Source organism: Pseudomonas sp. LBUM1676, from assembly GCF_059695605.1.
In genome coordinates this window covers 636545-751887 of the sequence record NZ_CP166777.1, presented here as the reverse complement: position 1 = coordinate 751887, position 115343 = coordinate 636545, and the positions used below count along the sequence as shown (strand labels likewise).

Annotated in this window: 98 protein-coding genes, 2 tRNA genes, 3 rRNA genes and 3 pseudogenes (2 of these 106 running past the window's edge); 59 read left to right on the top strand and 47 right to left on the bottom strand. The window is 58.7% G+C overall.

The annotated features are described in order from the left end of the window. The 11 genes from avs1a to ACA041_RS03340 form a co-directional block, all read left to right on the top strand. Positions 1–1115 carry the 3' portion of an AVAST type 1 anti-phage system MBL fold metallo-hydrolase Avs1a gene (gene avs1a, locus ACA041_RS03390; RefSeq protein ID WP_497439886.1) on the top strand. The gene continues 64 nt to the left of window position 1, outside the view, so 1115 of the gene's 1179 nt are visible here — the last part of the coding sequence; its start codon lies beyond the left edge, outside the window; its stop codon occupies positions 1113–1115. Beyond that, positions 1112–6919 carry an AVAST type 1 anti-phage system protease Avs1b gene (gene avs1b / locus ACA041_RS03385; RefSeq protein WP_497439885.1) on the top strand — a complete coding sequence of 1936 codons (5808 nt, stop codon included), beginning with the start codon at positions 1112–1114 and terminating at the stop codon, positions 6917–6919. Before avs1a ends, avs1b begins: the two co-directional genes overlap by 4 nt. A 12-nt stretch (positions 6920–6931) precedes the next feature. Further along, positions 6932–7195: an AVAST type 1 anti-phage system protein Avs1c gene (gene avs1c / locus ACA041_RS03380; RefSeq protein ID WP_315337814.1), complete on the top strand. Its 264-nt coding sequence runs from the start codon at positions 6932–6934 to the stop codon at positions 7193–7195. Between the two features lie 1192 nt (positions 7196–8387). Continuing rightward, positions 8388–9788, top strand: coding sequence for a YfjI family protein (locus ACA041_RS03375; RefSeq protein WP_497439884.1), 1401 nt, complete (start codon positions 8388–8390; stop codon positions 9786–9788). Then, complete coding sequence (locus ACA041_RS03370; protein WP_497439883.1) at positions 9772–10131, top strand: hypothetical protein; 360 nt, start codon at positions 9772–9774, stop codon at positions 10129–10131. The genes ACA041_RS03375 and ACA041_RS03370 overlap by 17 nt, the downstream gene beginning before the upstream one ends. After that, positions 10109–11089 (top strand): integrase domain-containing protein, encoded by a 981-nt coding sequence (locus ACA041_RS03365; RefSeq protein WP_497442000.1) that lies wholly within the window; start codon positions 10109–10111, stop codon positions 11087–11089. Before ACA041_RS03370 ends, ACA041_RS03365 begins: the two co-directional genes overlap by 23 nt. Then, positions 11086–11361 carry a hypothetical protein gene (locus tag ACA041_RS03360; protein ID WP_497439882.1) on the top strand — a complete coding sequence of 92 codons (276 nt, stop codon included), beginning with the start codon at positions 11086–11088 and terminating at the stop codon, positions 11359–11361. The genes ACA041_RS03365 and ACA041_RS03360 overlap by 4 nt, the downstream gene beginning before the upstream one ends. Positions 11362–11737: 376 nt before the next feature. Beyond that, positions 11738–12817, top strand: coding sequence for an ABC-three component system protein (locus ACA041_RS03355; protein ID WP_434602765.1), 1080 nt, complete (start codon positions 11738–11740; stop codon positions 12815–12817). Then, positions 12805–13293 carry an ABC-three component system middle component 2 gene (locus ACA041_RS03350; protein WP_497439881.1) on the top strand — a complete coding sequence of 163 codons (489 nt, stop codon included), beginning with the start codon at positions 12805–12807 and terminating at the stop codon, positions 13291–13293. Before ACA041_RS03355 ends, ACA041_RS03350 begins: the two co-directional genes overlap by 13 nt. Then, positions 13286–15169 carry a hypothetical protein gene (locus tag ACA041_RS03345; protein ID WP_497439880.1) on the top strand — a complete coding sequence of 628 codons (1884 nt, stop codon included), beginning with the start codon at positions 13286–13288 and terminating at the stop codon, positions 15167–15169. Before ACA041_RS03350 ends, ACA041_RS03345 begins: the two co-directional genes overlap by 8 nt. 349 nt (positions 15170–15518) lie before the next feature. Then, a complete protein-coding gene (locus ACA041_RS03340) occupies positions 15519–16493 on the top strand; it encodes a hypothetical protein (RefSeq protein ID WP_497439879.1) in 975 nt (324 codons plus the stop codon). Between the two features lie 336 nt (positions 16494–16829). Here ACA041_RS03340 and ACA041_RS03335 read toward each other — a convergent pair whose 3' ends face one another. The 3 genes from ACA041_RS03335 to ACA041_RS03325 all read right to left on the bottom strand — a co-directional run bounded on the left by ACA041_RS03335 (position 16830) and on the right by ACA041_RS03325 (position 21014). Next, positions 16830–18770, bottom strand: a complete 1941-nt coding sequence (locus ACA041_RS03335; RefSeq protein WP_497439878.1) for a hypothetical protein — start codon at positions 18768–18770, stop codon at positions 16830–16832. A 186-nt stretch (positions 18771–18956) separates the two neighbouring features. Then, positions 18957–20176, bottom strand: a protein-coding gene (locus tag ACA041_RS03330; RefSeq protein WP_497434342.1) for an IS3 family transposase whose coding sequence is annotated in 2 segments (ribosomal slippage) — positions 18957–19831 and positions 19831–20176 — 1221 coding nt in all. Because the reading frame shifts where the segments join, the coding sequence is not laid out codon by codon here. 16 nt (positions 20177–20192) lie between these two features. Next, positions 20193–21014 carry a hypothetical protein gene (locus ACA041_RS03325; RefSeq protein WP_497439877.1) on the bottom strand — a complete coding sequence of 274 codons (822 nt, stop codon included), beginning with the start codon at positions 21012–21014 and terminating at the stop codon, positions 20193–20195. 672 nt (positions 21015–21686) lie between these two features. Here ACA041_RS03325 and ACA041_RS03320 point away from each other — a divergent pair. Continuing rightward, on the top strand, positions 21687–22157 hold the full coding sequence (locus ACA041_RS03320; protein WP_497439876.1) for an isochorismatase family protein: 471 nt from the start codon (positions 21687–21689) through the stop codon (positions 22155–22157). Positions 22158–22240: 83 nt separating this feature from the next. Next, on the top strand, positions 22241–22936 hold the full coding sequence (locus ACA041_RS03315) for a hypothetical protein (protein ID WP_497439875.1): 696 nt from the start codon (positions 22241–22243) through the stop codon (positions 22934–22936). A gap of 204 nt (positions 22937–23140) precedes the next feature. Here ACA041_RS03315 and ACA041_RS03310 read toward each other — a convergent pair whose 3' ends face one another. Beyond that, the gene (locus tag ACA041_RS03310) at positions 23141–23599 is read right to left on the bottom strand and encodes a MarR family winged helix-turn-helix transcriptional regulator (protein WP_497439874.1); all 459 of its coding nucleotides are present in this window, start codon (positions 23597–23599) and stop codon (positions 23141–23143) included. Positions 23600–23770: 171 nt separating this feature from the next. Then, the gene (locus ACA041_RS03305) at positions 23771–24223 is read right to left on the bottom strand and encodes an Ohr family peroxiredoxin (protein ID WP_497439873.1); all 453 of its coding nucleotides are present in this window, start codon (positions 24221–24223) and stop codon (positions 23771–23773) included. Between the two features lie 321 nt (positions 24224–24544). Here ACA041_RS03305 and ACA041_RS03300 point away from each other — a divergent pair, with 321 nt between their 5' ends. Genes ACA041_RS03300 through ACA041_RS03290 form a run of 3 tightly spaced genes read left to right on the top strand, consistent with a single transcriptional unit; the run spans position 24545 to position 25890 of the window. Further along, positions 24545–24667 carry a hypothetical protein gene (locus ACA041_RS03300; protein WP_497439872.1) on the top strand — a complete coding sequence of 41 codons (123 nt, stop codon included), beginning with the start codon at positions 24545–24547 and terminating at the stop codon, positions 24665–24667. Next, on the top strand, positions 24664–25581 hold the full coding sequence (locus ACA041_RS03295) for a LysR substrate-binding domain-containing protein (protein WP_497439871.1): 918 nt from the start codon (positions 24664–24666) through the stop codon (positions 25579–25581). Before ACA041_RS03300 ends, ACA041_RS03295 begins: the two co-directional genes overlap by 4 nt. A gap of 21 nt (positions 25582–25602) precedes the next feature. After that, positions 25603–25890 carry a winged helix-turn-helix transcriptional regulator gene (locus ACA041_RS03290; RefSeq protein WP_497439870.1) on the top strand — a complete coding sequence of 96 codons (288 nt, stop codon included), beginning with the start codon at positions 25603–25605 and terminating at the stop codon, positions 25888–25890. Between the two features lie 38 nt (positions 25891–25928). Here ACA041_RS03290 and ACA041_RS03285 read toward each other — a convergent pair whose 3' ends face one another. After that, complete coding sequence (locus tag ACA041_RS03285) at positions 25929–27128, bottom strand: type II toxin-antitoxin system HipA family toxin (RefSeq protein WP_497439869.1); 1200 nt, start codon at positions 27126–27128, stop codon at positions 25929–25931. After that, positions 27129–27377 (bottom strand): helix-turn-helix transcriptional regulator, encoded by a 249-nt coding sequence (locus tag ACA041_RS03280; protein ID WP_497439868.1) that lies wholly within the window; start codon positions 27375–27377, stop codon positions 27129–27131. Positions 27378–27771: 394 nt separating this feature from the next. Here ACA041_RS03280 and ACA041_RS03275 point away from each other — a divergent pair, with 394 nt between their 5' ends. The 6 genes and pseudogenes from ACA041_RS03275 to ACA041_RS03250 all read left to right on the top strand — a co-directional run bounded on the left by ACA041_RS03275 (position 27772) and on the right by ACA041_RS03250 (position 33599). Then, the gene (locus ACA041_RS03275) at positions 27772–28206 is read left to right on the top strand and encodes a hypothetical protein (RefSeq protein WP_497439867.1); all 435 of its coding nucleotides are present in this window, start codon (positions 27772–27774) and stop codon (positions 28204–28206) included. After that, a complete protein-coding gene (locus tag ACA041_RS03270) occupies positions 28203–29663 on the top strand; it encodes an ATPase domain-containing protein (protein WP_497439866.1) in 1461 nt (486 codons plus the stop codon). The genes ACA041_RS03275 and ACA041_RS03270 overlap by 4 nt, the downstream gene beginning before the upstream one ends. 10 nt (positions 29664–29673) lie before the next feature. Then, positions 29674–30696: a sensor histidine kinase gene (locus tag ACA041_RS03265; RefSeq protein ID WP_497439865.1), complete on the top strand. Its 1023-nt coding sequence runs from the start codon at positions 29674–29676 to the stop codon at positions 30694–30696. A gap of 385 nt (positions 30697–31081) precedes the next feature. Next, positions 31082–31348: a DUF6124 family protein gene (locus ACA041_RS03260; protein WP_497439864.1), complete on the top strand. Its 267-nt coding sequence runs from the start codon at positions 31082–31084 to the stop codon at positions 31346–31348. A gap of 88 nt (positions 31349–31436) precedes the next feature. Next, positions 31437–32693 (top strand): annotated as a pseudogene (locus ACA041_RS03255) (methyl-accepting chemotaxis protein); the annotation flags it as partial. 42 nt (positions 32694–32735) lie between these two features. Further along, positions 32736–33599, top strand: coding sequence for a methyl-accepting chemotaxis protein (locus ACA041_RS03250; protein WP_497441999.1), 864 nt, complete (start codon positions 32736–32738; stop codon positions 33597–33599). Between the two features lie 62 nt (positions 33600–33661). On the opposite strand, the gene ACA041_RS03245 is transcribed toward ACA041_RS03250, so the two are convergent. After that, positions 33662–34081 carry a type II toxin-antitoxin system VapC family toxin gene (locus ACA041_RS03245; RefSeq protein WP_497439863.1) on the bottom strand — a complete coding sequence of 140 codons (420 nt, stop codon included), beginning with the start codon at positions 34079–34081 and terminating at the stop codon, positions 33662–33664. Then, positions 34078–34323 carry a FitA-like ribbon-helix-helix domain-containing protein gene (locus tag ACA041_RS03240; RefSeq protein WP_497439862.1) on the bottom strand — a complete coding sequence of 82 codons (246 nt, stop codon included), beginning with the start codon at positions 34321–34323 and terminating at the stop codon, positions 34078–34080. Before ACA041_RS03240 ends, ACA041_RS03245 begins: the two co-directional genes overlap by 4 nt. A 228-nt stretch (positions 34324–34551) precedes the next feature. On the opposite strand from ACA041_RS03240, the gene ACA041_RS03235 reads away from it, so the two are divergent. Together ACA041_RS03235 and ACA041_RS03230 are read left to right on the top strand one after the other, a co-directional pair. Then, entirely contained in the window at positions 34552–34866 is a 315-nt protein-coding gene (locus tag ACA041_RS03235; RefSeq protein WP_497439861.1) for a hypothetical protein, read from the top strand. Between the two features lie 98 nt (positions 34867–34964). Further along, positions 34965–35510, top strand: coding sequence for a hypothetical protein (locus ACA041_RS03230; protein ID WP_497439860.1), 546 nt, complete (start codon positions 34965–34967; stop codon positions 35508–35510). A gap of 8 nt (positions 35511–35518) precedes the next feature. Here ACA041_RS03230 and ACA041_RS03225 read toward each other — a convergent pair whose 3' ends face one another. From ACA041_RS03225 to mdaB, 4 genes are all read right to left on the bottom strand, one after another. Next, entirely contained in the window at positions 35519–36964 is a 1446-nt protein-coding gene (locus tag ACA041_RS03225; RefSeq protein WP_497439859.1) for a SulP family inorganic anion transporter, read from the bottom strand. Between the two features lie 222 nt (positions 36965–37186). Further along, complete coding sequence (locus tag ACA041_RS03220) at positions 37187–38080, bottom strand: NAD-dependent epimerase/dehydratase family protein (protein WP_497439858.1); 894 nt, start codon at positions 38078–38080, stop codon at positions 37187–37189. 103 nt (positions 38081–38183) lie between these two features. Beyond that, positions 38184–39095 (bottom strand): LysR family transcriptional regulator, encoded by a 912-nt coding sequence (locus ACA041_RS03215; protein ID WP_497439857.1) that lies wholly within the window; start codon positions 39093–39095, stop codon positions 38184–38186. Positions 39096–39153: 58 nt separating this feature from the next. Further along, positions 39154–39744, bottom strand: coding sequence for an NADPH:quinone oxidoreductase MdaB (mdaB, locus tag ACA041_RS03210; protein ID WP_497439856.1), 591 nt, complete (start codon positions 39742–39744; stop codon positions 39154–39156). A 159-nt stretch (positions 39745–39903) separates the two neighbouring features. Between mdaB and ACA041_RS03205 the strand changes: the two genes are divergently transcribed. Then, positions 39904–40218 carry a putative quinol monooxygenase gene (locus ACA041_RS03205; RefSeq protein WP_497439855.1) on the top strand — a complete coding sequence of 105 codons (315 nt, stop codon included), beginning with the start codon at positions 39904–39906 and terminating at the stop codon, positions 40216–40218. Here ACA041_RS03205 and ACA041_RS03200 read toward each other — a convergent pair. Then, entirely contained in the window at positions 40208–40972 is a 765-nt protein-coding gene (locus ACA041_RS03200) for a sulfite exporter TauE/SafE family protein (protein WP_497439854.1), read from the bottom strand. The genes ACA041_RS03205 and ACA041_RS03200 overlap by 11 nt on opposite strands. A 224-nt stretch (positions 40973–41196) precedes the next feature. Here ACA041_RS03200 and ACA041_RS03195 point away from each other — a divergent pair, with 224 nt between their 5' ends. From ACA041_RS03195 to ACA041_RS03180, 4 genes are all read left to right on the top strand, one after another. Next, positions 41197–42081 carry a LysR family transcriptional regulator gene (locus ACA041_RS03195; protein WP_497439853.1) on the top strand — a complete coding sequence of 295 codons (885 nt, stop codon included), beginning with the start codon at positions 41197–41199 and terminating at the stop codon, positions 42079–42081. A 42-nt stretch (positions 42082–42123) separates the two neighbouring features. Next, on the top strand, positions 42124–42702 hold the full coding sequence (locus tag ACA041_RS03190; protein ID WP_497439852.1) for an NAD(P)H-dependent oxidoreductase: 579 nt from the start codon (positions 42124–42126) through the stop codon (positions 42700–42702). A gap of 48 nt (positions 42703–42750) precedes the next feature. Then, positions 42751–43122, top strand: a complete 372-nt coding sequence (locus ACA041_RS03185; RefSeq protein WP_497439851.1) for a MerR family transcriptional regulator — start codon at positions 42751–42753, stop codon at positions 43120–43122. A gap of 119 nt (positions 43123–43241) precedes the next feature. Beyond that, entirely contained in the window at positions 43242–43586 is a 345-nt protein-coding gene (locus tag ACA041_RS03180; protein ID WP_007988984.1) for a cupin domain-containing protein, read from the top strand. Positions 43587–43738: 152 nt separating this feature from the next. Here ACA041_RS03180 and mmsB read toward each other — a convergent pair whose 3' ends face one another. Next, entirely contained in the window at positions 43739–44626 is an 888-nt protein-coding gene (mmsB, locus tag ACA041_RS03175) for a 3-hydroxyisobutyrate dehydrogenase (RefSeq protein WP_497439850.1), read from the bottom strand. 10 nt (positions 44627–44636) lie between these two features. Beyond that, the gene (locus ACA041_RS03170) at positions 44637–46175 is read right to left on the bottom strand and encodes a CoA-acylating methylmalonate-semialdehyde dehydrogenase (RefSeq protein ID WP_497439849.1); all 1539 of its coding nucleotides are present in this window, start codon (positions 46173–46175) and stop codon (positions 44637–44639) included. A gap of 162 nt (positions 46176–46337) precedes the next feature. Between ACA041_RS03170 and ACA041_RS03165 the strand changes: the two genes are divergently transcribed. Next, positions 46338–47285 carry a LysR family transcriptional regulator gene (locus tag ACA041_RS03165; RefSeq protein ID WP_497439848.1) on the top strand — a complete coding sequence of 316 codons (948 nt, stop codon included), beginning with the start codon at positions 46338–46340 and terminating at the stop codon, positions 47283–47285. Here ACA041_RS03165 and yfiB read toward each other — a convergent pair. From yfiB to aptA, 13 genes are all read right to left on the bottom strand, one after another. Further along, a complete protein-coding gene (yfiB, locus tag ACA041_RS03160) occupies positions 47282–47776 on the bottom strand; it encodes an outer membrane lipoprotein YfiB (protein ID WP_497439847.1) in 495 nt (164 codons plus the stop codon). The genes ACA041_RS03165 and yfiB overlap by 4 nt on opposite strands. A gap of 5 nt (positions 47777–47781) precedes the next feature. Next, entirely contained in the window at positions 47782–49050 is a 1269-nt protein-coding gene (dgcN, locus tag ACA041_RS03155; RefSeq protein WP_497439846.1) for a diguanylate cyclase DgcN/YfiN, read from the bottom strand. Then, the gene (yfiR, locus tag ACA041_RS03150) at positions 49047–49622 is read right to left on the bottom strand and encodes a regulatory sequestration protein YfiR (protein ID WP_497439845.1); all 576 of its coding nucleotides are present in this window, start codon (positions 49620–49622) and stop codon (positions 49047–49049) included. Before yfiR ends, dgcN begins: the two co-directional genes overlap by 4 nt. Positions 49623–49742: 120 nt before the next feature. Further along, positions 49743–51851, bottom strand: a complete 2109-nt coding sequence (gene recD, locus ACA041_RS03145; RefSeq protein WP_497439844.1) for an exodeoxyribonuclease V subunit alpha — start codon at positions 51849–51851, stop codon at positions 49743–49745. Further along, positions 51848–55537 carry an exodeoxyribonuclease V subunit beta gene (gene recB / locus ACA041_RS03140; protein ID WP_497439843.1) on the bottom strand — a complete coding sequence of 1230 codons (3690 nt, stop codon included), beginning with the start codon at positions 55535–55537 and terminating at the stop codon, positions 51848–51850. Before recB ends, recD begins: the two co-directional genes overlap by 4 nt. Beyond that, entirely contained in the window at positions 55534–58986 is a 3453-nt protein-coding gene (gene recC / locus ACA041_RS03135; RefSeq protein WP_497439842.1) for an exodeoxyribonuclease V subunit gamma, read from the bottom strand. The genes recB and recC overlap by 4 nt, the downstream gene beginning before the upstream one ends. Positions 58987–59136: 150 nt before the next feature. Next, positions 59137–59252, bottom strand: a 5S ribosomal RNA gene (gene rrf, locus ACA041_RS03130). Positions 59253–59409: 157 nt separating this feature from the next. Beyond that, positions 59410–62301: ribosomal RNA gene (locus ACA041_RS03125) — 23S ribosomal RNA — on the bottom strand. A 241-nt stretch (positions 62302–62542) separates the two neighbouring features. Continuing rightward, positions 62543–62618, bottom strand: a tRNA-Ala gene (locus tag ACA041_RS03120). A 10-nt stretch (positions 62619–62628) separates the two neighbouring features. Beyond that, positions 62629–62705, bottom strand: a tRNA-Ile gene (locus ACA041_RS03115). 122 nt (positions 62706–62827) lie between these two features. After that, positions 62828–64366 (bottom strand): 16S ribosomal RNA (locus tag ACA041_RS03110). The 16S, 23S and 5S rRNA genes sit together here with 2 tRNA genes alongside, the layout of an rRNA operon. 634 nt (positions 64367–65000) lie before the next feature. Next, positions 65001–66494, bottom strand: a complete 1494-nt coding sequence (locus ACA041_RS03105; RefSeq protein WP_462042989.1) for a CoA-acylating methylmalonate-semialdehyde dehydrogenase — start codon at positions 66492–66494, stop codon at positions 65001–65003. 159 nt (positions 66495–66653) lie between these two features. Continuing rightward, positions 66654–68003, bottom strand: a complete 1350-nt coding sequence (gene aptA, locus ACA041_RS03100; protein ID WP_497439841.1) for an omega-aminotransferase AptA — start codon at positions 68001–68003, stop codon at positions 66654–66656. 124 nt (positions 68004–68127) lie between these two features. Here aptA and ACA041_RS03095 point away from each other — a divergent pair, with 124 nt between their 5' ends. The 3 genes from ACA041_RS03095 to ACA041_RS03085 all read left to right on the top strand — a co-directional run bounded on the left by ACA041_RS03095 (position 68128) and on the right by ACA041_RS03085 (position 70418). Beyond that, entirely contained in the window at positions 68128–69048 is a 921-nt protein-coding gene (locus tag ACA041_RS03095) for a LysR family transcriptional regulator (RefSeq protein ID WP_497439840.1), read from the top strand. Positions 69049–69185: 137 nt separating this feature from the next. Next, positions 69186–69836 (top strand): TetR/AcrR family transcriptional regulator, encoded by a 651-nt coding sequence (locus ACA041_RS03090; RefSeq protein WP_497439839.1) that lies wholly within the window; start codon positions 69186–69188, stop codon positions 69834–69836. A 6-nt stretch (positions 69837–69842) separates the two neighbouring features. Then, positions 69843–70418 carry an IMPACT family protein gene (locus ACA041_RS03085; RefSeq protein WP_497439838.1) on the top strand — a complete coding sequence of 192 codons (576 nt, stop codon included), beginning with the start codon at positions 69843–69845 and terminating at the stop codon, positions 70416–70418. A 388-nt stretch (positions 70419–70806) separates the two neighbouring features. Here the strand turns inward: ACA041_RS03085 and ACA041_RS03080 are convergent, their stop codons facing one another. Beyond that, positions 70807–71241 carry a hypothetical protein gene (locus ACA041_RS03080; protein WP_497439837.1) on the bottom strand — a complete coding sequence of 145 codons (435 nt, stop codon included), beginning with the start codon at positions 71239–71241 and terminating at the stop codon, positions 70807–70809. 82 nt (positions 71242–71323) lie between these two features. Here ACA041_RS03080 and ACA041_RS03075 point away from each other — a divergent pair, with 82 nt between their 5' ends. The 3 genes from ACA041_RS03075 (at position 71324) to ACA041_RS03065 (ending at position 73897) form a co-directional block, all read left to right on the top strand. Continuing rightward, on the top strand, positions 71324–71674 hold the full coding sequence (locus ACA041_RS03075) for a MerR family transcriptional regulator (RefSeq protein ID WP_497441998.1): 351 nt from the start codon (positions 71324–71326) through the stop codon (positions 71672–71674). Positions 71675–71698: 24 nt separating this feature from the next. Next, entirely contained in the window at positions 71699–72385 is a 687-nt protein-coding gene (locus tag ACA041_RS03070) for an SDR family oxidoreductase (protein WP_497439836.1), read from the top strand. A 153-nt stretch (positions 72386–72538) separates the two neighbouring features. Then, positions 72539–73897, top strand: coding sequence for an 8-oxoguanine deaminase (locus tag ACA041_RS03065; protein ID WP_497439835.1), 1359 nt, complete (start codon positions 72539–72541; stop codon positions 73895–73897). A 63-nt stretch (positions 73898–73960) separates the two neighbouring features. On the opposite strand, the gene ACA041_RS03060 is transcribed toward ACA041_RS03065, so the two are convergent. Further along, complete coding sequence (locus tag ACA041_RS03060) at positions 73961–75049, bottom strand: calcium:cation antiporter (RefSeq protein ID WP_497439834.1); 1089 nt, start codon at positions 75047–75049, stop codon at positions 73961–73963. Positions 75050–75282: 233 nt separating this feature from the next. On the opposite strand from ACA041_RS03060, the gene ACA041_RS03055 reads away from it, so the two are divergent. Beyond that, on the top strand, positions 75283–76236 hold the full coding sequence (locus ACA041_RS03055; protein ID WP_497439833.1) for an adenosine deaminase: 954 nt from the start codon (positions 75283–75285) through the stop codon (positions 76234–76236). An 87-nt stretch (positions 76237–76323) separates the two neighbouring features. Here ACA041_RS03055 and ACA041_RS03050 read toward each other — a convergent pair whose 3' ends face one another. Further along, positions 76324–77058, bottom strand: coding sequence for an ArsR/SmtB family transcription factor (locus tag ACA041_RS03050; RefSeq protein ID WP_497439832.1), 735 nt, complete (start codon positions 77056–77058; stop codon positions 76324–76326). 333 nt (positions 77059–77391) lie between these two features. Between ACA041_RS03050 and ACA041_RS03045 the strand changes: the two genes are divergently transcribed. From ACA041_RS03045 to ACA041_RS03035, 3 genes and pseudogenes are all read left to right on the top strand, one after another. Further along, a complete protein-coding gene (locus ACA041_RS03045; protein ID WP_497439831.1) occupies positions 77392–77685 on the top strand; it encodes a putative quinol monooxygenase in 294 nt (97 codons plus the stop codon). Positions 77686–77784: 99 nt separating this feature from the next. After that, positions 77785–77961: pseudogene (locus ACA041_RS03040) on the top strand (zinc-binding dehydrogenase); the annotation flags it as partial. A gap of 178 nt (positions 77962–78139) precedes the next feature. Beyond that, the gene (locus ACA041_RS03035) at positions 78140–78310 is read left to right on the top strand and encodes a hypothetical protein (protein WP_168187361.1); all 171 of its coding nucleotides are present in this window, start codon (positions 78140–78142) and stop codon (positions 78308–78310) included. Positions 78311–78318: 8 nt separating this feature from the next. On the opposite strand, the gene ACA041_RS03030 is transcribed toward ACA041_RS03035, so the two are convergent. Together ACA041_RS03030 and ACA041_RS03025 are read right to left on the bottom strand one after the other, a co-directional pair. Continuing rightward, entirely contained in the window at positions 78319–79515 is a 1197-nt protein-coding gene (locus tag ACA041_RS03030; protein ID WP_497439830.1) for a multidrug effflux MFS transporter, read from the bottom strand. A gap of 163 nt (positions 79516–79678) precedes the next feature. Next, positions 79679–79876: a heavy-metal-associated domain-containing protein gene (locus ACA041_RS03025; protein ID WP_497439829.1), complete on the bottom strand. Its 198-nt coding sequence runs from the start codon at positions 79874–79876 to the stop codon at positions 79679–79681. Positions 79877–80022: 146 nt separating this feature from the next. Here ACA041_RS03025 and ACA041_RS03020 point away from each other — a divergent pair, with 146 nt between their 5' ends. The 3 genes from ACA041_RS03020 to cueR all read left to right on the top strand — a co-directional run bounded on the left by ACA041_RS03020 (position 80023) and on the right by cueR (position 83309). Further along, the gene (locus tag ACA041_RS03020) at positions 80023–80406 is read left to right on the top strand and encodes a hypothetical protein (protein ID WP_497439828.1); all 384 of its coding nucleotides are present in this window, start codon (positions 80023–80025) and stop codon (positions 80404–80406) included. A 99-nt stretch (positions 80407–80505) separates the two neighbouring features. Next, positions 80506–82899: a heavy metal translocating P-type ATPase gene (locus tag ACA041_RS03015; RefSeq protein WP_497439827.1), complete on the top strand. Its 2394-nt coding sequence runs from the start codon at positions 80506–80508 to the stop codon at positions 82897–82899. Then, complete coding sequence (gene cueR, locus ACA041_RS03010) at positions 82896–83309, top strand: Cu(I)-responsive transcriptional regulator (protein ID WP_497439826.1); 414 nt, start codon at positions 82896–82898, stop codon at positions 83307–83309. The genes ACA041_RS03015 and cueR overlap by 4 nt, the downstream gene beginning before the upstream one ends. 157 nt (positions 83310–83466) lie before the next feature. Here the strand turns inward: cueR and ACA041_RS03005 are convergent, their stop codons facing one another. From ACA041_RS03005 to ACA041_RS02995, 3 genes are all read right to left on the bottom strand, one after another. After that, on the bottom strand, positions 83467–84360 hold the full coding sequence (locus ACA041_RS03005) for a PA4780 family RIO1-like protein kinase (protein WP_497439825.1): 894 nt from the start codon (positions 84358–84360) through the stop codon (positions 83467–83469). A gap of 133 nt (positions 84361–84493) precedes the next feature. Further along, positions 84494–85285: an AraC family transcriptional regulator gene (locus ACA041_RS03000; protein ID WP_497439824.1), complete on the bottom strand. Its 792-nt coding sequence runs from the start codon at positions 85283–85285 to the stop codon at positions 84494–84496. A gap of 204 nt (positions 85286–85489) precedes the next feature. Next, complete coding sequence (locus ACA041_RS02995) at positions 85490–86767, bottom strand: acetyl-CoA C-acetyltransferase (protein WP_497439823.1); 1278 nt, start codon at positions 86765–86767, stop codon at positions 85490–85492. Positions 86768–87053: 286 nt separating this feature from the next. Here ACA041_RS02995 and ACA041_RS02990 point away from each other — a divergent pair, with 286 nt between their 5' ends. Both ACA041_RS02990 and ACA041_RS02985 read left to right on the top strand, forming a co-directional pair. Then, positions 87054–88406 carry a 3-oxoacyl-ACP reductase gene (locus ACA041_RS02990; RefSeq protein ID WP_497439822.1) on the top strand — a complete coding sequence of 451 codons (1353 nt, stop codon included), beginning with the start codon at positions 87054–87056 and terminating at the stop codon, positions 88404–88406. A 2-nt stretch (positions 88407–88408) separates the two neighbouring features. Continuing rightward, positions 88409–89263, top strand: a complete 855-nt coding sequence (locus ACA041_RS02985; protein WP_497439821.1) for a MaoC family dehydratase — start codon at positions 88409–88411, stop codon at positions 89261–89263. Positions 89264–89320: 57 nt separating this feature from the next. On the opposite strand, the gene ACA041_RS02980 is transcribed toward ACA041_RS02985, so the two are convergent. From ACA041_RS02980 to ACA041_RS02965, 4 genes are read right to left on the bottom strand one after another with little or no spacing between them, the layout of a single operon-like run. Beyond that, complete coding sequence (locus ACA041_RS02980) at positions 89321–89875, bottom strand: DUF4136 domain-containing protein (protein WP_497439820.1); 555 nt, start codon at positions 89873–89875, stop codon at positions 89321–89323. A gap of 56 nt (positions 89876–89931) precedes the next feature. Continuing rightward, on the bottom strand, positions 89932–90555 hold the full coding sequence (locus ACA041_RS02975; RefSeq protein WP_497439819.1) for a DUF4136 domain-containing protein: 624 nt from the start codon (positions 90553–90555) through the stop codon (positions 89932–89934). Positions 90556–90567: 12 nt separating this feature from the next. Next, positions 90568–91317 carry a methyltransferase domain-containing protein gene (locus ACA041_RS02970; protein WP_497439818.1) on the bottom strand — a complete coding sequence of 250 codons (750 nt, stop codon included), beginning with the start codon at positions 91315–91317 and terminating at the stop codon, positions 90568–90570. Next, positions 91317–91619 (bottom strand): MazG-like family protein, encoded by a 303-nt coding sequence (locus tag ACA041_RS02965; protein WP_497439817.1) that lies wholly within the window; start codon positions 91617–91619, stop codon positions 91317–91319. Before ACA041_RS02965 ends, ACA041_RS02970 begins: the two co-directional genes overlap by 1 nt. A 271-nt stretch (positions 91620–91890) precedes the next feature. Between ACA041_RS02965 and ACA041_RS02960 the strand changes: the two genes are divergently transcribed. After that, complete coding sequence (locus tag ACA041_RS02960; RefSeq protein ID WP_497439816.1) at positions 91891–92184, top strand: hypothetical protein; 294 nt, start codon at positions 91891–91893, stop codon at positions 92182–92184. Positions 92185–92257: 73 nt separating this feature from the next. Beyond that, positions 92258–93607, top strand: a complete 1350-nt coding sequence (locus ACA041_RS02955; protein ID WP_497439815.1) for an MATE family efflux transporter — start codon at positions 92258–92260, stop codon at positions 93605–93607. 28 nt (positions 93608–93635) lie between these two features. On the opposite strand, the gene ACA041_RS02950 is transcribed toward ACA041_RS02955, so the two are convergent. From ACA041_RS02950 to ACA041_RS02925, 6 genes are all read right to left on the bottom strand, one after another. Then, on the bottom strand, positions 93636–94418 hold the full coding sequence (locus ACA041_RS02950; protein WP_497439814.1) for a DUF4123 domain-containing protein: 783 nt from the start codon (positions 94416–94418) through the stop codon (positions 93636–93638). Further along, the gene (locus ACA041_RS02945; protein WP_497439813.1) at positions 94415–95728 is read right to left on the bottom strand and encodes a type VI secretion system Vgr family protein; all 1314 of its coding nucleotides are present in this window, start codon (positions 95726–95728) and stop codon (positions 94415–94417) included. Before ACA041_RS02945 ends, ACA041_RS02950 begins: the two co-directional genes overlap by 4 nt. Positions 95729–95961: 233 nt before the next feature. Then, positions 95962–97875: an arginine decarboxylase gene (speA, locus tag ACA041_RS02940; protein WP_497439812.1), complete on the bottom strand. Its 1914-nt coding sequence runs from the start codon at positions 97873–97875 to the stop codon at positions 95962–95964. A gap of 214 nt (positions 97876–98089) precedes the next feature. Further along, positions 98090–98461 (bottom strand): translation initiation factor Sui1, encoded by a 372-nt coding sequence (locus ACA041_RS02935; RefSeq protein ID WP_497439811.1) that lies wholly within the window; start codon positions 98459–98461, stop codon positions 98090–98092. 407 nt (positions 98462–98868) lie between these two features. After that, the gene (locus ACA041_RS02930) at positions 98869–99426 is read right to left on the bottom strand and encodes an NUDIX hydrolase (RefSeq protein ID WP_497439810.1); all 558 of its coding nucleotides are present in this window, start codon (positions 99424–99426) and stop codon (positions 98869–98871) included. 3 nt (positions 99427–99429) lie between these two features. Continuing rightward, complete coding sequence (locus ACA041_RS02925) at positions 99430–100497, bottom strand: DUF2333 family protein (RefSeq protein WP_150797109.1); 1068 nt, start codon at positions 100495–100497, stop codon at positions 99430–99432. Positions 100498–100785: 288 nt separating this feature from the next. On the opposite strand from ACA041_RS02925, the gene ACA041_RS02920 reads away from it, so the two are divergent. The 12 genes and pseudogenes from ACA041_RS02920 to purD all read left to right on the top strand — a co-directional run. Beyond that, positions 100786–102456, top strand: a complete 1671-nt coding sequence (locus ACA041_RS02920; protein ID WP_497439809.1) for a diguanylate cyclase — start codon at positions 100786–100788, stop codon at positions 102454–102456. A gap of 1492 nt (positions 102457–103948) precedes the next feature. Continuing rightward, positions 103949–104455: pseudogene (locus ACA041_RS02915) on the top strand (methyl-accepting chemotaxis protein); the annotation flags it as partial. Between the two features lie 174 nt (positions 104456–104629). Next, on the top strand, positions 104630–106366 hold the full coding sequence (locus ACA041_RS02910; protein ID WP_497439808.1) for a protein-disulfide reductase DsbD: 1737 nt from the start codon (positions 104630–104632) through the stop codon (positions 106364–106366). A gap of 131 nt (positions 106367–106497) precedes the next feature. Then, complete coding sequence (aroQ, locus tag ACA041_RS02905) at positions 106498–106950, top strand: type II 3-dehydroquinate dehydratase (RefSeq protein ID WP_017336343.1); 453 nt, start codon at positions 106498–106500, stop codon at positions 106948–106950. 48 nt (positions 106951–106998) lie between these two features. Next, positions 106999–107460 (top strand): acetyl-CoA carboxylase biotin carboxyl carrier protein, encoded by a 462-nt coding sequence (gene accB / locus ACA041_RS02900; RefSeq protein ID WP_054044024.1) that lies wholly within the window; start codon positions 106999–107001, stop codon positions 107458–107460. 17 nt (positions 107461–107477) lie between these two features. Further along, on the top strand, positions 107478–108836 hold the full coding sequence (accC, locus tag ACA041_RS02895) for an acetyl-CoA carboxylase biotin carboxylase subunit (protein WP_497439807.1): 1359 nt from the start codon (positions 107478–107480) through the stop codon (positions 108834–108836). A 302-nt stretch (positions 108837–109138) separates the two neighbouring features. Further along, positions 109139–110017 (top strand): 50S ribosomal protein L11 methyltransferase, encoded by an 879-nt coding sequence (gene prmA, locus ACA041_RS02890; RefSeq protein WP_497439806.1) that lies wholly within the window; start codon positions 109139–109141, stop codon positions 110015–110017. A gap of 30 nt (positions 110018–110047) precedes the next feature. Then, complete coding sequence (locus ACA041_RS02885) at positions 110048–111265, top strand: DUF3426 domain-containing protein (protein ID WP_497439805.1); 1218 nt, start codon at positions 110048–110050, stop codon at positions 111263–111265. A gap of 184 nt (positions 111266–111449) precedes the next feature. Further along, a complete protein-coding gene (gene dusB, locus ACA041_RS02880; RefSeq protein WP_497439804.1) occupies positions 111450–112460 on the top strand; it encodes a tRNA dihydrouridine synthase DusB in 1011 nt (336 codons plus the stop codon). Further along, positions 112457–112777: a DNA-binding transcriptional regulator Fis gene (fis, locus tag ACA041_RS02875; protein WP_007907419.1), complete on the top strand. Its 321-nt coding sequence runs from the start codon at positions 112457–112459 to the stop codon at positions 112775–112777. The genes dusB and fis overlap by 4 nt, the downstream gene beginning before the upstream one ends. 81 nt (positions 112778–112858) lie before the next feature. Then, the gene (gene purH / locus ACA041_RS02870; protein WP_497439803.1) at positions 112859–114466 is read left to right on the top strand and encodes a bifunctional phosphoribosylaminoimidazolecarboxamide formyltransferase/IMP cyclohydrolase; all 1608 of its coding nucleotides are present in this window, start codon (positions 112859–112861) and stop codon (positions 114464–114466) included. 153 nt (positions 114467–114619) lie between these two features. Then, positions 114620–115343, top strand: the 5' portion of a protein-coding gene (gene purD, locus ACA041_RS02865; RefSeq protein ID WP_497439802.1) for a phosphoribosylamine--glycine ligase. Its footprint extends 572 nt past the window's final position; 724 of the gene's 1296 nt are visible here — the first part of the coding sequence; its start codon is at positions 114620–114622; the stop codon falls past the right edge of the window.

The window sequence follows — 115343 nt, the reverse complement described above, 5'->3', positions numbered from 1 at the left end:
CCTATATTCTTGTTGATGCTGGCTTCGCAAGTACCTACTCGAACCACGTGGCCCAGGACTTGGCTCAGCTCTCAAATTTAGGCGGTCGGCTAAGCCTGGTTGTTTGTACGCACATAGACGCTGATCATATAGGTGGGCTTCTAGAGTTTTTCTCTACAAATGGGTCTCTCGCCACCAGAGCCATCGGAGTAGACGCGGTCTGGCACAACAGTCTGCGGTCGTTGCCAGAGTCGACCGATGTCCCCGACAGCATTCAGGATCTGATGGTTCTTGAAGCAGTGAGACGCCGTGGTTTTCCTAAAGCTCCTGACCGCTCGGCAAGCCAAATCACCGCTCTTCAAGGAAGCTCACTTGCCAGACTGCTTAGGGAGCATGGCTACGCCTGGAATGCGGGGGACGGGACTAGTTCCATAGACAACAAAACGTCGCCGCTCAACCTGCCGAATGGTGTGCAGATTCAAGTGATAGGACCAATGTTTGCGCGCCTTGAGGCGCTGCGGAGCTTGTGGTTCAGAGAAATGAGGAAACTCGGTTTGCGGGGGGGAGCCCTATCCAGCGACCTCGTTGACGATGCGTACGAGATGTGGTGCTCGGCTGCACCTCAGCCTTCGTTTCCCACAGCTACCCCCATCGCGGCTAAGTTCGACCGTCGCCTTTCCGAGGTGTACGTTGCCGATAAATCCATCTCCAATGGAAGCTCCATAGCTTTTGTCCTTTCCACTGGTAGATCGCGCGTACTTTTCCTCGGCGACGCCTGGGCAGAGGACATTGTTGCGGCGCTGAAGCCATTGCAGACGACGGCCTCGCCGCTTCTCTTCGATGCAATCAAGGTTTCGCACCACGGAAGCCTGCATAATACAAGCGAGGAGCTACTTTCGGTTATTGACTCACCTTGCTTCCTCATCTCATCCGATGGTACTCACCATGGCCATCCGGATTTTGAGGTCCTGGCAGAGATTGTTGATCGGCCGGCGTCCTTCGAGCGAAAGCTTTACTTCAATTACGCGACAACTGCGTCTAAACGACTGCAAGAACATATATCAAGGTCCGGCGCTAGGTTCAGCGTCCATATAGATGACCAGCACTGGATTCAAATGAAAGGGAGCGACTCATGACAGGAGAGGAAGTCAAACAGGCCACATGCCAAGTCATCGGAAAAGGCGAATCGGGGACGGGATGGCTTATCTCACCTGAGCTTGTGCTAACGGCCTATCACTGCGTGACAACGGAAGTTGCGGCTGGCGAGCACACCACGATTCGGTTTCGGGTAGGATCTACAGAGATTGAGCAACGTGTTACGCCTCAATCTTTTGACGAAGATCTCGATGTTTGCTTGCTCCGATTACAAGAACCGCTCCCAATAGCCCCTATCACTATTGACGTCAAAATCCCACGGGAGGGTGAGCGATGGAATGCTTTCGGCTATCCAGTGGTGAAGTTAGCGCTTGGCCATGCTTTGAATGGTGAGATTCAGCAGGTCCTGAGCGAGCGACTACACGGGGTAGATCTAGACCTCTCTGTTGAACCGGGCACTCATCTTTCGGAGTATCACGGACTGTCGGGCTCCGCCCTTATGGTTGGCACGGTCTGCCGCGGAATGCTCCGACTCAACATCGACAACTCTATTGGCGCGGTGAGTCTTGCGAAACTGCAACCTTTCCTTGCCGACAATGGCTTGATGCCAAACGAGTCAGATCCGGTTAAAGATGACGCCCCGATTGGCTTGCGCCCGGACTTCGATGAGCACTTTGAATCCAGTCTCATCAAGAAGGGCGGCGGCTATCTTTTCGTCGATGGACCTCATGGCATCGGCAAGTCGACGTATTGCAGAAGCTTCACTCCTCAAGCATCGCAACTAGAGACTCTTGGAGTATATGCATTAACTGAGCGCGGGCATGGGTTGACACCCGCACATCAGGCCCAACCAGAGGTCTTTTTCGACTGGGCAAACTCCTTGCTGTCCTCAAAAACGACCGGTAAGCCAGCACGATTGCTGGAGCTCTCATACGTCCAGCTTATAGAAAGAACACATGAGGTTTTGCAGGCGCTTGCGAACCGTTGCACGAAGGCAGGAAAGGTTGGCGTGCTGTTCATTGACGGGATAAATGAGGCTGCAGCTGTAGGAAGGGAGAGCTTGCAGCGCTTCGTAAGTCTGCTGCCGCCCAAGGTCCCTCAAGGTCTTGTAATCGTAATTACTGGCGTCGGGCTGGATGCGCTTGCAAGCGGGATTGGCAGCATTCTTGAAGGCGCAGAGCGTTTGACTCTTCCAGTACTCGAGCGAGAAATCCAGTACGGGTTGTGTGTGGAGTTCCTTGAACGTGACAAGGCCAGCCCAGAATTGGTGGCTACATTATGTGACCGGGCAATGGGCCATCCTCTCTATCTTCGGTACCTCGTAGATCTCGTGAACGGAGGAGCAAGCGAGGGGGACATCGCTGAGCTACCAGCGTTCAGTGGGTCCATTCAGGACTATTACGAAACCATATGGTCCCACCTAATATCTGACGCTGATGCCATCAACTTGCTTGGCATCATTGCCCGACTCCGCTGGGGCATTCCCACATCCGATCTGACCTCCATGTTGACTCCGGCCGAGTCAGGTGTCTTCGTTCCTACTCTTACGCGAATCCGACATCTACTCTCTCGCCCAGAGAACACGGAAATCTATCACCCTTCATTCTCAGAATTCATCGCCCACAAAACAACAGCGCTAAGCCAGAGGATACATACTCGACTGGCCCAATTCTGCGGACTCCCTGTCAGCGGTGATTACGGAGAGTTGAACAAGATCTGCCACGGCCTGCTTGGAGACCGAGAGGCCCAACTACATGCGATAAAAGTGTGTCAGCAGGACTGGGTGGACAGGTCCGTTCTGCTTGGTGCTGAGCCTGACGTACTTCTCTCTGACATCGACGAAACTCTCGCTTCAGCCACGCTCATCGGGACAGCAACAGACACCGTTCGACTGCTCCTGCTATCTCAAAGACTGACATTCCGTTACGACACTCTTTTCGCACAATCCGCAGAGTTGGTAGCTCTGGCTCTCCTGTCTCTCGGAAAGACGGACGAAGCCATAAGACACGTCGTTAGAAATGGACGTCTTATCGTCGACGTCGATGAAGTTTTTGCCGTCGCAAACGCCTTCACCCGTTCGGGCAGATACGAAGAGGCCCTGACCCTTTTAGAGAAGTCTCAGCACGCGGTTAATAGCGTATTCGAACGATGGCAGTCCGAAGGGAGTGTCAGCACGGAAGTTTTTTTTAATGCCGTGTCAGCTCGCTTGCGCGGCTATGGGCTAGCGCTCGCGGCTGGCGGTGATCCTCCCGTGAATGCATTTCTTAGTGCGATCGTGAAAGTCATCACACTCAATCCCAAAAACTCGCTCTCAGATGACGCACGGAGCGAAGTTTTGCAACTACTGACTGGAGACCTAGTCGGCTCACAACTCTGCTTGCAGGGGAAATACCGATCCTTTTCACAGCTAGATGTCCCAGGAAAAGTGGACCCGTGTCACCAGTTGATGATCTTCCTGCAGGCGCTGGCCCACGCTGAGATGCACTCACGCCACTACAGCATTCAGCTACCAAAGGATATGGTCGATCTCCTGCTCTCAGACATAGAGAGGGTTATAGATGCACCTCTGCGCTTTGAGGACAGGCGCTTTGTATTCAGCCGTGCCCTGATCGACGCCGGGGCAAACCCGAAGCTTGTTGAGGCCTACTCCACCAGCGTTGATTTTGGTGACGAATCTCTATCGTTTTCCAAAGAGAACCGAGCGGAGATAGATGAATCGGCTTTTTGCGAAGCGTTTGACCAGCTGCGCGCCAAATTTTTCCTACGTGAAAGCGTTGATCAGCCTCTTGTACAGATGCCGATGCCTGGAAATTGGGAGACCACGCTGAAGTCCGTTGCCGTGGCAATCGCTTGGAGCGACGCCAGGGCACGGCGAGCCAAGGCGCTTTCGGACCAAGCAGCGCTCGATGAAACGTGGTCATTTGTCACTAGTTATATTCTTCCTTCTTTGTCCTTCACGCTAGCTTCCCGCATCCGTTGGAAAGGTAGTTACTCCATTCCGGAGGTAATTGTCCCGCTGCTTTACGAACGACTAGCCAGACTCATGTTGGACTGCTTTCCGCAGGGCGCGACAGCTTTACTTGAGTACATTGAACAGGCATTCAATGATCAGCTTGGCGTCTACAACGAAGGCTTCCGCCGAGCCATTCAAATCGTAGTCAGCGTTTTCATCGTGAGTGAGAGTGACCAATCAACCTCTGACAGTTTGTTCAATCTTGTCTTGCGTTGGAGGGACTACGTCGAGGTCAATGTGGAGAACAGATTTGAACTTGTTCCAGAACTGCTTCACATCGTTCCGTTATTATCCAGGTTGGGCGCGACTGAGGAAGCGCACCGGACCTACCAATCGGCACTGTCGTTTTCTATGGGGCCAAGTTGGTACAAGGAAGACCAACTTTCAATGATGTCAGGAACCTTAGAGTCGCTTTCCATTGACTCGGCAGTTCCAGCTTCTTCCCTTGCCCAAATTGCCGCCTATTTGGAACGAGCGAGTGGAGAGATGACGTTCCAGCGCTACGTCCGTGCAGACAAGGGCAACTTCATTGGGCAACTATGTCGGCGGTCGTTATACGCGGACGCCGTTGAATACTTCAAGCACCAGGCCTGCGGTTCGCTCGAGCAACTCTTTGCCCAAGCATCGGCAGGAAATCTAGACAGGATTTCATCGCTCGTTGGTATGCGGTTTCCGGGCGGGGCGCTGGAGGAGCAGGCTGCTCTGCTGGCATTGCTCCGCCAAGCAAGGGGGCAGGCTGACTGGCGTTTGCGCTGGGCCCTTCTGGAAGTTTATCAGCATGGTGACGAGCGACACCTGACTGATTGGGGGCGTGAGTACGCAGAAATCATCACAGAATTGGCGGGCGATTCGGGTGACTTGGCCTGGGCGGCCATGCGAATCCGTTCGATCGCTCACGCCATGAACTCTGAGCGCGCCCAACTACTATTAGGAGCGCTAGTCTCTCGGCTTCCCGCGGGAATTCAGTCTGGCTTCACAGACAGTTTGAATGAGACCAAGGCAGCGCTGAGTACCGAGCAGCATGAAAGACTGGCTGCAAGCTTCGATCTTCGTCATGAGCAAGATCACAAGGTGGCGAGTCCGCCTAATGAGTCGAAAACCAACGTTGACGATGAACTCGACGATGAGCGGTTGTTCATGCCGGGGACATTCGGAAAGCAATCCGCAACCAAAGATGCCGCCACAGCTCTTCAGACTGCGCAATCTCAACTAAACCGTCGCAATTCTTCTGCAGCTGTTCAAGAGTGCATCCGAGCGTTGCGAGCTTTCCAATCAGGAGGATGGTCTATCTGGTCTGGCGACGGCACTACTCGCGACGCCGACAGATTGATTCAGAGTCAGATTGAAGACGGGGATGCGCTTGTGCATCTTTATGGGCCTTTGATACTCGAAGAGCGCCACGTTCAGCGATGGAGGATTGCATCTCACCTAATCGAGCTTGTTGGAGAGAAAGTCGATCCTGTACAGCAAGCCTCCCTGCTAGCTGTCGCTGTGGACCATGTCGGTCAAATGGTTGGTAGCGCCTCGCAAGTACCTTTCTCTTATATTGGGAAAGGAGAGACAGGAGGCGCTTCTGCAGCTCTTTTTGAACTACTACTATGGACACTTGACCATCCAGCTTGGGAGCGTCGTGACAGTGGAGCCGCGATGATGCTGTGGCTACTGCGTTCTAGCGATGCATGGGTCCCACACATTCTTCAACTTGCGGTTTCGATGGATCGACAAAACCGTGCAGACATCGCTGCTGCCACTTTGGACATCATGTCGCAAGAAAATCCCATTGGGTTGTGGGAACGCATAGCACCACATATTGATATTGCGCAGATCATTGAGCGTTGCCAGCACGTGGGAAGGTTTGCGACGTTCTTGCGGATAGCGGAGCGTGCGAGCAAACAAAGCAACACTTCTGCCGTTGATGTTGTTAAGGCTATAAAGGAAACCCTTGGCGAAAAATTCTCTCCGGCAAGACCAGACGCTGCTCCTCCGAGTTACGTTCCGCAGAGCATGCGCGGTCTCTGGCAAACATTGGCAAGGCTTGGTGTGTTTACCGAAGCGTCGCTGCTGAAGATCGAATCCGAGATGGCCGACTACTGCTCGCCACTTGCTATTGATGTGGCGGAGCAAGTAGAGATGCTTGTTGCTGATGGATTCCGTGAGGCGAGGGAGTTCTCGACTGGCCGTTGGGCTGCCAAGATGCGCTGTGCCCTGCATGTAGCACTCTTCTACCCTATGCCCGTTGAGCAACTCTTCAGGATTGAGGCAGCGCTTAGGGTCTATAACCCTGGCACCCTCACGGAGCCTAGAAACGGTAAAAGCCTATTGGCAGACCTTGTGAGCTTACTCAAGGCGGGAGCAGAGCAAGACTTTAAACCATCTAACGAAAACCTCGTTTATTTGGATCTTCAATGCATACTAGAAATAGGAAGAGACGTGGCGCACGTTGATATCACGTCGTTTCTAGTTCCCCCAGGGCCGCTGGGTTCTTTGCGTCCCCCCCGATACACTTTTAAATCAACTGAGCTGCCTCATCCAGGGCCCCGTGAGGGAATGACAATCTGTGGCAAAGTGGATCCCGTCGTCGCGTACTTTGGGTCGTTTAGTCCGGCCATCCCCACACAACAATTTCTGCAATTCATCAGCGCGACACCATCAGCGACGGTTAGATATCATTGGAGAGACGGAAGTACTGTGACATCCATAGGCTCAAGCCGTCGTTATGAGGCTGCGTTACTCGCAATTCAACGTGGTGCACTAGCCCTTCCTACAGGGTGGCGCATCTGTTGGGCCTTGCGAGTCAACAATGAGCTCCAAGCGATCCTAAACAAGTTTTAATGAGTGGTGCCTATGTTCACTTCTATGCAAACACCCTTGACGCGGGCTGAATTCGAAGAGCGCATGAACTATTCTGTCGAGCAGATGCGCCTGGGGTTGGTGCATTTTGCAGAAGGCCTTCGCTCTCCAGATAGCTTGCTGAAGGTGCGGTATCTGCCCAACGGTCGAATTGATTTGCTCAGCATTGACGAGTCGGCACGGCTGCATGCAAACATGTCCTACCAGATGCGCAATTTCGATCATAAACGTGCGCTCATTGATACCGCGGGGAGCTAGTAATCGGCCTTTCGGCCGTTATTGGTTGTGGCAAGTCCTATAGCGGTCACAGTGCCACCTAGCTCCATTCACCAACGTCTGCTTCCGGCCCAGAGTGTGTAAAAACGCATGTGCCGTTTTGGAGTCTGCGTTGCTACGTAAAATCTGCTGCTGTTGAGTAATCAGCAGACCAGAAATTTGCGTAGGAGCGCGATTTTCGTTCCGGTCGCGACTATCAAACGTGTTCTGAAACGTTTTTACACAGCCTCGGCCGATCTCCGCCGGTCGTCACTACGCCGTGTGCTGGTCAAGTCGAATGCAAACGGTTGATCAGCACGAATGCAATTGACTGGTCAGTGACGATGCAAATGGGTGGTCAAGTCCATGCAATTACGCAGGCTCACATTAAAAACCGACAAACGACCACCCGGCTATGGAAAACCACCGGACTCCAAGGTCTTCTAGCACTACCGATTGGCGCAAGAGTCGCCTCCAAAATATGGTTGACCGCGAGTAGAACGAGCGCTAAACCAGAACCGTACCAGCGCTGTCCTCGACAGCACCCAGGTAGCCAGAACCTTTGAGGCTACGCCACATCGTGGTGGTTCACCCCAAGTGCGATTAGCGTCCGGCGGCTCGCACAGTCACAGCGATGTGATGGATGCCACTTCTTCCAGAATGCCCACTGCGGCAACTCATGCCCCCTCCCTGGCTGCTCTGCAGCAACTTATCCGCGTGGCTATTTCTTGCGCCAACCTTTTGCCCGTCTCTTTGCCCCCTAAAGAGACGGGCGCTCCTACCGCTGCTGCAGCCCAACTCGTACAAGGCATTGCGGCATCCCCCCTCGTGACAATCGGCGTGACAAACACCGAAAAGTCACCAGCAACAGCGATGCCGATGACGGTGCCGCAGCCCAGGAAATGGACTGCACCTGACTGACAGTCAGGCATGCCCCGGTCATCACCTCGCTGCCTTCACCCGACTCAGGATCTCGCGGCACCGGTCTCGTCAGCCAGTGCAGCCTCCACCCGCCCACCGCTATCGGTGTTCAGGAAGCCAGATCATGAGATGCCCAAGCTCCCGGTCGTAAAGAGCCGCCAGTCCCGCGTTAGTGGACAACCCTCACAGGTCGCAGGGGCCTTGATCCCTGATAACACTCAACAACCGTGGCGGGATGAGTGAGGACGAAGTCGATAATCCCAGGAGAATTGCGATGCAACTATGCGAGGCGTTCGAGCCACCACAACCATTGCTGGAATACCAGCAGACGCCACTGCCCTACCCGGTCGAAGCACTCGGGGAACTATTGGGCCCTGCGGTCGAACGACTGGCCGAGGTGATCGGCGTACCCTGCGCCATGGCTGCACAATCGGTACTGGCTACTGCTGCCCTGGTGAGCCAGGGCCATGCAAATGTCCAACTCGACGGCCGAACCTATCCGCTGTCCCTCTACCTACTGACGGTGGCGTCCTCGGGTGATCGCAAAAGCGCGGTGGACCATCTGGCACTGAAGGCGGCGCGCGACTGGGAACGACAGCAGTGGACCCTGTATGCGGAAAAGCTCAAAGCCTATCGCATGGCCACCAGCCTCATGACCAAACCCAAAACCTCAAAGAAACCCACGGAAGCGGAAGGCGGTGAGCTATACGAGCCAGTACCGCCGAGACTGATCATTGCCGAGCCGACCATTGAGGCCCTGGTCAAAAGCCTGTGCCATGGCTTGCCCAGCATGGGCTTGTTCAATGATGAAGGCGGCCAATTCTTGGGCAGCAGCACCATGAGTAAAGAGAACCTGCTGAAGGCGATCACCACCTTGTCGACACTGTGGGATGGCAGCCCCATCGACCGGGCACGCTCCATGGCCGGAGAAAGCCTGCGCGCCTATGACCGCCGCCTCAGTCTGCATCTGATGCTGCAGCCCTACTTGGCCAACCAGCTGTTCAAAGACCCGCTGATCAATGGCCAAGGCATCCTCGGCCGCTGCCTGATCTGTTGGCCCGAGCGCCTGGCCGGCCAGCGACTCTACAAGGCGATCGACCTAACCCGCGATGCCAAGGTCCAGCGCTACCAACAACGGATCACCGCCCTGCTGCAAAAGCCCTGGTCGCTTCACAAGGATGGATCACTAAATCCCGTCACGCTGGAACTGACTCCCCGTGCCCGTCGTGCCTGGATCGATATTCACGACACCATCGAGTGCCAGTCTGGCGAGTTCGGCGAGCTGGCCGGCGTCCAGCCTGTCGCGGGCAAAGCCGCGGCGAATGTACTGCGTATCGCGGGCGTGCTGGCCATGGTTGAAGAGGCCAATGCATTGGAGGAAGCCCACATCCAGCGCGCCTCCACGCTGATGGATTACTACTTGGCCGAGATTCAGCGCCTGACCGAACTGGAGCCGGTCAATAGCCGATGCGAAGAGGCGGATCGGCTGCTGCGCTGGCTGGCGCAGAAAGGCTGGACCCACTTCACCATCCGCGACGTCAATCGCAACGGCCCTCGTTTTGCCCGCAAGAGCGCTGACCATACTGCCTCTTTATTGGTCGTGCTGATCACTCATCGATGGCTGAGCAGCCGCGACGGGAAAACTTTCGAGGTCCGCCATGTTTCGCCTCAATGACGCGGTGCGCCGTCACCGGGCGCAACATCAACCACAGCCAGAATTGCGGTGTGTCGCCGCCTCTGTCGCCACCCTGTCGCCACGCGCCAGGCCAGAAACGACGCGGGTTGTCGCCACTGTCGCCGCTGTCGCCACACCATCCCTAGACCCCGCCAACCTCGCCCTGCTGATCGAGCAACTGCGTGAGGAAGGGGCACTGCTGCAACATCAGGAGAACGCCCTACTGGTCCGCCCGACACACTGGCAGCAGGTGGACAGGCTCAGCCCCCACTGGAAAGTCCTGCTGCTCTTTCTGCAAACAAACGAAAACGGTGAAGATGATGGCTCTGGTCGGTCGGCGTGATGGTCGCAACTTTGGCTACGGCCGCCAGCTGAGCTACGCCGGCCCGCAAGCGCTCAAGGATTTGTTTGCCGGTGGCCACTTCGCCACGGTCAAAGCGCATAGCGATCGTTGGCAAGCGTTCGTGCGTTGGTGTCGGTCAGAGAACGGCCCCGGTTACAACGATGCACGCCAGATCGATCGACGGACGTTGCAGGACTACGCCGCGTACCTGCGCCAGCAGATCCAGCAAGGTGAACTCTGCATCGCCACCGCGCAGAACCGCCTGAGCAGCGTCAACCGTACCCTCGCCGCGCTGCGCGGTGATCAGGACATGAGGATCGCCAGTCCGAGCCAGGCGTTAGGACTGCAGCGCTCGAGCGTACGCACCCGCGCGCCAGATGGCCAAGACCGCCAACAGCTGCGGCGAGTGCTTGAGGTGCTTGGCAAACAGCAACACGAGCGGGTGGCGGCGATTGTCCTGTTGGCCCGAGAAACCGGCATGCGCCTGCGCGAAGCGATCCTGGCTGACCTGCCACGCTTACACCGCGAAGCCGAACACTTAGGCCGCATCAACATCCAGGACGGGACCAAAGGCGGCCGTTCAGGCGCTTCAGCGCCGCGATGGGTTGTGGCCAATGAAGAGGTGAAAGCGGCACTGCAGTTGGCTCATCATGCGTCGCCGCCCGGCAGCCGCAACTTGCTGGCCCGCGACGAAAGCTACGCCGCGTTCCTGCAACAGACCGTGCTCCCCGCCCGCGAAATACTGCACGAACAAGGGCTGAAGGGCTTTCATGAACTGCGAGCAGCCTACGCCTGCGAGCGTTACGAACAGCTCACGGGGCACGTCGCACCGGTCAATGGTGGTCGCGGCTATCGCATTGACCGTGGCCTCGATCAACAGGCGCGCCAACAGATCAGCCTTGAGCTCGGGCATTACCGAGTCGATGTAGTTTCGGCCTACATTGGAGGTCGAGAGTGACCAAACCATTCGATATAGCGCTGTTCCTGAGCGGCGTACTGAATGGCTCGAAGGCCACTCAGCAACGCCACCTACGGCAAGCCCGAATCATGCAAGCGGCCATTCAACAACGATGGCAGCGAGATAATCCCTGGACTTGGCAGCTCAAGCATGTGCGCTGGTTTCTCACTCAGCACCTGAAAGACCATTCCGACGCCACCCGGTATTACTATCGGCTCACCGCCCTACTGGTCTGGAAACGATTAGGGAACAGCCGAGAGTTGCTGATCTGACGCTCGTATCGAGAGTAGGCAACCCTCCAGGCTCACTTGCCCGCCTCATCCATCTCAGCGTAGATATTTTCTTGCGGATAAACCTGCTCGAAAACACCGCCGCAATGGCAAAAACCAACCCAAACCGGTTAGTCGTGACAGGCCAAAAACGGTCGCTGAGTTTCACGCTGTTTTTCGCTAGCAGCAGGAAAAAACGGTCATTGGAGTTTGTGAGATATCCGAGCCGGTTCACTTTGGAGTCAGAATCGCGTCGTAATCCTCAGCACCAGCTATACGTAAGACTTTGCTCGACAAATCGCTAATCTCACTATCCAATGTCGTTTTGATATCAAAAGCTAAGCCGTTGGGCAAAGCGAGTGGCCCACAGAGACCTCAGATGATTTTGCCGGCATGGGGTCAGGAGAATGACGGTGAGCATTACATACTCAAGGAAAGGGAGCGTTCAAAAATGTCTCGGAAACTGAGCTATAGCCGCGACATCCTCGCAATGGGTGACAAGGAACTTGAGGTTTTCGTACATCGCTGGGTTGCTCAGCAAAAAAAAGAGTATGTGGATCATGAAGAGTTCGGTAATGCCAACGACCTCGGCCGTGACGTCGTAGGGTTTGTGACCCACAAGCGCCATGAAGGCGCATGGGACAATTACCAATGCAAGATGCTTGGCAAAACCCTTGACGACGCTGCCATGCACCAAGAGTTGGGCAAAATTTTCTACTTTGCTTCTGAAGGGCATTTTACTCCTCCTCGCAAATACATTTTTGTTGCACCCAAAGGCTTTAATCGTAAAGCTGAGCATCTACTTAATAACTCTGCGCAATTTCAAAATCAAATATTGAATGAATGGGACACCCGTTGCGCAAAAAAAATAATAGCCAAGCAGTCGATTGCGCTAACACCCAAACTTAAAAAAATAATCCAAGAGTTTGATTTTACAAACATCGTCGGCATTGATGCTGCAAAGATGTTAACGCTCGAAGGTATCGATTTTGTGCTTGCAGACACATTTGGTGATGATCCTGGTGAATCACCTGCCGGCGTAGTGCCGATCGATATCTCATCTCAAGAAAGCGAATATATTCGGCAGCTAATTTCCATATACTCCGAATACGAAAACACTATTTTCACTGATGCCTCAGACATCCTAAACCATCCATTACACAAAATAGGCTTCAACCTGCAACGTCGACGCTACTTCGATGCTGATGCTTTTCGAAGACACTTCCGGGATAATATAAATCCTTATCACTTAGATAAATTTAACGACGAGATACTTGCAGGAATCTATGAAACATACTGTTCCGCAGTGGGTATGGAGCGTATAACTAAAGTAATGACGCAAGCATCAGCAATTGAAATAAGTGGAATTTTTGGCAGACACAAACGTGCATCTATCCAAGTTAGACAGGGCACCTGCCATCACTTCGCCAACGAGGGAACGTTGCCATGGACAATATAACCGACTCTAAAAATACTCTCTTCAATGGCCCCATTGAAACAGCTCTACGCTCATTGATTATCCTTGAAGCGTTTTATCCATGCCCACTCGATTTGGAAACGATCTCTCTGCTGGACTATTTCGTCGTGCATACGGCAGATATTGGAGGGCCGTCCAGTCTTCATCCTGCAGTCAGCAGCAGAGTAGGCGAATACCGAGTACGACGCAGAACAATTCAAGACAGCCTCCAAATTTTGATTAGAAGAAATCTGATTGTATCGACAGAAGCAGATGATGGGATACGATTTGTTTCTGGCGATGACGCACCCGCATTCATAAAGTTACTTGCAACAAATTACAACCTCACTTTATCAGAGCGAGCCAACTGGCTAGCCTTACAAGCGAAGCACCATGGCAATTTATTTTATGATATGCGCACACATATAGAGAGTCTAACAATGGATTTTCAGTTTGACGAGGGTTATTCAATTGCCTGAAGTCACATCATTTAAAGGGATGCGCCTCCGCCACCTTACCTTTACCGGACCCAACCTTCCTGCCATTTGCTTAACGCTGGAGGCTGGTCTAAATATCATCTACGGTGGCTCGAATGCGGGGAAGTCCTATATTCTCTCCGTGCTCAACTTTATGCTCGGCGGCGACAAACCCCCCATACTAAAACAGGGTGCAGATTACGACACCATATTATTAGGTATAGAATTTTCCCATCATCGAAGCATTACTATCCATCGGATGAGGAAGGGAGGAAAAATCACGGTATATGATGATTTAGCAGAGGATGGCTTTATTGCTGATCGTCAGGGCACTATTGTGTCGGCAGACCACGGCAAAGGTAAAACAGGTAGTATTTCTGAGCTCCTGCTGGGCCGCGTAGGCATCTCAGACGCAAAAATAGCTTCAACTCAAGCGGCAAGATTAGTCCCCCTCTCTCTCCGGCACTTAATACCATATCTTCTAATAGATGAAGATCGGATGTTTTCGGTTGTCACCCCGACTCAAATAAATCCCAAAAATTCTCCAACCCTAGACAAAAATGTATTCAAGGCACTGCTCACTGGTCAAGATGATTCCCACATCATCCCCATACCTGACCAAGCAACACTGAAAGCTGGTAACGCCGGAAAAATTGAACTCCTAACTGAAATGATCGAGGAGCTAGATCAGAAACTAGGTGATTCAAATATAGAAGAACTGGAACGCATATTTGAAGAACAGTTAACAAGATCGGAAGTTTTGGGGGAGGAACTGACAACGGTTCAAGAGCGACTTGACTATCTGGTTCACCTTCGGCGCGAAACTTTGGATAACCAAAGCATCTCAGACGCTCAGAGTTCCCAACTGCAAGCTATGGGACAACGGTTTATCGATCTGAGTCAAACCTATATAACAGATATTAGGCGGCTTGAGGCCATTGAGGAAGGAGGATTTCTCCTTCGCCGATTTGAAGATCAACCATGCCCTATGTGTGGCGCGCAGCCAGGGCATCAACACATCCCGCACTCACCCGCTGACCTAGAGCGCCAACAACACTCTGCCCAAGCAGAAATTCGAAAAATAGAACGCGATCTCGAAAACCTAAAACCTACTATACAGAATCTTCAAACTGATCTTGCGGGTTCTAGGGAACAAAGTGAAAGTTTAGCCACCAATATAAAAAGTTACGAACAGGACATATTGCTTCTGAGACCGATAGAGTCAAGCATCCGGGAGTCCTACCAAAAGTGCATAAAGATGCGGGACGATGCTGCTCGATCAGTTGCCTTATATGATCGGCGAATTGACCTTTTGAATCGCCGCCAGGAAATAGAGATGCTCCGTATCGGGAGACAGGTCGCAGAAGGGCTCATCATTGGGATCGACGAAAGTGAAGGGGATGCGTTCGCTCAGACCGTCAAACTTGTACTAGATGCATGGGGATACCCCGGAGTGCATACTGTTAGCTGGGATCAGCAATCTTATGATTTTGCAGTGAATGGGATTCCTCGCGGTCAAAACGGTAAAGGTGTGAAGGCGATATTTCACTCAGCATTTGTGGTCGCTTTCTTGATATTTTGCAGGGAAAAAGGCCTACCTCATCCCGGCTTTGTGGTGCTGGACTCGCCACTCGTCACCTATCGCAAACCAATCCTGTATAAGCGTCATGGCGAGCTCGCGCCTGATGAGGCAGCCATTGCGCAGACCACTTTAGATCTCAAATTTTACGAACACTTGGCCTCTCTTTCAGCGACTGGGCAATTTTTGGTTATAGAAAACAATGACCCTCCCGGTTTCGTGGTTGGAAAGGCGAAAATCACAACTTTCTCCGGGCAAAACGGAAATGGTAGACCAGGACTGTTCCCGCCACTGTCGTAGGTCAAAGAAATCAGCTTACTCTGAAGTCGAAATAGAACTTATACAGGCGGCTTTACTAAATTGAATCGCCCCTGTTTTTCAAGATACATCAGAGCGCCCCATTGCCTCTGGCCGAAAGCGGACCTGCCTCGAACGTCCACTTCTTGCCGTAAGATAACGGTCGCGAACGGTTGCAATTTAAGCGGGAGCTCCTAGATGTGCTGATGACTGGCAGTTCTAAAATTATCAAACGCTGTTATTGGGCCTACATCCTCCCTCAACTCTCTTCGCCAGATTTATGTCTGCGTTCCTATGCAGAGCAACATAAGTCTTACACCAACGATTCATTTCAGCGATAGCTTTAAGAAAGATGATAAAAAAAATCGAACAACACCTCGAAAGCATTCATCAGGAGCTGCGTGGGAGCGAGCAGGATCTGTCTCGGGAACGCCAGAAATCGTTGAAGTACTATATTCGCGATATCCACCAGCGCCTGGGCGAATGGCTGATCCTACAGGGGTATGAAAAAGACAAACGCCGTTACGAACTTAGCTGGGCGCTTGGCCTGATTGGCGTTGTCGGAGTCCTGCTGGCGATCACTCGATCAGCGAACAGCGATATGGACTGGGTTCGCGAACATACTCTGGCATTTAGGCTCTGGGCGGTAGTTTTCTGCACTATCTTCGTTGGGGTATCAATGGAACGCTCGGCGGTGGTGAGATCCCTGTGGAGCTTTGCAAGCACTAAGTTTCTGGTTTCGATTATCCTCTCGGGTGTGGTTCTCTACGCTCGCGGCAAAGCTGCGAGCAATATCAATGGAGTTTTCCACGTTGACGCTTCCGCATTGCCCATCACCTTGGTCTTCACCACTGCTCTGTTGGTGCTCAAACTACTGGTGCCGTTCATACTCACCGTGGCGTTGATGCTGTCCATGGTTCACGCTCTCATTGGAGCCGGCTGGCTGAAGGGCAAGCTTGATGGCAAAGCCGCTGATCAGCCCCCGCTTTACTCGTTGCTGTCAGTCTTGGTGTCCAGCGTAATTCTCTATTTCGGATTTAGCTGGTCCAGTGATCAGATAGCCGATTCCCGGGTGCCGGAGAAAATATATTTGATGGCACACGCTCTGGACTTTAACTACTCGCACGAATGCGCCAATGTCGCGGCGAATCGGCCGGTGGTCTTCCTCGGAAATGCTCAAGAGTCCGTGCTGGTCGCCCCGTACAAGCTGGCCGATTTCGATTTTTCCGACTTCTTTGAGACGCCTGTTACCGTGCCGACCGACTTCGAACGGCAAAGATGCGAATACAAACCGGCGTTGGCTGTGGATGAGTGGGGTCAGGGTTGAGCCGCGTTGGCTTGTTGCACCTGGCCGGGCACCTTCTCAAACTTCTGCTTTTGACCGGAAGCAGCGCTTGGGTTGAACGTCCGCTATTGGCCCAGGTTGTGTAAAAACGCAGGGATTGTTTTGAAGTCTGCGTTGCTACGTAAAATCTGCAAACGTTTGGTTAGTCAGCAGATCTATATTTTTGCGTAGGAGCGCGATTTTCGTTCCGTTACTGACCGTCAAACCTGCTCTAAATCGTTCTCACACAGCCTCGGCCGATAGCTGTCTATCGTATAGACCAGCTATCGGCCATTGCAGTCATCCCCGAATAAAACTGAATCGATCCTAAGTCGTCGGTCAGTGGTTGGTGGCTTGCCGTTTTAGTTCTCCCAATCTTTCCGACAACGCGTTCCTATACTTCCCTGCTGGGGTGGCCTCCATCGCTAGCTCCGTTTGGGTGATCGCAGCGTCTGAATCGCCCAATGCCTCGTGGCATTTACTGAGCAAATCATAATAGCTAGCGATGCGCTCAAGCCCTTTTGGGTCTCCTTTGGCAAGCGCAATCGCAAGCTCAGCGGTGTTCAACCCATCCTCCAGTTTGCCGACTCCTAATTCCGCCTCAGCTTTGCGATATAGGAGCCAGTGATCCTTATTAAGAGTTTCAGGAGAGATTTTCATGATTGCATCCAGCGCCTCCGCTGGCATCTTCGCGAAAAGGAACATTTTGGCAATCGCACGTGCGTCAAAGCTCTTGACCCTAGATTTGCTCCCCAGAGCCGTTGCGAACATAACGCCTGCCGCCGTGATGCGATCGCGCAAAGCTTCCTTGCCTGCACTGGCAGCCGCCGCGGCGGTATTACCAAGTGCCTCACACGCGCTAGTCCATTGATCCTTATCAACCGAATCGGGAGGCATGTAGAGCATCTCCGGGAATCCCTCAGCTAGCGCCACGCAAATCTCCGGGTGCTGATACGCAAAAATTGAGGTAAATGACAGGTAGGCCTCATAGAACTGGTCCAGTCCTTCGAGAGCCGACAAAGCAATGACATCCGCAAGGGCTTGCACCTGCTCAGCTTTGCTCACCATCTCGTCGGCGACTTTCTTGTAAGAGCGGAGTCGCGCGACCGCGGCCAACGATACCCGCAGCGGCACATCCCATGGTGCTTTCATTACACGGCCGACGAGGATGCGCATGGAATCCGCTCCCGCTTTTTTAATTAAGTCGTCAGCACCATTTTGTGTTCCCAAATGCGCAATCTGCAATTGCGTCGCATGCCACTCGGGACGAATCTCCAGTAACCTTTGAAAGCAGGTTAGTGCCTCAGGCAATCTGCCGCAGCGGCGCAATGCCTTACCTTGGTGGTGTAAAAGCTCAAGGTTTACTTCAGATGTTGGGTCCCCTTGCTGAGCCTTGCCATACTCTTCCGCCCAGGCACTAAAGTGCTGGTGCCGATCGTCGTGATCCAGTGAGTAGACAAATGCCTCTTGCGCGTCAATGACACAGAGTAGCTCCTGCAATGGAGTCTCCCCCTGAATTCTCCGGAGGTGAAGCTCCTGCTCTTGTACGAGACTACGGCCGTTATCCAGTTGCAGCAAAGCGTAGGTTAGCCAGTCTGGTTGCTGCACCTGACGTCGCTGATAGATCTCAGTCAACTGAGGCGCGCACAAGTGGATCTGCCGGATGACACTTGGAATCATCTCACCCGAATGCTTTTCGACATATTGAGTGACGGCGATAGCGATCGGCTCGGCGTCTAGTTTTTCGCGAACGGCTTGGCAGATGAGGTCGTGTACGGATAGAAGCTCAGGCGCGACCCCCGGCTTCAGTATCGACAGTCGTTGAAGGTGAGACTTTACGGAGTGGCCCAGGAAATGCCCGAGAAACCTTGCGTCGTTCGCAAATGATCCAGAGTTTGCAATCTGTTGCAGGCCACGATGATATCGACTATCCAAACGTCGCAAGATGCTGCCCATGATTGCCGTGCCATTGCTATCTGAAATGACCTGCGGTTCGGCGAGGATTTCTTCATAGAGCTCTTCCCGCGGCACGCCTTCAGCTTCGACAAGCTTACGAACTGTTGCGAGGATGAGAGGAGAGAACCGGCAAGCCTCTATAAATTTTGCTGCAATCGCGCTCAGTTTGTTCCCGTCCTCCCCCAAAATGGCGGCAGCGGCCTCCGTCGAAAGGGTAGGCATATGGAGTACTGATTTGCTCGCTGGATTGAGCTGCGAAGTGACTATCACCCGACCGCCACGCTCGAACCCTTTTAAGAGGTCATCGAGCGAGTTCTCACCCAACCCGCGCTCCAAACTGTCGATAACGAGCAATGTCTTGAAGCTGTTGAAAATACCCTCGATATTTACAGCGACGCCACCTCTTGCACGCTGAACCGAACTGAGCGAGGTGTCCGGACTCCAGTCCCCCCCAGATATCCAAAGATAGTTTTTGGACTTGCCCCTACAAAACCGGACACCAACTCCCCATTAAATGGATGCCGCTGCCAAGCGCCTGAACTCTCTCGGTGAGCGATAGTTCAAAGCGCTGTGCGGATGCTGCTCGTTGTAATGCTCAAAGGCAATTGCCAGGTTACGCAGCGCCGTTTCTCGATCCGGCTTGGGCATGTGCGCCACATAATCCCGCTTGATCGTCTTCACGAAGCTCTCGGCCATGCCGTTGCTCTGCGGGCTGCGCACTGGGGTGGTCACCGGCTGCAAACCGATCTGCCGAGCAAATAGGCGCGTCTGTTCGGCGGTGTACGCCGAGCCGTTGTCGCTTAGCCACTGCACCGGCATGGCGGGCAGTTGATCACCGAAACGCTTCTCCACACTTTCCAGCATCAAGTCGCGGATATCATCGCCGCTGTACCCGGTCGGGCTCGCGACCCAGCCGATGGCTTCGCGATCACAGCAGTCCAGGGCGAAGGTCACGCTCAGTTTGGCGCCGTCCTCGCAACGGAACTCAAAGCCGTCCGAGCACCAACGTGTATCGCTGGTTTCCACCGCAATTCGGCCTTCGTGCCGACGCGGCACGCCGGGCTGTTTGATTCGGCGCTCAAGCAGCAAGTTGTGATCACGCATGACCCGGTAAACCCGCTTCACGTTGATCGCGGGCAGCAACTGGGTTTCACGGGCGCGACGCAGCAATCCCCAGACACGACGGTAGCCATAGCTGGGCAATTCGCTGACCTGTTGCTGGATTTCGGCCACCAACTCCGCGTCGTTCACAGGCCTGCTTCGCCGTACTTTGGGCGATACCGATTGCTTGATTCGAACCGTTAATTGCGAGCGCGCCACACCGAGACATTCGCTGACCAGCTTCACTGGTCGTCCCCCGGCAACAAGGGTGAGTGCGCAATCCATTTTCGCGACCGGGCGATCTCCACGGCCTCTTTGAGGATTTCTGCTTCCATCGTCTTCTTGCCCAGCATCCGTTGCAGTTCACGGATCTGCTTGAGTGCATCGCTCAGCTCAGAGGCCGGCACCACGGCTTCACCCGCGCTGACCGCCGACAGGCTGCCGTCCTGATAGAGCTTGCGCCACAGGAACAACTGGTTGGCATTGATGCCGTTGCGCCGAGCGACCACCGACACACTTTGTCCTGGCTCAAGGCTCTCGCGAACCATGGCCAGCTTTTGCTCCGGGCTCCAGCGGCGCCGCCGCTCCTGACCCAAAAGCTCCCCACTCTTATCGTTGCTGTTAGTCATAAACATAACCGTTTGCCTATCCCTTATCGTAAGGGGGAAACGGTGTCCTGTCTTTCATGGGGCTCGTACAGTTTTCGTAGTGCTTACCTTCCTGTTGCAGGTAGTCAATAGCCGCCTGCGTTTTGCCAGAGCCGCTGAGCCCGGTCAGCAGACAAACACTGTTGCCCTGATCAAAGTGCTTCTGGATTGCGACCACCACAGCAGCATCAGAGACGTGATACTCACACGATGCAGGTGCCTTGCCGTAGTAGGCATGGTTGTCTAGATCCTGGGAAAATCCCGGGAAAATCGTGGCATAGAATGCCGCCGCTGTATGATTCTGCGTGGAGAACTCGTAGATGAACCTTGCCAATTCGCGCGCATCGAGAATATTAAGACGCTCGCCATGCTCCTTAGCGATTGGCGTGCGGTTGAATTTTGCGCGAAACGACTCTGGCTCCTCTTGGCTGCATATCAGGTAGATTTTTTTGGGCAGCTTGCCTGCAGCGTGGTCAAGGACATGCTGAACGTCATTCGCGATCTTGGCATACGTTGGTACGGGATCCTCAGCCTCTTCCTCGCCTGCGATCCCTTTCCCGTCTGCCCCCTTGCTTACCTTGCCATGGAAGTAATCTTTTTCGGCGCTGTACTCTCCGGCGACGAGGAAATCTTGCGAAAAGGTGTCGATGGTGTATCCGACAGGTCGATAGTCCTTGTTAAGACCGTGATGGATCAGGCGCTTCTCTTCCAACAGTTCAATCAGGCTATGTCCAACCTGTTCTAGAGTAGAAGCGTCGAGCTCGACTACCTCATCGATCAGATTGCCGATGATTCGTTTTTTAATAAGATCGGACTGCATTTGCTCTCTGCCTCAAGTAAGGACCGGTCAGCTTTCCACGAACCAGCCATAACTTCACAATTGTCACACGATGTCTAGCGGCAATATCCCATCGAGACTCGGCCGATAACAGTATCGACTACTCGGCCCATCAACCACGATCACGCTGTGAGGCGTAGTGCCGGAGTGTCAATTCATGTGCTTGGTCTCAACCGGCTGTGTCGTGGATGAATCGCCCATGCTTTCGTAGACACGTCGAGTGACCGCGTTTGGCTGTATGAGCCCCTAAGATGAACGTTCGCTCCTGGCCGATTTCTGCCTGTCGCTACCGGCAGCTATGGGTAGTTCACTGCCAATCATGGTTACGAAGCGTGCTGGTCAGATCGAATGAAAACAGGTAGTCAAGTGGAATGCAGTATTCCAATTGGTATTCCAACCAAAAACAAAATCCGATATTAATGTTATAAATCAATAACTTACTCAACCAATTCAAATTACCCCGGCCCACCAAATACGAAGCAAGCCAAAACCCGCCCAGTGCGGGTTTTGTTGCATCTGGGGTTCGGTGATCGACGGCCCACACATCTCACTGTAGGAGCGGGCTTGCCCGCGAAGAGGCCAGCCAGACCACCACAAACCCCAGGCGGCCAAAGATGCTAGCGTCACCATCACCCTGCCCATCCGGAGTCGCCCATGCACCAAGCCCTCCTCATCATCGACGTCCAACCCAGCTTCGCCCCACCCCAATGGCTCATCGACGGCATCCAGACGCTCATCGGCACCCTCCCCAGCGCCGCCACCGTCGAACGCCACGACGAATCCAAAACCCCTTTCCAGAAACAACTCGGCTGGCACCCGGCGCCAGACGACGACAGCCTGATCCAGGCCGACCGAATCTTCATCAAGCACGGCTACGCGCCCTCGCCGCAAACCATCGAGTATTTGCAAAGCCTGAAGGTGGAACGGGTATTGGTGTGCGGCCTGCAAACCGAAACCTGCTGCCTGGCGGCCGGGTTCGCGTTATTCGATGCGGGGTTGCAGCCGACATTGATCACGGATTTGACGGTGGGCTCATCGCTGGATCGGACGGGAGGGTTGGGAGTCAGGCTTTGGGTGCATCATTTCAAGCACACCGTGACATTGGATGAGCTGCAGCAAAGTTAAGGGATGCTTGGCCCATAACATCTATGCTTCTGTTCCATCTGCGTGGACAACAACACCGAATAGAAGCATTCAGGAGGATGAACATGACTGCCTGGATTTCAGCAGCCCTCGCTGTGATGTTTTCTTTGGCTACCCCCGCCACTGCCGAGGTCGCACCTCGTATCGAAATGCCTTTTAACAATGACGCAGAAGCCGTGAAGGCCACCCAATCCATCAAAGGCCCGCTCACAGCGCAGTACCTTTCATCAAGCCTTGTCGGTGATGCCAAGAACAATCTTCACCCGTTCGACCAAACGCTCGAATTACTGGGCATTCGTTTTCGTGTGACGACGGCGCTGGTCGATGGAAATCGTGTGCTCTACATCGCTCCCCAAGGGCTGAAAATCGATAACTCGAAGGTGACTCACCTCCTTACCGGCAATATCGATCGGGCGCAGGTCGCAGATCTTGATCGCGACGGCTCACCCGAGATTTACGTCTTCGTCCGGTCAGAGGGACGCGGGATGGCGGGTGAGCTCGTTGCCTATTCCGCTAACCGCAAGAAATCGCTGAGCGAGATTTATCTGCCACCGGTCAGTGACAACCCGAAAATTGCAGAGGGTTACCAAGGTGAGGATGAGTTTGCCGTGGTGGAAAATGCGTTGGTGCAGCGGTTTCCGGTTTATGACGGTGCTGACGCCGGTGCGAGGCGGACGGGAAAAATGCGGCAGGTTCAGTACCGGTTGATCCCAGGGGAAGCTGGGTGGGTGCTGAGGGTTTTTCAGGTGACGGAATACTGAGATAAATTTTTTGGAGAAGAAAGTTACTCCCCGCCAAGGACGCGCCAACCCTGAGGCTTCAGTCCCAGGAATCCCCCTCAATCGTGGCGCCCCTGCCCTCCATACTGGGAAATTTCTGCATAACGCATCGCCTTCCATCAACTGGCGAACGCTGCTCGCCATGTGAAAATGCGGGGCAACTCACTATTTTTAACTCGCGACCACTCACTCCCTGTCCTTCGTCCCACGAATAAGATTGCTCCGTAATTTCACAATCGCCTTCTGCATCTTCACGAACTCCTCCGGATCTAGACCGGTTTGCGGGAAGCCTTCTTCCGAGAGGCCTTCACGCAGTTTTCGTCCTTCTTTGGTGAGGCTGATCCGCACCTGGCGTTCGTCTTGCGGGTCGCGCTGGCGCAGCAGATAGCCCATCGCTTCCAGCTTCTTCAGGATCGGGGTGAGGGTGTTGGATTCCAGGAACAGCTTTTCGCCGAGGCTGCCAACGGTCTGGTTGTCTTCCTCCCACAGCGCCACGAGGGTGATGTATTGCGTATAGGTCAGTCCGAGCCGTTCAAGCATTGGCTTGTAGGCCTTGCCGAAGGCGAGGTTGGAGGAGTAGACCGCAAAACACAGGAAGTCGGAGAGTTTCAGGTCGAGGGCGGCTGTCTTTTCAGTGGATTTCATGAGCATTCTCTGTGGCCAAAGAAGGATGGATCGCATGCTGGAACTATACATCGCATGCGATGGTATCGGAAGTGCTCTCTCCACTGACAGACGTTTTCCAGGCTGCGGCTTTGTAAAGGCCGACGACCGGTTCGCCAGGGATGCGCCCTGGCGAGCCGGCTGTGTGGGGCGTTAAGCGGTCAGGACGTTGAGGGCGACATCAATGTTGCCGCGTGTGGCTTTGGAGTACGGGCAGATGGAGTCGGCGATGTGCGCCAGTTCGGTTGCGACATCCTGTGTCAGCCCCGGTGCGCGCAGGGTCAGACGGGCCTGAAGGAAGTAGGCCGGGCCGGTCTGGCCCAGGTCGACCTCGATCTCTACGGCCAGATCCGCCGGCAAGACGATGTTGCGCTCCTGGGCCACCATGCCGACCGCAGCGGTGTAGCAGGCCGACCATGCCCCGGCAAACAATTGTTCGGCCGTCGGGTGCGGTTGGGTGGCGGCGAATACATGAGCCGGCTTGGCGCTGCCGGGCGTCGAGAGTTCGATGTCGAGGTTGCCGTTGTGCCGACGCGACGCATTACCGGAGGTGCTCAGAGTCGTGTGAGTCTTGCCGGTTGCCAGGACTTTTTCGATTTTGCTCATCGGTGATTCCTTGAGATTTTATTGAGATTCAAACTGCCAAAAAGATACGTAACTATCTGACAGCATTGATTTTATAGGCGCGACCAAGGCGCCGAGAAGAACGGAAAAAACGATCACCTTCGCCTTTTCCGCCCACCCTGCTGCAATCGATTAATTGAAATAAAAAGCAGGAGTGGGATCCACCTGCACCACCACTTGTCGCCGAGATGCGACCTCAGCTTTGACAACACCGGGTTTATGGATCAGTATTTATACATCGCATACGATTTAATCGCTAGCGATAAACATAAATCACAACCCTTGCCGTTTGGAGATTCAGCCATGAACACTAAAAGCAGCCGCAAAATGTTTATCTCTACCGACCGCGCTGCCCATGGCCACAACGGCAATAACTGGATCACTGCCGACCGTACCCCAGACGGTTCCAGAGGTTGTGCTGCATGAAGCTGAACCAGCTTCGAGCGTTCTGCTCAGTCGTCGACATGGGCAGCTTTCGTTCGGCGGCACGGGAACTGGACGTTGCCCAGAGCACATTGACGGAGTCGATTCAAAGTCTGGAAAGAGAACTGGGGGTCAGCTTGTTGGTGCGCTCCAATCAAGGCATCAGCCTGACCCTGGCCGGCAAGGTGTTCCTGACCCGGGCACGTTCGATCATCCTGGATTGCGATCGCGCGGTACAAGACGTTCGGCAATGGGATGGTATGCCCGAAGGTCAGATCGCATTGGGTGTCGCGGCGGAACCCTTGGCTGTATGTTTGATGCCGGTCTTCAGCAGTTTTACCCGCAGATTTCCACAGGTGCAGTTACACGTCGCCGGTGGAAAGACGAAGATGCTGATCGAGATGATTCGCGCTGGCCGGCTCGACTTCGTGATGTGTCCCCTGAGTCCCGACGTCTGCGATATCGACCTGCACATCGAGCAACTTTACAGCTCCAAAGCCAGCGTCATTGCGCGCAAGGGGCATCCCCTGGCGGATGCTCGCTCAGTGCGCGACTTAGCCGATTGCCAGTGGATCAGCGTTCGTCCGGCCGGGGTTGCAGGTAGCGCGGAGAACCATCTGGTCGAGCTGTTCAGCGCCCAAGGCTTACCCCCGCCGAAGATCGCGATCACGACCGAATCGCTGCTGGAAATCCTGCACATCATTTCCGAGACGGATTACCTGACCATTGAGCCCGGCACGCTACCCGGTATGAAGCTGTTTTCCTCGTCGCTTATCAGCATTCCGATTCGGGAACCGCTGGAATCGTGTGAGGTGTGCCTGATCAGTCGTCGCGTGTCACCCTTCACTCGAATCACACAAGAACTGACCAGCATGCTGATTTCTTACTCGCGCTTGCGTCACCGGGCCAAGGGGTGAGCTGCGACCCGTATCGAGCAGGTGTTCAATCATGATCTGGAGAAGCGCATCGCCGGCATCTCACAGAAAGTGTTGATCGAGCAACTGCGAGCGCTGGAGGAACATGGGATGGTGAGCCGGCAACCCAGCGCCGAGGATCGCCAAAACATCGAATACCTGCTCACTCCGCTTGGCGAAAGCCTGCGGCCTATCCTGGAGACTCTGATTGAATGGGGAATCCATCACGCCACGGAGCTCGACGAGGTCCATAGGCTGTTGCCATGCGATGCGGTGCGGTGGTTCGAGGGTGTAGTGACTGATGCCTGTTGACTGGTGGGCGGGGAAAATTGAAGTTCCTTTAACAGGTACTATCCAAAAGTCAGAGCAAATGGCGCCGCCGCTTTTTGAATCGCACTGACCACATGAGGTGCCTGCTCCCGATGCTGGGGATAACGCTGAAGTACAACTTCAAGTGCCGCCAGCACCTTTTGAATACGCAAAACAGGCTGTTCGATCTCACATGTCTGCGCGAACTCCAGCAACCCTTGGCGGGAAGCGAACAGTGACTTGTTTCCCGCCAGATCCAACGCCAACACATCCTCCGGGATATAAGCGGTGGTATTGACAATGTCGTAAGCCGGCGCCAGACGAGCATCGCGTTGCGTCGGCTCCGAATAGAGCAAGCCATAGTTTTTTAAATGCGCATCGCCGTTGCCGACGATGCAGCTCAGGGCGACGCTATCGAAGAGCTGATCAAGTGAGGATCGCAGATGCTGCGCGGGGCAGAACAACCGAATGGCCCTGGCGATTGCCGCGTAGCTTTTGCTGTATTTCTGATCGGCCGACAACCCCATCAGTGCCGCCATGTCCTCGAAGCCAATCGGGTTGAGTTGAGCGTCTCGATCAAAGCGGCGCATGACAAACAATTTGGCGTTGTCGGAAAGGTAAAACTCAGGGACGGGGATGCCCGCCTCCTTGGCAATCGACATGCAAAGGAACTCATTGATCGCCAGACCTGGGAACTCGTCACGGCCACTCTTGATAATCAAGTCCGAGGTTTTCGAAGTAACTCGTGGCAAGTCGATCTCCTGCTGTTCAGGCACCAACACTTTGGGTTGAACACCTGAAATACCTGCCCGCAGGATGTAGCGGTCAAGCAGGTCGGAAAAGATATCTTCCGCACCGTCCCACGTCAGAATCTCATCGAGTCTTTCTCCGGGAAATGTCTGCTCCCCAAGCAGGGCGTCGACCGCTTCCGAACGCACCTGGACCCTACCGATGGGTGAGCTGCTACCGGAAAGCGCGAGCAACAGCATGGGCTCGACGTTCACGGTCTTGGCCAGGCGATTACGTAACTGTTCCAGCACATACCCTTCCGGCAGATTCATCTGAAAGATGGGGTGCAGGTCTCTTCGACGGAACTCATCAGATCGCACAGGCATCGACAAGCTGATGGCCATATCCGGCAATGCATCTTCGTCGTAGCGGAAAATGAAATCCGCCGCGCTGGTGAAGATCCGGCCGCTGCGCCCTTCAGGAGTGCTGACGAAAAGCGAGGTCATTTTCATTCAGAACAGCTCTTCAAGTTCTTCAAGGGTCGGCATTGCCGCTGGAACAACGGTGAATTCACAATCCAAAGCGCCTAATACACGCGCATACGCCACCATGCTCACAGACAGAGCGCCCTTTTCCACGGCAATGACTTTCTGTCGCGTCAGCCCGGCCAGCTCGGCCAGCTGTGCTTGCGTGTGGCCACGATTGATACGCTTCTCGCGTATTTGCTTGCCAAGACGCGATACCAGCAGACAATAGTCCATGTTCAGTTACCGTAACATTTATACGTAAATGTAGCGCATACCTGACATTTAAGCGACTCTGAGCACTCTCCGCGCCGAGCCGGACACCACCTCAAAAGGGTCATGACCAGCTTCAAGTACAACTTCTGACGTCGCGCCACCACCGATGAGAGAGCGCACCGGCTGACGGTGCGCCAGATGAATTTTTCTTCACCCCACCGAGCCCCGGCAACCGGTACATTGCGCTCGCTCTTCAAGAAACTACGGTTTGCCCGCCCTCCCGCGGGCTTTTTTTTGCCTTTTAACTGATTAATGTCAGTCGATCAGCCCATAGCCGCCCTGTTCTGACGCAAATCACTCCCCACACCTCCATAGGGTGTACCATCAAAGACTGTCCATCAGATATCAGTTAGCCATGTCCACGCTTAGCGAAGAGAGCCGTCAGATCGTAGCTTCTCTGACGCACCGCGTTGGCCCCAACGCTGACATCGCAACAGTCGCACACGCGATCGCATCAATATTGCAGGCTATGGTCGTAGCCCTCACGCCCATTCTTGGTCAACAAGGTGTTGCCGCGCTCTATCGCCGCAGCCTTCATCTGTGCGCCGCCAACCATCCTCGCCTGGCCGGCACTTATGACAGTGTGCAGGCCTCCCTGGATTTGACTGCCCTCACGTCTGTACTTGTCGAGCAAAGCGAAGCCGATGCACTGTTTTTCGGTGAAGTGTTGCTGACTACTTTCTACCAGCTGCTGACCACGCTTATCGGGCCTTCGCTTACCGCACGTTTGCTTCGTGACGTGTGGGAACCTTCTTTGAGCGACACCCCTTCGCAGGAAACTTCGCCATGAGCACCAAAGTGACTATCAACCGTCTGGCCACCGGCGTGCCAGGACTGGACGAGGTGCTGGGCGGAGGTTTGCCGGAGTTTTCGTTCAACCTGATCGCAGGCCCTCCCGGCTGTGGCAAGACCACCCTCGCCCACCAGATGATGTTTGCCCTGGCGACGCCCGAGCGTCCGGCACTGTTCTTTACCGTGCTCGGCGAGCCGCCGCTGAAGATGCTGCGTTATCAGCAGCAATTCGACTTTTTCGACAGCGAAGCGATCAACCAGTCGATCCGCTACGTCAACCTGGCCGACGACACCCTGGCCGGGGATCTGGACGAAGTGCTGCGGCGCATCGTCAGCGAGGTGGAAGCGCATTCACCGGCACTGGTGTTTGTCGACTCGTTCCGTTCGGTGGTACTGGCCAGCCAGACCCAGGACAACCCCAACAACAACCTGCCGCAGTTCATTCAGCAACTGGGCATGTTGATGACCACCTGGCAGGCGACGACCTTCCTGATTGGCGAATATTTCACCGAAACCGACACCAACCCGATTTTCACCGTAGCCGATGGCCTGATATGGCTGCGCCAGAGCGTTCAGCGCAACTCCATGGTGCGCAAGATGGAAATCATGAAGATGCGCGGCCAGCCGACGCTGCCCGGCCTGCACACCTTTCGCATCGCCACGTCGGGCATCAAAGTCTTTGCGCCTGCGGCACTCAACCCGGATGAAGCGCCGCAGGAGTTCCCGATCAAGCGGCTGAAAATGGGCGTGCCGCAGCTCGACGAGATGCTCGGCGGTGGCCTTCCTCGCGGTTACTCCTTGTTGGTGGCCGGGCCGTCGGGCTCGGGCAAAAGCATTCTGGCCTCGACATTCCTCGCTGAGGGCGCGCGCAATGGCGAAACCGGCGTGATTGCAGTGTTCGAGCAACGACCCAATCACTCCCAGAACGCCACCCTCGCCAACCTGATCCAGAGTGGTCTGGTCGGTCTGGTGGACAGCCGCGCCCCGGACCTGTCCATCGACGAAATCGTGCAGTTGTTGTTGAGCGAGATCACCCGCCTGAAAGCCACCCGCGTCGTGATCGATTCGCTGTCGGGCTTCGAGCTGGCGTTGGCGCCGACTTTCCGCGAAGACTTCCGTGAGTCGCTGTCGCGCATGGTCACCGCGCTGACCAGGGTCGGCGTCAGCGTGTTGCTGACCTCGGAGCTGGAAGACCGCTACACCGACTTGCGTTTCAGCCCTTACGGCACGGCGTTTCTCACCGACGCCATCATCGTCCAGCGCTATATTGAAGTAGAAAGCCGTTTGCTGCGCATCATGGCCGTGGTCAAGGTGCGGGCCAGCGCGCATTCCGATGAACTGCGCCTGTACCGCATCGACAGCAACGGGTTACAGATTGGCGAGATGTTGCCGGACCAGGAAGGTTTACTCGGAGGCCGGCCTACTCGGCGGCGTTCAAGCAGAGACGACGGATGAGCAAAAATTCATGAATGAGGCCAATGGCAAGAACGAGCAAGCGATGGTCACTGCCGCTCGCGAACTGTTCCTGCTCGGCCAGAAAACCGTTGAAGCGCGGGCCGTACTGGCGGCATTGCATAAGGAAATGAGCGATGCCAATACCCAGCTCGCCGATCGCCAGCAGATCGAGCAACTGATCGAAGCCAACCAGCAATTGGTTCTGGCGATTCTATTGGCGCAGTCGGATGCGGAAAAACCCCTGCGCTCAGCCGAAGAGCACCTGCGCTACCTGGAAATGCGCGAGACCAATGAACAATTGGTGCGTGCCGTGCTCAGCGCGCAACACTTGCAAGCCTCGGCCGAGCACAGCCTGGCGCAGCAACGAAACATCCTCACCCTGGTGGCTCACGAATTGCGCAACCCGCTGACGCCCATCAGCATGATTGCCGGCCGACTGGTGCGGGCACCGAGTGAAGAGCTGCCCCGAATGCAGGCACTGATCGAAGGCCAGGTGCAGCACATGTCGCGCCTGGTGGAAGATCTGCTCGACGTCTCCCGCGCCAGCACCGGCAAGTTGCGCCTGGATACTCGTATTGTCGATATGGTGCAGATCATTGAGGAGGCCATCACCGTGTGCAGCCCGATAATGGCCGCTCATCATCTGCACTTCACGGCGCAGGTGCCCGAAGGTGCGCTGGCGGTGAGCGGCGATCCGGTACGACTCACACAGATCCTCGGCAACCTGCTGGGCAACGCGGCCAAGTACACACCGGCGGGCGGCACGGTCACGCTTTCGGTGTCCATCGAAGCCGATCTTTTGCAAATGAGCATTTGCGATAACGGCATCGGCATTTCTGCAAAGGCGCTGCCCTTTGTCTTCGAACCATTCGTGCAGGATGTTCACGCCGTCGGCTTCAACCGCGCAGGCCTGGGCATTGGCCTGACAGTGGTCCGGGAGCTGGTCGAAGCCCATGGCGGCACGGTCATCGGCATGAGCGACGGCAACGGCAAGGGCAGTACCTTTATTGTGACATTGCCCTTGGCGGTTTGAGCTTCCACTAAACGCCATGCAACACCTGACCAGCCCTGGTCCCGGCGCCTAGCGTGACATGTCCTACACAAGAAGAAGACCAGAAGAAAAATCCCACAGGACTTTAAGGTTGTCGGTCGGAAGTACGCTCAATAACCTTTGGCAGTCGCTGAAAACTCAGTGATCGGGTGTGAGATCCCGGCAGATTATGGTCATCCAGAGCCAGTAACCGCATAATCGCCGCCAGCTTATCCGCTGGCCGTCGATGCGTTATGGCGGCTGTGTGCGGGCAGACTTCGGTCTGGCCGGGTGTCCATAACCGGTTTTCTCACCTCGCACATAGCTGCCACCACTTCGCCGTGTGAGAAACGGCAATGGGTGGCGCCAACGCATGAGGATTGTTGCAATGGACAAATTAATCCCCGATCCCCCCTTCGAAACCACCAGACCCTATCGCCCCAACACCCTGTTCATGGTCATCCCGGACATGGACACCGAAAGCCTCCTGGCCCATGCCTGCGAGTCATTGGCTTCAGCCAATGTCATGGCCAATGATTTCGCCACCTACCTGAGCGGTCCACAACGCAACACTGCGCTGGCCATTGCGCAGATCGTCATGTTGGCGGAACTGGCAGTGAACCGGGCGTTGGATAACGTCGATCCGCACGGGTAGGCAGGCGTTCATTCAGGTGTTGCGCGTTATCGTTCTTCGCGAGCAAGTCGGATCGCCGCACCGCCGCTCCGACTTGCTCGCGAAGACAATGTCCCGGACGAAAAACATTCCAATCCTTGCCCGGAAGACGGAACTCAGCGTTCAGACCCTCCAACCCAACAAGCTTGAAATCCGACGCAAAAAACCTTGTTGCAGAATCCGCTTCACAAAAACCTTTCAGCTCCAGCGATTGCTGCCGATACACACCTGCTACCTACCTTGCTGGCTCCCAAAAACAACAATCTTCCAGCCAACCGACGATCAAGAAGCACAACGTTCCTGGAGGAATTTGATGAATAGCTGGTTCGGCAATATCAGCGTGAACCTGAAACTGGGCCTGGGGTTCGGCCTGGTCCTGGCACTGACCTGCGTCCTCGCCCTGACCGGCTGGACGAGCCTGGGCGGTTTGATTGACCGCAGCAACTGGATGAGCGACATCACTCAGCTCAATGCCGGCCTGACCAAACTGCGTGTGGTTCGCCTGCAATACATGCTGACCAACGGCGACGAAACCGCCGCGCAAAACGTACAGACCACCCTTGACGCGTTCTCCGCCCAGCAACAAGCGCTGCTGGCGAAATTCAAGAGCCCGGAAAACCTCAAGTTGCTGAGGGAACAAGGCGCCGTCATCGAAGCTTACAAAACGTCGCTGAACACAATGCGCAGCGCCTACCGCAACGGTAACAGCGCCCGCGATGTCATGGGCAGCAACGCCGAAGCCGCCAGCCAGCTGATCGACGCCATCAAGACTGGCGTGCTGCAACTGCCCTTGAGTGATCAGCGCTTCGAACAATTCCAGGCCATCACGACTGCCAAGGAAGCATTCATGCTTGCGCGCTACGAAGTGCGCGGCTACACCGCCACCACCAATGCCGAGACCGAGCGAAAAGCCGTTGGCCAACTGGATAGGGCGATTGCCAGTCTGAAGTCATTGAACGGGCATTTCGCCGAGACTCAGCCAGACGCCCTGCGTCAGCTGGAAACCGCCCTGGGCAACTACCGCAGCGCCTTGCAGGCGTATAAAAACGCCAGCAACGACGCGGTCCAGGCGCGCAAGGAAATGACCGACCAGGGCGCCGCCATCGTGTCCCTGAGCGATCAGCTGTATCAGATTCAGCTCGACCGCCGTGACGCCGAAAGCGCCCAGGCTCGCACCCTGCAACTGATCAGTACCCTGCTGGCACTGTTAGTGGGCATCATCGCTGCCGTCATCATCACCCGCCAGATCACCGGCCCCATTCGCGACACCCTGGCCGTCGTCGAGCGCATCGCCAGCGGCGACCTGTCCCATGACGTCAAGGTGACTCGCCGCGACGAACTCGGCGTATTGCAGCAAGGCATCGCGCGCATGGGCGTTACCCTGCGCGATCTGATCAGTGGCATTCGCGATGGCGTCACCCAGATTGCCAGCGCCGCCGAAGAGTTGTCGGCCGTGACCGAGCAGACCAGCGCCGGGGTCAACAGCCAGAAGATCGAGACCGATCAGGTGGCGACGGCCATGCACGAGATGACAGCGACAGTGCAGGAAGTCGCGCGCAACGCCGCAGAAGCCTCCCAGGCCGCGGCTGCCGCTGATGGCGAAGCTCGCGAAGGCGACAAGGTGGTCAACGAAGCCATCGCCCAGATCGAACGCCTGGCCAGCGAAGTGGCGCGCTCGACCCAGGCCATGAGCGTGCTGCAACAGGAAAGCGACAAGATCGGCAGTGTCATGGACGTGATCAAGGCAGTCGCCGAGCAGACCAACCTACTGGCGCTTAACGCCGCCATCGAGGCGGCCCGTGCCGGTGAAGCCGGTCGTGGTTTCGCCGTGGTGGCCGATGAAGTCCGTGGCCTGGCCCAACGCACGCAGAAATCCACCGAAGAAATCGAAGGCCTGGTCGCCGGCTTGCAAAATGGCACCCAACAAGTATCGGCCGTGATGAACAACAGCCGCACCCTGACCGACAGCAGCGTGGCGCTGACCCGCAAGGCCGGCGTGTCCCTGGAAAACATCACCCGCACGGTGTCCAACATCCAGTCGATGAACCAGCAGATCGCGGCCGCCGCCGAACAGCAAAGCGCCGTGGCCGAAGAGATCAGCCGCAGCATCATCAACGTGCGCGACGTGTCCGAACAGACCGCCGCCGCCAGCGACGAAACCGCCGCGTCCAGTGTTGAACTGGCGCGGTTGGGCAATCAGTTGCAGATGATGGTCAGTCACTTCCGGGTCTGAGTCGTACCCATGATCGTTCCCTCTTCCACGTGGGAACGATCATCTTCACGCCACTGACTGCGTCAGGCTTCCCACGGATTGATCACCTCGATCCCGGAAAACTCGAAGTCCCGAACATGGCGGGTGGCAATCGGTGCGCCGTGAGTCCGGCATATTGCGGCAATTTGCGCATCAGCCATGGAAGCCGCTCGCCTCTGAGCCTCACAACCCGCTACCAGCGTGGCGTACTCGACGGCGGCGTGAACATCAAAAGGCAATATCCTTCCGGCGAAATCTTCTTCGAACATCTCCATCGCATGAGCTTCAAGTTTTTGCTTGCGCTTTCCATAAGGTAATCGGGCAATTCCATGAAGTATCTCTGCCACCGTGACCGCGCTGATTGCCAAATCCATCGCTGGCTGCCTATCAATCCAGGCCACTACTCGAGCCTCGGGCTCGGCCCGCATAAACTCAGAAAGAACATTGGTATCGAGCACTATCATTCAGAGAAATCCACCGCTGTCGCTTTCTCCGAACGTTTGGGTAAATCGAGGTCCACGCCACCGACATCGCTGAATCTATTGCGGATCCGACTACCAAGCCCTCCAGCTCGGTCAACGGTAGCCAGCGCTCTCCCAAGAATCAGGCGGACCTCTTCCTCCATGGAGTGCCCATTGTGAGCGGCGGCAATACGCAGCTGTTCTTTAATTGTGTCGTCCAGATTACGAATGGTGATACTGGCCATGACGCCACCTCATGCAATCAATGAAATCATTGATTGCATGCTAATACGTAATGCTCAATGAAGCTTGTAATGTGGTCAGTCGCGATAAGTGACTGTCTCCACTCCATACCGCCGTACATAGCTGCTATAGCGATGGTGCTGCAGCATCCTGTACTCGCTACTGGACCCATTCACCGGACTCGCGATCGACGTTTCCCGGTCACCCCGAAGAAATAAGGAACATTCGTCATGCGCTGGAAAAATATTGCATTCGCGGTGTGCCTGCTCCCGGTCATCAGCGCCTGCCACGCCAGACCCTTTCAGCCACCGCCCGCGGAGTCGAGCCAGTGGCTAAAAGCCGGTGCCAGCGAGAACGACGCGTTTCAGTCGATGCTGGCGTGCGGGTACATCAACGGCTCTGGCACCGATGCCAAAGCCACAATCGAACAAAGAGCCGAGCGCTTCCAGTGCATGAAACGCGCAGGTTATAGCCGTCGCGATGGTCTGGACCTGTGCACCCTGCCTGGTGCCAGCAAGCTGCATGCTTGCGCGCCTGTTCACTAAGAAGACGAAACTCCGCTGTGCCTGGGAACTGAGCGGCGAGAGCCCTTATCAGTGTCGCTGAGGCGATCGGCTTTTCGTCTGGATCAAGGGATCTTTCCATGAGAACACTACTGGTTGCGACCATTGCGTTGAGTTTGAGCGGCTGCGGTAACCTGGCCAACGTGCGCTCCTATTCCACGCCTTACGCGGAGCCGATGTCCGGTGACACAGCGCGCATGCGGGTGATCACCAATGGCATGGCACGCGGAGTGCCGGCGCGAGGCTGCATCGACTGGAACAGTCCCGGTGCCGGGGTCATGGCAGTGGCGCAATCCGGGTTCGCCAATCGCAACGGACAAAACCTGGGCATGCCAGTCAGTCAGCCCCAGGTGCAAGCCGCGGATCTGGTGCGCACGGAACTCAAGGTCCCGGCCAATCAGCCGTTCACGGTGAATTTCCAGAGCCAGGGAAGCGTGTCCAACGGGTATTCCTACAGCTGCCAGCAAAGCTTGCGTTTCACCCCGCAGGCCGGCAAGGACTATGAGTTGATCATGCTCGAAAGCGGCCAGTGCCTGATGTCGCTGCAACGTCTGGATACCGCCGGCCACCCATCGACCGTGGCGCTGGAACCGGCCCGATTGTGCAACGCATCAGACGCCCTGTAGCCGTCGACTCAGCCGAGTTCGCCCCCTGCCCGCTTGAGCATTTGCTTGCAGCGCTCCGACAGGTGAAACACGTGCAGATGTTTGCCAGCCTTGGTGTAGCGCTCACGCAGGGTTTTCAGCGCGGCGATCGCCGAGTAGTCGACGAACCTCAGGTGACGACAATCCAGGGTCACGTGCGCTGGGTCGTTGGCAGGGTCGAACTGATTGAGGAAAGGTGCGGTCGAGGCGAAGAACAGCGTGCCATGCAGGTGATACAGCTTGCTGCCGTCGGCTTCGATATGAGCGTCGGCATACAGCTCGCGAGCCTGTTGCCAGGCGAAGTTGAGCGCCGCGATGATGATCCCGCACAGCACCGCGGTGGCCAGATCGGTGAACACTGTAATCACCGTGACGGCGATGATCACCAACACATCGTTCAGCGGGACTTTGTTCAGCACCCGCAACGAAGCCCAGGCAAATGTCTGCTGCGACACCACGAACATCACCCCGACCAGTGCCGCCAACGGGATGCGCTCGATCAGCGGCGACAAAAACAGGATGAACAGCAGAATCAGGACACCGGCCACTACCCCGGACAGTCGGCCACGACCGCCGGAGCTGAGGTTGATCACCGTCTGGCCGATCATCGCGCAGCCGCCCATGCCGCCGAACACACCGGAGACCATGTTGGCCGCGCCCAGCGCCACGCATTCGCGATCCGGGAAACCACGGCTTTCGGTGATCTCGTCGGTGAGGTTCAGGGTCAGCAGGGTTTCCAGCAGGCCGACCAGCGCCATCAGAATTGCGTAAGGGGCAATGATGTGCAGGGTTTGCAGATTCCAGGGGATGTCTGGCAGCGCAAAGGTCGGCAGGCCGCCGGCAATGTGTGCCATGTCGCCCAGGGTGCGGGTCGGCAGGCCGAGCAGATAGACCGCGAGGCCAACACCCAGGATTGCCACCAATGCAGGCGGCACGGCACGGGTCAGGCGCGGCAGCAGGTAGACGATGGCCATGGTCACCGCTACCAGCCCCGCCATCAGGTACAACGGCGCCCCGCTCAACCAGGCGTCACCGCTCTTGAAGTGCTCCAGTTGCGCCAGGGCAATGATAATCGCCAGGCCGTTGACGAAGCCGAGCATCACCGGGTGCGGCACCATACGCACCAGTTTGCCGAGCCGCAGCAGGCCGAACGCGAGCATGATCAGGCCACCCAGCAGCACAGTGGCCAGCAAGTACTGCACGCCGTGCTGGACCACCAGCGCTACGATCACCACGGCCATCGATCCGGCAGCGCCGGAGACCATGCCCGGCCGTCCGCCGAAGAGCGCGGTCAGGGTGCAGATGATGAATGCGCCGTAGAGGCCCATCAATGGATTGAGGTGGGCCACCAGCGCGAAGGCGATGCATTCGGGGAGCAAGGCGAAAGAGGTGGTGAGTCCGGCCAGGACATCGGCGCGCAGACGTTTTGGTTTCATGGTTTACCCAACAATACAGGCCACAGGAAACGGCCGGAAAAGACAGGGGCGGATGTTACGGAATCGAGGGCGACCCGGCCAGTTGTTGGGACTTCGCAAATGCATTCGCGAGCAGGCTCGCTCCCACAGTGGTTTTGCGTCGGACAAAAATCTGTGCCCTGTGCAGATCAAATTGTGGGAGCGAGCCTGCTCGCGAAGGCAGCGACGCGGTCTAGAGCGTACTCAAACCATCTCGTCCCGAATCCACTCAACCACCGAAGTCCGCTTCGGCGCCCAGCCCAACAACTCCCGCGCATGCTTGCCGCGTACCCGGCTGTTGGAACCCAGGCCATAGTTGGCCATTTCATAACCCCACTCGGCTTCGGCCTCTTGCAGCGGCCAGTCTTGTGGTGCACCCAGCTTCAACGCTTCGGCGATCGCGGTGGTCATCTCGATGAACGACGCCTCACCGCTTTCGACGAAGTAGAACGTGCCCGGCAGGTTTTTGCTCAGCGCCAGCAGGTACAGGGACACCACGTCTTCGATGTGCACGTTGGACCAGATGTTCCGACCCGGGCCGACATGCCGGACCACACCACTTTTGCGCGCCTGTTTCAGCAGGCGTGGCAATTGCACGCTGTCGCGATTGACTCCAAGGCTATGGCCATAGATCAGGGTGTTGCAGATGACGGCCGAGTTCACGCCATATTTGGCAGCGTCGAGGATCAGGTTATCGATGGCCACGCGAGCTGCCTTGTCGACGGTCGGCTCAGGCAGGCTGTCTTCGTAATAGACGACGTCGCTGGCTTTACCCCCCGACGCATCGCCGACGATGCTTGAACCGCTGGTGTGCAGGAACACCTTGTGGGTGCCGCGCAGTGCGTCGAGCAGGGCTTGCACCGCTGCGCGATGGTCGCTGCTGGCGGCATTGATGACGGCATCGGCAGCCTGGGCCTGTTCGGCTAGAAGCGCGCTGTCGTCCAGCGTGCCGATCACCGGGGTGATGCCCAGTGCACTCAATTCATTGGCTTGTTCGGTGCTGCGCACCAGGCCGGTAACCTTGTGACCTGCCCGGACCAGACCGGTGGCAATGGAGCCGCCGATAAAACCGGCAGCGCCGGTAACGAATACGTTCATGGAGAAACTCCCTGCGTTAATAAGTTGTACAGCCAGTATCGGGGAGTGATGCCAGGGGAAACAGCCGGTGTGGCCCAATTCACTCTTGCACAGGGATCACGAATCAGCCCTTGAAGTCCGCTATCGCGTAAGTCGCCAATTTGCCCTGGATGAAGTCCAGAAAGCACTGGATCCGCAGGGCCAGTTGCGAGTTACGGTAGTACACCGCGTTGATCGGCTGACGATAGCCGCTGTTGAACTCGGCCAGCAGCACCTGCAAACGCCCGGCGCGGATGTCCTCGATCGTCATGAAATGCGACAGGCTGGCGATGCCTTGGCCTTCCAGCGCCAGGTGCCGGATGGTCTCGCCGCTTGAAGCGCTGATCGACGCCTGGATCGGCCAGCGATCACCGTGCACATAGCGCAGCGGCCATTGATTCAAGCCTTCGTTCTGGGTAAAGCCCAGCAGCGTATGCCCGGACAAATCCGCCACTTCAACCGGTACGCCGTGTTTCTCCAAGTACGCCGGGCTGGCGACGATGTGCAGCGGGCTGCATCCCAGGGAGCGGGCGTGCAAGGTCGAATCGGCCAGCGTGCCGATGCGGATGGCGATATCGGTGCTTTGCTCGAGCAGGTCGATGATCAGGTCGTTGCTGTTGAGTTCGAGCTGGATGTCGGGATAGAGGCTGCGGAACTCATCGATGTACGGCACGATGGCATGCAGCATGAACGGCGATGCGGCGTTGATCCGCAGGCGCCCGGACGGGGTTTGCTGGCGTGAGGACAGGCGCTCTTCAAGTTCGTCCATCTGATCGAGAATCAGCTTGGCGTGCTCGAAAAAGTACTTGCCCTCCTCGGTCAAATCCATGCGTCGCGTGGTGCGGTTGATCAAGGTGATATCGAGTTTGGCCTCCAGCCGCGACAAGGTGCGACTGACCGCCGAAGGCGTTTGCCCAACCTGCTCGGCCGCGGCCGAAATCGACCCGCACTCGATCACGCAGACGAAAATCTGCAATTCATCGGATCTGGCTTTCACGGATGCCCCTCATTCAAAAACTGGCTTGATAGTAGCTGGATGCGGGGCAAATGGAACCTCAGGCTGGCAGGCCGAACACCTCGGTCAAATGCTGTTCGTAACGCGCCACATCGGCTTCGATATTCGGGCGTTTCATCACGTCGACGCTCAGGAACGTCGGCAATCCGCTCATGCCGAGGAATTCGTTGGCCTTGTGAAACGGGAAGTACACCGCGTCCACACCCTTGGCTTCGAAGAAGTCGGTGGGGTCGTCGAACGCTTGCTGCGGCGCGTTCCAGGTCAGCGACAGCATGTATTGCTTGCCCTGCAACAGACCGCCGCTGCCGTATTTTTGCGACGCGTCGGAACGGGTGCGGCCGTCGCTGGCATACAGGCTGCCGTGGCCTTCGGTAAAGACCTCGTCGATGTATTTCTTGACGGTCCACGGCGCGCCCATCCACCAGCCCGGCATCTGATAAATGATCACGTCGGCCCAGAGGAATTTGGCGACTTCTTCGGCGACGTCGTACCCCTCGTCGATGAAGGTGGCTTTCACATCCATGCCCCCGCGATCCAGCACGCTCAGCGCGGCGTCGTGCAGGGTGGTGTTGTAGCGGCCATCGGAGTGGGCGAACTTTTTGCCGCCGTTGAGCAACAGGACTTTCTTCATGAGGAGTCTCGCAAGGGTCAGAATTTGATGGCCGCAGGCTAATCATCCGCCTCGCGCGGAATAAGCCCTGAATCAGCAAAATTCATTTGACCCACAAGCACGAATCGACAAGAGATTGTTGCCTTAGACTTGTGTCGATACTGACTTGAGGATTTTTTGATGAGTGAAATGCAAGGCTTCATCCTGCACGCCAAGACCCGCCCGGAAAAATCCGACGCCTTCGAAGCGTTTTTCAGCGGCTATGTAGAAGCGAGCCGCGCCGAGCCCGGCTGCATCGAATACCACATGCTGCGCGACAAACAGGACCCGACGCTGTTTATCTTCTACGAGATCTGGCAGTCCCAGGCCCACCTGGACGTGCACTCGAACCTGCCGCACATGAAGCAGTTCCTCGACCAGCGCGATGAGTACCTGGAACGGGATTTCGAGATCCGCGCCATCGACATGCTCAGTCCCTCGTCCGCTACCCGCTGATCAGCAAGTGGCCGCCGAGCAAGCCGAGGCCGATGAAGAACACGCGCTTGAATAACACGGCGCTGATCCGCTGGCGCAGCCATTGCCCCAGCAGCATACCCAGCACCGCCGGAATCAGCGCCAGCAACGAGGCGCTCAACTCCGCACCGCCGAGGGCGCCGCGCCAGGACAGGCCGGCGGCCAGGGCGAGGGTCGAGACGGTGAACGACAGGCCCAGCGCCTGCACCAGTTCATCCTTGCTCAAGCCCAGCGCCTGCAGATAGGGCACAGCCGGAATCACGAAGACACCGGTGGCCGAAGTAATGACGCCGGTCAGCACGCCGCAGAGCGGAGCAAGCCAGCGCTCGCTACGCCCGCCCACCTGCAGGGTCGGCAGGAACAACCCGCTCAAGGCGTACAGCAACAACGCCGCCCCCAGCCCCCGCACCACCCAATGACCACCCGCCATGCCGATCCACACCGTACCCGCACCAGTGCCGATGAAGATCGCCAGCAGCATCGGCCACAGCCGTTTGACCAGCTTCAGCAGATGCCCACCGAGGGCCAGTTGCCAGACGTTGGTGAGGGTGGCGGGGATGATCAACAGCGCCGCAGCCTGCGCCGGCGCCATAGCCAGGCCCAGCAGGCCCATGGCGATGGTTGGCAGGCCGAGGCCGATGATCCCCTTGATCATGCCTGCCAGGAGGAAGGTGGCGATGACCAGTACCGACAGGGTCAGGCCGAGATTTTGGTAGAACGCGGCGAGAGTTTTCATGGGCTTATCCTGAGCCCTGATAGGCCGCTTGGAAATCTGTCATATACTGAGGCTGCCTCTTGATATGGTAGAGGCTGAGGCTTTCGCTGACGCCTTCGCGAGCAGGCTCGCTCCCACACTGGATTTCAGCGAACTTAATATGTGCGGAAAACAGAGATCCTTGTGGGAGCGAGCCTTCTCGCGAAGACGTCCGCCCAGACGACAAATGCCCAGAGATAGCCTCGATGCACTTCGACATGACTGACCTGCGCCTCTACCTGAACATCCTCGACACCGGCAACATCACCGCCGGCGCGGCTCGCAGTCATCTGTCCCTGGCCGCCGCCAGCGCACGAATCCGCGCCATGGAGTCCTCACTCGGCATCGACTTCCTGCAGCGCGGTCGTCGCGGTGTCACGCCCACACCCGCCGGCAAGGCCCTGGCGCAACACGCCCGCGTCCTGCTGCAACAGGCCGAACGCCTGCAGCAGGACCTGGCCGAATATGCCAAAGGCGTCAAAGGCCAGGTCCGTCTGTTGTGCAATACCACCGCGATCACCGAATATTTGCCGGAGCTACTCGCGGACTTCCTGCGCGAACACCCAAACCTCGACATCGACCTGCAGGAACTGCCCAGCACCCGCATCACCCACGCCTTGCGCCAGGGCGCGGCAGACCTCGGCATCGTGTCCGACGCCGTAGACACAGACGATTTGCAGACCCGCCCGTTCCGCGACGATCCGCTGGTGCTGATCATGCCGCGCGATCATCCCTTGGCCGACGCCGCAGCTGTGAACTTCAGCGACACCTTGCACCACGACTACGTCGGCCTGAACGCCAACAGCGCCTTGGCCGTCTACCTTGAAGAACAGGCCTTGCACGCAGGCGTACGCTTGCAGATCCGTATCCGCGCCGATGGCTTCGACGGGGTGATGCGCATGGTCGCCCGGGGAGCGGGGGTGGCGATCGTGCCACTCGCGGCAGTCGAACGCAGGCCCGACGAAACGCCCTTCAAGAGTCTCGCCCTGCAAGAACCCTGGGCCCAACGCAAACTCCTGCTCTGCGCCCGGGACTTCGCGGTGTTGCCCGGTTACGCCAGGGCCTTGCTGCTCGCCTTGACTCTCCCCTGAGGAGCAGACTTTACCCTTGGAGTTTCTTCTTCAAGGACAGAAATGATGGGCAAGCGAATTCTGGTGATTCTCGGTCATCCGTCGAGCAACAGCTTCTGCGCCGCGCTTGCGGAGCGTTACACACAATCGGCGTTGCGCGCCGGGCATGATGTACGCCAGTTGTTTCTGGGCAGCCTGGACTTTGACCCGGTGCTGCGCGAAGGCTATCAGCAGGTCCAGCCACTGGAAGCTGATTTGCGTCTTGCCCAGGCGGATATCCTGTGGGCCGAGCATTTGACGTTGGTTTATCCGATCTGGTGGGGTGGAACTCCAGCCTTGCTCAAGGGATTTTTCGATCGGGTGTTCCTGCCCGGATTCGCCTTCAAATACCGCGAAGGCAAAGCCTTTCCCGAGAAATTGCTGCACGGTCGTAGCGCGCATTTACTGGTGACCATGGACACGCCACCCTGGTATTACCGCTGGGTCTATCGCATGCCAGGACTGCACCAGATACGCAAAACCACCCTCGCCTTCTGCGGCATCACGCCACAACGCACGCTCACTTTCGGCCCGATTCTCGGAGCAAGCCAACGACAGCGTGAAGCCTGGCTGTTGCAAGCCCAGGCTATCGCCAGCCGCTGAGTCTGCCGATAATGCGCCGGGCTGAATCACGGTAAAAAGGGACTTTTCATGTACATCGGCCAAGCCGCGCAACGCTCTGGAACCACGATCAAAAGCATCCGCCATTATGAGTCGATCGGCTTGCTGTCTGCGGCCCGGCGGCTGGGGAAATACCGCGTCTACGACCAGCAAAGCGTCGACCTGTTGATCTTTATCAAATGCGCTCAACAACTGGGTTTCAGGCTCAAGGAGTTACAGGCGATCTTCGCCGGACATCAAGGTCAGGGGATGCCCTGGGAGCTGGCTCACGAAGCCATCGCGGTGAAGAAACTTGAAATCAGCGAGCGGATTGCCGCGCTGTCGCAGCAGCACTTGCAACTGATCGAGTTCGAAACCAGCCTCGAACAGGCCAAAGCCGAGTGTCCGCTCGAGAGTCTTTGATCGGTTGCGCGTTTCTGGACAGCTCGATGTCGAGCACAGACAACTGAGCGGGGCATGGGCGCTATAGGGTGCGACTTCAGTTGTTCTGCGCTACTTCCCATCTACCGCCCGGAGTCCACATGACCGCACCTATTACCGTTCTTCGCGACACCCACCCGCTGCCCGTCCTCGACGCCTGCAAATGGGAGAAACTCGAAGGCGACCCGCACACCGTCAACCTCAACGCGTACACCAGCGAAGACGGCAGCAAGATCATGGGCACCTGGATCTGCACGCCGGGCAAGTGGTATGTGGAATATGTGAAGTGGGAATACTGCCATTTCCAGGAAGGCTACTGCGTCATCACCCCGGAAGGCATGGCCCCTATCCATTTGCGCGCCGGTGATATTTTCGTCATCGAGCCGGGGATGAAAGGCACGTGGGAAGTGGTTGAAACCGTGCGCAAGTACTTCGTGTTTGCCTGAGGCAAAAAAACCGGGAGATCACCTGACGTGATTTCCCGGTAAATGTCGATGCATACCTGTAGGAGCGAGCTTGCTCGCGAAAAACCCGAGAGCGACGCGGGGTGTCAGATTCTCCGCGTTATCGTTAACGACCATCGCGAGCGAGCTCGCTCCTACAGGGGTTTGCGATAGCTGTTGATGATCGCCGAGAAGTCCTTGCCGCCTTCCCCACGCTGGCTCATCGCCTGATACAACTGCTGCGCCACCGCACCCAACACCACCGGCTGGTGAGCCTGGCGTGCCGCTTCAGTGGCCAGCCCCAGATCCTTGAGCATCAGCTCGGCACCGAAACCGCCGGTATAGCCGCGCGACGCCGGCGCCGTTTCAACGATGCCCGGGTACGGGTTGTACATCTCCGAGCTCCAGCAGCGTCCGGTGGAACTGTTGATGACGCCCGCCAGCACCGCGCTGTCGATGCCCAGCGCCTCGCCAAGCGCCATGGCTTCGCTGACGCCGACCATGGAAATCCCGAGCAGCAGGTTGTTGCAGATCTTGGCGATTTGCCCGGTGCCAACTTCGCCGCAACGGACGATGTTGCGGCCCATCTGCGCCAGTACCGGTTGCAGGGTGGCGAACAGTTCGGGGGAGGCGCCGACCATGAAGGTCAGGGTCCCGGCTGCCGCTCCGCCGGTACCACCGGAGACCGGTGCATCGGCCATGGCCACGCCCTGCTTGGCCGCCGCCGCAGCAACGTCACGTGCCGTCTGCGGATCGATGGTGCTGCAATCCACGGCCGGCACGCCCTTGGCGATCCCCGCCAGCACGCCGTCCTCTCCCAGCCAGACGCTGCGGACATGAACCGCGGCGGGCAGCATGGTGATCACCATTTCGGCACCTTCTGCCGCTTCACGGGCCGAAGCGCTGATGCTGCCGCCCAGTTGCTCCAGTTCTGCCAGAACGGTTTTGTTCAGGTCGACCAGCCGCAGGGCATGGCCAGCCTTGATCAGGTTGCGCGCCATCGGCGCGCCCATGTTGCCGAGACCGATAAAAGCGATTTTCATGTCCGGCTCCTTAACGCAAGTTGATGGTGGTGTTCACACCGTCGTTGACGCTGTCGTCATCGAACCAGCGACTGGTGACAGTCTTGGTTTGAGTGTAGAACTGCACCACTTGCTTGCCATACGGGCCGAGGTCGCCGAGTTTGGAACCGCGCGAACCGGTGAAGCTGAAGAACGGAACCGGTACCGGAATGGGGATGTTGATGCCGACCTGGCCGACATCGATTTCGGTCTGGAATTTACGTGCCGCCGCACCGCTTTGGGTGAACAGGCCCGTGCCGTTGCCGAACGGGTTGGCATTGACCAGCGCGATGGCCTCATCGAGGGTATCGACTTCCAGCACCACCAGCACCGGACCGAAGATTTCCTGAGTGTAGATCTGCATCTCGGGCGTCACGCCGGAGAACAGGGTCGGGCCGACAAAGTTGCCCTTCTCGAAGCCTGGAACGCTAACGTCGCGACCGTCCAGCTCAAGCTTGGCGCCTTCCTTGATGCCGCTCTCGATCAGATCCAGAATCCGCGCCTTGGCTTTTTTGGAGATCACCGGGCCCACATCGGTGCCCGGCTCGCTACCGGCATTCACTTTGAGTTTCTGTGCCAGTGCCTTCAGGTCCGGCAGCCATTGCCTGGCCGCGCCCACCAGCACCACCACGGACGTAGCCATGCAACGTTGACCGGCGGCACCGAAACCGGCACCCACCAGCGCATTGAGTGCCTGGACGCGATTGGCATCCGGCAGCACCACGGCGTGGTTTTTCGCGCCCATCATCGATTGCACGCGTTTACCGTGTTTGCCCGCCAGGTCGTAGACGTGAGTACCGACCGCGGTAGAACCGACGAAGGAAACCGCCTTGATGTCCTTGTGAGTGCAAAGCGCGTCCACCACATCCTTGCCGCCGTGAACCACGTTAAGCACGCCCGCCGGAACACCGGCCTCGATCGCCAGCTCCACCAGCAGCATGGTCGACATCGGGTCCTGTTCGGACGGCTTGAGCACGAAGGTGTTGCCGCAGGCGATCGCCATCGGGAACATCCACAGCGGAATCATCGCCGGGAAGTTGAACGGGGTGATGCCGGCGCAGACGCCGATTGGCTGGCGCAGGGTGTAGGTATCGACGCCGCCCGCTACGTTCTCGGCGAACTCGCCCATTTGCAGGCTGCCGATGGAGCAGGCGTGCTCGACCACTTCCAGGCCGCGGAAGATATCGCCTTCAGCGTCGGCGATGGTTTTGCCCTGTTCATTGCTGAGCACCACGGCGATGCGCTTGGAGTGCTCGCGAATCAACGCCTGGAGCTTGAGCATGATGCGCATCCGCGCGCCGATCGGCGTCAGCTTCCAAGTCTGGAAGGCGCGATGGGCAGCGCTGATCGCAGCGTCCACTTCCTGCGCGGTGGCGAACGGAACCCTGGCCAGCACTTGCTGGGTCGCCGGGTTGATGATGTCGTGCCACTCGGTGGTCTGGGACTCGACCCACTCGCCGTCGATCAACAGTTTGACCTTTTGCGCCACAGTTTCGTTGGGGGTTTCGTTTGGCGTGAGCGATGCGTTCATGCTGGTCTCCTGGACGTTGTTGTTATCTAGAGAACTATCGGTGGAGCCAAGGCGCGGAATTCGCCTTGCGATGAGGTGTGTGTCGCGAATTGGTTGTCGGACTGTTTTTGGAGTATAGATGTGCAAACTTCTAATAAGAACGCACATAAAAGCCGGTCCATCATGCAAAAAAACATCACCTCCCTCTGTTCACTGAACTGGGATGACCTCAAGTTTTTCCTCGAAGTCGCCCGCACCCGCAAGGCCAGCACCGCGGCCAAGCGCCTGGCGGTGGACTACACCACCGTGTCGCGGCGCATCAGTTCGCTGGAAGCGGCGTTAGGCACGCTGCTGTTCGAGAAATCCCGGACCAGCGGTTTCGTCCTGACCGCCGAAGGCCAGCGGTTGCTCGGTTATGCGGAGTCGATCGAAAGCACCCTGCACATGGCCTGCGAGCAGGTGTCAGGTTCTGGCGTGGCGTTATCCGGACATGTGCGCATGGGCTGCACCGAAGGATTCGGCAGTTTTTTCATCACCCCGCAGCTGAGCCATTTCGTCGATGCCTACCCGGCGATCTCGGTGGACATCCTGCCGCTGCCGCACTTCATCAGTCTGTCCAAGCGCGAGGCGGACATCGTCATCGCCCTGGAGCGCCCGGAGCATGGTCCATACGTCTGCTGCAAACTCTGTGACTACAAGTTGCAGCTGTACGCGACCCAGGATTATCTGGACAAGCACCCACCGATCCGCCGCCCGGCAGACCTGGGTAAACATTCATTCATCAGTTATGTCGACGATCTGGCGTTCAGCTCGGAGCTGTTGTACCTGGCGAACGTGCTGCCCGGTGCCAGTGCCAATTTGCGCAGCACCAGCGTCATCGCGCAATTCGTGGCCGCGCAGCAAGGGCGGTCACTGGCGATCCTGCCGTGCTTCCTGGCTGCTCAGGATTCGCGCTTGCTGCCGGTGTTACCGGATGAGATCAACATCACCCGACAATTCTGGATGTACTGCCGCGAGGACCTGAGGAAGCTCAAGCGGATCACCTTGCTGTGGGACTACATCCGCGCGGTCACGGAACAGAATCAGGCGCTGTTGATGGGGGACAGTCGGGAGATGTTGTTCGCCGATTAGTCGGCGCTGACCACGATCGACACCCGACGATTTTCGGTGCGCCCGGCCGCCGTGTCGTTGGCGGCAACCGGATGACTGCTGCCAAGACCGCGCAACTGGATGTTTTGATCTTTGATCCCGGCCCTGGCCAGCACCTTGCCGACGCTTTTCGCGCGGCGCAGGGCAAGCTGCTCGTTATAGGATTCCTTGCCGGATGCATCTGTATGGCCATCGATCCGTACCCGCTCGATGCCGACTCCCTGCAAGGCCTTGCCAATATGATCGACGATGTCGGTGCTGGCGACATTCAGGCTGTCGTCGTCACTGCCAAACAGCACTTTGCCTGACAGGCCAAACGTCCAGCCCTCCTCAGTCAACTCGAAACCTTGCTGCTTGAGCACCGCGACCTGGGCCGGGGTCAGGCCTTTTGGCGGCGGCGTCTGGCAACCGGCCAGTGCCAGCAAAGCCATGAACAGGGTGATGGTGAAAAAACGCAACGTGGGGGATAGCACGCAATTCAGCTCCTGGTTTCAACATCGGCGGCCGGGTACTCCGACCCGGCCGTGTGCTGTGCGCCGCGAGAAAGGCGCTTGGCGGTGTACATGGCGGCGTCGGCGGCGCTGAGCAGTGCGCCGGGTGTGGCGCCATGCTCGGGGTACACGGCGATGCCGATACTGAGGGAGGTCAACACGTGGGTATTACCCGGCAACGGGATTGGCACGTCCATGCTGGCGATGATTTTCTCTGCGATCAACTCGGCGTCTTCGGTCTTGTGCAGCGGTGTCAGCAAGACGGCAAACTCGTCGCCCCCCAAACGTGCCACCAGATCGTCTTCACGCAACTGTGCGCGAACCCGATTGGCCACGGCCACCAGCACCGCGTCGCCCGCGGCGTGACCGAAGTTATCGTTGATCCGCTTGAACCGGTCGCTGTCGAGAAACAGCACCGCGACTCGCTCATCGAGTTTGTCGGCATTGCGCAACGCGCGCATCAATCGGCCTTCGAAAAAACCCCGGTTGGGCAACCCGGTGAGGCTGTCATGACTGGCCTTGTGGGCGAGGGTTTCGTTCTCGTTTTGCAGGTGGGTCTGCCAGGATTCGAGTTCATCGAGCAAGGCATTGAAGTCGTTGCCCAGGTTGTCGAGTTCGGCGATGGCGGCAGGCGGCACACGCTGATCAAAGGCGCGCTCGCTGCGTGCGGCGTGAGCCACGAAAGCCAGGCTGCGCAATGGGCCGGTGATGCCGCGCAGTTGCCGACGCGCAAGATACAGCGCCACCCAGGCACTGATGGCGGTGCACAGCACGATGCCTGCCAGGCCACTGAGCAGGAAACGCAACAGGCTGCCGCCGTGACCGGTGAGTTCAATACTGCCGATTTTCTGGCCTTGATGGACGATCGGCAAGCTGATCGGTTTTTCCAGGAAGGCCTTGGCAATCTGCATTTCCAGATCGGAGAACAACCCGGTTTCCGGTCGTTGCCAGTGCGCCAATGACTTGCCCTGCTCGTCCAGCACCTGGGCATCGGCCACTTCTTCGGTGGACGCGATCAACGCCAGCGCTTCGGTGGCGGCGGCCTTGTCGTTGAACACCACCGCGGCTTCCACGGTGTAGTTGATCGAGCGCGCGATCAGGTGCAGGTTGTGGTCGGCATAGACCCGCAAGGCCAGAACGCCCAGCAGGGTCAGGGAAACACTGGCCATGGCCACGCCCACCAGCGCGACGATCAAATGTCCGCGACCGATGACCGAGCGCAGGGTCGAGCGACCAGCCGGCTTGAGAAGCCTCATGGTGCCACCGACTTGCGGCGGGACAGTTGCAGGACACTGGGGTGAATGCGCACACCACTTCGGGCAACAGAATCGAGGTTGACCTCGAATGACACATGCTCATCGCCGACCCGCAGGCAGAACAGGCTGCCGACGGTGCAGGGATCATCGGCTTCACTGATGCTCAACACCGCACGCCCGGTAAACGAAGCGAAGAGCCGGCTGCGTTCATCGCCGGTCAGTTTGCCGATGTACACCGCCTCGCATTCGCCGGCAATGGACGGGTTGTCGGCCAACAGTCGTCGCACGGTGATGGGCCGGCCGCTGGCCTGGGTGGCGCCCTTGACCAGATCGTCGGTGTATTGGGTAGGCCCCACTACACACAGGTGCAGTTGCTCAGGTTCGACTGGCCAGCGTGCATAACTGAGGATCCCGAGTACGACCTGGGTAACCGAACTGGCACGTTGATCGGCCATGCTCAGCGGGGTTTGCGCCTGGGCGAACACGATGCCGCTCAGCAAACAGAGGAGGCCCGCAAGCAGCACTTGCTTGCAACGAGCGACGCGTCCTGTCGTCCAGACAGCCTCCTTCATGCAGGGATTCTCTTCGAGTGAAACGGGATGATGCCGCAACGATAGCATAGCGTTCTAAGGCCAGCGAGGCGGCGCACTACGGCACTTTCGGCCAGTTTCCGTCGCCTGACATCGCCCCTTTCAATCCCCCGCCCCGGTCGCTTCTTCCAGCTCCAGCATCAAGCCGCTCAAGCGCTTGACCTTGCGCCGCACTGCCTCTTCGAACACGCCGGCACGTGGTTCGATCAGGGTGAACCAGTGCTTGGCACGGGTGATCCCGGTATAGATCAGCTCTTTGGTGAGTACCGGGTTGAGCGCGTCCGGCAGAATCAATGCCGTATGGGCAAATTCCGAACCCTGGGATTTGTGAACGGTCATGGCGTACACGGTTTCGACATCATTGAGCCGACTCGGCAGAACGAAGCGCACGCCGCCCTGCCCGTCATTGCGTGGGAATGCCACACGCAGCACCAGCTTCCCGGCCTCGGGGCCGTCACGTTCGGGCAACTTGAGCGCGATGCCGATATCGCCGTTCATCAAGCCCAGGCCGTAGTCGTTGCGGGTCATCAGCACCGGGCGGCCTTCGTACCATTGGTGGTCACTGTCGATCAGCCGCGCCTTGAGCAGTGCGGCGGTCACCCGTTGGTTCAAGCCTTCCACACCCCAGGGGCCCTTGCGCACGGCGCATAACAACTGGAAGGCGTCGAAGGCTTGCAATACGTTGCGTGCCCAGTCGATCCAGGATGGATCATGCAGCGGTCTGTCGAGCGCTGGCCGCTGGCTGCGCAGCAGGGTCAGGTAATGCCGATAACCTTGCGGCCCGTCGCCATGCCCTTCAAGCAGCAGGTGTTCCAGCGCGCGATCCTGCTCACCCTTGAGGGACAGGCAAAATACGTCGTCGTGACTGCGCGTCGCCAGTAATCGGCGCGCTTGTTCCGGATGCTGCTGGTTGACCCAGCGGGCCAGTTGCCCAATGCCACTGCCTTCGCCGAACCGGCGTGAGTGGCGCAGCATCACCACTTGCTGGGCGAGTGGATGAGTCCCGTCGAGGTCTTCCTGCAAACCGCTGGCGTCCAGGCTTTCGCCACTGACCGTTTCCAGCCACTGCCGGGTCTGCGGGCTGTACCAACCGGCCTCGGCATCGCGGCACAGGTCGCCGAGCACGGCACCGGCCTCCACCGAGGCCAGTTGGTCCTTGTCCCCCAACAACACCAGTCGGGCGTGGGCCGGCATCGCATCCAGCAGGTTGGCCATCATTTCCAGGTCGATCATCGAGGCTTCATCCACCACCAGCACATCCAGCGGCAGGCGATTTCCCGCGTGATGCCGGAAATGCCGGGTACCGGGACGGCTGCCGAGCAGACGGTGCACGGTGGTGACATCCGAGGGGATTTTGTCCCGTATCGCTGCAGCGACTTCCAGGGTGCGCACCTGCTGACTGATGGACTCGGTCAGCCGGGCCGCGGCTTTACCGGTGGGGGCGGCGAGACGGATGCGCAACGGTTTGCCAGCCTCCACCGCCGGCGCCTGAAGCAGCGCTAGCAAGCGCACGACGGTCGTGGTCTTGCCGGTGCCCGGGCCACCGGTGACGATGCTGAAGGCACTGCGGGTTGCCAGGGCGCAGGCGAGTTTCTGCCAGTCGATCACTTCGCCGGGCCTGGCGGGACCAAACAGGCCGGTCAGACGCTGGGATAAATCGCTCGGCGTTGTTTCGTGTTCCGCCAGACGCTGGCGCAACGAGTGGTCGATACGCCGCTCGTAAGCCCAGTAACGACGCAGGTACAGGCGTTTGCCCGACAACACCAATGGCCTCTGCTGCGCAGCTTCACGACCATCGACCGCCAACGCGACCAGGTTGCTGGCGGCCAGCACCTTGCACCAATGAGCGCCGTCCAGGGCTTCAAGCAGTTGCGAGGGCAACACCATGGCGTCACTGTGCAAATCGCCTTCGGGCGGCAGCGACAGGGCGAAGTCCGGCTCTTTGAGTGTCTCGAACAGATCCAGGCAGACATGGCCGTGCCCCAGTTGGTGACTGGTCAATGCCGCGGCCAGCAGCACCAGCGGATCGTCATCGGGCGCGAGCTCATGCAGAAAAGCCACGAAGGCCTTGTCCAGCGCCCGCAACCAGCCACGTTCGACCCAGCGCGTGAGCAACAGCAACAAGTCGTCGGCGCGACTCAAGGGGGCCAGCTCCGCCAGGCTGTCGGCGGCCAAGGGTGTGGGCAGCAAATCGGCGAAGGTGCGGCTCATAGCAATTCTCCCTGTTCCCAGGCGGGTTCAGCCTTGGGTTCCGGCTTGCCCTGGAACAGTCGATCCAGACGCTCGATCAACGCCTTTGGCGGCCGGGCAAAATACACGCCCTGGCTGGACGCACGGGTGCCGCGCAGGAACAGGTACAACGCACCACCGACATGCCGGTCGTAATCGTAATCGGCAAGCCGCGCCTTGAGCTGACGATGCAGGGCTAATAGATAGAGCACGTATTGCAGGTCGTAACGGTTGTCGAGAATCGATTGTTCCATGGCCTGCTCGGTATAGGCTGCGTCCTCGACGCCCAGCCAGTTGGATTTGTAGTCGGCGACGTAATAACGGCCGTCGTGCTCGAATGTCAGGTCGATGAAACCCTTGAACATGCCATTGAGCAACACCGGCTCGGCAGCCACCCGTGCTACACCGTTGTGGGTGTATTGGCGCACGAGCTCATCGAGCTTGAGGACATCGACCTTGTGACTGGCGAACCAGAATTCCATCTCGACGCGGTACTGGCTCAGCTGACCGAAAATCACCGGAGCCTGGCCGGCACCGATGTGCAGCGGGGATTTGAGCAGATGCTGCAGCCAGTCGCTCAGGGCACTGATCCAGCCTTCCCAGCCGCGACGGTTGCAACGCCGGGCGATGGCGTCTTCCACCGCTTGCGGGGTCACGTCAAAGCCTTCATCACCGGCCCACTCCAGCAAGCCATGGAGAAAAGTGCCGGGCCCCGGGCCACGGGGAAAGCGATGGATATCCGCGCCGCCGGCAACCACTTCTCTTGGTGCTTGCGGATCGAGGCGTTCGTCGTCGAAGAGCTTTTGCGCTTGAGGATTCTCGGGGGCTTCGTCACTGCCTTCGCTCAGGCGTTCGCCGATGCGCAAGGCGCTGTAAGAAGCGATCCACCAGTTCTCACTGGCCTTGCGCATGGGGACCCGCGGAGCGAGTAACGCCGCTTCGTTGTGGGGCGGATGGTAATGCTCGTTGGTCGCTTCAGGCATTTCACCGTAGTTCAGCGCCGGGCAGTCCTGTTGCAGGTCTTGCAGCCAGCGCTGCAAACCGGCCGACTCGGCCAGCGGCGCACCGCCCCCGAGCAAATAACCCAGCGCCGAAAGGTGCAGCACCGAGCCGTTGTTATTGCCGCGCTTGAGGTCAGTCACGCCAAGCCAGCACGCATGTTGCGCACGGGTCAGGGCCACGTAGAGCAAGCGCAGATCCTCGGCCAGACGCTCGTCATCGGCGAGGGCAATCAACTCGGCCGTCGGCTTCAACGTCACCTGGGCCTTGCCGCTGGCGTCGTGGTAATGCAATGGGAGCCGACTGCCATCCACCGGCTTCGCCGAGCAAATGAACGGCAGGAACACCAGGGGATACTCAAGCCCTTTGGACTTGTGAATGGTCACGACCTTGACCAGTTGTTCATCGCTTTCCAGGCGCAGGATCTGCTCTTCACCGGCCTGGCCGGACAGCGCCAGGTGTTCGGACAAATGCCGGATCAACGCCTGTTCGCCGTCCAGTTCGGCCGCCGCCTGTTGCAGCAACTCGGACAGGTGCAGCAAGTTGGTCAATACCCGCTCGCCATCGCTGCGGGCGATCAATGCCTGGGGCAAACGGAAGTCGTGCAGCAGGCGCCGCAACATCGGCAACACACCCTGCTTGCGCCAGAGCTCGCGATAACCGCGGAACTGCATGACCCGCGCTTCCCAGGCCAGCTCGTCCTGGTTCAAGCGTTCCAGTTCAGCCAGCGACAGGTTCAGCGTGATGCAGGCCAGCGCGGCTCGCAGCGGGCGTTCGACATCCGGCTCGGCGCACGCCTTGAGCCAGGTCAGCAGGTCGTGGGCCTCCTGGGCGGCGAACACCGAATCCTTGTCCGACAGATAAACACTGCGCACGCCCCGCTGCGAAAGTTCGGCGCGCACGGCCTGGGCTTCTTTGCCGTCACGCACCAGGATCGCGATATCAGCCGGCAGCAGGCCCCTGAAGTCTTTACCGTCCTGAGTGAAACCCGCGCGGCCTTGTTGCCCACCGTTGAGCAAGGCGGTGATTTCAGTGGCGCAGGCAGCGGCCAGTTGTTGTCGATACACCGCGCCGGATAACGGCTGCTCGGCAGACAGGTGCCAGATATTCAGCGCGGGTACAACCTGACCCGCTACGTGCAGGACTTCTTTGCGGCCCTGGGATTCGACGGGCAGGAACGGTACCGGGTTCGCGCCATCTTGTTCACGGAACAGGAACGCACCCCGCCCGGCCTCGCGCGACTCGGCACGCGCGAACACGTGGTTGACCGCACTGACCATGCCGTGACTGGAGCGGAAGTTGGTGCCCAGGGTATGCAGGCGGCCGGCGGTGGCCTGGCGGGCACGCAGGTAGGTATAGATGTCGGCACCGCGGAAGGCATAGATCGCCTGCTTCGGGTCGCCGATCAGGAACAGGCCGCTCTCGGGGTTATTGTCTTCGATGCGATAGATGCTTTCGAAGATCCGGTACTGCACCGGGTCGGTGTCCTGGAATTCGTCGATCAACGCCACCGGGAATTGCTCGCGAATCAGGGTGGCGAGACGCTCGCCACCCTCCGATTGCAAGGCGGCATCGAGGCGCAGCAGCATGTCATCGAAGCCCATCTCCGCGCGCCGCCGTTTTTCTTCCTCGAACCGCGCGCCCACCCACTGGGCGGCGTGTTGCAGCACCGCCGCATCGGGCGTCGGCAATCCATCGAGGCTGAGCTTGAGGCCGGGCATCGCATCCAGGCCCGGATGCCGGGGCGACTCACCTTTCCAGGCTTCAGCCATGCCATCGGGCGTCAGGCGGGTGAAACCGGTGCCAATATCCAGTTGCTCGAGGGACTCGTCTTCGGCCCAGGCTTTGATTTTTTCGAACCAGGGTTCGAAATAACGCGCCTGCATCTTGCGCCCGTCAACGCTCTTGCTCGCGACGCCCTGGTGGCAGAGGGCAAGCAATTCGTCCGCCCACTGGCGCCAGGGCATCTTCAGTTCAAGCAAGGCAGCCCGTCGTTCCAGCAGGGATTGCGCAATCAGCTCGGCGGGCTCTTTACCCTGGGCATTGTCACGCTCGCTGGCGAACAACCCACGGACTCGCGGCAATAATGCCGCCGGGCCGCCCCAGTTGCTGCGAACCCAATTCAACGCATCGCCTTGCATCGGGTAGCAGAACATCCGCCAGTAATCGCGCAGGACCTCACCCAGCAAATCGCTGTGATCGGTTTCCAGGGTCTGGGTAAACAGGCTGCCACTGTCGAACGCGTGTTCGCGCAACATGCGCTGACACCAACTGTGGATGGTCGAGACGGCGGCTTCGTCCATCCACTGGGCGGCGATATCCAGGCGGTTTGCGCATCCGGACCACTGCTCGGGCAGATACTCTTCGCGCAACTCGGCGATCAGTGCATCAGGCGCCGGGGTTTCATCGCGGAAAAACCGCGCGGCCTCGGCCAGGCGCGTGCGAATACGTTCACGCAGTTCTTTGGTGGCCGCATCGGTGAAGGTCACCACCAGGATTTGCGGCGGTAACAGTTCACGTCCGAACCCGCTGGGCTCCCCACCATGGCCGAGTACCAGGCGCAGGTAGAGTGCGGAAATGGTAAAGGTCTTGCCGGTGCCAGCGCTGGCTTCGATCAGTTGGCTGCCGCGCAGGGGGAATGCCAGGGCCAGCGGTGTTTTAGTGGTCATGAGCGCGCCTCCTCGCTGGAGAGTGAACGCCAGGGGGCTTCCAGCAGTGGCCGATACAAGGCGTCGCACCAGTCGAGGAACGTCTCGTCGGCCATCAGCGCGTCGTAGTCGGCAAACTGACGACCCAGCGCCGGGCTTTCACGGCGTTCGCCATCCGTGGTCAGGCCATCGCCTTCGTAGGCCTTGCGCGCCGCGGCCTGGGCCTTGAGCGGATCGGCCTGACCTAGCCAGGCGAAGGCTGTCTTCACCGCTATCGGCAGCGGTTGGCGCATACCGGTTTGCCAGGCCAGCAACAAGTCGCCCAGGGCTCGAGAGGCTGCACCCTGCTCCATCGGCGCGAGCAGCAGACTGTCGTCGCTGGCCACCAACGCCGTGGTCAAGGCCATGCCACTGGCGCAGGCCACCAGGTGGTTGACCCAGGGCCGCGTCAGGCGATGCCATTTGCGAGACTTGATCGAACCGATGCTATTGGGGATCGTCGTGACCGAAAGCAAACCACCGTCTGCACGCTGATGCAGTCCGCTGAGCCAACCTTCCAGGCGCAGGCCTTGCAGCTCCAGACTCACCGGCAGCGCACTGGTGAGCGGTGTTGGCCATAACGCCAGAAGTTGCCGGTAGCGCTGCAGCAGGTCCGGCAAGGGCTCGATCAACTCTCGCTGCAGACATTCACCGAAACCGGCCATGGGCAGCAAACCGCTGTGCTGCAGGCGCCTGGCTTGCGCCTCCAGCGCCTGATCGGTGTACTCCAGCTGTCCCAGCGCCGCTTCGAGAAGCCGGTCGCTGAGGCTGTAGCGTTGCAGCGCGTCGAGCACAAAAGGTTCTTCATCGGGCAGCGGTACCTCAGCGGCTTCGAAGAACACTTTCAGGCGCTGGCTGAAGAAATGTCGTACCGGGTTGCGCAGGAAATCCTGCAATTGTCCAAGGCTGAGCGGCTCTTCCTGAATGAACGCATCCAGGACCTCGAGCTCGCAAGCGGGCTCAGTGGCTTGATGAAGCACTTGCCATTCATTGGCGTAGCTGAACAGATCATCGCCTGCGTGGAAGTAGCGGGCACTGAAGGGTTGCAATGGATGCTCCTGCGTCAAGGCCTCAAGCAGATCTTCGTCTGCGTCGTGCAATCGCCAGCCGCTGGCCAGGTGGTCGCGGAGCTGGCCAATCAGCACCGATGCTGGCCGCTCGCTATTGTCCCGGATGCTGCGGCCGACCCAACTGATATACAGTTGGTCACGTGCCGACAGCAGAGCCTCCAGCAGCAGATAGCGGTCATCTTCGCGCCGGGAGCGATCGCCGGGACGGTAATCGCTGCCCATCAGGTCGAAGTCCAGTGGCGGTAGCGCACGCGGATAATCGCCGTCATTCATACCCAGCAGGCACACCAGCTTGAACGGGATCGCACGCATCGGCATCAGGGTGCAGAAGTTGACTGCACCGGCCAGGAAACGCTGGGACAAGCGACCTTGATCCAGACCCGCCAGCCAGGCTTCCCGGACCACGGTCAGGGGTAACTCGTCCTGCAGGCCAACCGACTCACAGGTCTCAAGCCAGGTTTCACGCAATTCTTCGAGCTGGGACAGCAGGTAGTCGTCATGCTCGTTGCTGGCCTGGAAGAACAGCTGCACCAGTGCTTGCAGGCGCATACCCCATTGCTTGGGTGACGCAGGTCGAGAGAGTTCCTGGTGGGCAATCTCCAGTGCATCCAGCAGTGCGACCAGTGGACCGATCAGTGCGGCATCCAGACCACCGATCTCATCGTAGGGCTCGATGCCCTCGCAGGCACCGCCGCTGCCCACGGCATAACCGAGCAGCATCCGCCGCAGGCCGAAACGCCAACTGTTCTGTTCCAGCTCTTGCGGCAGTCCGAGGCCCGCACGCTGCTCGGCGTTCATGCCCCAGCGGATGCCTGCGCCTTCAATCCAGCGATGCAGGGTTGGCAGGTCACGCTCTTCGACCGCGAAGCGCGCGCGCAGTGCCGGAACGTCCAGCAGGTCGAGGATCTCGCTCACAGGGAAACGACTGTCAGGCAATTTGAGCAGGTGTTCGACGGCGATCAGGAGCGGATCACGGCCACGTTGACCCTGGTCTGCCAGGGTGAAGGGAATGAAGCGTGGATCATGGCGATCGAGCTGGCCAAATACCGCTCGGATATGCGGTGCGTAGCTGTCGATATCCGGGACCATCACGATGACGTCGCGCGGCCTTAAATGCGGGTCGGCACTGAAGCGCGCGAGCAATTGATCGTGGAGGATCTCCACTTCGCGCTGAGCGCTGTGAGCAATGTGAAAACGGATCGATTCGTCCTTGCCCGGATCGACTGCTGGCCAGCGCTCGCGAGTCTCGTTCAGGGGACGTAATTCAAGAATGTCGTCCTGTAGCTGGTTGAGCATGTTCTGCGGTTGGCTGTCGCTGAACAGATCAATGCGGCCATCGCGAAAGGCCGAACGATAGCTGTTGGGATCGTCGTAGCTGTCGAGCAGATTGATGTAGTCCCGTCCCTGCTTGCCCCATGCCGCCAGAAGCGGGTGGGCATGTTGATGCAGGGTTTGCGGATCGAGCACGACCGGCATGCCGCTCTTGCGTGCCTGACGTTTGTACTGATGTCGCAACAGGTCTTTATCGGCGACGATGTCCGCCCAATGGTGCCGACAGGGGTTATGCACACAAAGCAGGACCTGGCTGAAACGAGACAGTCCGGCCAGTGCTTCCAGGGCTTGAGCCGGCAGCGAGGAAATCCCGAAAACGATCACTCTTGAAGGCAGCCCATCGGGTGCCACATCGAGGCTGTTGATGCGCTCGATAAACCGCTGATGGACACCGGCCCGGCTTTGCGCCATGCCTTGCTCCCCCACATCAAGCAACAGCGCACGCCACAACTCTGCCTGCCAGCAGTTGGCTGAGGTCAAGGGTTTGGTTTCGCCCCTGCCATTGCGCAATTGATGGCGCCCTTCGGCCCAGTCTTCGAGCCAGTCGGCCCGGTACACCTGGTATTGGTCGAACAGATCCGCCAGCCGCTCGGCCAACTGGTAGCGTTTGCGTAAATCGCTGTCATTGGCCAGGAAGCGTTGCAGGGGTTCGAAGTGCGGTTGATCGATCAACTGCGGAAGCAGGCGCATCAGGCGCCAGGTCAGCGGGGCTTTGTCGAGCAGGGATTTGACCGGGATCTCGTCACGGCCAAGGACCATGCGATAGAGCTGCCACATGAAGCTACCCGGTAACTGCACGTCGATGGCGGCGGCAATGCCACAGCCACCCATGTCGTCATCTTCCGGGTCTTCGGCCAGTGCCAGCTTCAGCCATTGGGCGATGCCGTTGCTCTGTACCAGGGCGATTTCATTTTCCAGGGGCGCCAGTGGGTAGCGCCGCATCCAGCTGACCACCAGGCTGCGCAACTCGTCCAGGCGGTTGCCGTGAACCACCATAAAACCAGCACTGAGGGACGTCGCGTCCGGCATAAAGGCTTCCTTGGAAAGCGCAAATCGAGGGACGACTGTAGCATTGAAGGCGATTGGCTTCATTGCAGGAGCGAGCTTGCTCCTACAGAAAAAGGGGCCACAAAAACAAAACCCCTACCTGCGTACGCAGATAGGGGTTTCGGAATTTAATCTTGACGATGACCTACTCTCACATGGGGAAACCCCACACTACCATCGGCGATGCATCGTTTCACTGCTGAGTTCGGGATGGGATCAGGTGGTTCCAATGCTCTATGGTCGTCAAGAAATTCGGGTACTGAGTCGCGACCAGCTGGCCTCGCTTCAGCAAATTGGGTATGTGATAGCTTTCGGTGTTTTGTGAGATTCGAACTTTCGGTTCATTTCGTCTTCACACACCGCAATCTGATGCTCTTTCGAGTAGTCAAATTGCTTGGGTGTTATATGGTCAAGCCTCACGGGCAATTAGTATTGGTTAGCTCAACGCCTCACAGCGCTTACACACCCAACCTATCAACGTCGTAGTCTTCGACGGCCCTTCAGGGGACTCAAGGTCCCAGTGAGATCTCATCTTGAGGCTAGTTTCCCGCTTAGATGCTTTCAGCGGTTATCTATTCCGAACATAGCTACCCGGCAATGCCACTGGCGTGACAACCGGAACACCAGAGGTTCGTCCACTCCGGTCCTCTCGTACTAGGAGCAGCCCCTCTCAAATCTCAAACGTCCACGGCAGATAGGGACCGAACTGTCTCACGACGTTCTAAACCCAGCTCGCGTACCACTTTAAATGGCGAACAGCCATACCCTTGGGACCGGCTTCAGCCCCAGGATGTGATGAGCCGACATCGAGGTGCCAAACACCGCCGTCGATATGAACTCTTGGGCGGTATCAGCCTGTTATCCCCGGAGTACCTTTTATCCGTTGAGCGATGGCCCTTCCATACAGAACCACCGGATCACTAAGACCTACTTTCGTACCTGCTCGACGTGTCTGTCTCGCAGTCAAGCGCGCTTTTGCCTTTATACTCTACGACCGATTTCCGACCGGTCTGAGCGCACCTTCGTACTCCTCCGTTACTCTTTAGGAGGAGACCGCCCCAGTCAAACTACCCACCATACACTGTCCTCGATCCGGATAACGGACCTGAGTTAGAACCTCAAAGTTGCCAGGGTGGTATTTCAAGGTTGGCTCCACGCGAACTGGCGTCCACGCTTCAAAGCCTCCCACCTATCCTACACAAGCAAATTCAAAGTCCAGTGCAAAGCTATAGTAAAGGTTCACGGGGTCTTTCCGTCTAGCCGCGGATACACTGCATCTTCACAGCGATTTCAATTTCACTGAGTCTCGGGTGGAGACAGCGCCGCCATCGTTACGCCATTCGTGCAGGTCGGAACTTACCCGACAAGGAATTTCGCTACCTTAGGACCGTTATAGTTACGGCCGCCGTTTACCGGGGCTTCGATCAAGAGCTTCGCGTTAGCTAACCCCATCAATTAACCTTCCGGCACCGGGCAGGCGTCACACCCTATACGTCCACTTTCGTGTTTGCAGAGTGCTGTGTTTTTAATAAACAGTCGCAGCGGCCTGGTATCTTCGACCGGCATGAGCTTACGGAGCAAGTCCTTCACCCTCACCGGCGCACCTTCTCCCGAAGTTACGGTGCCATTTTGCCTAGTTCCTTCACCCGAGTTCTCTCAAGCGCCTTGGTATTCTCTACCCAACCACCTGTGTCGGTTTGGGGTACGGTTCCTGGTTACCTGAAGCTTAGAAGCTTTTCTTGGAAGCATGGCATCAACCACTTCGTGTTCTAAAAGAACACTCGTCATCAGCTCTCGGCCTTAAGATCCCGGATTTACCTAAGATCTCAGCCTACCACCTTAAACTTGGACAACCAACGCCAAGCTGGCCTAGCCTTCTCCGTCCCTCCATCGCAATAACCAGAAGTACAGGAATATTAACCTGTTTTCCATCGACTACGCTTTTCAGCCTCGCCTTAGGGACCGACTAACCCTGCGTCGATTAACGTTGCGCAGGAAACCTTGGTCTTTCGGCGTGGGTGTTTTTCACACCCATTGTCGTTACTCATGTCAGCATTCGCACTTCTGATACCTCCAGCAAGCTTCTCAACTCACCTTCACAGGCTTACAGAACGCTCCTCTACCGCATCACCTAAGTGATACCCGTAGCTTCGGTGTATGGTTTGAGCCCCGTTACATCTTCCGCGCAGGCCGACTCGACTAGTGAGCTATTACGCTTTCTTTAAAGGGTGGCTGCTTCTAAGCCAACCTCCTAGCTGTCTAAGCCTTCCCACATCGTTTCCCACTTAACCATAACTTTGGGACCTTAGCTGACGGTCTGGGTTGTTTCCCTTTTCACGACGGACGTTAGCACCCGCCGTGTGTCTCCCATGCTCGGCACTTGTAGGTATTCGGAGTTTGCATCGGTTTGGTAAGTCGGGATGACCCCCTAGCCGAAACAGTGCTCTACCCCCTACAGTGATACATGAGGCGCTACCTAAATAGCTTTCGAGGAGAACCAGCTATCTCCGAGCTTGATTAGCCTTTCACTCCGATCCACAGGTCATCCGCTAACTTTTCAACGGTAGTCGGTTCGGTCCTCCAGTTAGTGTTACCCAACCTTCAACCTGCCCATGGATAGATCGCCCGGTTTCGGGTCTATTCCCAGCGACTAGACGCCCTATTAAGACTCGCTTTCGCTACGCCTCCCCTATTCGGTTAAGCTCGCCACTGAAAATAAGTCGCTGACCCATTATACAAAAGGTACGCAGTCACCCAACAAAGTGGGCTCCCACTGCTTGTACGCATACGGTTTCAGGATCTATTTCACTCCCCTCTCCGGGGTTCTTTTCGCCTTTCCCTCACGGTACTAGTTCACTATCGGTCAGTCAGTAGTATTTAGCCTTGGAGGATGGTCCCCCCATATTCAGACAAAGTTTCTCGTGCTCCGTCCTACTCGATTTCATGACTAAGAGATTTTCGCGTACAGGGCTATCACCCACTATGGCCGTACTTTCCAGAACGTTCCGCTAATCTCAAAGCCACTTAAGGGCTAGTCCCCGTTCGCTCGCCACTACTAAGGGAATCTCGGTTGATTTCTTTTCCTCAGGGTACTTAGATGTTTCAGTTCCCCTGGTTCGCTTCTTAAGCCTATGTATTCAGCTTAAGATACCTAACTTATGTTAGGTGGGTTCCCCCATTCAGACATCTCCGGATCAAAGTCTGTTTGCCGACTCCCCGAAGCTTTTCGCAGGCTACCACGTCTTTCATCGCCTCTGACTGCCAAGGCATCCACCGTATGCGCTTCTTCACTTGACCATATAACCCCAAGCAATCTGGTTATACTGTGAAGACGACATTCGCCGAAAATTCGATAATACTCAATTAAGAGCAACTCACAAATTTTACCTTAGCCTGATCCGTTACCAGTGAAAGTAACGTTCAGTCTATCTTTCTATCACATACCCAAATTTTTAAAGAACGATCTAATCAAAGACTAGAAATCAATATTCGCCATGGAATATTCATTTCTAAACTCTAAACGCTTCAAAGCAGTTTATGGTGGAGCCAAACGGGATCGAACCGTTGACCTCCTGCGTGCAAGGCAGGCGCTCTCCCAGCTGAGCTATGGCCCCATAACAAAATTGGTGGGTCTGGGCAGATTCGAACTGCCGACCTCACCCTTATCAGGGGTGCGCTCTAACCAACTGAGCTACAGACCCAATTTCGAGCTTGTAACTGTTAGCCTGAGCTATCAGCTTGGAGCTTAAAGCTGCTTCTATCGTCTTCTTCAATGAATCAAGCAATTCGTGTGGGAACTTATGGAGCAGCTGATGTCGTCGATTAAGGAGGTGATCCAGCCGCAGGTTCCCCTACGGCTACCTTGTTACGACTTCACCCCAGTCATGAATCACACCGTGGTAACCGTCCTCCCGAAGGTTAGACTAGCTACTTCTGGTGCAACCCACTCCCATGGTGTGACGGGCGGTGTGTACAAGGCCCGGGAACGTATTCACCGCGACATTCTGATTCGCGATTACTAGCGATTCCGACTTCACGCAGTCGAGTTGCAGACTGCGATCCGGACTACGATCGGTTTTCTGGGATTAGCTCCACCTCGCGGCTTGGCAACCCTCTGTACCGACCATTGTAGCACGTGTGTAGCCCAGGCCGTAAGGGCCATGATGACTTGACGTCATCCCCACCTTCCTCCGGTTTGTCACCGGCAGTCTCCTTAGAGTGCCCACCATTACGTGCTGGTAACTAAGGACAAGGGTTGCGCTCGTTACGGGACTTAACCCAACATCTCACGACACGAGCTGACGACAGCCATGCAGCACCTGTCTCAATGTTCCCGAAGGCACCAATCCATCTCTGGAAAGTTCATTGGATGTCAAGGCCTGGTAAGGTTCTTCGCGTTGCTTCGAATTAAACCACATGCTCCACCGCTTGTGCGGGCCCCCGTCAATTCATTTGAGTTTTAACCTTGCGGCCGTACTCCCCAGGCGGTCAACTTAATGCGTTAGCTGCGCCACTAAGAGCTCAAGGCTCCCAACGGCTAGTTGACATCGTTTACGGCGTGGACTACCAGGGTATCTAATCCTGTTTGCTCCCCACGCTTTCGCACCTCAGTGTCAGTATCAGTCCAGGTGGTCGCCTTCGCCACTGGTGTTCCTTCCTATATCTACGCATTTCACCGCTACACAGGAAATTCCACCACCCTCTACCATACTCTAGCTCGTCAGTTTTGAATGCAGTTCCCAGGTTGAGCCCGGGGATTTCACATCCAACTTAACGAACCACCTACGCGCGCTTTACGCCCAGTAATTCCGATTAACGCTTGCACCCTCTGTATTACCGCGGCTGCTGGCACAGAGTTAGCCGGTGCTTATTCTGTCGGTAACGTCAAAACAGATACGTATTAGGTAACTGCCCTTCCTCCCAACTTAAAGTGCTTTACAATCCGAAGACCTTCTTCACACACGCGGCATGGCTGGATCAGGCTTTCGCCCATTGTCCAATATTCCCCACTGCTGCCTCCCGTAGGAGTCTGGACCGTGTCTCAGTTCCAGTGTGACTGATCATCCTCTCAGACCAGTTACGGATCGTCGCCTTGGTGAGCCATTACCTCACCAACTAGCTAATCCGACCTAGGCTCATCTGATAGCGCAAGGCCCGAAGGTCCCCTGCTTTCTCCCGTAGGACGTATGCGGTATTAGCGTCCGTTTCCGAGCGTTATCCCCCACTACCAGGCAGATTCCTAGGCATTACTCACCCGTCCGCCGCTCGCCACCAGGTACAAGTACCCGTGCTGCCGCTCGACTTGCATGTGTTAGGCCTGCCGCCAGCGTTCAATCTGAGCCATGATCAAACTCTTCAGTTCAAACATCTTTGGGTTTTTAAGAAACCCTAAACTTGGCTCAGCAATCGTTGGTTACATCTTTGATTTCTCGCGGAGTAACTTGTGATGCTGATAATCTTGTTGACTATCAGTCTGACTCCACAAGCACCCACACGAATTGCTTGATTCAGTTGTTAAAGAGCGGTTGGTTAAGATCTTTCGTCTCAACCGAGGCGCGCATTCTACGCTTTCCTCTGCTGCTGTCAAGCGGTTATTTTCAGAAGTTTTCAAAGTTTCCTTTGCAACTTCAACCACTTGCGCTTCCGATCTCTCGTCAGCGGGAGGCGAATTCTACAGCGTTAGTCGCTGCTGTCAACACCTCTTTTACACCGCTTCGATCGAGAAGATCGAATCGTTAATAAGGCGACAACACACTGCCCTACCAACTCCTTCCAGGCTTCGATGATCTGAAGCACCCCGCTGCCGAAAACTGCGTAACTCTTTGTTTACCAAGGAGTTTTCCGTTTCGACTGCGCCGGAAGTGGGGCGAATTATAGACTTCCTGAATCTGTCGTCAATATCTATTTTAACAATTCTGTCATATAACTCGAAAAACCCTCTGAAACGCAAAGGCCGGCCCCCATTCAACAGAGGGGCCGGCCTTTTTCCCTTCTACTTACAAGCTAGGGAAAGCGAATTGCGATGCTTCATGGCTTGCCCGTTGCGGCCAGCGCTGGGTAATCGCCTTGCGACGGGTGTAGAAACGCACGCCATCCGGACCATACGCATGCAGATCGCCGAACAGCGAGCGCTTCCAGCCACCAAAGCTGTGATAAGCCACCGGCACCGGCAGCGGCACGTTAACGCCGACCATGCCGACTTCGATCTCGTCGCAGAACAACCGCGCCGCTTCCCCGTCACGGGTGAAGATGCAGGTGCCGTTGCCATACTCGTGATCGTTGATCAGCTGCATCGCCTCTTCCAGGCTGTTAACCCGGACAACACACAGCACCGGCCCGAAAATCTCTTCTTTATAGATACGCATCTCTGGCGTGACGTTATCGAACAGGCAGCCACCCAGGAAGAAGCCATCCTCATGACCGGCCACGCTCAGACCGCGACCATCAACCACCAAGGAAGCACCGGCAGAAACGCCGTCTTCTATATAGCCACTGACCTTGTCACGAGCCTGACCGGAAACCAACGGCCCCATGTCCAGACCGCAGGTGGTACCGGCACCGATTTTCAGCGCCTTGATTTGCGGTACCAACTTGGCCACCAACGCATCCGCCACCTGGTCGCCGACGCACACGGCCACCGAGATCGCCATGCAACGCTCACCGCAGGAACCATACGCTGCGCCCATCAGTGCGCTGACGGCGTTATCCAGATCCGCATCCGGCATCAGCACCGCATGGTTTTTCGCCCCGCCCAACGCCTGGACGCGTTTGCCGCGCTTGGTGCCTTCGGCGTAGATGTATTCGGCAATCGGCGTCGAACCCACGAAACTCAACGCCTTGACTTCCGGCGCTTCGATCAGCGCATCCACTGCGGCCTTGTCGCCGTGCACCACGCTCAGAACGCCTTTTGGCAAACCAGCTTCCAGCAGCAGCTGAGCGATCAGCAGCGTCGAGCTTGGATCACGCTCAGAAGGTTTGAGGATGAAGCAGTTGCCGCAGACGATGGCCAGCGGGTACATCCACAGCGGCACCATGGCAGGGAAGTTGAACGGAGTAATACCGGCCACCACGCCCAGCGGCTGGAAGTCCGACCAGGCATCAATGTTCGGGCCGACGTTACGGCTGTATTCGCCCTTGAGGATTTCCGGTGCTGCGCACGCGAACTCGACGTTCTCGATACCACGCTTCAATTCGCCGGCAGCATCTTCCAGCGTCTTGCCGTGTTCTTCGCTGATCAGCTGTGCGATACGCGCTTCGTTCTGTTCCAGCAGTTGCTTGAAGCGGAACATCACCTGCGCACGCTTGGCCGGCGGAGTGTTACGCCAGGCCGGGAACGCAGCCTTGGCCGAGTCGATGGCTTTCTGGATGGTTTCACGGCTGGCCAATGGCAGCTTATGGATCGCCTGGCCGGTAGACGGGTTGAACACGTCAGCGGTGCGACCGTCTTCGGTCACCAGTTCGCCATTGATCAAATGCGGGATAAGGCTCATGCGGGGCTCCTGAAAAGTTGTCCACAGGCGCGCATCGAAGGGCGCCTGCCATATAGATAGCTTTTTTGTAGGAGCAAGCTTGCTCGCGGTGGTGTGTCAGTCGACATCAATGTAGCTGACACACCTTCGCGAGCAGGCTCGCTCACACAGGTTTTCGAATCAGTCGATTTTGTTCAGCACTTCGCCGACCGCGTCGAACAGGCGATCAAGGTCTTGCGGCTTGCTGTTGAAGGTTGGGCCAAACTGCAGGGTGTCGCCGCCGAAGCGCACGTAGAACCCGGCTTTCCACAGCGCCATGCCCGCTTCGAACGGACGCACGATGGCATCGCCGTCTCGCGGTGCGATCTGGATCGCTCCGGCCAGGCCGTAGTTGCGAATGTCGATAATGTTCTTCGAGCCCTTCAGGCCGTGCAGCGCATTTTCAAAATGCGGCGCGACTTCGGCCACGCTCTGTACCAGGTTTTCCTTTTGCAGCAGATCGAGTGCTGCCAGGCCAGCGGCGCAAGCCACCGGGTGCGCGGAATAGGTATAACCGTGCGGGAATTCCACCGCGTACTCAGGCGTCGCCTGGTTCATGAAGGTCTGGTAGATCTCGGAGCTGGCAATTACCGCGCCCATCGGAATCGCGCCGTTGGTGACTTGCTTGGCGATGCACATCAGGTCCGGGGTCACGCCGAAGCTATCAGCACCGAACATCGAACCGGTGCGGCCGAAACCGGTGATCACTTCGTCGAACACCAGCAGGATGTTGTGCTGATCGCAGATCTCGCGCAGACGCTTGAGGTAACCCTGTGGCGGAACCAGCACGCCGGCGGAACCGGCCATTGGCTCGACGAACACGGCGGCGATGTTCGAAGCGTCGTGCAACTCGATCAGCTTGAGCAGTTCATCGGCCAGGGCGATACCACCCTCTTTCGGCATGCCACGGGAATAGGCATTGCTCGCCAGCAAGGTGTGCGGAAGATGATCGACGTCCATCATCGCCTGACCGAACATCTTGCGGTTGCCGTTGACACCGCCGAGGCTGGTGCCGGCAATGTTCACACCGTGATAGCCACGGGCACGGCCGATCATTTTGGTCTTGGTGGCCTGGCCTTTCAGGCGCCAGTAGGCGCGGACCATCTTCACCGCGGTGTCGGCGCATTCGGAGCCCGAGTCGGTGAAGAACACGTGATTGAGATTGCCCGGCGTCAGGTCGGTGATTTTCTCGGCCAGCTGGAATGACAGCGGGTGGCCATACTGGAAGCCTGGCGAATAGTCGAGCGTGCCCAGCTGTTTGGCGACCGCTTCCTGGATTTCCTTGCGGGTATGCCCGGCGCCGCAGGTCCACAGACCGGACAGCGAATCGTAGACCTTGCGGCCCTTGTCGTCGATCAGCCAGCTGCCTTCGGCGGCAACGATCAGCCGCGGGTCGCGCTGGAAGTTACGGTTGGCGGTGTACGGCATCCAGTGAGCATCGAGCTTGAGCTGGCTGGCCAAAGGAGACTGGGCGTTTTCGGGCAAGTTCATGAGCAAAACCTCGCAGGGCAATAAGCGGCATAGAGATCAAAAGCGTTCTTGCAGCTAAATTGCCACGGGGATAAAGTCGGTGAAATCCAACTCTTCTAATGTTCAGTCAGGCATTTACTAAACTATGAGCAGCCGTCGCTCCGATCCGCTGGCACAAGTCAGCGACTTTGATATCCGCCTGCTGCGGATTTTTCGCAGTGTGGTCGAATGCGGCGGCTTCTCCGCGGCGGAATCGGTACTGGGTATTGGCCGTTCGGCCATCAGCCAGCAGATGAGCGACCTGGAACAGCGTCTCGGCCTGCGCCTGTGCCAACGCGGTCGAGCCGGGTTTTCCCTGACTGAAGAAGGTCGCGAGGTCTATCAGTCGGCGTTGCAGCTATTAAGTGCCCTGGAAAGTTTTCGTACCGAGGTGAACGGTCTGCACCAGCACTTGCGCGGCGAGTTGACCATCGGCCTGACCGATAACCTGGTCACCCTCCCCCACATGCGCATTACCCACGCCCTGGCGCAATTGAAAGAACGGGGCCCGGATGTGCAGATCCAGATCCGCATGATTGCGCCCAACGAAGTCGAACAAGGCGTACTCGACGGTCGCTTGCATGTCGGCGTAGTGCCGCAGGCCAGTGCGCTGTCGGGGCTGGAATATCAGCCGCTCTACAGCGAACGTTCGCTGCTGTATTGCGCGGTCGGGCATCCGTTGTTTTATGTCGACGACAAACAACTGGACGACGAGCGCCTCAACAGCCAGGACGCCATCGCCCCGACTTTCCGTTTACCGGCCGAGATCCAGGCCCATTACCAGGTGCTCAATTGCACCGCCAGTGCGTCGGACCGCGAAGGCATGGCGTTCCTGATCCTGACCGGACGTTACATCGGATACCTGCCGGATCACTACGCCAGCCTCTGGGTACAGCAAGGTCGTTTGCGCGCGTTGAAACCGACAGCGCGTTTCTATGACCTGAGCCTTGCGTCGGTCACACGCAAGGGTCGTCGCCCGCATTTGGTGCTGGAAAGCTTTTTGGAAAGCCTGGCCGCGACGCGCTAAAAACCTGTGGGATCGCCGCACCGCCGCTCCCACAGGGGATTGGGTGTCCAGGTTTTATCGCGCCCGGGACTTGTCTGTAGTCTGTGGGTGCGCTATCAACGCACTGGCTGCACCCACCCACCTGTTTGGAAGTGCCTATGACCTTTGAAGTCCCAGCCCACGGCGGCAAACCCGCCAGCCGCATTCGTCAGAAGAACGAAGAGACCATCATCAAAGCAGCCGAAGACGAGTTCGCCCGTCACGGGTTCAAAGGCACGAGCATGAACACCATCGCCCTGAATGCGGGGCTGCCCAAGGCGAACCTGCACTACTACTTCACCAACAAGCTCGGTTTGTACGTTGCGGTGCTGAGCAATATCATCGAGCTGTGGGACAGCACCTTCAACACCCTGACGGCCGAGGACGATCCGGTCGAAGCGCTGACGCGGTATATTCGCGCCAAGATGGAGTTCTCCCGTCGTCGGCCACAAGCCTCGCGGATCTTCGCCATGGAAGTGATCAGCGGTGGCGAATGCCTGACCGAATATTTCAACCAGGACTACCGCGCCTGGTTTCAGGGGCGAGCGGCGGTGTTCCAGGCGTGGATCGACGCCGGCAAAATGGACCCGGTTGACCCCGTGCACCTGATCTTTCTATTGTGGGGCAGCACTCAGCATTATGCCGACTTCGCCACCCAGATCTGCCGCGTCACCGGGCGCACCAAATTGACCAGACAAGACATGGACGATGCCGGCGACAACCTGATCCGCATCATCCTCAAAGGCTGCGGCCTCACACCTGCCATTTAAGTCCCTATGCCCTTTACCCTCAGCGGTTTTTGCGAGTACCGCGAAGAAATTCGCAAAAGCCGCTTCGTCACCCTCGCCGCGCCGATCGGCAGCCCCGCTGATGCCCTGGCGTTCATCGAGCAGCACAGCGATTTGAATGCCACGCACAATTGCTGGGCATGGAAACTCGGCGATCAATACCGCAGCACCGATGACGGCGAACCTGGCGGCACCGCCGGGCGGCCGATTCTCGCGGCGATCGAGGCCCAGGATTGCGATCAGGTCGTCGTGCTGGTGATTCGTTGGTACGGCGGCATCCAACTGGGTACCGGTGGCCTGGCCCGGGCCTACGGTGGCGGCGCCAACAAATGCCTGCAAGCAAAGGTCGAGTTGATCAGCCGCGTTGCGTTGAGTTGCGCTTGTGCATTTGCCGAACTGACCTTGGTAAAACTTCGGGTAGCCGAGGCTGGCGGTTTGATTGTGCAAGAACACTTCACGGCCAATGGGGTCGAGTTGCAACTGGCTGTTGGCGAAGCACAAATCGACACCCTGCAATCGCAACTGGCTGACCTGAGTCGCGGACGCATTTTGTTGCAGCATTAATCGCACCAACAACGTTCACTGCCCGTTCGTCACCGCCCTGTACTTGCCCACATCTGCTGTGCACCTGGCTGTGGATAACCTGAGCACATCCGGCTGTAACCCTTCTGTCATGCGGCTTTGCGGGCTTTGTTCACTTTTCGTCCAAAGTGCCATCAAAAAACCCAAATCCGCGTAAAAACAATTAGTTAGCGCGGTTTATCACCTTTAGGATAAAGCGGCCCCGTGCTTATGCCCGAGTTTGGCGCTTGCGCACAAATACTGTGGAGCAATCTGTGGATAACCCGTTCATGACTGTCGCGGCACCACATCCGGCATGGGCTGGTGCCTGCTGCTCGTTTTTTGACCAAACCACCTGGGCAAAGCTGGAGCCTGATCAGGGGGTTTGCCCTTAAGTAGTGCCGGGGTTGGATTGACATGGGGCAGGGGTTACTTGCCGGACCGGCAATACCTGAACAATGCCCCAGGCAAATTCGAAGAACAGGAAAATCACCAGCAACGAAGTGGCGCCATGGAGCAAGGCATAGAGCTGCCACGTGGCAAACAGGAATCGCCCCACCGCGTCATACCGCCCATACACCTGTTGCGGGTCACGAATCCGCAGCACCGCCCAGACACACACAATCGACCCCAGCAAATTCGCCATCAGCAGGTGCATCGGCTCGAACGGCGGCCACTCTCCAGGCAGATCCAGAGCCTGACTCAAACCCGACAAGACCCCGTGCAACGCCGCAAAACTCCAGGGTGTGACAAAGGCCGCCGTAACGATCAAGTCATACCACGCGCTGCCGCGCACCAGTTGACGATACTGTGTTGAAGTCCACATCGACCTTGCTCCATAAATTCAGGGAGCAACAAGGCTAAAGCCTGGAGTATGCTCCAGGGTCAAGCCCTCTCGAGACGTCATGATGCGCATTGGTGAATTAGCCCAGGCCAGCGCCGTCAGCCGCGACACGCTGCGTTTCTATGAGCAGCGCGGACTGATCGCGGCGCAACGCAGCGCCAACGGGTATCGCGACTACCCGGCGGACATGGTGCAACTGGTGCTGTACATCAAGACCGCTCAACGGCTGGGCTTTACCCTCGGCGAGATCGGCAACAGTGTCGGCGCATTATGGCAGTCACCCGATCCGGATCGCGCTGTCACGCAACTGCTGCAAGACAAGCTCAAGCTGATCGAGAGCCGCATGGCCGAACTCGACGTACTGCGTCAGGAGTTGCAGCAACGGCTCGGGCAACGCTGTCCATTGAATCCGTGATCCTCATTTATCAAGGAGTCGTCCATGTCCAAGGCTAAAACCGCGCTCATCATCGGTGCCTCCCGGGGCCTGGGCCTCGGCCTGGTGAAGACCCTGCTGGCCGATGGCTGGCAAGTCACCGCCACCGTGCGCAACCCGCAGAATGCCGCAGCCTTGCAGAGTCTGGGCAACGTGCGGATCGAAAAACTCGACATGAACGATCAGCAGGCCGTCCTCGCCCTCAGCCAGCAACTCAAGGACGAAGTGTTCGACCTGCTGTTCGTGAATGCCGGAGTCAAGGGGCCGGACGTTCAAACACCGGGTGGCGCGACGCTTGCCGAAGTCGGTCAACTGTTCTTTACCAATGCGGTGGCGCCGATCAACCTGGCCCAGCGCTTCGTCGGGCAGATCCGTGAGCGGACCGGGGTGCTGGCGTTCATGAGTTCGGTGCTGGGCAGCGTCACCATGCCGGACTCACCGGAGCTGGCGTTGTACAAGGCCAGCAAGGCGGCGCTGAATTCCATGACCAGCAGCTTCGTGACTCGGTTGGGCGAGCAGGAACTCACCGTGCTGTCGTTGCATCCGGGTTGGGTGAAGACTGACATGGGCGGCGAAGGCGCCGACATCGATGTCGAAACCAGCACTCGTGGCCTGGTTGATCAGGTCAACGCGTACACCGGCAAGGGCGGGCATCATTTTGTGAACTACAGGGGTGAAACCATTCCCTGGTAACACCGCCCCCCTGTAGGAGCTGGCGAGGTGGGCTTGCCCGCAACGCGGTTTTGTTCGAAACTGCACACCTCGTCTCCCGACGACCCTGGATCAGCAGACAGGGCAACACTGAGCTGGCAACCCTGAACCCAACTTTCAGAGGAGCCGGCCAACATGCCTGCGACCCGTACCTGGTTAAAAAATCCCCTCGCGATCTTCACTGCCAATGACCTCGATGCCCGTGGCGGCCTGGTGCTGCAAGACGGTTTGATCATCGAAGTGCTCGGCGCCGGCCAGCAACCTTCGGCGCCCTGTGGACAAGTCTTCGATGCCCGCGAGCATGTGATCCTGCCGGGGCTGATCAACACTCATCACCACTTCTATCAAACCCTGACGCGCGCCTGGGCGCCGGTGGTCAATCAGCCGTTGTTTCCGTGGTTGAAAACCCTGTATCCGGTCTGGGCGCGCCTCACGCCTGAAAAACTCGCCCTCGCCAGTAAAGTCGCCTTGGCCGAGCTGCTGCTGTCCGGCTGCACCACCGCAGCCGATCACCATTACCTGTTCCCCGAAGGCCTGGAAAATGCGATCGACGTGCAAGTCGAAAGCGTTCGCGAACTCGGCATGCGCGCCATGCTGACCCGGGGCTCCATGAGTCTTGGCGAAGCCGACGGAGGCCTTCCGCCACAGCAGACTGTGCAACAAGGCGAGGTGATTCTCAACGACAGCCAACGCTTGATCGCCGCGTACCACGAGCGTGGCGATGGCGCACAAATCCAGATCGCGTTGGCACCCTGCTCACCGTTCTCGGTGACTCCGCAAATCATGTCCGCCAGCGCCGAACTGGCGAACGCTCTCGACGTGCGGCTGCACACCCACCTGGCGGAAACCCTCGACGAAGAAGATTTCTGCCTGCAGCGTTTCGGCCTGCGCACTGTGGATTATCTCGATAGCGTCGGCTGGCTCGGCCCGCGCACCTGGCTGGCGCACGGTATCCATTTCAACCCGGATGAAATCGCCCGCCTCGGCGCGGCGGGTACCGGGATCTGCCATTGCCCGAGTTCGAACATGCGCCTGGCTTCCGGCATCTGTCCGACACTGGACCTGACCGCTGCCGGTGCCTTGCTGGGTCTGGGTGTGGATGGCTCGGCGTCCAACGATGCCTCGAACATGATGCTCGAAACCCGTCAGGCGCTGTACATCCAGCGCCTGCGTTATGGCGCCGAAAAGATCACGCCGGAGCTGGTACTGGGCTGGGCGACCAAGGGTTCGGCGCAGTTGCTCGGGCGTACCGATATCGGCGAACTGGCGGTGGGCAAGCAGGCGGATCTGGCGCTGTTCAAGCTCGATGAACTACGCTTCTCCGGCAGCCATGATCCGGTTTCGGCGTTGTTGCTGTGTGGGGCGGATCGGGCGGATCGGGTGATGGTTGGCGGTCAGTGGCGGGTGATCGATGGACAGGTCGAGGGGCTGGATCTGAAGGGGTTGATTGCCGATCACAGTCAGGCGGCCCGGCAGTTGATCGCGGGCGTCTGACACAACACTAATCAAAAACTGTGGGAGCGAGCCTGCTCGCTCCCACATTGGTTTTGTGGTGGGTTAAAGACCGAGCAGCGACAACATGATGAACGTCGCAAACAATACAAAGTGCGTCATCCCTTCGATGGCATTGGTCTCACCATCGTTGAGATTGATTGCACTGACAATCAAGGTGAGGAAAACCATCACGGTCTGCACCGGGGTCATGGCCATCTGGAACGGCTGGCCCGTGTAGAGCGCCATGGCTTCCATCACCGGCACGGTCAGGATCACTGTCGACAGCGACGCCCCCATGGCGATGTTGACCACCGACTGCATGCGGTTGGCGAGTGCCGCGCGCAACGCGGTCAGAATCTCCGGTGCAGCGGAAATCGCTGCCACCAGGATCGCCGTCATCACCGGCGGTGCGCCCGTGCCTTCCAGGCCCAGATCGATCGTCTTGGACATCACCTCGGCCAGTGCGCCGATCACCACCACACCAAACACCAATGTCCCGATGCTCAATGCCAGATTGATCGGCTCCTGCTCCGCGGTCGGCTCCTTCTTGCGACGTTTTTCCGGATAGCTGTAGCTGAAGAAATAGCTATGCGGCCCGACCTGCATGCGCAGGAACAAGGTATAGAGCACGACCATCGCGCCGATGGTGAAGGCCGAATAAAGTTTCCAGTTCGCCTCGGGGATGAACTCCGGCACCACCATGGACACGCCCATGGCGGTGAGGATCATCACGCTGTAACTGCGCGCCGAGTCGTCGTTGTAGGACTGTTCTCCATGCTTGATCCCGCCCATCAACGCGGCCAGGCCGAGGATGCCGTTGATGTCGAGCATCACTGCCGAATAAATCGTGTCGCGCACCAGGGTCGGCGACGCTTGATTGCTCATCATGATCGCCAGGATCACCACTTCCACCAGTACCGCGGCCAGTGTCAGGATCATCGTGCCGTAGGGATCGCCGACTTTTTCCGCGAGCAATTCGGCGTGATGCGCGACGCGCATGGAGGCGATGACAATCAAAGCGACCAGCACCAGGCCGGCGGTCAACGCGACAGGCTGGCCACTGTGCAGCATCCAGTGCTCCAGCGGGTAGGCGATGACGGCGGCGAGCAGGGCCAGCAGCAGAAACTTTTCTTGCTTGAGGAGTGTGAGCATTGCAGGCCTTTTTGCCGGGTGAGGCGAAATCAGTGGGATGAGCTACTGACTGCAGGGCGGCGCTAACGTTTCGTTACACATTAGCGCACCCGTGGAAGGCCACCGGTTCGGCCGGTGCACTTCCATTGCCCGATTGGACCTCTTTGCAACGTGAACCGGCTGGTCAGGTTTTGCTCATTGTTTCCGCGGGCATCTGTAGAATGCCCGCATTGCACCTGATGAGATTTCAAAAAATGTACGACTGGCTGAACGCTCTGCCCAAGGCAGAATTGCACTTGCACCTGGAAGGTTCGCTGGAGCCTGAGCTGCTGTTCGCCCTGGCTGAACGCAACAAAATCGCCCTGCCATGGAGCGATGTCGAAACCCTGCGCAAGGCCTATGCCTTCAATAATTTGCAAGAGTTTCTCGACCTGTATTACCGGGGCGCTGATGTGTTACGCACCTCTCAGGACTTCTACGACCTGACCTGGGCTTACCTGTTGCGTTGCAAGGCGCAGAATGTGATTCACACCGAACCGTTCTTCGATCCGCAGACCCACACCGACCGTGGCGTGCCGTTCGAAGTGGTGCTCAACGGCATCGCCAGCGCGCTGAAGGATGGTGAGCAGCAACTGGGCATCACCAGCGGTCTGATCCTCAGTTTCCTGCGCCACTTGAGCGAAGAAGAAGCCGAAAAGACCCTCGACCAGGCGCTGCCGTTCCGCGATGCGTTTGTTGCCGTTGGCCTGGACAGCTCAGAAATGGGGCACCCGCCGAGCAAGTTCCAGCGCGTGTTCGATCGTGCCCGCCATGAAGGTTTCCTGACCGTCGCCCACGCCGGCGAAGAAGGTCCGCCGGAGTACATCTGGGAAGCCCTCGACCTGCTCAAGATCGAGCGCATCGACCATGGTGTTCGCGCCATCGAAGACGAGCGATTGATGCAGCGGATCATCGACGAACAGATCCCGTTGACTGTGTGCCCGTTGTCCAACACCAAGCTATGCGTGTTCGACCACATGTCCCAACACAACATTCTCGACATGCTGGAACGCGGCGTGAAGGTCACGGTGAACTCCGATGACCCGGCGTACTTTGGCGGTTACGTCACCGAGAACTTCCACGCGCTGTATACCGACTTGGGCATGACTCAAGATCAGGCCAAGCGGTTGGCGCAGAACAGCCTGGATGCGCGGTTGATAAAACCATAAGCATCACCGCCCCCCCTGTAGGAGCTGCGGTGCGGCGATCCGACAAGCCAGCTCCTACAGAACCCCAAGCCCCCGACGCCGCTCGCTCTAAAGCACCACTTCCAGCGCGGTCTCCTTGGCAAAACGATGAATCTCGCGCTGCCCCGCGGCGGTGATCTGCAAGGCTGGCGAGTCATTGGACAAAGTCATCCAGCCAGACTGCATGAACAATTGCAGCAACGCTGCGCCCAGTGACCCGCCCATGTGCGGACGTCTTTCACTCCAGTCAGGACAAGCGCAGGCGGCTCTGCTGGTGCTGTTGGCCAGCGCCTGGACGAACACTCCGCGTTTGGCCAGTTGCGTGGCACCCTTGTGAGTGATCGACACCCGCTGATCGAACTGTTCGATCCAGCCCGAATCCAACAGACGCTGGTAAAGGTCAGCGGCCAACGTGCCGCCCAAATGATCGGTGCACAGCCTGGCACGCAACAATGGCGAAGGCACTGCTTGAGTCTTGGGGATGGGGGTACTGCATTTTAAAATACCCGGGATGTCCCGTGGCGCGCTGGCAATCGTTGCACTGGCCAATGCTTCTATCGCAGCAGCGACTTCGGGTGCGGCAAGCCGAAAGAACCGCTTGCGGCCGCGGATTTCGACTTTCAACAGACCTCCGGCGGACAGCCGTCCCAGGTGCGCACTGGCCGAAGAGGGTGACAGGCCGGCCAGCAATGCCAGCTCTTCGGATTGTCGCGCCGAGCCGTCCATCAAGGCCCACATCATTGCGCTGCGCTTCGGGTCAGCCAGCAACGTGGCGATCTGGCTGATGCAAGGTGCATGTTCCATGTATTCACTCCCTGTTGAATCGTTTCGTCTACTGCTCATCACATAGTATATGCGTGTTAGCTGCCGGATCCTGCCCTGCATAACCCGATGGTGGTGATAGTTCCTGAGAGAAATTTCGCTATTTACCTGCGACTAATGACCTTCGCACAACAACGTCGGAAATTGACTACTTGGTTGGGCGCAGTGTCTGGCAAGCATTTCCCGCAACAGAGCGTTTACAGCCTCGATTATCAAAAAAATATTGAAAGAGACTGCTCTTGTAACGGGTTTTATCTTGCGCAGAAATAGCCAATCATCTGTCCCGTCCAAATCAACCCGTTTACGGAGTCGAACATGTCCCAGCCGTTTACCGCCATTGCCACCCTGATTGCCAAAGCCGGCCAGCAGGACGCCCTCGAACAGCACCTGCGTGCGCTGCTGGAGCCCACCCGTGCCGAGGCCGGTTGCGGGCAGTACGACCTGCATCAGGACCTCGCCGATCCGCTGGCCTTCTACATGATCGAAAAGTGGAGCAGCGATGAGGCCCTGCAAGCCCATGACGCCAGTGCGCATATCCAGAATTTCCGGGCAAGGGCCGGCGATTTCCTCGAGCATTTCGAACTCAAGCGCCTGCGTACCCTGGCCTGATTCTTCGTTTATCACTTTTCCGGAGCCGTCCATGAAAGCCATTGCCTACTAGCCCTCGCTGCCGATCAGCGACGAAAAATCCCTGCAGGACATCGAACTGACATGATTGAACAACACAAACTGCTCAATCGCGTCGCGCAGCTGATCGATGCCGGAACGCTGAAAACCACGGTCGGTGAGCATTTCGGCACGATCAACGCGACCAACCTGCGCCGTGCCCATGAGCTGCTCGAGAGCGGAAAATCCAGGGGCAAGATTGAGCTGGAAGGGTTATGACGATTTAAAAAATCTATCGATCGCAGCCTTCTGCAGCGCCTGCGCGCCTGTGGGACGCTGCAATCTTTTGGGCTTCAAACCGTCAGTCAGAGAGTTGACCGTTGTCATAATTGCGACCGTATTCGGGTCTACAATCGACTCCACTGCAAAGCAATCTTTTACGTAAAGGAGGTCAGCAATGAAGATCCTGATAAAAGAATTGGCAAAATCCCAGTGGCAGGTCCGCCTGGACCAACATGCCGTGACATTCCGCAGCGAAGCCGAAGCTCGCGCCTTCACCCGAACCCTTGAAGCACGCCTGCACGCGCCTCATCAATTTCCCGACCAGCAGCAGCGCGCGGCTGGCTGAGCCTTTCATCAGACCTGGGCTTGCACCAGTGCCCGGGCATTTTGCAAACGTCGGGTGAGCATCGCCACGCCCACCACCAGAATCCCGCACAGACTGATGACCAGGGCCATCGGTACGGCGCTACCATCGTGCAAGACACCGACCAACGTAGCGGCCCCGGCAGCGACGCTGAATTGCAGGCAACCGAGCAACGCCGACGCACTGCCGGCCCGGGCGCCCTGCCCGTCCATCGTACAGGCCGAGGCGTTGGGCAGGATGCAACCCAGGCTGGCGATGCAGATGAACAGCGGAATCAGCAACGGCCACAATTGCGCAGTGTGCATCGACGTGACGGCGAGCAACGTCAGGCCGGCGCCGACGTAGATCCAGACCGTGCGGATCAGCAGAAATGCCGGGCCACGCTTGGCCAGCATTCGCGCATTGACCTGCGCCACCAGAATGAAACCCGCCGCATTGATCCCGAACAGCCAGCCGAAATGCTCGGCCGGCACGCCATAGAGTGTGATAAACACAAAGGGTGAACCGGCAATGTAGGCAAACATCCCGGCGATGGCGATGCCACCTGTCAGGGCGTGGCCGAGAAACACCGGATCGGCCAACAACCGACCGTACTGGCGCAAAGCCCCCGACAACGGTTGGCGCGGCACATGGGCAGGCATGCTCTCCGGCAGCCCGAGCGCGACAGCCAGTCCCACCAGGGCACTGAAACCGGTCAGCACCAGAAAAATCGACTGCCAACCCGTGGTGTTGACCAATAGCCCGCCCAGCATTGGCGCAAGAATCGGTGCCAGCCCCATCACCAGCATCAGCTGCGAAAAGACCTTCGCCGACCCCACCGCATCGCATTTATCGCTGACTACCGCGCGGGCGATCACCATCCCCGCGCAACCACCCAGGGCTTGAATGAAACGCGCACCGATCAGCCATTCGAGGTTGGGCGCATAGGCGCAGGCCAATGAGGCGGCGGTGAACAAACCAACGCCCGTCAGCAGGGGAATGCGTCGCCCGAAGCGATCCGCTACCGGACCGTAGGCCAGTTGACCGAGTGACAATCCCAGGAAATACGCCGCCAGGGTCAGTTGAACGTGTTTTTCATCGGTACCGAAGGCGAGCGCCATTGTCGGGAAGGCCGGCAGATAGAAATCGATCGCCAGCGGACCGAAGGCGCTCAGCGCGCCAAGAATCAAAATGGAACGGAAATTCATCAGGTATCCAGTGGGACAGGTCGGCAGCTCCACAGTCTAGTCGTGCATGGACGCCTTGAACATTCCGTTAGGTCGCTAACTAATAAAAAATTATTCGATGAATGTAAAAATCCACATTGTGTGAGCGAGCAGGCTCGCTCCCACAGGGATTGGCGCCTGGTTCTCAGGCGACGTTCGCTTCGTAGCCTTCTTCAGTAATCAGCGCGATCACTTGATCCGTCGTCAATGCGCTCTCGACCCCGACTTCCTTCGCCGCCAGATCGATTCGCACGCTGGCCGCGGGGTCCTGCGCTTGCAACGCCTGGGTGATGGCTTTGACGCAGTGACCGCAGGACATGCCTTGAACCTTGAATACTTGCATGGAATGACTCCTTGAGTGGATGACAGGCAGTCTGGAGCTTGCCCCCATGGCAAGGTCAAGCTCTTCGGCAAGCTACCGGGCTGGCAATCGGCGCCGCGCTCGGCCAAGCTGCGTCCATCAATGACTCGACTCCAGGAGATACAGCCATGCGCTGGTCAGCTCTCAGCCTGTTTGGCTTGCTCAGCCTGTTCGCCGCGACGCCTGCGGTACACGCCGCCGGAGAGGATTATGGCGTGCTGATCATTTCCCGCGAGCGCCTGGAAGTCGCGACCTCCTGCGAGATCGGCGTGTACATCCAGGACCAGTTGGCGGCGCGGCTGTTTCAGGAACAGAGCGCCTCGTTCAACCTGCCGCCGGGCAACGTGTCCCTGCGCCTGAAGCTGCTGCCGGGACAGGCGCCGGGATGCAACCCGGGCATGCTGGCGCCAGGTTCGCAGAGCGTCACGCTCAAGGCCGGGGATGTGCTGAAGTTCCGCATTGCGATGACCCAGGAAGGGATGTACCTCAATCCTGCGGCCCTCGACTATTGACGCTCTCACCTTTGGCTGTAGCGAATTGTAGAATGGCGCTTGACCTTGCCAGCATGGCAAGGTTGATCCTGTAGGCATCTTCCACAGGGAGCGCGACCGATGTCCGAATCCACCACTTTCGATCTGCCCATTGCCGGCATGACCTGTGCCAGTTGCGCCGGGCGTGTCGAGCGTGCCTTGAGCAAAGTCATCGGTGCCAGTGCCGTCAGCGTCAACCTCGCCACCGAACAGGCGCGGGTCCAGGCGCCCAGCGACAGTCTGCCGGCCTTGATGGACGCGGTGCAGCAAGCCGGCTACAGCGTGCCACAGCAGCCCCTGGAGTTGAGCATCGACGGCATGACCTGCGCCTCCTGCGTCGGCCGGGTCGAACGTGCCTTGGCCAAGGTGCCGGGGGTGAAGAGTGTCAGCGTCAACCTGGCCAACGAACGCGCCCACCTCGAGTTGCTCGGGCAGATCGATCCGCAGACCTTGATCGCTGCCGTGACCAAAGCCGGCTACAGCGCCAGCGTGTGGGAATTCGAACATCCGCCAACCGACAATCAGCAACAGCGCCTGCACCGTGAGCGCTGGGCCTTGATCATGGCGATCGCCCTCGCCCTGCCCCTGGTGTTGCCGATGCTGCTGCAACCCTTTGGCGTGCACTGGATGCTCCCGGTTTGGGTGCAATTTGCGCTGGCGACCCCCGTGCAATTCATCTTCGGTGCGCGTTTTTATGTCGCCGCGTGGAAAGCCGTGCGTGCCGGTGCCGGCAACATGGACTTGCTGGTGGCCTTGGGCACCAGCGCCGGTTATGGCCTGAGCCTGTACGAATGGGCCACTGCCGCCGGTCGTATGCCGCATCTGTATTTCGAAGCCTCGGCCGTGGTGATTGCGCTGGTATTGCTGGGCAAATACCTGGAAAGCCGGGCCAAGCGCCAGACCGCCAGCGCCATCCGCGCCCTCGAAGCCTTGCGTCCGGAGCGAGCGATTCAAGTGATTGACGGCCGTGAGCAGGACGTCGCCATCAGCGCCTTGCGTCTCAATGACCTGGTGATGGTCAAACCCGGCGAGCGGTTCCCGGTGGACGGTGAAGTAGTGGACGGCCAGAGCCACGCCGATGAAGCACTGATCAGCGGTGAAAGCCTGCCGGTGCCGAAACAGCCCGGCGACAAGGTCACCGGCGGTGCAATCAATGGTGAAGGCCGGCTGCTGGTACGCACCCAGGCCTTGGGCGCGGAAACCGTTCTGGCGCGGATCATCCGCCTGGTCGAGGACGCCCAAGCGGCGAAGGCGCCGATCCAGAAACTGGTGGATAAAGTCAGCCAGGTCTTCGTACCGACGGTGTTGTTGATCGCGTTGGCGACCTTGATCGGTTGGTGGCTGTACGGGGCGCCGATGGAAACCGCGCTGATCAACGCCGTTGCGGTGTTGGTGATTGCCTGCCCTTGTGCACTGGGGCTGGCCACGCCAACGGCGATCATGGCCGGCACCGGTGTGGCGGCGCGCTACGGGATTCTGATCAAGGATGCCGAAGCACTGGAGCGTGCCCATGAAGTCAGCGCCGTGGTCTTCGACAAGACCGGCACGCTGACCTCGGGTACACCGCGCATCGCCCATTTGAGTGCAATCGACACTGATGAAGCCGCTCTGCTGCAAAGCGCCGGTGCCCTGCAGCGCGGCAGTGAACATCCGCTGGCCAAGGCCGTGCTGGACGCCTGCACCGAACGCGGCTTGAAGGTGGCCGATGTCAGCGACAGCCAGTCCCTGACCGGACGCGGCATAGCCGGCACCCTTGAGGGTCGTCGGTTGGCGCTGGGTAACCGGCGCCTGCTGCAAGAGTGCGGCTTGAGTGCCGGCTCCTTGGCTGATAGCGCGACAGCCTGGGAAACCGAAGGCCGGACCCTGTCCTGGCTGATCGAGCAAAGCCCCGAGCCGAAAGTGCTGGGGTTGTTCGCCTTCGGCGACACCCTCAAACCCGGCGCGCTGCAAGCGGTACAACTACTTGGCAAACGCAACATCAGCAGCCACCTGTTGACCGGCGACAACCGCGGCAGCGCCAAAGTGGTCGCCGAGGCGTTGGGCATCAAAGATGTCCACGCCGAAGTGCTGCCGGCCGACAAGGCCGCCACCGTCGCCAAACTCAAGCAAACCGGGGTTGTGGCGATGGTCGGCGACGGCATCAACGACGCCCCGGCGCTGGCTGCCGCCGACATCGGTATCGCCATGGGCGGTGGCACCGACGTGGCCATGCACGCGGCCGGGATCACCCTGATGCGCGGCGATCCACGGCTGGTGCCGGCGGCGCTGGAGATCAGCCGCAAGACTTACTCGAAGATTCGCCAGAACCTGTTCTGGGCCTTCGTTTATAACCTGATCGGCATTCCACTGGCGGCGTTCGGTTTCCTCAACCCGGTGCTGGCCGGCGCGGCGATGGCGTTGTCGAGCGTCAGCGTGGTGAGCAATGCGCTACTGTTGAAAACCTGGAAACCCAAGGATCTGGAGGACAACCGATGAACATCGGCCAAGCGGCCCGCCACAGTGGCCTGAGCGCGAAGATGATCCGTTATTACGAATCCATCGGCCTGCTCAAGGCTGCCCATCGCACTGACAGTGGCTATCGAGTGTACGGCGACGACGAGCTGCACACCCTGGCGTTCATCAAGCGCTCCCGGGACCTGGGGTTTTCCCTGGAAGAGGTCGGCAGACTGCTGGCCCTCTGGCAGGACCGCCAACGTGCCAGCGCCGACGTCAAGGCGCTCGCCCGGCAGCACATCGAGGAATTGGACCGCAAGATCCTCGAGCTCGGCCAACTGCGCGACACGCTTCAGGACCTGGTCGAGCACTGCCACGGCGATCATCGTCCGGATTGTCCGATCCTGAAAAATCTTGAGTCGGGGTGCTGTGCTGCGCAAGTTCATTCCTGATCGCCAGTGTCTGGCCATTGATGTTTGCGGGTGGCGTTAAATCAATTCTTGAGTGGGGGTTCGGGGTTCGCCCCCACAATTGATCTCCATTGTTAGAAGATTTTGGGATAAGACATGCACAAAAAACCCGGCCGAAGCCGGGTTTTTCATTGACCGATCACTGCATCCATGGCGGAGGCGGTTCTTCGGTTTTGCCAGGTGGCGCGTCGTCTGCCGCGCGCACCGCTTGCTTGCGCTCTTCATCGAGACGTGCGGCCTCGATTTCGCGCATGATCCCGCCCACGTCGGCCAACTCTTCCGGCTCGTCGAACTCGCCGGTCAGGATGCTGGCCGGGTGCAAGGTGCCGGCCTCGTACAGGGCCCACATTTCCTTGGCAAACCGGGTCTTCTTCAACTCCGGTGCATACCGCCCAAAGTAGGACGCCATGTTGCCGACATCCCGCTCCAGCATGCTGAAGGCGTGGTTGTTGCCCGCGGCGTCCACCGCCTGCGGCAAGTCGATGATCACCGGGCCGGTCGGGGTCAGCAGCACGTTGAACTCCGACAAGTCACCGTGCACCAGGCCGGTACACAACATCAGCACGATCTGTGAAATCAGAAACGCGTGATATTCGCGCGCCTGGTCCGGCTCCAGCACCACGTCGTTCAGGCGCGGAGCGGCATCGCCGTACTCGTCGGCGACCAGTTCCATCAGCAGCACGCCTTCCAGGAAGTCGTAAGGCTTGGGGACCCGAACGCCAGCACCGGCCAAACGGAACAACGCCGCCACTTCGGCATTCTGCCAGGCGTCTTCGGTTTCTTTCTTGCCGAACTTGGAACCCTTGGCCATCGCCCGGGCCTGACGGCTGTTGCGTACCTTGCGACCTTCCTGATATTCGGCCGCCTGACGAAAACTGCGTTTATTCGCCTCCTTGTAGACCTTCGCGCAACGTAACTCGTTACCGCAGCGCACCACGTAAACAGCTGCTTCTTTACCACTCATGAGTGGGCGCAGCACCTCGTCGACCAGACCGTCCTCGATCAGGGGTTCAATGCGTTTTGGAGTCTTCATCAGCTTTTATTGGGGGTCCTTTATTACCAAACACGCGAAAGTCATTCGTTATACGGCAATCCACTCATTCGGGGGAGGGGTTGCCGACCTATGAACATTACAAATGCATGCAAACTGCGATTTTTCAGTGTCGTTACTGCCTGAAAAGTTCGCCCGGGGTATACCCGAACAGGTTTTTGAACGCCGCTATAAATGCCGACGTCGAGTCATACCCGCAAGACAGCGCGGCATTGGTCACGCTGTCGCCCTCCTCCAGCAGATTCAATGACGACAGCAGCCGCATCCGCTGGCGCCACCCTCGAAAGCTCAACCCGGTTTCGCGCTGGAACAATCGCATCAGCGTCTTCTCCGACATGCCCAACCGCTCGGCCCATTCCTGCAAGGTCACAGTGCTCTCAGGGCTTTCGATCAGCTCGTTACAGACACCCAGCAACCGTTCATGGCGCGGCAACGGCAGGGAAAACTCCACCTCCGGCAGGCTCGCCAACTGATCCAGAAGCACATTCACCAATCGCGCTTCCTGGCTATCACCCTGTGGATATTCCACCGGCAACAGACAAAAACTTTTGATCAGCTCCCGGACCAGCGGCGTCACCTCGAGCACCCTGCAACGCCCGTGCGCCCATGCACACTCCTCGCGGCGCACGTACAGGCTGCGCATCTCGGCGCGCATCGAGGTCACTACCTGGTGTTCGAGATCCGCCGGAATCCAGATGCCCCACTGCGGCGGCGCAAAGAAACTGCCCTCGGCGGTGTGCACGCCGAGGACGCCGCTGATGGCGTAGGAAAACTGTACCCAGTCGTGGCGGTGAGGCGGCGTCCATGAACCGGCATTGAGGCTTTCCGCCCGGGCGAACAGCGGACGCGGCAACGCGGTAAGGGTCGGAATCGTCCGTTCGAGAGAGACTTGTCCGTTAGTCGGCATTGGCGGGCCTTATATTGCGAGATGACTGGATGCCTATACGGCCGACGTTAGGCGAAGTCGCTTATCTATTCAATATCGGTGAACCCTGTGGGAGCGGGCTTGCTCCGGGCGGCGATCCGACGAAGAGTCCCGCACATTCGCAATCTATTTCGCCTGATACTCCGCGTTCGCGAGCAGGCTCGCTCCCACAGGTTGCGACCAGCCTCAGCGCTCGATAATCGCGGTTACACCCTGGCCACCAGCGGCGCAGATGGAGATCAAGCCCCGGCCCTTGCCCGCCGCATCGAGCAGCTTGGCCAGGTTGGCCACAATGCGCCCACCCGTGGCGGCAAACGGATGCCCGGCCGCCAGTGAACTGCCTTTGACATTCAATCGGCTGCGGTCGATTGAGCCCAGCGGCGCGTCGAGGCCGAGGCGGGTTTGGCAGTACTGCGGATCTTCCCAGGCCTTCAATGTGCACAGCACCTGCGCGGCGAAGGCTTCGTGGATTTCGTAGTAATCGAAGTCCTGCAGGGTTAGGCCGTTGCGCGCCAACAAGCGCGGCACGGCATAGACCGGCGCCATCAACAATCCTTCGGCACCGTTGACGAAATCCACCGCCGCCGCCTCGCCGTCACGCAGGTAGGCGAGGATTGGCAGACCACGCTCTTTTGCCCATTCTTCACTGCCCAGCAGCACCAGCGACGCGCCATCGGTGAGTGGCGTGGAGTTGCCCGCCGTCAGGGTGCCCTTGGCACTTTTCTCGAAGGCCGGTTTGAGTGACGCCAGTTTTTCCAGGGTCAGGTCCGGGCGCAGGTTGTTGTCGCGGGTCAGGCCGAAGAACGGGGTCATCAGATCGTTGTGCCAGCCTTCGGTATAGGAAGCGGCCATTTTCTGGTGGCTTTCGAGGGCCAGTTGATCCTGCTCGTCTCGTGGAATATTCCAGGTCTGGGCCATCAACTCGCAGTGCTCACCCATGGACAGGCCGGTGCGCGGCTCGCCGTTGCGCGGCAGTTCGGGCATCAAATGATGGGGTCGCAGTTGCAGGAAGGTTTTCAGTTTGTCGCCCGTGGACCTGGCGCGATTGGCTTGCAGCAGGATCTTGCGCAAACCTTCGTTGACGCCGATCGGCGCGTCGGACGTGGTGTCGACGCCGCCAGCAATCGCGCACTCGATCTGACCAAGGGCAATTTTGTTCGCCACCAGCAGTGCCGCCTCAAGGCCGGTGCCGCAGGCTTGCTGGATGTCGTAAGCCGCAGTGGTCGGTGACAGCCGCGAGCCCAGTACGCATTCGCGGGTCAGGTTGAAATCCCGGGAGTGCTTGAGCACGGCGCCGGCCACCACTTCACCGATGCGCAGGCCATGCAGGTTGTAGCGTTCGATCAGGCCTTCAAGTGCGGCGGTGAGCATCGCCTGGTTACTGGCGGTGGCGTACGGCCCGTTGGAGCGGGCGAAGGGGATACGGTTACCGCCGATGATCGCGACGCGGCGCGGTTGAGTCATGAAAAGCTCCTGATGAAATATTCAAATGTGAACGCCAAACCCTGTGGGAGCGGGCTTGCTCCGGGCGGCGATCCGACGAAGAGGCCGGCATATTCAAGATCCATATCGCCTGGCACTCCCCCTTCGCGAGCAAGCCCGCTCCCACACTGTCTGCATCCGCCGCGAGACCTGCTAAACCAGCTTCAACTACTCTGCTGTGATCAAGCGTAGGCCTTATCTCGTGGATCGAACGACTGATCGCCATTCGTGGTCCACACTTTGAACCCCAGCTGCTGGAGCGCGTTCCATGTCTGACCGCTATATCGACTTCGCCAATTCATCCATCGGCCATCGCCTGGTCGGTGCCATCGGCCTGCCGTCGCCGGTTCGCCTGGACCGCTGGCAAGCCGGCCGGCTGCGTCCGGTCGAGGGGGCGTTGCTGATTGGCGGCGGACCGCTGGCGGAAAAAGTCAGCGCTTTCGCCAACCGCCTGACCGACGCGATCTACAGCTACGGCACCGATCCTTCGATGGCGACGGGCTGGATTCCCGGTCACGGCCCCAAACTCAAGGCCGTGGTGTTCGATGCCAGCGATCTGGTGCAGACCGACCAGCTCAAACAGCTGCGCGAATTCTTCCAGCCGCTGATGAAAGATCTCGATCACAGTGCGCACCTGGTGATTCTGGGGCGTGCGCCGCACACCTTGAGCGACCCGTTCGCCGCCAGCGCCCAGCGGGCCCTGGAAGGTTTCAGCCGGTCGCTGGCCAAGGAATTGCGCAGCGGTGGCACCTTGCAGCTGATCCATGTCGGTGAAGGCGCCGAGGATCAACTGGAAGGCCCGCTGCGGTTTTTCCTCTCGCCCAAAAGCGCTTTCATTTCCGGCCAGGTCATTCGCTTGAACGCCTGCGATACCCAGGTGACGGACTGGACGCGTCCGCTGTCGGGCCGCAAGGCGCTGGTCACGGGTGCGGCACGCGGCATCGGCGCCTCTATTGCCGAAACCCTGGCCCGTGACGGCGCCGAAGTCATCCTGCTTGACGTACCGCAGGCCAAGACCGATCTCGAAGCCCTCGCCGCTCGCCTGGGCGGACGTAGCATCACCCTGGACATTTGCGCCGAAGACGCCGCCACGCAGTTGATCGAGCAGTTGCCCGACGGCATCGACATCGTCGTGCACAATGCCGGCATCACTCGCGACAAAACCCTGGCCAACATGACGCCCGAATTCTGGGACGCCGTGCTCGCCGTCAACCTCAATGCACCGCAGGTGCTGACCAAGGCCTTGCTCGACAGCGGCACCTTGCAGGACAACGGCCGGGTGATTCTGCTCGCGTCCATCAGCGGCATCGCCGGCAATCGCGGGCAAACCAACTACGCGGCGAGCAAGGCCGGGCTGATCGGTCTGGCGCAAGCCTGGGCGCCGCTGTTGAACGAGCGCGGTATCAGCATCAATGCGGTGGCCCCCGGGTTTATCGAAACCCAGATGACCGCGCACCTTCCCTTCGGCCTGCGGGAAGCCGGGCGGCGCATGAGTTCGTTGGGCCAGGGCGGCCTGCCGCAAGACGTCGCCGAGGCGGTGGCCTGGCTGGCGCAACCGGGTACCGGTGCGTTCACCGGGCAAGCATTGCGAGTTTGCGGACAAAGTGTTTTGGGGGCTTAGGCATGATCATCGATTGGCACACACTCAACCGCGAACCGAGCCTGCCGGAACTCTACGTAAAGGCCGCGACGCGTCGCAAAATCACCGGCACCACACTGCCGGATTCAGGTTTGCGCTGCTGGATCGACGTCGACCCGAAGCGCCTGGCGGCCTATCGCACAGTCTGCGATTTCTCCGATAACGGTTTACTGCCACCGACCTATCCACACATCCTCGCGTTCGCCTTGCAGATGCAACTGCTCACCGCCCGGGAGTTTCCGTTCCCGCTGCTGGGACTGATCCACCTGAGCAACCGCATTCGCGTCTTGCGGCCCATGGGTGGCGTCAATCGCGCGCGGGTCAGCGTGCAGGTGCAGAACCTGCAGCCCCATGCCAAGGGTGCAACGTTCGACCTGGTGACCACGCTCGACGATCAGTTGGGTGTGTTATGGGAAGCGCAAAGCCAGATGTTGTGCCGGGGCGTCAAACTCGACGGCGAGCCCGTCGAGGAAGTGCTCGCGTCGACCCTGGCACTGACGGAGGTGACGCGTTGGAAGGCGCCGGCGGACATTGGCCGGCAGTACGCCAAAGTGTCCGGGGACTACAACCCGATTCACCTGAGTGCGGTCAGTGCCAAACTGTTCGGGTTCCCCACCGCGATCGCCCACGGGTTGTGGAACAAGGCCCGGACACTCGCGGCGCTCAGTGAACACCTGCCCGCGGCGAACGTCGAGATTGCGGTTCAATTCAGGAAGCCGGTGCGGCTACCCAGCGAGGTGACATTGCTGTCCAGCGCAGGCGGATCCAGTGGAGATTTTCAGTTGGTGGGTGCGGGGGATCTTGAGCACATGGTGGGACATTGGCGGCCCGTGACCTGAGCCGCCCATCGTCTGTAGCGCATTTGCCGAGCATCCTGCGCTGCGCGAAGCGTCGTTTTATCTGGGTGGATAGTTGGCCAGGACCCGCCCGACCGTTTCGCGTATCGCCGCGCTGCGATCAGCGGGATTCGGTGAGCGGCTGAGCATTTGTTCATCGCTGCCGCGCCACACCAGTTTGCCGTCCTTGCCGTCGAGCAGGTCGATCTGGATGGTCGCCACCTTGTAGCTGACGTTGCGGGTTTCGTTGTACATCGGCCCGCCCCAATAGCCATTCCAGGGGTTGCCCCAAGCGCCGCCATAGTTGGTGGTCACTTGTTGCTGGCGCTCTTCGACGATCAGGTAGGCCTGCACGCTCACGTCACCCCGGGTGCCGGGGGCCGCTGGGCGCAAACCACGCTGATCCAGTTGATCGGAAACCGATTGGCGCACCCGTTGTTCAGTCAGGTCGCTCTTGATCCGCGGGTCATCGGGGCGATATTGCAGGGCGGGTTCTTTCCAGCTCCAGCTGCGATAGGCGGCGAAGTCGCGGCTGGCATCAAAGTCGTGATTGACCTGGGTGGCGCAGGCGCTCAGTAGCGTGGCCACTGCCAGTAAAGCGAGACGGCGGAACATGATATTTCTCCGGTTGAAGACATGAACCTGCGCAGGCATCCTGATAAAAAAAGAAGCTAACTGGGAGGATACGCCGACATTGCCTTTTCTACAGCCTCCCGTATGGCATCCGTACGGTCGCCCTGGCTGCCCCGGTTGCTGGTTTCAGCGCTGGCGCTCCATACCTGTTGACCGCTTTGCGCATCGAACAGATCCACTCGTACCACCACGACCTGTTCCTGATATGTGCGCACGATCGGCACCGTGTTGTACATGCCATAGCCGCTGCCGTAACGGTTGTAACCGCCATATCCGCCATATCCGCCGCCATAGTAACCATAGTCATCACGCACCTGACGCAAGCGGGTTTCCTCGCGCAGGTCGGCGCTGACAAACAGGTCCGCCGGGCGATTGTCATGCAGCGGGCGCAAGCCGCGCTGATCCAGAGCATTGCTGACAGCTTCGGCGACCTGCGCCGAGTCCGCCCAGGCGGTACCTGGTGGCAGCTGTCCGTTGAGCCAGGCCCAGCTGCGGTAGCGCCCGTAGTCACGCGGTGGCGCCGGGTAGGCGCTGCGGTCGAAGGTGTTAGCCGCTTGAGGCGGCGCCGGTGGCAAGGGATTGGAGGTTGCCACATAAGGATTGCTGCCCTGACAGGCCGCCAACCCCAGACAGATCACCAGTAACCCTGAACGACTTTTCATTTCGCGCTCCGATCAGACCGGCCGACAGATCCAGTGCAAGTAGCGCCCAAGCCCGGCAAAGCTTGGGTGGCGACGGTGGGCCAGCTCCATTTCGAGCAAGTCCGCCAGTTCGGCGCGGGCCTGGAATTCCACCGGCATGTAGTCGTGAAAAACCCGTACCCCACTTTGAGTTTCGACCCGCCACAGGCCCTCAAGTTGCGCCGCCAGTTCACGCGGATCCAGGGGCTGCTGCGGGGTCAGGCTCTGCTTTTCGCCGGCCATGTCGTTCTTGCGCATCTTGCGAAAGTGCCCCTTGAGCAGATTGCGGTAGATCAGCGCATCACGGTTGTAGAAGGCCAGGGATAACCAACCTTCAGGCTTGGTCAGCTGATGCAGGACCGGCAGGATCGCGTGGGGTTCGGCGAGCCATTCCAGCACGGCGTGGCACAGCACCAGATCGTAGGGCTCGGTCAGTTGACCGAGCAATTGCTGCCAGGGTGCCTGGATGAACGTCGCCGTCTGCCCCGCATCGGCGAAGCGCTGGCGGGCCCCTTCGAGCATCGGCTCGGCGGGTTCGGCCAGCGTGACCTGATGACCGCGCTGGGCCAGCCACAACGACATGTGGCCCAGGCCGGCACCGATGTCCAGAACACGCAATGGCCGGTCCGGCAGGATTTCGGCCAGGTCGGCCTGAAGCACCGCAAGGCGGATCGCGCCTTTGGCACCACCATAGATTTTTTCGGCAAAGCGGGTCGCCAGTTGATCGAAATGACGGTCGCTCATCAGCTGAACCTCCGTTCACTGTCGGCGAGCTTGCTGCGCACCACTTCATTCATGTCCAGGCCCAACTCGGCGCACAACAGCAACAGATAGAGCACGATATCGCCGATTTCCTGCCCGGCGTGGGCCAGCTTGTCCGCCGGCAGCTGACGCGACTGGTCTTCGGTCAGCCACTGGAAGATCTCTACCAGTTCGGACATCTCCACGCTCGCGGCCATGGCCAGGTTTTTCGGGCTGTGAAATTGCCGCCAATCATTACGGTCACGGATGGCGTGCAGGCGTTCGGTCAGTTCTACAAGGTTCATCGGGCTCTCCTGAAGGCGTATAGCTTCGGGGGGATGGCCGGGGATGGCAAGTTTCCTGTAGGAGCGAGCTTGCTCGCGAAGGACTTGAGAGCAATGCGTTTATCCAGAATGAACGCGTTATCGTTAACGTCCATCGCGAGCAAGCTCGCTCCTACTGGGGTCATCAACAGACAGGAAGCTTTGCGTCATACTCAAACGATCCCGGCATCAGGGAACTCGCCACTGTGATCATTGGCCCAAGGTTCAACCACTTCAACAGGACGTGCACGACATGCAGGTAGAAAGTTTTTTCGAATGGCTCGGCCAGGTACTCGGTTCGATCATCCGGTTCATCGTTGATGGACTCAGCGGGCTGTTCAATCTGCTGAGCCGTGCCGGCAGCAATTTTGTCGACGGACTGTCCCGCGCGCTGGGCATGGACGCATCAATCATCAGCATCATCGCCTTGATCCTGGGGTTGATGCTGTTGTATTCGGCGATTCGCGCGTTCATGAGTGCGTCAATCATCATGGGAATTATCTGGTTGCTGCTGGGGCTTTGGTTGTTGAGCTGGATAATCCACTAGCACCGCCGCTCCCACATTGGGTCACTGCGGATTCAGATGTGTCGCTACAATGCCCGCTCCCCAAGGAGCCTGCATGTCCAACCTGATCGCCGACTGGCGCGACCGCCCTACCCATCGCCGGGTCTGGGCGCTCGCCGCACCCATGATTCTCTCGAACATTTCCGTTCCGCTGGTAGCACTGGTCGACAGTACGGTCATCGGCCACCTGCCCCATGCCCATCAGTTGGGCGCCGTCGCAGTCGGGGCCAGCCTGTATACCTTTCTGGCGTGGGGAATGGGTTTTCTGCGCATGGGCACGACCGGTTTCGCCGCCCAGGCTGCCGGGCGCGGAGATGGCGCGGCGTTGCGGCAAATCCTGTTGCAGGGCTTGCTGCTGGCCATGGGCCTGGCCATTGTCCTGGGAACGCTGGGCGTGCCGTTGAGCGGCGTCGCGCTGCACTTCATGCAACCCTCGGCCGAACTGGATCAACTGACCCGCGATTTTTTCCACACGCGGTTGTTCGGCCTGCCGGCGGCGCTGGCCAGTTATGCGCTGGTCGGCTGGTTCCTCGGCACCCAGAACGCCAGGGCGCCATTGGCGATCCTGCTGAGCACCAACCTGGTCAACATTGCCTTGAACCTGTGGTTCGTCCTCGGCCTGGAATGGGGCGTGGTCGGCGCTGCCCGGGCCTCGGTGATCGCCGAATGGACCGGCGCACTGATCGGTCTGCTGATGACCCGAAAAGCCCTGCGCGCCTACCCGGGTCACATCGCCTGGGCCGCGCTGGCGCTGTGGCAGAGCTGGCGGCCGCTGTTGGCGGTCAACCGCGACATCTTCATCCGTAGCCTGGTCCTGCAATCGGTGTTTTTTCTTATTACCGTGCAAGGCGCGCGACTGGGCGATGCCACTGTCGCCGCCAATGCGCTACTGCTCAACGGCCTGCTGTTGACGGCCCACGCGCTCGATGGATTGGCCCACGCCGTGGAGGCCCTTTGCGGGCATGCCATCGGCGCTCGCGACCGAAACGCCCTGCGCCGCTCGATGGTGGTGGCCGGCGGTTGGTCGTTGCTGGCAAGCCTGGGCTTTGCCACGCTGTTTTTGTTAGCCGGCCATCTGTTCATCGAGATGCAGACCGACATTCAAAGCGTGCGCGACACCGCGTTCATCTACTTGCCTTACCTCGCCACCCTGCCGCTGATTGCGGTCTGGAGTTACCTGCTCGACGGTCTGTTCATCGGTGCCACCCGTGCCCGGGAAATGCGCAACGGCATGCTTCTGGCGATGCTGCTGTTACTGCCGTTCGCCTGGGCGCTGCACGATTTGGGCAACCATGGCCTGTGGATAACGTTCCTGTGGTTCATGGCCTTGCGCAGTCTGACCCTCGGCGCATTTGCCTGGGCTCTGCGCAAGAACGATGGCTGGTTTACAGCCCGGGCTCACTGATCCGGGGCGGCCGTGCGAAAAGCCGTGGTCAGTGTCGATCGGTCTGCCAGCGGTCGCGCAGCCGGTCGAGACGCTCCTGCTGAGTCAGTCCCGACAAAGGCAGTACCAGCGCAGCGCGGGGGTACTGCAAGCGCAGCCATAACCACTCATCGAGCACCGCACGTTCGCTGAAGCCCAGCGCCAACCCCTCCTGCATATGCGTCCACTGGCTGGTGTAATCGGTCCCGGTGGATTGACTCCAGTGCCAGGCATGCTGCTCCAGCAGACAGGTTTGCAGCTTTTCCTGTTGACCGGGGCTGAGGCTTTCTTCGACTGCCAACGGGGTGACGGTGAGCCCCGGGTTGTGCAACTGCTGCCAGCCCTGACTGCCAATCGCGCGATCAGCCCAGGTTCCGCCGAACCAGTGCAACTGGTTGATGGGCCCCAGCCAGCGACTCAGTTCCCGGGCATCGCAGGCATCGAAAAAGTAACTGGCCGTGTTGGGATTGTAATAGCTCAACAAGGCACGGTAATGCAGGCCGACCGTCACCGTGAGCATTCGGCGCAAATGCGCCAGCAACTGCGACGCCGGCGCCTCACTGACGATCAGCAGTCCACGCCAGTTTTGCGCTTCGCTGTAGCACAACCCGGCTAACGCCGGGCATGAGCCAAGGTCGACCAGAACCGGACCGTGTTCGCGCGATGCATCCAGCTCCGTGTCTTCGAACAACCAGAACCACCGCGCATGGGCAAATGTCTGGCGCAGCGTCACCCCTGCCAGTGGCGCGCCCGGCACGTCCAGCAATAGCCATTGCGGGGGCGCGGCGATCATGTCGCACCACTCTGGCCAAACCGCGTCGCCGCCCGGCAGGTGCAGAAAGCCTGAGCGCAAGGAGTGAAACTGCCGCCGCCCGGCAGCAGGCACAGCAGCATCAAGGGCTCGCCGGAGCGCAAACTTCGTAGCAAATCTTCGTCGGGCGGACAATCGCCTGTCGCGCTGGGTCCTTCAGCCTCTTCGACAGCCTCGGGCACGTTAATAAATCCGGTAATAAGCGGCTGGTCCGGATCGCCCTCGACAAAGCTCACCACCACCTCGGCGCCCTCACTCAATGGCTCAACCGTCGTACTGCCCAGTTCAGTGGCCAGGGGCAGCCAACAGTGGGTGGGCACCGCGCCCTCGCCCTGGTAGAGCCAATCGAATTGCACGGCAACCGGCCTCGACGGATCCGGTCGAGACTCTTCGACATCGACCACCCAGGCCCGTTGCAGGCTATGCATTCGTGGTTTCGCTGGGCACTGGGGCGATACCAAAGGCGCCTCCCAGTGAATCGCACGGATCTGATTGCTGTAGGGGGACAGGGGGTCCTGACTCCCCTGATGTTCGATATGGGTCAACAACCAGAGATGATTCCAGTGGGCCATCGGATGACCGGACAGCGACATCAGTTGACCGCTGCGCAGCGTCGACAGGTCCGTACGGCCTTCGGCACTTTGCGCGGTTCGTTGCCTCTGAAGCTGGAACTGTCGCACCCCCGGCTGCTCGCTGTCGACCCGAAAATCCGCCAGTTCCCCCAGGCGAAAATGCGCCTGACCATCACCAAAAACCAGGCAGTGCCCGCGAGCGTGATGCTCAAAGTGGTAGTTGAGTCGTTCCTGAGCGCACAGGCGCTGAAGAAATTGCAGGTCCGATTCCCGATACTGGGTACAGAAATCAACGGGCGGGTAATCGCGCAGCAGCTCGAATCGCCGATCCTTGTCGGCAATGCCATGTTCCCTGAGCACTTGACTGAGGATCTGCGGCACCGGGCAGGCGCTGAAAATGCGCTGGCTGAAGCGCTGGGAAAGGCACGCCAGCTTCGGCCCCAACCGTACGTGGCAGAGCCGGGCAGCCGGAGCATGGTCGCGCTGGACGATTTCGTGCAGTTGTCCATGAATGGCGTTTCCGGCGGGCCCGAAGTGCAGAGAGACGGGTCGGTACAGCAAGCTGGCCAGGTCGAGCGTCGGGTCGCCTATCAGCAGATCCACCTCGAACACGAAAGGCTCGCTGATGGCTTCTCTACCGCTGAAGGCCAAGACTTCGAAGGAGTCGGACATACCTGCTACATCCAGACGAAATGAAGGCTCGTTGACTGGATCGAACATTGGCGATTCTCTACAGGAGGGGCGGCCGGGGATTCTCGCCGAGAGACATGGCCGAGTAGAGAGCCGAAGTACAACTTAGGAAATGGCCTACGAGAAAAGAGGAAAATATGGCGTTGCTAGCCGCAAGTGCGTGCAGTTCCGATTAAAAATAGAGACTCGTCCCACCAGGCCATCCGAAATTTCCGCAGCATACGGAAATTATTCTGACAGCCCGATGAGAACGATGACTTACCTCAAGAAGACAGGTAAGACGAACGGGTCAAGCCCAGACGCAGGGCATCGAGGAACTGGGTACGCTCGGCGGCGGTGATGCGGGCACTGGCGCACTTGTCGCGGTAGTGGGTCATCAACTCTTCTGGCGACAAGTGCACGTAACGCAGCATGTCTTCGATGGTGTCGTGGGTTTCGATACCGGCGTGGTACACGCTGCCGTCGGCATTCTGGTAGATGTTCACCGAATCGGTGTCACCGAACAGGTTGTGCATATCGCCGAGGATTTCCTGGTAGGCGCCTACCAGAAAGATGCCCAACAGGTAATCTTCGCCTTCGTTCAAACCGTGAACCGGCAGGCTGGTTTCGATGCTCTGCTCGTCGACGTATTGCTTGATCTTGCCGTCGGAGTCGCAGGTCAGATCTTGCAGCACGGCGCGGCGCAGCGGCTCTTCGTCGAGACGGTGCAGCGGCAGGATCGGCAGGACCTGGCCGATGGCCCAGGTGTCCGGCAGGCTCTGGAATACCGAGAAGTTGCAGATGTACTTGTCGGCCAGCTTGTCGTTGAGTTCGTCGAGCACCTGACGGTGCGAACGCTGACGGGCCTTCAACGAGTTGTGCAGGCGACGGCACACAGCGAAGTAGCATTGCTCGGCCAGGGCTTTTTCGGCCAGGGTCAGCTTGCCATCGGCGTACTGGGTGGCCACGTCGCTCATGTAGTGCGTGGCGCGCCAGTAGGTTTCGGTGACCATCTCGATGTCGGTCGGGCCCAGCAGGTCAACCAGCCACTGCACGGTTTCCGGCAGCGCTTCTTTATTCTCGATCTGCGGTACGTCGTCGTTGTGTTTTTCGACGTCGGTCACCTGCACCACCAGCATGGCGTGGTGAGCCGTCAGGGAACGGCCGCTCTCGGAGAAGATATTCGGGTGCGGCAGGCTCTGCGCGTCGCAGAATTCCTTGAGCATGCCGACCACGACACCGGCGTAATCGTCCATGTCGTAGTTGATCGAGCTGGCGTTTCGCGAGTGAGTACCGTCGTAGTCGACCCCCAGGCCGCCGCCGACGTCGATGTGGTCAACCGGCAGGCCGAGGTTGCGCAGTTCGCCGTAGTAGCGGATCGCTTCCTTGAAGCCGTGCTGGTAGTCCGCCAGGTTGGCGATCTGCGAGCCCATGTGGAAGTGCAGCAGGCGAATGCCCTGATCCAGGCCCGCCGCGCGGAAACGCTCGACCACCGACAGCAGTTGCGCCGCCGACAGACCGAACTTGGATTTCTCGCCGCCAGTGTCGGCCCATTTGGACGATGCCAGGGACGACAGACGCACGCGCAGGCCGACCTGAGGCTTGACCTTGAGCGAGGCGGCTTCTTCGATCACCAGGGCGACTTCGGATTCTTTCTCGATCACGATGAACACGTTGTGGCCAAGCTTTTGACCCATCAGCGCCAAGCGGATGAACTCACGGTCCTTGTAACCGTTGCAGACGATGGTGCCGCCCTTCGGTGCCAGGGCCAGTACGGCCAGCAGCTCAGGCTTGGAGCCGGCTTCCAGGCCGATGGACACGTCTTGGGTCGCGATGATGTTTTCGATCACCGCTTCTTGCTGGTTGACCTTGATCGGGTACAGCGCGGTGTATTTGCTCTGGTATTCCAGGCGCTCGATGTTGGCGTCGAAGGCGCCGGTCAGCTGACGCACGCGGTCTTGCAGAATGTCAGGGAAACGCACCAGCAGTGGCAAGGACAGGCCGCTTTTGCGCAGCTGGTCGACTTGCTCGAACAGGTCGATAGGCGAACTGTCCGGACCGTTCGGACGAACTTCGACGCGACCGGCGTCATTGATCGCGAAATACCCGGCCCCCCAATGGCGAATTCCGTAAACACTGCGGCTGTCCGCAACTGTCCATTGGCTGCCATCGTCTTTGCGTGTGCGTCGTACGGACATTGAAGTCCCCTATAAAGAAGTCATAGAGCGTCGCCTGGGTTCAGGCCGGCGCAGTCTAAAGAATGAAAATGACGGTTCGTCAACGAGGGATAGACCTCGCTGACCGCAGTGAGTTTAGAAACCGGTCAGAACAGGCTCTGTGAAAACCATGTAGGCGATGCCAGCCCCTGCTGTCAGGACCGGATCAAGCCGAGGGTGGTTTTCACAGAGGCTGCTAGCCGCCGGACTTCTTGGCCTTGAAACCGAGTTTGATCAGCTCGGCCAAGAGCAGCTCGACATGATCGCCCTGGATTTCGATGATCCCGTCTTTCAACGCCCCACCGGTCCCGCAACGCTTCTTCAACGTGGTCGCCAGATCCTTGAGCGCATCTTCGGCCAACGGCACGCCGGTGATGGTGGTCACCGTCTTGCCGCCACGGCCCTTGCTTTCGCGACGCACGCGAGCGATGCCGTCGCCGGTCGGGATAACGGTCTGTTTGCAGATGCAGGCATCCACCGGTTTACTGCAATCCGGGCAATGCCGACCTGCGTCGGTGGAAAATACCAGGCCACCCAGGGCGGCGAAGGATGCGGCTTTTTTGGCCACCGGCAATCCTCTTTGGAGGACAAAGACTGGTCGCGGCAACCTGGGCGGGAGCCATCGACCGCGAAGCCCCACTCAGGCAGGGGCAGCGCTACTGAAACGGTACAACCCTTGTAGGAGCGAAGCTTGCTCGCGATGAACGTCAACGATAACGCGCGGCATCAGACAGCACGTGTCGCCCTTGCGTTTTTCGCGAGCAAGCTCGCTCCTACACGGTACAACCCTCTGTAGGAGCTGGCTTGCCAGCGATGGACTTCAACGATAACGCGTTGATTCAGAATGCACGCGTCGTCCTTGGGTTTTTCGCGAGCAAGCTCGCTCCTACAGAACAGCAATACCGGTTCAGTTTTGAAAAGGTCGCGCAGTGTAACGGCAAAAAGCCGACTTGCTAAGAGCCAATCGGCGCCAATTTATGCCTCTTTTGCGACGTCCGACCCACGGGCCCGGAGATACCGCTTCAACGCCGCCAGGGAGTCGGGGCAATAAGGCTTTTGCTGGATTTCCAGCAGCACCTGCTCAATGGGAATAAAGCGCGCTTCAAGGACTTCTTCCGGTTGCAGGATCAACGGGCCGTCCCATACCGCCGAAAACGCCGAGCACCACAGGCGATTACCGGTGTCCTCGAAGAAAAAATGATCATGGGCGGTCAGTTCCACGCCGCTCACGCCCAGTTCTTCTTCAAGCTCGCGGGCGGCCGATTCGGCGTAGGTTTCGGTCGCGAGCACCATACCCCCCGCCGCCACATCCCAGAAACCCGGATAAATGGCTTTGCTCAGTGTGCGGCGATGCACGCAGAGTTCACCGGCGGTATTGAACAGCATGATGTAAGTGCCGCGCCCGATCAGCCCGCGTTCGCGCAGGTCGGAACGGACCAGGGCGCCGAGCAGGTTGTCCTGCTCGTCGACCCAGGCGATCTGCTCGGCATCCGAGGCCGCGCGGTGGGCGGCCTCTTTGGCGCTATCGACCATGACTCAGCCCTGGTTAAGCAGTTGACGCAAATCGATCACTGCGGCGTTCGCCCGGGAGATGTAGTTGGCCATGACCAGCGAGTGGTTGGCCAGCACCCCGAAACCGCTGCCGTTAAGGATCATCGGGCTCCAGACCGGTTCTTGCGAAGCTTCCAGCTCACGAATGATCTGGCGCACGCTGACCGTGGCGTTCTTCTTGGCCAGCACATCGGCGAAGTCGACTTCGATGGCACGCAACAGATGGGACAGGGCCCAGGCCTGGCCGCGAGCTTCGTAGAACACGTTGTCGATCTGCATCCACGGGGTTTCGACGATTTCTTCGTCAACCTGCGGTACCTGACCCGGCGCGACGACTTCGGTTTTCAGCGCAGTGTTGAGCTTGACCCGGCCAACACTGGCCGACAGCCGTTGCGACAACGATCCCAGACGGGTGCCGACATCGCCCAGCCAGTTGTTGAGGTTGTCGGCGCGGGCGTAGAACAATGCGCTTTTCTGGCTCGGATCGGACAAACGTGCCTGATACCGGCTCAAGGACTTGATCCCTTCCTGATATTCAGACTCACTGGATGGCAGCACCCAGCTTTTGTTGTCGAAGTTGAAACGCGGCTCGGCCTTGGCCAGGTCGGCGTCTTCGGTGGACTGCGACTGGGAACGGGCGAAGTCCTTTCGCAGCGCACGGCTGAGGTCACGGACCTGCACCAGCACGCCATATTCCCAGCTAGGCGTGTTATCCATCCACAGGCCCGGCGGGAAACGGTCATTGGAAATATAACCACCCGGTTTGGTCAGCAAGGTATCGGCGACGGTCTTGAGGGTTTCCACCGTGGTGTAGCCGATGACCATCTGCTTGCCTTCTTTCTCGGCAGCCACCTGGGCATTCTGTTGAACCGGGAACAGCGCAGGCTCCTGGCTCCAGTACCAGCCCAGCGCAATCGCCACCAGCAGGTAAAGGCCGATCAGAGTGGCCAGCGCCCGGCTGAACAACAGGCCGCCAAAATAACTGCGTGTGGCCGATTTCGGTTCAGCGGCACGTTCAGGCGCGCTGCCCGCGCGGTTCTTCCAGTCCAGCATGGCGATATCCTTTCAATCACTTGAGTTCATCGGTTCGACCACAACCCTACGCCATCGTGCCTCGTTTGCCGCGCATTAAATCCGGCGCAAGCGACAAGCCGCGCAGCGGGCGCGATCGAGCGGCCACTATAAATGAAGCACAGCCGCCAGCCTATCCGGCCAGTCGGCCAGAAACTGAATGAGGTCGCTTTGCAGATTATTGACGTGCGACACTCATGCAAATGTAAAGTGGTGCTAGCATAGGGCCACCAGTCGACCTCAGCATGCACCCTACCCAGTAGTCAGGATATGACCGAGCCAGAAGACCCCAGCCGTGAGCGCCTCAAGCACCACTTTGCCCAGCGGGTAATCCATCAGGCACGTCAAATTCTTGAGATATGGCAGCGCCTGCAACACAGTGAATGGTCAAACTCCGACTTAGCGGAACTGAGCGAGGCAAACCTGCGCCTGCTGCGCTTCGCCGAACGTTTCGAACAACCGGAACACACCCAACTGGCGCGCTACATCGGCCAGTCGCTGGAGGCTGTCGACGCCAATCGCGGACGCCTGAGCAGCGGCCTGATCACTGACCTCAATCGCTTGATGCAACGCCTGTCGCGCACTGGCCTGCGCCATGGTGATCAGCTCGAACAAACTTTCCTCCCGCCATTACGCAAGCCAATCTACGTGGTGCTGCAGGATCACGACCGCGCCGAGCGCCTGGCCAAGCAGCTGGAATTTTTCGGGCTCAGCGCCCAATCCCTGCACAGCGTGGCGGCATTTCGCTCGTCGATGGTCGAACGTTCACCCGCTGCGATCGTCATGGACGTGGACTTCAGTGGTGCCGGCATCGGCCTGAAGCTGGCCGCCGAAGCCCAGGTCGGTCTCGATGAACCCTTGCCGCTGCTGTTTTTCAGCCTGCAGGAAACCGACACGCCTACCCGCCTCGCCGCGGTGCGTGCCGGTGGCCGGGAGTTCCTGACCGGCACCCTCGAGGCGTCGAGTCTGCTGGAGAAAATCGAAATCCTGACCTGCGTGGCCCAGTACGAACCTTATAAAGTGCTGATCATCGATGACTCGCGCGCCCAGGCGTTGCACACCGAACGCTTGCTCAACAGCGCAGGGATCGTCACGCGGACCTTGATCGAGCCAATCCAGGCGATGGCCGAGCTGGCAGATTTCCAGCCGGACCTGATCATCCTCGACATGTATATGCCGGCCTGCACCGGCACTGAACTGGCCAAGGTGATCCGCCACAATGACCGTTACGTCAGCGTCCCGATCATTTACCTGTCCGCCGAAGACGATCTGGACAAGCAGCTCGACGCCATGAGCGAGGGGGGCGACGACTTCCTGACCAAACCGATCAAGCCCCGACACCTGATCACCACCGTGCGCACCCGTGCCGCGCGGGCGCGCAACCTGAAAGCGCGGATGGTTCGAGACAGCCTCACCGGGCTGTACAACCATACCCACATCCTGCAATTACTCGAAGACTGCAGCTTCCGCGCCCGTCGCGAAAGCAAGCCGCTGAGCTTTGCCATGCTCGACATCGACCACTTTAAACGGGTCAACGACAGCCACGGCCACCCCATGGGCGACCGCGTGATCAAAAGCCTGGCACTGTTCCTCAAGCAACGGTTGCGCAAGACCGACTTCATTGGCCGCTACGGCGGTGAAGAGTTTGCCATCGTCATGCCGGACACCGACCTTGAATCGGCCTGCAAAGTGCTCGAAGAAATCCGCCAGCGCTTTGCCGAAATACATTACCCGGCCCAGCCCCAGGACCTGCGGTGCACCTTCAGCGCCGGGGTGGTCGAGCTGGGCGAAAACTGCGACGGCCTGATGATGGCCAGCCAGGCGGACGAGGCGTTGTACCGCGCCAAGCACGCCGGACGCAATCGCGTACAGGCGGCGCAAACATCAAGGCAGGGTGCCACCTTTTCACCAGAATCGACCGATTCGGTCATAACCCAGTAATACAAACGCAATAACTTCAAGCGCTTACCATTCTGCCGTTGGTAGACCCGCGATGCGCCTGAAGCTGCTGACCAATCTCAATACCCTGCTGTTAGTCGCCGTGTGCGTGGCCCTCGGCGCCACCCTCTGGTGGTCGCAAAAGGCCCTGGAGCGCCCTTATCTATTGATGGAGCGTTACCTGGGGCTGTCCCGGCAATTTCAGAATGCCGTCGCGCGCAACGTCGAGGATTACCTTGCCAGCGGTGATGCCCTGCGCCTGAGCAGCGCCAGCCAGGCCATCGACAGCCTGCAAAAAGAGATTGGCGAGTTGCCGCCGGCCTTGGCTGAAACCCTGCGCCCGAGCCTGTCAAATCTGGATGAGTTCAGCAAAACCGATCTCTTGGCCGCCGGTAAGCTCGCGGGCGATCCGCAGGCATTGTTGCTGCAAGCCGAACGCGAACTCGGCGCCAGTCTCGACCAGCTCAGCCAATACGCCACTGGCAACGCGGCTTACCTGACACCCTTACTCGCGGCCTCCCGGCACGTGGGCAAGCTGTCCCTGGCCCGGGACAAACTGGTCAGCAGCGGTCGTAGCGAACTGGCCGCGGATGTCGAGCGCGAAGTCAGCAACATCCGCATACAGGCCGAGCAGCTGGATGCCTTACCACTGCTGGGCGTAACGGCCAGCAGTGAATCGAATACGGATGATTTCGCAGCGATGATGGGCCTGGAGAACGCCGAGAAAACCGTCGCCGAAGATGCAGGCATTGCCCTCAAGCGAGAACTCAACAGTCTGTTGGCCCGTTACCCTTCGGAGCTTGCCCGTACCCGCGAACAGATCCTCCAACGCGCCGATCTCAGCGCCGCCACCCACCTGAAAATCGCTGCCGTGCAGCAGGCCATCACCAGGCTGGAGCCGGTGGTCCGTGCCCAGCACGGGCAGATCCAGAGCGAAGTGCGGCTGATGCAAGGGGCGATGATCGGTCTGATCCTGCTGATCGCGCTGCTGATCGATACCCTGCAACGACGCCTGGCCCGGACCCTGACCAACCTCGCACCGGCCCTGTCGACCTGGGCCGAGGGTGATTTCAGCCAAGACATCGAATTGGGCAAGACCAATCGCGAATTGCATGACATTCAAGCCTCGCTCAATCGCCTGAGGGCTTATCTGGTGGATCTGGTGGGCACCATTCGCGCCAATGCGGAGCAAGTCGCCGGCAGCAGCCGCACCCTGGCCGAGCTGAGCCATGACCTGCACAGTGGCGCCGAACACCAGGCCGGCGACACGGCATTGATCCGCGACTCCCTCGGTGAACTGGAGGCGACCATTCAACAAGTGGCCGGCGATGCCAGCCAGGCTGCCGACGCCAGCCGACATGCGGGGTTGGCGGTGGAGCACGGTCAGAAAGTCATCGGCCTGAGCCTGACCGGGCTGCATGCGTTGGTGGGTGAAGTGCAAGGCAACGCGCAGATGATCGAACAGCTGGCCGAGGAATCGGCGACCATCGGAGGTGTGCTGACGGTGATTCGCTCGATTGCCGACCAGACCAATCTGCTGGCCCTGAATGCCGCCATCGAAGCGGCCCGCGCCGGGGAAATGGGCCGGGGGTTTGCGGTGGTGGCCGAAGAGGTTCGCTCATTGGCACAACGCACTGCCGGCGCAACGGCAGAGATTCAGATGCTGATCGCAGGCCTGCAAAGTGCTGCGCGGCAATCGGTGGAAGGCATGCGCGCCCAGGTCGAACACGCCGAAGCCACCGCCAGCCAGGCCCAGGCAGCCGACGGTGCACTGGATAAAATCGTCGGGGCCATCCAGACCATTTCCGACACCGCCGTGCGTATCGCCGATGTCACCGCCCAGCAGAGCGGTGCTGTCAGCGAAATCCGTGATCACAGTGAGCGGATTCACCAGTTGGGTGGGGATAACTTGTTGCGTATTGGCGAGGGGCGCGTCCAGGGGGAGAATTTGTTGGTGTTAGGCGGGCGCTTGCATACAGCCGTTCAGGCCTTCCGCGTCTGAAAGATCGCCTTCGCGAGCAGGCTCGCTCCCACATTGGTCTGCGTCGTGCATAGATCCAATGTGGGAGCGGGCCTGCTCGCGAAGGCGCCAGAACAATCACCCCACAATTCCCCGCCCTGCACACCCCCGCGACTGTCCGCTATCATGCCCTCACTTCCGATACGCGAGACTGTCATGCGCCGCTTGCTTTGCCTGCTGTTTTTTGTGCTCGCCCTGCCGGCCACCGCTGCCGGTTTACCGGACAGTCGGCCCAGTTCCACCCTGGGCTCGATCAACAACAGCGCTGACTTCCTGCCAGTACGCGAAGCCTTTCGGTTGAGCCTGGTAGAAACCACGCCGCAATCGATCAAACTGCGTTTCGTCGCCACCGAGGGTTACTACCTCTACCGCCACCGCTTCCAGTTTCGCGCCGAGCCTGCCGACGTCGTCCTCGGCACCGCGCAACTGCCCAAGGGCGAACAGAAACACGACGAGTACTTCGGCGATGTCGAGGTCTATCACGGCATTCTCGAAGTGCAAGTGCCGCGCACCGATCAGCGCGCCTTCACCCTCGCTATCACCTATCAGGGCTGCGCCGATAAAGGCCTGTGCTATCCGCCCGAGACCGAGCGCCTGAGTATCGATGGCAGCGGCGCCTACGCCACCTGGAGCTGGCGGGAACTGGCGCTGTTCTTCCTCGCGGGCCTGGGCTTGACCTTCACGCCCTGCGTCCTGCCCATGCTGCCGATTCTTTCCGGGGTGGTCTTGCGCGGCCAGGTCGGCGGCTGGCGCGGATTCAACCTGTCACTGGCTTATGTGCTGCCAATGGCCATCTGCTTCGCCCTGCTCGGTGCGTTGATGGGCATGTTCGGCGCACAACTGAATCTCCAGGCACGCCTGCAATCGGCGTGGGTGCTGGTGCCGTTCGCGATGTTTTTTGCGCTGTTCGCCCTGGCGATGTTCGGGGTGTTCGAACTCAAGCTGCCGCATGCCATCAGCAGTCGGCTGGATCGCATCGCCGGCCGCACCGAAGGCGGCACGCTGTGGGGCGCGGCGGTACTGGGCGTGGTCTCCAGCCTGCTGGTTTCACCCTGCGTCTCGGCGCCACTGGCGGGCGCCTTGCTGTACATCAGCGCCAGCGGCGACGCACTCGGCGGCGGCCTGAAACTGTTCATGCTCGGCCTCGGCATGGGCGCTCCGTTGCTGCTGGTGGCCACCAGTGGCGCAGCCTGGCTGCCAAAAAGCGGGCCGTGGATGATCTACGTGAAGAACGCGATCGGGGTGTTATTGCTCGGGCTGGCGATCGGCCTCCTCAGCCGGGTATTGCCCGGCCAGATCACCTTGCTGCTGATCGGCTTGCTGGCCGGTGGCGTCGGGTTGTTCATGGGCGCGCTGGAATTTGTCTACAAGCCGCCGAGAAAACGCCTCGGTCAATTGCTGGGGGTGTTCCTGCTGTTTTACGCGTTGGCCTGTTGGTACGGCGCCTTCAGCGGCCAGACCGATCCGCTCAATCCGATTGGCCAGCCGCGCATTATCACCAACAGTGAGCAAGCGCATGACAGCAGCACCTGGCAGACCATCAGCACCCCGGCGGAGCTGGATCGCGCGCTCGCCGAGGCGAGATCCTCCGGCGCCCCGCTGCTGCTCGACTGGTACGCCGACTGGTGCATCAGCTGCAAAGTCATCGAACGCGAAGTGCTCGACAATGCCACCGTCGTCGAACGACTCAAGGGATATCGGCTGATCCGCTTCGATATCACCGCGAGCAACGCCGAGCAGCGTGCGCTGCTCGACCAATACAAACTGTTCGGTCCTCCGGCCTTGATGCTTTTCGGCAAGGACGGTGTTGAACACACCGATGTGCGAGTAATCGGCGAGATCAACGCAGCGGACTTCGCCGAACGTGTTGCGAAAGCAAATGACCGGATTTAACCACTCAGTCATATAATTCGCGCAAACATCGGCCATCATGCGGGCTATTGCATAGAACTGGACAGTCACAAAGGCTTTGCGGCATAGTCTCCGGGTTCTGACAATTGCACACAGACAACAAGGAACAGCAGATGGCGACGCTACTGGTTCTGCACGGACCCAACCTGAACATGCTCGGCACCCGTGAACCGGGCACCTACGGCGCTACGACACTGGCGCAGATCAACCAGGACCTGGAACGCCGTGCCCGTGAAGCCGGCCACCATTTGCTGCACCTGCAAAGCAATGCCGAGTACGAATTGATCGACCGCATCCACGCTGCCCGCAGCGAAGGTGTGGACTTCATTCTGATCAACCCTGCAGCTTTTACGCACACAAGTGTCGCATTACGTGACGCGCTGCTGGCAGTGAGCATCCCATTCATCGAAGTGCATTTGTCTAACGTGCACAAACGCGAACCTTTCCGCCATCACTCTTACTTCTCCGATGTAGCGGTGGGAGTGATCTGCGGCCTTGGCGCCAGCGGTTATCGACTGGCCCTGGAGGCCGCACTAGAGCAGCTTGAAAGACAGGCAACGGCTTGAACAACAAGCGTTAAACGCCCCTGACCGACCCTTGGGAGTTGATGATTCATGGATATCCGTAAAGTTAAGAAACTGATCGAATTGCTGGAAGAGTCCGGCATCGATGAGCTCGAGATCAAGGAAGGCGAAGAGTCCGTACGTATCAGCCGCCACAGCAAGACCCCGGCTCAGCAGTACTACGCACCGGCTCCAATGCATGCTCCTGCACCAGCGCCTGTTGCTGCTGCTCCGGTTGCCGCTGCCGCCCCTGCGGCTCCCGCCGCGCCAGTTCTGAACGGCACCGTTGCCCGTTCGCCTATGGTCGGCACCTTCTATCGCAAATCTTCGCCAAGCTCGCCGTCCTTCGTTGAAGTCGGCCAGACCGTGAAGAAAGGCGACACCCTGTGCATCGTAGAAGCCATGAAGATGATGAACCACATCGAAGCTGAAACCAGCGGTGTGATCGAATCCATCCTCGTCGAAGACGGCCAGCCGGTTGAGTACGACCAACCGCTGTTCACCATCGTTTGAACCGCGGAGAGCCTTTGATGACTGCGAAGTTGGAAAAAGTTCTGATCGCCAACCGCGGTGAGATCGCCCTGCGGATCCTGCGCGCCTGCAAAGAAATGGGCATCAAGACTGTCGCCGTTTACTCCAAGGCCGACAAGGAACTGATGCACCTGGGCCTGGCAGACGAATCCGTCTGCATCGGTCCGGCATCGGCCGCCCACTCTTACCTGCACATTCCGGCAATCATCGCCGCGGCTGAAGTGACCGGCGCTACCGCCATTCACCCAGGCTACGGTTTCCTTGCGGAAAACGCCGACTTCGCCGAACAGGTGGAAAACTCCGGCTTCGCCTTCATCGGCCCGAAAGCCGACACCATTCGCCTGATGGGCGACAAGGTATCGGCCAAGCACGCCATGATCGCAGCCGGCGTTCCAACCGTTCCGGGTTCCGACGGCCCGCTGCCTGAAGACGAAGAAACCGCTCTGCGCATCGGTCGCGAAGTCGGTTATCCGGTGATCATCAAGGCCGCTGGTGGCGGCGGTGGTCGCGGCATGCGCGTTGTGCACAAGGAAGAAGACCTGATCTCTTCGGCGAAACTGACCCGCTCTGAAGCAGGCGCGGCGTTCGGCAACCCGATGGTCTATCTGGAAAAATTCCTGACCAACCCACGTCACGTGGAAGTCCAGGTGCTTTCCGATGGCCAGGGCCAGGCGATCCATCTGGGCGACCGCGACTGCTCGCTGCAACGTCGCCACCAGAAGGTTCTCGAAGAAGCGCCGGCACCGGGCATCGATGAGAAAGCTCGCCAGGAAGTCCTCGCACGCTGCGTCAAGGCTTGCATCGACATCAACTACCGCGGCGCGGGTACTTTCGAGTTCCTGTACGAGAACGGAGCGTTCTATTTCATCGAAATGAACACCCGCGTTCAGGTTGAGCACCCGGTTTCGGAAATGGTCACCGGTATCGACATCGTCAAGGAGATGCTCAGCATCGCCGCTGGCAACAAGTTGTCGTATACCCAGGAGGACGTGGTCATCCGCGGTCATGCTCTGGAGTGCCGGATCAACGCCGAAGACCCGAAAACCTTCATGCCAAGCCCAGGCACGGTCAAGCATTTCCACGCTCCAGGCGGCAACGGCGTTCGCGTCGATTCGCACCTGTACAGCGGTTATGCCGTTCCGCCGAACTACGATTCGTTGATCGGCAAGCTGATCACCTACGGCGCAACCCGTGACGAAGCGTTGGCGCGCATGCGCAATGCGCTGGACGAAATCGTGGTCGACGGGATCAAGACCAACATCCCGCTGCACCGCGACCTGGTACGTGATGAAGGCTTCTGTAAAGGTGGAATCAACATCCACTACTTGGAACACAAGCTGGCTGGCGAAAAGCATTAAGCTTTAGCCCGCTCGACAAAGCCGCCTTCGGGCGGCTTTGTTGTTTCTGCATGTGTCATCGAGCAACACACATCCCCTGTGGGAGCGAGCTTGCTCGCGATGAGGCCATCACACTCGCAATTAATGTTGCCTGTCATGCCGCCATCGCGAGCAAGCTCGCTCCCACAGGGGTCCTGGATCATTCAGGAACTGCGCGGTGAATGCAGTTCAAGCGGCTCCCACAAACGCCGCGCGCTCGCGTAAACTGGCGCGCTTCCCGTAGCCCGCCAGGCTGCAATCAATATTTTTCAAAGGTGCCCGCCATGCCTTGGCTGCAAGTCCGTCTCGCCATCAGCCCAGAACAAGCCGAAACCTACGAAGACGCTTTCCTTGAAGTGGGCGCCGTGTCGGTGACCTTCATGGACGCTGAAGATCAGCCGATCTTCGAACCTGAGCTCAATACCACCCCGCTGTGGTCGCACACGCACCTGCTGGCCCTGTTCGAAGACGGCACCGAAGCCGCCAGCGTACTGGCCCACCTCGAGCTGCTCACCGGCAGCCCGCTGCCCGAGCATCACAGTGAAGTCATCGAAGACCAGGACTGGGAACGCAGCTGGATGGACGGTTTCCAGCCGATGCGCTTCGGCCAGCGCCTGTGGATTGTCCCCAGCTGGCACGCCGCACCTGAGCCAGACGCCGTGAATCTGCTGCTGGATCCGGGCCTGGCGTTCGGCACCGGTACTCACCCGACCACCGCGCTGTGCCTGGAATGGCTCGATGGCCAGGACCTGAAAGGTTGCAACGTGCTGGACTTCGGTTGTGGCTCGGGGATCCTGGCGATCGCCGCCCTGCTGCTGGGCGCCAACGAAGCCGTGGGTACCGACATCGATGTGCAGGCGCTGGAAGCATCCCGCGACAATGCCGGACGCAACAATATTGCTGCAGAACGTTTCCCGCTGTATCTCCCGCAAGACTTGCCACAGGTGAAGGCCGACGTTCTGGTCGCCAATATCCTCGCCGGCCCGCTGGTTGCCTTGGCGCCGCAACTGTCCAGCCTGGTTAGGCCGGGTGGTCGTCTGGCGTTATCGGGCATCCTTGCTGAACAAGGGGAAGATGTCGCCGCGGCCTACGCCCGGGACTTCGATCTGGACCCGATCGCCAATCGCGATGGCTGGGTGCGCATCACCGGCCGTCGGCGCTAGAATGAGCTTCTGCATAAACCGGACCGCCGCATGACCGACAGCTTCGTCACTCAATGCCCGCATTGCCAAACCAGCTTCCGTGTCAGCCATTCTCAATTGAGCGTGGCGCGCGGAGTCGTACGTTGTGGTTCGTGCCTGCAGGTATTCAACGCCGCCAAACAGCTGCTTGAGCAACGGGCCGGCAAAGAAGCGGCCCCGCCAGCGGCCCCGGCCATGGTCGAGACACCGCCGCCGCGGGCCATCAGCCAGAAGCAGTGGAGCGCCGCCGAGCTTGATCTGGACAGCCTCGACCTGGATGAAGAGCTCGCCCGGCTCGAACAGCGGGAAATCCAGCCGACAACGGAATTTGTCCGGCACCGCGAAGACAGCCTGAGCGCTCGCCGGGATACCGCCGAGCATGACGAAGACCCCTGGTCCGACAGCCTGTTCAGCGAATCGGCCGCCGATCGTGCGCGAGCGACCGAAGTCAGTGTGTTGCCAGAACCGGTGATCGAGACGGGCGTCCTCGCGCGCACCGAACCTTCGCTGTCGCTGGAACCGGTAGACCTGGACGACGAGGCGCCGCCGAGACTGCGCCTGAACGATCCCCTTGACGCCCCGATTCACCACGAACGACTGTCAGCCACCACGCAGATCGACGACGACCTGCCCTTGATCGAACCCCTGCGCAAGCGACGTGAACGCAGCGAACCGGCGGTACGCGCCGAAGTCCTGCAGGATCTGACCGACGATCCGCTGCAACTCGACTGGCAAAAACGCCGTTCACCCTGGGGGCGACGGTTGTTCTGGCTGCTATTGATCCTGCTCGGCGCCGCTGCTCTCGCTGGCCAGTACATCGCCTACCACTTCGACGAACTGGCGCGCCAGGATCAATACCGGCCGTGGTTCCAGCAGGTGTGCCCGCAGATCGGCTGCACCGTGCCGTCCAAAGTCGACATCGCGAAAATCAGAAGCAGCAACCTGGTGGTGCGCAGCCACCCGGACTTCAGCGGTGCACTGGTGGTCGACGCGATCATCTACAACCGCGCCCCCTTCTCCCAGCCCTTCCCGCTGCTGGAGTTGCGTTTTGCCGACCTCAACGGTCACCTGATCGCCAGCCGTCGCTTCAAGCCCGGCGAGTACCTCAACGGCGATCTCGAGGGCATGGCGGAAATGCCTCCACAAACGCCGATCCACATCGCGCTGGATATTCTCGATCCAGGCTCCAAAGCGGTGAATTACAGCTTGAGCTTCCATTCGCCCGAGTGAAACGATTCAGTGTTACGGCTTTGACGGCATATTTCTGACTTTGACCGTTCATACCAAACCGCTGGCGATAACAGAATTACTGTTCAGATTTTGTTCAATTCAGCCTTTATCCAGTCATCGAGAGCGGGTATCATGCCAACCCTTTTTCGAACTCTAATGATCCGGCCCCACAACGGGAAGTCCTATGTCGGCGGTACGCATCGGTCCATATATATTGCACAACGGCTTGATCCTGGCCCCTATGGCGGGCGTTACGGATCAACCCTTTCGTCAGCTGTGCAAGCGACTGGGCGCGGGGCTAGTAGTCTCGGAAATGGTCACCAGCGACATGAGTTTATGGAACACCCGCAAATCGCGGATGCGCATGATCCACGAAGGTGATCCCGAGCCCCGTTCGGTACAGATCGCCGGCGGTGATGCACAGATGCTGGCGGATGCAGCCCGGGCCAATGTCGAACTGGGCGCACAGATTATTGATATCAACATGGGCTGTCCGGCGAAGAAGGTCTGCAACAAGGCCGCCGGTTCCGCCCTGTTGAAAGATGAAGCACTGGTGACCGAGATCCTGCAAGCCGTGGTAGCTGCGGTTGATGTGCCGGTCACCCTGAAGATCCGCACCGGCTGGGACCGGGACAACAGGAACGGCCTGACCGTGGCGAAGATCGCCGAGCAGGCGGGCATTACGGCGCTGGCGGTTCATGGCCGCACCCGTGCCGATCTGTACACAGGCGTTGCCGAGTACGACACCATTGCCGCGATCAAGCAGGCGGTGTCGATTCCGGTGTTCGCCAACGGCGATATCGACTCGCCCGAGAAGGCCCGGTACGTGCTCGACGCGACCGGTGCCGATGGCCTGCTGGTAGGCCGGGCCGCCCAGGGGCGGCCATGGATTTTTCGTGAGATCGATCATTTTCTGCGTACCGGCGAGAAACTCCCGGCACTGGACCTGATCGAGGTGGAACGCATTCTGCTTGAGCATCTGGCTGCGCTGCACGTTTTCTACGGAGACGTGATGGGCGTACGCATCGCTCGAAAGCATGTGGGCTGGTATCTCGCAACCTTGCCGGGTGCCAGGGAATTTCGCACCCACTTCAATCGTTTGGAAGATACGGAAGCACAATGCGCCAACGTTCAGGGCTTCTTCGCCGAACGTTACAAGAGCCTGACAGGGGACGGAGACGAGGTGGCCGCATGACGATGATGACCGAGACTTTAGTGAGTGGAACAACACCCGTGAGCGACAACGTGAATTTGAAACAGCACCTGAACACGCCGAGCGAAGAAGGCCAGACCCTTCGCGGGAGTGTCGAGAAGGCGCTGCACAATTATTTCGCCCACCTTGAGGGCGCTGCCGTCACGGATGTGTACAACCTGGTGCTTTCCGAAGTCGAGGCTCCCCTGCTCGAGTGCGTGATGAACTACGTCAAGGGCAACCAGACCAAGGCCAGCGAGCTGCTCGGACTGAACCGAGGCACCCTGCGCAAGAAACTCAAGCAGTACGATTTGCTGTAAGCATTCAATCAAACCAGAAAGGCGCCCGCGTAAAACCGGTCGCCTTTTTTGCTGACTCCTTTGCTTTTGATGGAAATTGAAATGACCGACCAGACTACCCGCCTGCCGATCCGCCGCGCCTTGATCAGCGTTTCCGACAAGACCGGGATTCTCGAATTCGCCAAGGAGCTTGAAGCCCTGGGCGTCGAGATCCTCTCCACCGGTGGAACGTTCAAGTTGCTGCGTGACAACGGCGTTGCCGCAGTGGAAGTCGCGGATTACACCGGTTTCGCAGAAATGATGGACGGTCGGGTGAAAACCCTGCACCCGAAAATCCACGGCGGGATCCTCGGTCGTCGCGGTATCGACGACGCCATCATGAACGAGCACGGCATCAAGCCGATCGACCTGGTAGCGGTCAACCTGTACCCGTTCGAAGCCACCATCAACAAGCCAGGCTGCGACCTGCCGACCGCGATCGAGAACATCGATATCGGCGGCCCGACCATGGTCCGTTCGGCTGCAAAAAACCACAAAGACGTGGCCATCGTGGTGAATGCCAGCGACTACGCCAGCGTCCTCGAAAGCCTCAAGGCCGGCGGCCTGACCTACGCCCAGCGTTTCGACCTGATGCTCAAGGCCTTCGAACACACCGCCGCCTACGACGGCATGATCGCCAACTACATGGGCACCGTGAACCAGGCGGCTGAAACCCTCAGCACAGAAGGCCGCAGCGAATTCCCGCGCACCTTCAACAGCCAGTTCGTCAAGGCCCAGGAAATGCGCTACGGCGAGAACCCGCACCAGAGTGCGGCGTTCTACGTTGAAGCCAAGCCAGCCGAAGTCGGCATCGCCACCGCAACCCAATTGCAAGGCAAAGAGCTGTCGTACAACAACGTGGCCGACACCGACGCCGCGCTGGAATGTGTGAAGAGCTTCGTCAAGCCGGCCTGTGTGATCGTCAAGCACGCCAACCCGTGCGGTGTGGCCGTCAGCCCTGACGCCGAAGGCGGCATCCGCCAGGCTTACGAACTGGCCTACGCCACCGACACCGAGTCCGCGTTCGGCGGCATCATCGCCTTCAACCGCGAGCTGGATGCTGAAACCGCCAAGGCCATCGTCGAGCGTCAGTTCGTCGAAGTGATCATCGCCCCAAGCGTTAGCGAAGAAGCCCGCGCCATCGTGGCGGCCAAGGCCAACGTACGCCTGCTGGCCTGCGGTGAGTGGTCGGCAGACCGCGCCGCTGCCTGGGACTACAAACGCGTCAACGGTGGGCTGCTGGTGCAGAGCCGTGACATCGGCATGATCGGTGCCGATGACCTGAAAGTCGTGACCAAACGCGCGCCAACCGAGCAAGAGATTCACGACCTGATCTTCGCCTGGAAGGTCGCCAAGTACGTCAAGTCCAACGCCATCGTCTACGCCAAGAACCGCCAGACCATCGGTGTCGGTGCTGGCCAGATGAGCCGCGTGAACTCCGCCCGTATCGCCGCGATCAAGGCGGAACATGCCGGTTTGCAAGTGCAGGGTGCGGTGATGGCATCGGATGCATTCTTCCCGTTCCGCGACGGCATCGATAACGCGGCCAAGGTCGGTATCACCGCGGTGATCCAGCCGGGCGGCTCGATGCGTGATAACGAAGTGATTGCAGCCGCCGACGAAGCCGGCATCGCCATGGTCTTCACCGGCATGCGCCACTTCCGTCACTGATTAACTCGATCGACTGTGGGAGCTGGCCTGCCAGCGATAGCATCCCCTCGGTTTAGCTAATAAACCGAGTTGTCTGCATCGCTGGCAGGCCAGCTCCCACAGTAAAACGGCCCAGCATGTTCCCCAGAATTAGCGTCATCCGAGGTTTTTGAAATGAATGTTTTGATCATTGGCAGCGGTGGCCGTGAACACGCCCTGGCCTGGAAAGTGGCTCAGGATCCCCGCGTGCAGAAGGTTTTCGTGGCGCCCGGCAATGCCGGCACGGCCATTGAAGCCAAGTGCGAGAACGTCGCTATCGACGTGCTGGCCCTCGAGCAGTTGGCCGACTTCGCCGAGAAGAACGTTTCCCTGACCATCGTCGGCCCGGAAGTACCGCTGGTCGCTGGCGTCGTCGACCTGTTTCGCTCCCGCGGCCTGGACTGCTTCGGTCCGACCGCGGGCGCTGCGCAGCTGGAAGGCTCGAAAGCATTCACCAAGGACTTCCTGGCTCGCCACAAGATCCCGACCGCCGACTACCAGAACTTCACCGAGATCGAGCCAGCCCTGGCTTATCTGCGAGAAAAAGGCGCACCGATCGTGATCAAGGCCGATGGCCTGGCCGCCGGTAAAGGCGTGATCGTTGCCATGACCCTGCGCGACGCCGAAGACGCCGTACGCGACATGCTCGCGGGCAATGCTTTCGGTGACGCCGGTTCGCGCGTGGTAATCGAAGAGTTCCTCGACGGCGAAGAAGCCAGCTTCATCGTCATGGTCGACGGCAAGAACGTATTGCCAATGGCCACCAGCCAGGACCACAAACGTGTCGGCGACGGTGACACCGGCCCGAACACCGGCGGCATGGGCGCTTACTCCCCTGCGCCAGTGGTCACCAGCGAAG

What these genes read in the sequence shown, in the direction of transcription:
- avs1b (WP_497439885.1), top strand. Translation starts at nt 1,112, where the DNA reads ATGACAGGAGAGGAAGTCAAACAGGCCACATGCCAAGTCATCGGAAAA.
- avs1c (WP_315337814.1), top strand. Translation starts at nt 6,932, where the DNA reads ATGTTCACTTCTATGCAAACACCCTTGACGCGGGCTGAATTCGAAGAG.
- ACA041_RS03375 (WP_497439884.1), top strand. Translation starts at nt 8,388, where the DNA reads ATGCAACTATGCGAGGCGTTCGAGCCACCACAACCATTGCTGGAATAC.
- ACA041_RS03370 (WP_497439883.1), top strand. Translation starts at nt 9,772, where the DNA reads ATGTTTCGCCTCAATGACGCGGTGCGCCGTCACCGGGCGCAACATCAA.
- ACA041_RS03365 (WP_497442000.1), top strand. Translation starts at nt 10,109, where the DNA reads ATGGCTCTGGTCGGTCGGCGTGATGGTCGCAACTTTGGCTACGGCCGC.
- ACA041_RS03355 (WP_434602765.1), top strand. Translation starts at nt 11,738, where the DNA reads ATGATTTTGCCGGCATGGGGTCAGGAGAATGACGGTGAGCATTACATA.
- ACA041_RS03350 (WP_497439881.1), top strand. Translation starts at nt 12,805, where the DNA reads ATGGACAATATAACCGACTCTAAAAATACTCTCTTCAATGGCCCCATT.
- ACA041_RS03340 (WP_497439879.1), top strand. Translation starts at nt 15,519, where the DNA reads ATGATAAAAAAAATCGAACAACACCTCGAAAGCATTCATCAGGAGCTG.
- ACA041_RS03325 (WP_497439877.1), bottom strand. Translation starts at nt 21,014, where the DNA reads ATGCAGTCCGATCTTATTAAAAAACGAATCATCGGCAATCTGATCGAT.
- ACA041_RS03320 (WP_497439876.1), top strand. Translation starts at nt 21,687, where the DNA reads ATGCACCAAGCCCTCCTCATCATCGACGTCCAACCCAGCTTCGCCCCA.
- ACA041_RS03315 (WP_497439875.1), top strand. Translation starts at nt 22,241, where the DNA reads ATGACTGCCTGGATTTCAGCAGCCCTCGCTGTGATGTTTTCTTTGGCT.
- ACA041_RS03310 (WP_497439874.1), bottom strand. Translation starts at nt 23,599, where the DNA reads ATGAAATCCACTGAAAAGACAGCCGCCCTCGACCTGAAACTCTCCGAC.
- ACA041_RS03305 (WP_497439873.1), bottom strand. Translation starts at nt 24,223, where the DNA reads ATGAGCAAAATCGAAAAAGTCCTGGCAACCGGCAAGACTCACACGACT.
- ACA041_RS03300 (WP_497439872.1), top strand. Translation starts at nt 24,545, where the DNA reads ATGAACACTAAAAGCAGCCGCAAAATGTTTATCTCTACCGACCGCGCT.
- ACA041_RS03295 (WP_497439871.1), top strand. Translation starts at nt 24,664, where the DNA reads ATGAAGCTGAACCAGCTTCGAGCGTTCTGCTCAGTCGTCGACATGGGC.
- ACA041_RS03285 (WP_497439869.1), bottom strand. Translation starts at nt 27,128, where the DNA reads ATGAAAATGACCTCGCTTTTCGTCAGCACTCCTGAAGGGCGCAGCGGC.
- ACA041_RS03280 (WP_497439868.1), bottom strand. Translation starts at nt 27,377, where the DNA reads ATGGACTATTGTCTGCTGGTATCGCGTCTTGGCAAGCAAATACGCGAG.
- ACA041_RS03275 (WP_497439867.1), top strand. Translation starts at nt 27,772, where the DNA reads ATGTCCACGCTTAGCGAAGAGAGCCGTCAGATCGTAGCTTCTCTGACG.
- ACA041_RS03270 (WP_497439866.1), top strand. Translation starts at nt 28,203, where the DNA reads ATGAGCACCAAAGTGACTATCAACCGTCTGGCCACCGGCGTGCCAGGA.
- ACA041_RS03265 (WP_497439865.1), top strand. Translation starts at nt 29,674, where the DNA reads ATGAATGAGGCCAATGGCAAGAACGAGCAAGCGATGGTCACTGCCGCT.
- ACA041_RS03260 (WP_497439864.1), top strand. Translation starts at nt 31,082, where the DNA reads ATGGACAAATTAATCCCCGATCCCCCCTTCGAAACCACCAGACCCTAT.
- ACA041_RS03250 (WP_497441999.1), top strand. Translation starts at nt 32,736, where the DNA reads ATGGGCGTTACCCTGCGCGATCTGATCAGTGGCATTCGCGATGGCGTC.
- ACA041_RS03245 (WP_497439863.1), bottom strand. Translation starts at nt 34,081, where the DNA reads ATGATAGTGCTCGATACCAATGTTCTTTCTGAGTTTATGCGGGCCGAG.
- ACA041_RS03240 (WP_497439862.1), bottom strand. Translation starts at nt 34,323, where the DNA reads ATGGCCAGTATCACCATTCGTAATCTGGACGACACAATTAAAGAACAG.
- ACA041_RS03235 (WP_497439861.1), top strand. Translation starts at nt 34,552, where the DNA reads ATGCGCTGGAAAAATATTGCATTCGCGGTGTGCCTGCTCCCGGTCATC.
- ACA041_RS03230 (WP_497439860.1), top strand. Translation starts at nt 34,965, where the DNA reads ATGAGAACACTACTGGTTGCGACCATTGCGTTGAGTTTGAGCGGCTGC.
- ACA041_RS03225 (WP_497439859.1), bottom strand. Translation starts at nt 36,964, where the DNA reads ATGAAACCAAAACGTCTGCGCGCCGATGTCCTGGCCGGACTCACCACC.
- ACA041_RS03220 (WP_497439858.1), bottom strand. Translation starts at nt 38,080, where the DNA reads ATGAACGTATTCGTTACCGGCGCTGCCGGTTTTATCGGCGGCTCCATT.
- mdaB (WP_497439856.1), bottom strand. Translation starts at nt 39,744, where the DNA reads ATGAAGAAAGTCCTGTTGCTCAACGGCGGCAAAAAGTTCGCCCACTCC.
- ACA041_RS03205 (WP_497439855.1), top strand. Translation starts at nt 39,904, where the DNA reads ATGAGTGAAATGCAAGGCTTCATCCTGCACGCCAAGACCCGCCCGGAA.
- ACA041_RS03200 (WP_497439854.1), bottom strand. Translation starts at nt 40,972, where the DNA reads ATGAAAACTCTCGCCGCGTTCTACCAAAATCTCGGCCTGACCCTGTCG.
- ACA041_RS03195 (WP_497439853.1), top strand. Translation starts at nt 41,197, where the DNA reads ATGCACTTCGACATGACTGACCTGCGCCTCTACCTGAACATCCTCGAC.
- ACA041_RS03190 (WP_497439852.1), top strand. Translation starts at nt 42,124, where the DNA reads ATGATGGGCAAGCGAATTCTGGTGATTCTCGGTCATCCGTCGAGCAAC.
- ACA041_RS03185 (WP_497439851.1), top strand. Translation starts at nt 42,751, where the DNA reads ATGTACATCGGCCAAGCCGCGCAACGCTCTGGAACCACGATCAAAAGC.
- ACA041_RS03180 (WP_007988984.1), top strand. Translation starts at nt 43,242, where the DNA reads ATGACCGCACCTATTACCGTTCTTCGCGACACCCACCCGCTGCCCGTC.
- mmsB (WP_497439850.1), bottom strand. Translation starts at nt 44,626, where the DNA reads ATGAAAATCGCTTTTATCGGTCTCGGCAACATGGGCGCGCCGATGGCG.
- ACA041_RS03170 (WP_497439849.1), bottom strand. Translation starts at nt 46,175, where the DNA reads ATGAACGCATCGCTCACGCCAAACGAAACCCCCAACGAAACTGTGGCG.
- ACA041_RS03165 (WP_497439848.1), top strand. Translation starts at nt 46,338, where the DNA reads ATGCAAAAAAACATCACCTCCCTCTGTTCACTGAACTGGGATGACCTC.
- dgcN (WP_497439846.1), bottom strand. Translation starts at nt 49,050, where the DNA reads ATGAGGCTTCTCAAGCCGGCTGGTCGCTCGACCCTGCGCTCGGTCATC.
- yfiR (WP_497439845.1), bottom strand. Translation starts at nt 49,622, where the DNA reads ATGAAGGAGGCTGTCTGGACGACAGGACGCGTCGCTCGTTGCAAGCAA.
- recD (WP_497439844.1), bottom strand. Translation starts at nt 51,851, where the DNA reads ATGAGCCGCACCTTCGCCGATTTGCTGCCCACACCCTTGGCCGCCGAC.
- recB (WP_497439843.1), bottom strand. Translation starts at nt 55,537, where the DNA reads ATGACCACTAAAACACCGCTGGCCCTGGCATTCCCCCTGCGCGGCAGC.
- recC (WP_497439842.1), bottom strand. Translation starts at nt 58,986, where the DNA reads ATGCCGGACGCGACGTCCCTCAGTGCTGGTTTTATGGTGGTTCACGGC.
- ACA041_RS03105 (WP_462042989.1), bottom strand. Translation starts at nt 66,494, where the DNA reads ATGAGCCTTATCCCGCATTTGATCAATGGCGAACTGGTGACCGAAGAC.
- aptA (WP_497439841.1), bottom strand. Translation starts at nt 68,003, where the DNA reads ATGAACTTGCCCGAAAACGCCCAGTCTCCTTTGGCCAGCCAGCTCAAG.
- ACA041_RS03095 (WP_497439840.1), top strand. Translation starts at nt 68,128, where the DNA reads ATGAGCAGCCGTCGCTCCGATCCGCTGGCACAAGTCAGCGACTTTGAT.
- ACA041_RS03090 (WP_497439839.1), top strand. Translation starts at nt 69,186, where the DNA reads ATGACCTTTGAAGTCCCAGCCCACGGCGGCAAACCCGCCAGCCGCATT.
- ACA041_RS03085 (WP_497439838.1), top strand. Translation starts at nt 69,843, where the DNA reads ATGCCCTTTACCCTCAGCGGTTTTTGCGAGTACCGCGAAGAAATTCGC.
- ACA041_RS03080 (WP_497439837.1), bottom strand. Translation starts at nt 71,241, where the DNA reads ATGTGGACTTCAACACAGTATCGTCAACTGGTGCGCGGCAGCGCGTGG.
- ACA041_RS03075 (WP_497441998.1), top strand. Translation starts at nt 71,324, where the DNA reads ATGCGCATTGGTGAATTAGCCCAGGCCAGCGCCGTCAGCCGCGACACG.
- ACA041_RS03070 (WP_497439836.1), top strand. Translation starts at nt 71,699, where the DNA reads ATGTCCAAGGCTAAAACCGCGCTCATCATCGGTGCCTCCCGGGGCCTG.
- ACA041_RS03065 (WP_497439835.1), top strand. Translation starts at nt 72,539, where the DNA reads ATGCCTGCGACCCGTACCTGGTTAAAAAATCCCCTCGCGATCTTCACT.
- ACA041_RS03060 (WP_497439834.1), bottom strand. Translation starts at nt 75,049, where the DNA reads ATGCTCACACTCCTCAAGCAAGAAAAGTTTCTGCTGCTGGCCCTGCTC.
- ACA041_RS03055 (WP_497439833.1), top strand. Translation starts at nt 75,283, where the DNA reads ATGTACGACTGGCTGAACGCTCTGCCCAAGGCAGAATTGCACTTGCAC.
- ACA041_RS03050 (WP_497439832.1), bottom strand. Translation starts at nt 77,058, where the DNA reads ATGGAACATGCACCTTGCATCAGCCAGATCGCCACGTTGCTGGCTGAC.
- ACA041_RS03045 (WP_497439831.1), top strand. Translation starts at nt 77,392, where the DNA reads ATGTCCCAGCCGTTTACCGCCATTGCCACCCTGATTGCCAAAGCCGGC.
- ACA041_RS03035 (WP_168187361.1), top strand. Translation starts at nt 78,140, where the DNA reads ATGAAGATCCTGATAAAAGAATTGGCAAAATCCCAGTGGCAGGTCCGC.
- ACA041_RS03030 (WP_497439830.1), bottom strand. Translation starts at nt 79,515, where the DNA reads ATGAATTTCCGTTCCATTTTGATTCTTGGCGCGCTGAGCGCCTTCGGT.
- ACA041_RS03025 (WP_497439829.1), bottom strand. Translation starts at nt 79,876, where the DNA reads ATGCAAGTATTCAAGGTTCAAGGCATGTCCTGCGGTCACTGCGTCAAA.
- ACA041_RS03020 (WP_497439828.1), top strand. Translation starts at nt 80,023, where the DNA reads ATGCGCTGGTCAGCTCTCAGCCTGTTTGGCTTGCTCAGCCTGTTCGCC.
- ACA041_RS03015 (WP_497439827.1), top strand. Translation starts at nt 80,506, where the DNA reads ATGTCCGAATCCACCACTTTCGATCTGCCCATTGCCGGCATGACCTGT.
- cueR (WP_497439826.1), top strand. Translation starts at nt 82,896, where the DNA reads ATGAACATCGGCCAAGCGGCCCGCCACAGTGGCCTGAGCGCGAAGATG.
- ACA041_RS03005 (WP_497439825.1), bottom strand. Translation starts at nt 84,360, where the DNA reads ATGAAGACTCCAAAACGCATTGAACCCCTGATCGAGGACGGTCTGGTC.
- ACA041_RS03000 (WP_497439824.1), bottom strand. Translation starts at nt 85,285, where the DNA reads ATGCCGACTAACGGACAAGTCTCTCTCGAACGGACGATTCCGACCCTT.
- ACA041_RS02995 (WP_497439823.1), bottom strand. Translation starts at nt 86,767, where the DNA reads ATGACTCAACCGCGCCGCGTCGCGATCATCGGCGGTAACCGTATCCCC.
- ACA041_RS02990 (WP_497439822.1), top strand. Translation starts at nt 87,054, where the DNA reads ATGTCTGACCGCTATATCGACTTCGCCAATTCATCCATCGGCCATCGC.
- ACA041_RS02985 (WP_497439821.1), top strand. Translation starts at nt 88,409, where the DNA reads ATGATCATCGATTGGCACACACTCAACCGCGAACCGAGCCTGCCGGAA.
- ACA041_RS02980 (WP_497439820.1), bottom strand. Translation starts at nt 89,875, where the DNA reads ATGTTCCGCCGTCTCGCTTTACTGGCAGTGGCCACGCTACTGAGCGCC.
- ACA041_RS02975 (WP_497439819.1), bottom strand. Translation starts at nt 90,555, where the DNA reads ATGAAAAGTCGTTCAGGGTTACTGGTGATCTGTCTGGGGTTGGCGGCC.
- ACA041_RS02970 (WP_497439818.1), bottom strand. Translation starts at nt 91,317, where the DNA reads ATGAGCGACCGTCATTTCGATCAACTGGCGACCCGCTTTGCCGAAAAA.
- ACA041_RS02965 (WP_497439817.1), bottom strand. Translation starts at nt 91,619, where the DNA reads ATGAACCTTGTAGAACTGACCGAACGCCTGCACGCCATCCGTGACCGT.
- ACA041_RS02960 (WP_497439816.1), top strand. Translation starts at nt 91,891, where the DNA reads ATGCAGGTAGAAAGTTTTTTCGAATGGCTCGGCCAGGTACTCGGTTCG.
- ACA041_RS02955 (WP_497439815.1), top strand. Translation starts at nt 92,258, where the DNA reads ATGTCCAACCTGATCGCCGACTGGCGCGACCGCCCTACCCATCGCCGG.
- ACA041_RS02950 (WP_497439814.1), bottom strand. Translation starts at nt 94,418, where the DNA reads ATGATCGCCGCGCCCCCGCAATGGCTATTGCTGGACGTGCCGGGCGCG.
- ACA041_RS02945 (WP_497439813.1), bottom strand. Translation starts at nt 95,728, where the DNA reads ATGTTCGATCCAGTCAACGAGCCTTCATTTCGTCTGGATGTAGCAGGT.
- speA (WP_497439812.1), bottom strand. Translation starts at nt 97,875, where the DNA reads ATGTCCGTACGACGCACACGCAAAGACGATGGCAGCCAATGGACAGTT.
- ACA041_RS02930 (WP_497439810.1), bottom strand. Translation starts at nt 99,426, where the DNA reads ATGGTCGATAGCGCCAAAGAGGCCGCCCACCGCGCGGCCTCGGATGCC.
- ACA041_RS02925 (WP_150797109.1), bottom strand. Translation starts at nt 100,497, where the DNA reads ATGCTGGACTGGAAGAACCGCGCGGGCAGCGCGCCTGAACGTGCCGCT.
- ACA041_RS02920 (WP_497439809.1), top strand. Translation starts at nt 100,786, where the DNA reads ATGACCGAGCCAGAAGACCCCAGCCGTGAGCGCCTCAAGCACCACTTT.
- ACA041_RS02910 (WP_497439808.1), top strand. Translation starts at nt 104,630, where the DNA reads ATGCGCCGCTTGCTTTGCCTGCTGTTTTTTGTGCTCGCCCTGCCGGCC.
- aroQ (WP_017336343.1), top strand. Translation starts at nt 106,498, where the DNA reads ATGGCGACGCTACTGGTTCTGCACGGACCCAACCTGAACATGCTCGGC.
- accB (WP_054044024.1), top strand. Translation starts at nt 106,999, where the DNA reads ATGGATATCCGTAAAGTTAAGAAACTGATCGAATTGCTGGAAGAGTCC.
- accC (WP_497439807.1), top strand. Translation starts at nt 107,478, where the DNA reads ATGACTGCGAAGTTGGAAAAAGTTCTGATCGCCAACCGCGGTGAGATC.
- prmA (WP_497439806.1), top strand. Translation starts at nt 109,139, where the DNA reads ATGCCTTGGCTGCAAGTCCGTCTCGCCATCAGCCCAGAACAAGCCGAA.
- ACA041_RS02885 (WP_497439805.1), top strand. Translation starts at nt 110,048, where the DNA reads ATGACCGACAGCTTCGTCACTCAATGCCCGCATTGCCAAACCAGCTTC.
- dusB (WP_497439804.1), top strand. Translation starts at nt 111,450, where the DNA reads ATGTCGGCGGTACGCATCGGTCCATATATATTGCACAACGGCTTGATC.
- fis (WP_007907419.1), top strand. Translation starts at nt 112,457, where the DNA reads ATGACGATGATGACCGAGACTTTAGTGAGTGGAACAACACCCGTGAGC.
- purH (WP_497439803.1), top strand. Translation starts at nt 112,859, where the DNA reads ATGACCGACCAGACTACCCGCCTGCCGATCCGCCGCGCCTTGATCAGC.